The sequence below is a fragment of the Jatrophihabitans cynanchi genome (genome assembly GCF_027247405.1).
Lineage (GTDB): Bacteria > Actinomycetota > Actinomycetes > Mycobacteriales > Jatrophihabitantaceae > Jatrophihabitans_B > Jatrophihabitans_B cynanchi.
Window position 1 is genome coordinate 57,672 of the sequence record NZ_CP097463.1, and the last position, 113,359, is coordinate 171,030.

The 113,359-nt window shown below is 72.0% G+C and carries 105 protein-coding genes, 1 pseudogene and 1 riboswitch (2 of these 107 only partly in view); of the genes and pseudogenes, 50 read left to right on the forward strand and 56 right to left on the reverse strand.

Translation table 11 applies throughout. The annotated features are described in order from the left end of the window. The 5 genes in view from tkt to pgl are tightly spaced (at most 37 nt apart) and all read left to right on the forward strand, a layout consistent with a single transcriptional unit that may run on beyond the window. A protein-coding gene (gene tkt, locus M6B22_RS00275) for a transketolase (RefSeq protein ID WP_269443758.1) crosses the window boundary here: on the forward strand, positions 1 to 2,058 show its 3' portion. The gene continues 69 nt to the left of window position 1, outside the view; only the last 2,058 of its 2,127 coding nucleotides appear in the window; the start codon falls outside the window, past its left edge; the stop codon is at positions 2,056 to 2,058. A 12-nt stretch (positions 2,059 to 2,070) separates the two neighbouring features. Further along, entirely contained in the window at positions 2,071 to 3,180 is a 1,110-nt protein-coding gene (gene tal, locus M6B22_RS00280; RefSeq protein ID WP_269443759.1) for a transaldolase, read from the forward strand. A gap of 37 nt (positions 3,181 to 3,217) precedes the next feature. Further along, entirely contained in the window at positions 3,218 to 4,822 is a 1,605-nt protein-coding gene (gene zwf / locus M6B22_RS00285; protein WP_269443760.1) for a glucose-6-phosphate dehydrogenase, read from the forward strand. 22 nt (positions 4,823 to 4,844) lie between these two features. After that, entirely contained in the window at positions 4,845 to 5,819 is a 975-nt protein-coding gene (locus M6B22_RS00290; protein ID WP_269443761.1) for a glucose-6-phosphate dehydrogenase assembly protein OpcA, read from the forward strand. Positions 5,820 to 5,821: 2 nt separating this feature from the next. Further along, complete coding sequence (gene pgl / locus M6B22_RS00295; RefSeq protein WP_269443762.1) at positions 5,822 to 6,589, forward strand: 6-phosphogluconolactonase; 768 nt, start codon at positions 5,822 to 5,824, stop codon at positions 6,587 to 6,589. Between the two features lie 70 nt (positions 6,590 to 6,659). Here the strand turns inward: pgl and M6B22_RS00300 are convergent, their stop codons facing one another. From M6B22_RS00300 to M6B22_RS00370, 15 genes are all read right to left on the reverse strand, one after another. Continuing rightward, complete coding sequence (locus M6B22_RS00300; RefSeq protein WP_269443763.1) at positions 6,660 to 7,463, reverse strand: ABC transporter permease; 804 nt, start codon at positions 7,461 to 7,463, stop codon at positions 6,660 to 6,662. Further along, complete coding sequence (locus tag M6B22_RS00305) at positions 7,460 to 8,437, reverse strand: ATP-binding cassette domain-containing protein (RefSeq protein ID WP_269443764.1); 978 nt, start codon at positions 8,435 to 8,437, stop codon at positions 7,460 to 7,462. The genes M6B22_RS00300 and M6B22_RS00305 overlap by 4 nt, the downstream gene beginning before the upstream one ends. A 13-nt stretch (positions 8,438 to 8,450) precedes the next feature. After that, on the reverse strand, positions 8,451 to 8,951 hold the full coding sequence (locus M6B22_RS00310; RefSeq protein WP_269443765.1) for a GbsR/MarR family transcriptional regulator: 501 nt from the start codon (positions 8,949 to 8,951) through the stop codon (positions 8,451 to 8,453). Positions 8,952 to 9,037: 86 nt separating this feature from the next. Next, positions 9,038 to 9,382: an RNA polymerase-binding protein RbpA gene (locus M6B22_RS00315; RefSeq protein WP_269443766.1), complete on the reverse strand. Its 345-nt coding sequence runs from the start codon at positions 9,380 to 9,382 to the stop codon at positions 9,038 to 9,040. 91 nt (positions 9,383 to 9,473) lie between these two features. Further along, on the reverse strand, positions 9,474 to 9,710 hold the full coding sequence (gene secG / locus M6B22_RS00320) for a preprotein translocase subunit SecG (RefSeq protein WP_269443767.1): 237 nt from the start codon (positions 9,708 to 9,710) through the stop codon (positions 9,474 to 9,476). A 77-nt stretch (positions 9,711 to 9,787) separates the two neighbouring features. Then, entirely contained in the window at positions 9,788 to 10,549 is a 762-nt protein-coding gene (gene tpiA / locus M6B22_RS00325) for a triose-phosphate isomerase (RefSeq protein WP_407935768.1), read from the reverse strand. Between the two features lie 45 nt (positions 10,550 to 10,594). Next, positions 10,595 to 11,803 carry a phosphoglycerate kinase gene (locus M6B22_RS00330; protein WP_269443769.1) on the reverse strand — a complete coding sequence of 403 codons (1,209 nt, stop codon included), beginning with the start codon at positions 11,801 to 11,803 and terminating at the stop codon, positions 10,595 to 10,597. Positions 11,804 to 11,815: 12 nt separating this feature from the next. After that, a complete protein-coding gene (gene gap, locus M6B22_RS00335) occupies positions 11,816 to 12,820 on the reverse strand; it encodes a type I glyceraldehyde-3-phosphate dehydrogenase (RefSeq protein ID WP_269443770.1) in 1,005 nt (334 codons plus the stop codon). A 93-nt stretch (positions 12,821 to 12,913) separates the two neighbouring features. Then, positions 12,914 to 13,894: a DNA-binding protein WhiA gene (whiA, locus tag M6B22_RS00340; protein WP_269443771.1), complete on the reverse strand. Its 981-nt coding sequence runs from the start codon at positions 13,892 to 13,894 to the stop codon at positions 12,914 to 12,916. Further along, positions 13,885 to 14,865: a gluconeogenesis factor YvcK family protein gene (locus tag M6B22_RS00345; protein ID WP_269443772.1), complete on the reverse strand. Its 981-nt coding sequence runs from the start codon at positions 14,863 to 14,865 to the stop codon at positions 13,885 to 13,887. The genes whiA and M6B22_RS00345 overlap by 10 nt, the downstream gene beginning before the upstream one ends. Then, complete coding sequence (gene rapZ, locus M6B22_RS00350; protein ID WP_407935769.1) at positions 14,862 to 15,734, reverse strand: RNase adapter RapZ; 873 nt, start codon at positions 15,732 to 15,734, stop codon at positions 14,862 to 14,864. The genes M6B22_RS00345 and rapZ overlap by 4 nt, the downstream gene beginning before the upstream one ends. Positions 15,735 to 15,754: 20 nt before the next feature. Continuing rightward, on the reverse strand, positions 15,755 to 17,791 hold the full coding sequence (uvrC, locus tag M6B22_RS00355) for an excinuclease ABC subunit UvrC (protein WP_269443774.1): 2,037 nt from the start codon (positions 17,789 to 17,791) through the stop codon (positions 15,755 to 15,757). 25 nt (positions 17,792 to 17,816) lie between these two features. Next, positions 17,817 to 19,034 carry an EAL and HDOD domain-containing protein gene (locus M6B22_RS00360; protein ID WP_269443775.1) on the reverse strand — a complete coding sequence of 406 codons (1,218 nt, stop codon included), beginning with the start codon at positions 19,032 to 19,034 and terminating at the stop codon, positions 17,817 to 17,819. A gap of 88 nt (positions 19,035 to 19,122) precedes the next feature. Further along, positions 19,123 to 20,388 (reverse strand): IPT/TIG domain-containing protein, encoded by a 1,266-nt coding sequence (locus M6B22_RS00365; RefSeq protein WP_269443776.1) that lies wholly within the window; start codon positions 20,386 to 20,388, stop codon positions 19,123 to 19,125. Positions 20,389 to 20,487: 99 nt separating this feature from the next. Next, the gene (locus M6B22_RS00370) at positions 20,488 to 20,703 is read right to left on the reverse strand and encodes a hypothetical protein (protein WP_269443777.1); all 216 of its coding nucleotides are present in this window, start codon (positions 20,701 to 20,703) and stop codon (positions 20,488 to 20,490) included. Here M6B22_RS00370 and M6B22_RS00375 point away from each other — a divergent pair. Next, the gene (locus M6B22_RS00375; RefSeq protein ID WP_269443778.1) at positions 20,695 to 21,486 is read left to right on the forward strand and encodes an ArsR/SmtB family transcription factor; all 792 of its coding nucleotides are present in this window, start codon (positions 20,695 to 20,697) and stop codon (positions 21,484 to 21,486) included. The genes M6B22_RS00370 and M6B22_RS00375 overlap by 9 nt on opposite strands. Here the strand turns inward: M6B22_RS00375 and M6B22_RS00380 are convergent. Then, a complete protein-coding gene (locus M6B22_RS00380) occupies positions 21,468 to 22,511 on the reverse strand; it encodes an adenosine deaminase (RefSeq protein ID WP_269443779.1) in 1,044 nt (347 codons plus the stop codon). The two genes, M6B22_RS00375 and M6B22_RS00380, sit on opposite strands and share 19 nt — an antisense overlap. A gap of 12 nt (positions 22,512 to 22,523) precedes the next feature. Next, positions 22,524 to 25,544 carry an excinuclease ABC subunit UvrA gene (gene uvrA / locus M6B22_RS00385; RefSeq protein WP_269443780.1) on the reverse strand — a complete coding sequence of 1,007 codons (3,021 nt, stop codon included), beginning with the start codon at positions 25,542 to 25,544 and terminating at the stop codon, positions 22,524 to 22,526. 133 nt (positions 25,545 to 25,677) lie between these two features. On the opposite strand from uvrA, the gene M6B22_RS00390 reads away from it, so the two are divergent. Further along, positions 25,678 to 26,148 carry a PPOX class F420-dependent oxidoreductase gene (locus M6B22_RS00390; RefSeq protein WP_269443781.1) on the forward strand — a complete coding sequence of 157 codons (471 nt, stop codon included), beginning with the start codon at positions 25,678 to 25,680 and terminating at the stop codon, positions 26,146 to 26,148. Between the two features lie 326 nt (positions 26,149 to 26,474). Here M6B22_RS00390 and M6B22_RS00395 read toward each other — a convergent pair whose 3' ends face one another. Genes M6B22_RS00395 through M6B22_RS00405 form a run of 3 tightly spaced genes read right to left on the reverse strand, consistent with a single transcriptional unit; the run spans position 26,475 to position 30,879 of the window. After that, complete coding sequence (locus tag M6B22_RS00395; RefSeq protein WP_269443782.1) at positions 26,475 to 27,161, reverse strand: uracil-DNA glycosylase; 687 nt, start codon at positions 27,159 to 27,161, stop codon at positions 26,475 to 26,477. Next, positions 27,149 to 29,083: a dipeptidyl-peptidase 5 gene (locus M6B22_RS00400; protein ID WP_407935770.1), complete on the reverse strand. Its 1,935-nt coding sequence runs from the start codon at positions 29,081 to 29,083 to the stop codon at positions 27,149 to 27,151. Before M6B22_RS00400 ends, M6B22_RS00395 begins: the two co-directional genes overlap by 13 nt. 47 nt (positions 29,084 to 29,130) lie before the next feature. After that, a complete protein-coding gene (locus M6B22_RS00405; protein ID WP_269443784.1) occupies positions 29,131 to 30,879 on the reverse strand; it encodes a proline--tRNA ligase in 1,749 nt (582 codons plus the stop codon). A 190-nt stretch (positions 30,880 to 31,069) separates the two neighbouring features. Between M6B22_RS00405 and M6B22_RS00410 the strand changes: the two genes are divergently transcribed. Then, on the forward strand, positions 31,070 to 31,873 hold the full coding sequence (locus tag M6B22_RS00410) for a serine protein kinase RIO (RefSeq protein WP_407935575.1): 804 nt from the start codon (positions 31,070 to 31,072) through the stop codon (positions 31,871 to 31,873). A gap of 23 nt (positions 31,874 to 31,896) precedes the next feature. Then, entirely contained in the window at positions 31,897 to 33,267 is a 1,371-nt protein-coding gene (locus M6B22_RS00415) for a mycothione reductase (protein WP_269443786.1), read from the forward strand. On the opposite strand, the gene M6B22_RS00420 is transcribed toward M6B22_RS00415, so the two are convergent. Beyond that, the gene (locus tag M6B22_RS00420) at positions 33,258 to 34,496 is read right to left on the reverse strand and encodes a VOC family protein (RefSeq protein ID WP_269443787.1); all 1,239 of its coding nucleotides are present in this window, start codon (positions 34,494 to 34,496) and stop codon (positions 33,258 to 33,260) included. The genes M6B22_RS00415 and M6B22_RS00420 overlap by 10 nt on opposite strands. After that, on the reverse strand, positions 34,489 to 35,058 hold the full coding sequence (locus M6B22_RS00425; protein ID WP_269443788.1) for an RNA polymerase sigma factor: 570 nt from the start codon (positions 35,056 to 35,058) through the stop codon (positions 34,489 to 34,491). The genes M6B22_RS00420 and M6B22_RS00425 overlap by 8 nt, the downstream gene beginning before the upstream one ends. 87 nt (positions 35,059 to 35,145) lie before the next feature. Between M6B22_RS00425 and M6B22_RS00430 the strand changes: the two genes are divergently transcribed. The 3 genes from M6B22_RS00430 to M6B22_RS00440 all read left to right on the forward strand — a co-directional run bounded on the left by M6B22_RS00430 (position 35,146) and on the right by M6B22_RS00440 (position 38,267). After that, positions 35,146 to 36,402, forward strand: a complete 1,257-nt coding sequence (locus M6B22_RS00430; RefSeq protein ID WP_269443789.1) for a DUF4032 domain-containing protein — start codon at positions 35,146 to 35,148, stop codon at positions 36,400 to 36,402. A 30-nt stretch (positions 36,403 to 36,432) separates the two neighbouring features. Further along, a complete protein-coding gene (locus M6B22_RS00435) occupies positions 36,433 to 37,095 on the forward strand; it encodes an MBL fold metallo-hydrolase (protein ID WP_269443790.1) in 663 nt (220 codons plus the stop codon). A gap of 119 nt (positions 37,096 to 37,214) precedes the next feature. After that, a complete protein-coding gene (locus M6B22_RS00440) occupies positions 37,215 to 38,267 on the forward strand; it encodes a hypothetical protein (RefSeq protein ID WP_269443791.1) in 1,053 nt (350 codons plus the stop codon). A gap of 12 nt (positions 38,268 to 38,279) precedes the next feature. Here M6B22_RS00440 and M6B22_RS00445 read toward each other — a convergent pair whose 3' ends face one another. Then, the gene (locus tag M6B22_RS00445) at positions 38,280 to 38,672 is read right to left on the reverse strand and encodes a DUF2237 family protein (protein ID WP_269443792.1); all 393 of its coding nucleotides are present in this window, start codon (positions 38,670 to 38,672) and stop codon (positions 38,280 to 38,282) included. Between the two features lie 95 nt (positions 38,673 to 38,767). Between M6B22_RS00445 and M6B22_RS00450 the strand changes: the two genes are divergently transcribed. Genes M6B22_RS00450 through M6B22_RS00460 form a run of 3 tightly spaced genes read left to right on the forward strand, consistent with a single transcriptional unit; the run spans position 38,768 to position 41,672 of the window. Further along, entirely contained in the window at positions 38,768 to 39,259 is a 492-nt protein-coding gene (locus M6B22_RS00450) for a PH domain-containing protein (RefSeq protein WP_269443793.1), read from the forward strand. Then, positions 39,256 to 40,782, forward strand: a complete 1,527-nt coding sequence (locus M6B22_RS00455; RefSeq protein WP_269443794.1) for a PH domain-containing protein — start codon at positions 39,256 to 39,258, stop codon at positions 40,780 to 40,782. The genes M6B22_RS00450 and M6B22_RS00455 overlap by 4 nt, the downstream gene beginning before the upstream one ends. Beyond that, the gene (locus M6B22_RS00460; RefSeq protein ID WP_269443795.1) at positions 40,779 to 41,672 is read left to right on the forward strand and encodes an ROK family protein; all 894 of its coding nucleotides are present in this window, start codon (positions 40,779 to 40,781) and stop codon (positions 41,670 to 41,672) included. Before M6B22_RS00455 ends, M6B22_RS00460 begins: the two co-directional genes overlap by 4 nt. Before the next feature lie 28 nt (positions 41,673 to 41,700). Here M6B22_RS00460 and M6B22_RS00465 read toward each other — a convergent pair whose 3' ends face one another. Together M6B22_RS00465 and M6B22_RS00470 are read right to left on the reverse strand one after the other, a co-directional pair. Further along, a complete protein-coding gene (locus M6B22_RS00465) occupies positions 41,701 to 42,618 on the reverse strand; it encodes a hypothetical protein (RefSeq protein WP_269443796.1) in 918 nt (305 codons plus the stop codon). A 12-nt stretch (positions 42,619 to 42,630) separates the two neighbouring features. Continuing rightward, on the reverse strand, positions 42,631 to 43,632 hold the full coding sequence (locus M6B22_RS00470) for a L,D-transpeptidase family protein (protein WP_269443797.1): 1,002 nt from the start codon (positions 43,630 to 43,632) through the stop codon (positions 42,631 to 42,633). An 89-nt stretch (positions 43,633 to 43,721) separates the two neighbouring features. Between M6B22_RS00470 and M6B22_RS00475 the strand changes: the two genes are divergently transcribed. Beyond that, a complete protein-coding gene (locus M6B22_RS00475) occupies positions 43,722 to 44,009 on the forward strand; it encodes an antibiotic biosynthesis monooxygenase family protein (RefSeq protein ID WP_269443798.1) in 288 nt (95 codons plus the stop codon). Positions 44,010 to 44,013: 4 nt separating this feature from the next. On the opposite strand, the gene M6B22_RS00480 is transcribed toward M6B22_RS00475, so the two are convergent. Both M6B22_RS00480 and tenA read right to left on the reverse strand, forming a co-directional pair. Further along, entirely contained in the window at positions 44,014 to 44,424 is a 411-nt protein-coding gene (locus M6B22_RS00480; RefSeq protein WP_269443799.1) for a VOC family protein, read from the reverse strand. After that, positions 44,421 to 45,095 (reverse strand): thiaminase II, encoded by a 675-nt coding sequence (gene tenA / locus M6B22_RS00485; protein ID WP_407935771.1) that lies wholly within the window; start codon positions 45,093 to 45,095, stop codon positions 44,421 to 44,423. The genes M6B22_RS00480 and tenA overlap by 4 nt, the downstream gene beginning before the upstream one ends. Before the next feature lie 31 nt (positions 45,096 to 45,126). On the opposite strand from tenA, the gene thiD reads away from it, so the two are divergent. After that, entirely contained in the window at positions 45,127 to 45,954 is an 828-nt protein-coding gene (gene thiD, locus M6B22_RS00490; RefSeq protein ID WP_269443801.1) for a bifunctional hydroxymethylpyrimidine kinase/phosphomethylpyrimidine kinase, read from the forward strand. Between the two features lie 79 nt (positions 45,955 to 46,033). On the opposite strand, the gene thiE is transcribed toward thiD, so the two are convergent. Next, the gene (thiE, locus tag M6B22_RS00495) at positions 46,034 to 46,669 is read right to left on the reverse strand and encodes a thiamine phosphate synthase (RefSeq protein WP_269443802.1); all 636 of its coding nucleotides are present in this window, start codon (positions 46,667 to 46,669) and stop codon (positions 46,034 to 46,036) included. Positions 46,670 to 46,684: 15 nt separating this feature from the next. After that, positions 46,685 to 46,788, forward strand: a riboswitch (TPP riboswitch). Here thiE and thiO point away from each other — a divergent pair. The 6 genes from thiO to M6B22_RS00525 all read left to right on the forward strand — a co-directional run bounded on the left by thiO (position 46,774) and on the right by M6B22_RS00525 (position 52,148). Next, positions 46,774 to 47,910, forward strand: coding sequence for a glycine oxidase ThiO (gene thiO / locus M6B22_RS00500; RefSeq protein ID WP_269443803.1), 1,137 nt, complete (start codon positions 46,774 to 46,776; stop codon positions 47,908 to 47,910). It overlaps the preceding riboswitch by 15 nt. After that, on the forward strand, positions 47,907 to 48,107 hold the full coding sequence (gene thiS / locus M6B22_RS00505; protein WP_269443804.1) for a sulfur carrier protein ThiS: 201 nt from the start codon (positions 47,907 to 47,909) through the stop codon (positions 48,105 to 48,107). The genes thiO and thiS overlap by 4 nt, the downstream gene beginning before the upstream one ends. Positions 48,108 to 48,112: 5 nt before the next feature. Then, positions 48,113 to 48,886 (forward strand): thiazole synthase, encoded by a 774-nt coding sequence (locus M6B22_RS00510; protein WP_407935609.1) that lies wholly within the window; start codon positions 48,113 to 48,115, stop codon positions 48,884 to 48,886. A gap of 90 nt (positions 48,887 to 48,976) precedes the next feature. After that, positions 48,977 to 50,320, forward strand: coding sequence for a purine-cytosine permease family protein (locus tag M6B22_RS00515; RefSeq protein WP_269443806.1), 1,344 nt, complete (start codon positions 48,977 to 48,979; stop codon positions 50,318 to 50,320). Beyond that, complete coding sequence (locus M6B22_RS00520) at positions 50,314 to 51,216, forward strand: pseudouridine-5'-phosphate glycosidase (RefSeq protein WP_269443807.1); 903 nt, start codon at positions 50,314 to 50,316, stop codon at positions 51,214 to 51,216. Before M6B22_RS00515 ends, M6B22_RS00520 begins: the two co-directional genes overlap by 7 nt. Then, positions 51,213 to 52,148 carry a carbohydrate kinase family protein gene (locus tag M6B22_RS00525; protein ID WP_269443808.1) on the forward strand — a complete coding sequence of 312 codons (936 nt, stop codon included), beginning with the start codon at positions 51,213 to 51,215 and terminating at the stop codon, positions 52,146 to 52,148. The genes M6B22_RS00520 and M6B22_RS00525 overlap by 4 nt, the downstream gene beginning before the upstream one ends. On the opposite strand, the gene M6B22_RS00530 is transcribed toward M6B22_RS00525, so the two are convergent. Further along, on the reverse strand, positions 52,111 to 52,830 hold the full coding sequence (locus tag M6B22_RS00530) for an LmeA family phospholipid-binding protein (RefSeq protein WP_269443809.1): 720 nt from the start codon (positions 52,828 to 52,830) through the stop codon (positions 52,111 to 52,113). The genes M6B22_RS00525 and M6B22_RS00530 overlap by 38 nt on opposite strands. Before the next feature lie 34 nt (positions 52,831 to 52,864). Here M6B22_RS00530 and M6B22_RS00535 point away from each other — a divergent pair, with 34 nt between their 5' ends. Genes M6B22_RS00535 through M6B22_RS00545 form a run of 3 tightly spaced genes read left to right on the forward strand, consistent with a single transcriptional unit; the run spans position 52,865 to position 54,885 of the window. Further along, complete coding sequence (locus M6B22_RS00535) at positions 52,865 to 53,080, forward strand: hypothetical protein (RefSeq protein WP_269443810.1); 216 nt, start codon at positions 52,865 to 52,867, stop codon at positions 53,078 to 53,080. Then, on the forward strand, positions 53,035 to 53,940 hold the full coding sequence (locus tag M6B22_RS00540) for a winged helix DNA-binding domain-containing protein (RefSeq protein ID WP_269443811.1): 906 nt from the start codon (positions 53,035 to 53,037) through the stop codon (positions 53,938 to 53,940). Before M6B22_RS00535 ends, M6B22_RS00540 begins: the two co-directional genes overlap by 46 nt. 42 nt (positions 53,941 to 53,982) lie before the next feature. Then, the gene (locus M6B22_RS00545) at positions 53,983 to 54,885 is read left to right on the forward strand and encodes a DMT family transporter (protein WP_269443812.1); all 903 of its coding nucleotides are present in this window, start codon (positions 53,983 to 53,985) and stop codon (positions 54,883 to 54,885) included. A gap of 15 nt (positions 54,886 to 54,900) precedes the next feature. Here the strand turns inward: M6B22_RS00545 and uvrB are convergent, their stop codons facing one another. Continuing rightward, entirely contained in the window at positions 54,901 to 57,051 is a 2,151-nt protein-coding gene (gene uvrB / locus M6B22_RS00550; RefSeq protein WP_269443813.1) for an excinuclease ABC subunit UvrB, read from the reverse strand. Between the two features lie 55 nt (positions 57,052 to 57,106). Here uvrB and M6B22_RS00555 point away from each other — a divergent pair, with 55 nt between their 5' ends. Then, entirely contained in the window at positions 57,107 to 58,207 is a 1,101-nt protein-coding gene (locus tag M6B22_RS00555; protein ID WP_269443814.1) for a serpin family protein, read from the forward strand. A gap of 64 nt (positions 58,208 to 58,271) precedes the next feature. Here M6B22_RS00555 and M6B22_RS22045 read toward each other — a convergent pair. Further along, positions 58,272 to 58,389 (reverse strand): annotated as a pseudogene (locus M6B22_RS22045) (SDR family oxidoreductase); the annotation flags it as partial. A gap of 47 nt (positions 58,390 to 58,436) precedes the next feature. On the opposite strand from M6B22_RS22045, the gene M6B22_RS00560 reads away from it, so the two are divergent. Beyond that, entirely contained in the window at positions 58,437 to 58,637 is a 201-nt protein-coding gene (locus M6B22_RS00560) for a TetR/AcrR family transcriptional regulator C-terminal ligand-binding domain-containing protein (RefSeq protein WP_269443815.1), read from the forward strand. Between the two features lie 247 nt (positions 58,638 to 58,884). Then, positions 58,885 to 59,061: a hypothetical protein gene (locus M6B22_RS00565; protein WP_269443816.1), complete on the forward strand. Its 177-nt coding sequence runs from the start codon at positions 58,885 to 58,887 to the stop codon at positions 59,059 to 59,061. A gap of 40 nt (positions 59,062 to 59,101) precedes the next feature. On the opposite strand, the gene M6B22_RS00570 is transcribed toward M6B22_RS00565, so the two are convergent. Next, on the reverse strand, positions 59,102 to 60,004 hold the full coding sequence (locus M6B22_RS00570) for a helix-turn-helix domain-containing protein (protein ID WP_269443817.1): 903 nt from the start codon (positions 60,002 to 60,004) through the stop codon (positions 59,102 to 59,104). 122 nt (positions 60,005 to 60,126) lie between these two features. Between M6B22_RS00570 and M6B22_RS00575 the strand changes: the two genes are divergently transcribed. Next, on the forward strand, positions 60,127 to 60,510 hold the full coding sequence (locus M6B22_RS00575; RefSeq protein ID WP_269443818.1) for a GatB/YqeY domain-containing protein: 384 nt from the start codon (positions 60,127 to 60,129) through the stop codon (positions 60,508 to 60,510). Between the two features lie 93 nt (positions 60,511 to 60,603). On the opposite strand, the gene M6B22_RS00580 is transcribed toward M6B22_RS00575, so the two are convergent. The 9 genes from M6B22_RS00580 to M6B22_RS00620 all read right to left on the reverse strand — a co-directional run bounded on the left by M6B22_RS00580 (position 60,604) and on the right by M6B22_RS00620 (position 73,059). Further along, positions 60,604 to 62,022 (reverse strand): amidase, encoded by a 1,419-nt coding sequence (locus M6B22_RS00580; protein WP_269443819.1) that lies wholly within the window; start codon positions 62,020 to 62,022, stop codon positions 60,604 to 60,606. A 4-nt stretch (positions 62,023 to 62,026) separates the two neighbouring features. After that, the gene (gene bar, locus M6B22_RS00585; RefSeq protein ID WP_269443820.1) at positions 62,027 to 63,139 is read right to left on the reverse strand and encodes a barbiturase; all 1,113 of its coding nucleotides are present in this window, start codon (positions 63,137 to 63,139) and stop codon (positions 62,027 to 62,029) included. Between the two features lie 24 nt (positions 63,140 to 63,163). Then, positions 63,164 to 64,093 (reverse strand): carbamate kinase, encoded by a 930-nt coding sequence (locus M6B22_RS00590; protein WP_269443821.1) that lies wholly within the window; start codon positions 64,091 to 64,093, stop codon positions 63,164 to 63,166. Positions 64,094 to 64,174: 81 nt separating this feature from the next. Further along, positions 64,175 to 65,662 (reverse strand): carboxyl transferase domain-containing protein, encoded by a 1,488-nt coding sequence (locus tag M6B22_RS00595; protein ID WP_269443822.1) that lies wholly within the window; start codon positions 65,660 to 65,662, stop codon positions 64,175 to 64,177. After that, on the reverse strand, positions 65,659 to 66,807 hold the full coding sequence (locus tag M6B22_RS00600) for a CaiB/BaiF CoA transferase family protein (RefSeq protein ID WP_269443823.1): 1,149 nt from the start codon (positions 66,805 to 66,807) through the stop codon (positions 65,659 to 65,661). Before M6B22_RS00600 ends, M6B22_RS00595 begins: the two co-directional genes overlap by 4 nt. After that, positions 66,804 to 67,586 (reverse strand): PhzF family phenazine biosynthesis protein, encoded by a 783-nt coding sequence (locus M6B22_RS00605; protein ID WP_269443824.1) that lies wholly within the window; start codon positions 67,584 to 67,586, stop codon positions 66,804 to 66,806. Before M6B22_RS00605 ends, M6B22_RS00600 begins: the two co-directional genes overlap by 4 nt. A 5-nt stretch (positions 67,587 to 67,591) precedes the next feature. After that, complete coding sequence (locus tag M6B22_RS00610; RefSeq protein WP_269443825.1) at positions 67,592 to 69,463, reverse strand: hydantoinase B/oxoprolinase family protein; 1,872 nt, start codon at positions 69,461 to 69,463, stop codon at positions 67,592 to 67,594. After that, a complete protein-coding gene (locus M6B22_RS00615) occupies positions 69,460 to 71,568 on the reverse strand; it encodes a hydantoinase/oxoprolinase family protein (protein WP_269443826.1) in 2,109 nt (702 codons plus the stop codon). The genes M6B22_RS00610 and M6B22_RS00615 overlap by 4 nt, the downstream gene beginning before the upstream one ends. 129 nt (positions 71,569 to 71,697) lie before the next feature. Next, the gene (locus tag M6B22_RS00620; RefSeq protein ID WP_269443827.1) at positions 71,698 to 73,059 is read right to left on the reverse strand and encodes an HNH endonuclease signature motif containing protein; all 1,362 of its coding nucleotides are present in this window, start codon (positions 73,057 to 73,059) and stop codon (positions 71,698 to 71,700) included. 285 nt (positions 73,060 to 73,344) lie between these two features. Between M6B22_RS00620 and ggt the strand changes: the two genes are divergently transcribed. Further along, positions 73,345 to 75,180: a gamma-glutamyltransferase gene (gene ggt, locus M6B22_RS00625; RefSeq protein WP_269443828.1), complete on the forward strand. Its 1,836-nt coding sequence runs from the start codon at positions 73,345 to 73,347 to the stop codon at positions 75,178 to 75,180. Here the strand turns inward: ggt and M6B22_RS00630 are convergent. The 6 genes from M6B22_RS00630 to M6B22_RS00655 form a co-directional block, all read right to left on the reverse strand. Beyond that, positions 75,171 to 75,806 (reverse strand): SRPBCC family protein, encoded by a 636-nt coding sequence (locus M6B22_RS00630; RefSeq protein ID WP_269443829.1) that lies wholly within the window; start codon positions 75,804 to 75,806, stop codon positions 75,171 to 75,173. The genes ggt and M6B22_RS00630 overlap by 10 nt on opposite strands. Beyond that, positions 75,803 to 78,190, reverse strand: coding sequence for an aerobic carbon-monoxide dehydrogenase large subunit (cutA, locus tag M6B22_RS00635; protein WP_269443830.1), 2,388 nt, complete (start codon positions 78,188 to 78,190; stop codon positions 75,803 to 75,805). Before cutA ends, M6B22_RS00630 begins: the two co-directional genes overlap by 4 nt. Further along, complete coding sequence (locus M6B22_RS00640; protein WP_269443831.1) at positions 78,187 to 78,663, reverse strand: (2Fe-2S)-binding protein; 477 nt, start codon at positions 78,661 to 78,663, stop codon at positions 78,187 to 78,189. The genes cutA and M6B22_RS00640 overlap by 4 nt, the downstream gene beginning before the upstream one ends. Continuing rightward, positions 78,660 to 79,538, reverse strand: a complete 879-nt coding sequence (locus M6B22_RS00645; RefSeq protein ID WP_269443832.1) for an FAD binding domain-containing protein — start codon at positions 79,536 to 79,538, stop codon at positions 78,660 to 78,662. The genes M6B22_RS00640 and M6B22_RS00645 overlap by 4 nt, the downstream gene beginning before the upstream one ends. After that, complete coding sequence (locus M6B22_RS00650) at positions 79,535 to 81,019, reverse strand: uracil-xanthine permease family protein (RefSeq protein WP_269443833.1); 1,485 nt, start codon at positions 81,017 to 81,019, stop codon at positions 79,535 to 79,537. Before M6B22_RS00650 ends, M6B22_RS00645 begins: the two co-directional genes overlap by 4 nt. Positions 81,020 to 81,175: 156 nt before the next feature. Next, the gene (locus M6B22_RS00655; protein ID WP_269443834.1) at positions 81,176 to 82,873 is read right to left on the reverse strand and encodes a PucR family transcriptional regulator; all 1,698 of its coding nucleotides are present in this window, start codon (positions 82,871 to 82,873) and stop codon (positions 81,176 to 81,178) included. Between the two features lie 36 nt (positions 82,874 to 82,909). Here M6B22_RS00655 and M6B22_RS00660 point away from each other — a divergent pair, with 36 nt between their 5' ends. The 6 genes from M6B22_RS00660 (at position 82,910) to treY (ending at position 91,531) form a co-directional block, all read left to right on the forward strand. Then, complete coding sequence (locus tag M6B22_RS00660) at positions 82,910 to 83,701, forward strand: oxamate carbamoyltransferase subunit AllH family protein (protein WP_269443835.1); 792 nt, start codon at positions 82,910 to 82,912, stop codon at positions 83,699 to 83,701. Then, positions 83,698 to 85,179, forward strand: coding sequence for a hypothetical protein (locus M6B22_RS00665; RefSeq protein ID WP_269443836.1), 1,482 nt, complete (start codon positions 83,698 to 83,700; stop codon positions 85,177 to 85,179). The genes M6B22_RS00660 and M6B22_RS00665 overlap by 4 nt, the downstream gene beginning before the upstream one ends. Continuing rightward, positions 85,176 to 86,567 (forward strand): YlbE family protein, encoded by a 1,392-nt coding sequence (locus M6B22_RS00670; RefSeq protein WP_269443837.1) that lies wholly within the window; start codon positions 85,176 to 85,178, stop codon positions 86,565 to 86,567. The genes M6B22_RS00665 and M6B22_RS00670 overlap by 4 nt, the downstream gene beginning before the upstream one ends. A gap of 76 nt (positions 86,568 to 86,643) precedes the next feature. Beyond that, positions 86,644 to 87,075 (forward strand): hypothetical protein, encoded by a 432-nt coding sequence (locus M6B22_RS00675; protein ID WP_269443838.1) that lies wholly within the window; start codon positions 86,644 to 86,646, stop codon positions 87,073 to 87,075. 36 nt (positions 87,076 to 87,111) lie between these two features. After that, a complete protein-coding gene (gene glgX / locus M6B22_RS00680) occupies positions 87,112 to 89,235 on the forward strand; it encodes a glycogen debranching protein GlgX (RefSeq protein WP_407935576.1) in 2,124 nt (707 codons plus the stop codon). Between the two features lies 1 nt (position 89,236). Beyond that, the gene (gene treY, locus M6B22_RS00685) at positions 89,237 to 91,531 is read left to right on the forward strand and encodes a malto-oligosyltrehalose synthase (RefSeq protein WP_269443840.1); all 2,295 of its coding nucleotides are present in this window, start codon (positions 89,237 to 89,239) and stop codon (positions 91,529 to 91,531) included. 37 nt (positions 91,532 to 91,568) lie between these two features. On the opposite strand, the gene M6B22_RS00690 is transcribed toward treY, so the two are convergent. After that, complete coding sequence (locus M6B22_RS00690; RefSeq protein ID WP_269443841.1) at positions 91,569 to 92,411, reverse strand: PPK2 family polyphosphate kinase; 843 nt, start codon at positions 92,409 to 92,411, stop codon at positions 91,569 to 91,571. Between the two features lie 71 nt (positions 92,412 to 92,482). Here M6B22_RS00690 and treZ point away from each other — a divergent pair, with 71 nt between their 5' ends. After that, entirely contained in the window at positions 92,483 to 94,198 is a 1,716-nt protein-coding gene (gene treZ / locus M6B22_RS00695) for a malto-oligosyltrehalose trehalohydrolase (RefSeq protein ID WP_269443842.1), read from the forward strand. A 167-nt stretch (positions 94,199 to 94,365) separates the two neighbouring features. On the opposite strand, the gene M6B22_RS00700 is transcribed toward treZ, so the two are convergent. From M6B22_RS00700 to zapE, 3 genes are all read right to left on the reverse strand, one after another. Next, complete coding sequence (locus M6B22_RS00700) at positions 94,366 to 95,466, reverse strand: AI-2E family transporter (protein ID WP_269443843.1); 1,101 nt, start codon at positions 95,464 to 95,466, stop codon at positions 94,366 to 94,368. Between the two features lie 66 nt (positions 95,467 to 95,532). Further along, on the reverse strand, positions 95,533 to 96,231 hold the full coding sequence (locus M6B22_RS00705; RefSeq protein WP_269443844.1) for a hypothetical protein: 699 nt from the start codon (positions 96,229 to 96,231) through the stop codon (positions 95,533 to 95,535). Beyond that, on the reverse strand, positions 96,224 to 97,282 hold the full coding sequence (gene zapE, locus M6B22_RS00710; RefSeq protein WP_407935577.1) for a cell division protein ZapE: 1,059 nt from the start codon (positions 97,280 to 97,282) through the stop codon (positions 96,224 to 96,226). The genes M6B22_RS00705 and zapE overlap by 8 nt, the downstream gene beginning before the upstream one ends. Here zapE and M6B22_RS00715 point away from each other — a divergent pair. Further along, positions 97,281 to 98,021: a dihydrofolate reductase family protein gene (locus M6B22_RS00715; RefSeq protein WP_269443846.1), complete on the forward strand. Its 741-nt coding sequence runs from the start codon at positions 97,281 to 97,283 to the stop codon at positions 98,019 to 98,021. The genes zapE and M6B22_RS00715 overlap by 2 nt on opposite strands. Positions 98,022 to 98,070: 49 nt before the next feature. Continuing rightward, positions 98,071 to 98,937 carry a GNAT family N-acetyltransferase gene (locus tag M6B22_RS00720; protein ID WP_269443847.1) on the forward strand — a complete coding sequence of 289 codons (867 nt, stop codon included), beginning with the start codon at positions 98,071 to 98,073 and terminating at the stop codon, positions 98,935 to 98,937. A 31-nt stretch (positions 98,938 to 98,968) separates the two neighbouring features. On the opposite strand, the gene M6B22_RS00725 is transcribed toward M6B22_RS00720, so the two are convergent. After that, positions 98,969 to 100,063 (reverse strand): ATP-dependent DNA ligase, encoded by a 1,095-nt coding sequence (locus M6B22_RS00725; protein ID WP_269443848.1) that lies wholly within the window; start codon positions 100,061 to 100,063, stop codon positions 98,969 to 98,971. A 116-nt stretch (positions 100,064 to 100,179) separates the two neighbouring features. On the opposite strand from M6B22_RS00725, the gene M6B22_RS00730 reads away from it, so the two are divergent. The 4 genes from M6B22_RS00730 to M6B22_RS00745 are packed head-to-tail and all read left to right on the forward strand — an operon-like array spanning position 100,180 to position 104,679. Continuing rightward, positions 100,180 to 101,802: an alpha/beta hydrolase gene (locus M6B22_RS00730; protein WP_269443849.1), complete on the forward strand. Its 1,623-nt coding sequence runs from the start codon at positions 100,180 to 100,182 to the stop codon at positions 101,800 to 101,802. Beyond that, on the forward strand, positions 101,790 to 102,491 hold the full coding sequence (locus M6B22_RS00735) for an alpha/beta hydrolase (protein WP_269443850.1): 702 nt from the start codon (positions 101,790 to 101,792) through the stop codon (positions 102,489 to 102,491). The genes M6B22_RS00730 and M6B22_RS00735 overlap by 13 nt, the downstream gene beginning before the upstream one ends. 52 nt (positions 102,492 to 102,543) lie before the next feature. After that, a complete protein-coding gene (locus M6B22_RS00740) occupies positions 102,544 to 103,812 on the forward strand; it encodes an SAM-dependent methyltransferase (RefSeq protein WP_269443851.1) in 1,269 nt (422 codons plus the stop codon). 30 nt (positions 103,813 to 103,842) lie between these two features. Beyond that, positions 103,843 to 104,679, forward strand: coding sequence for a DMT family transporter (locus tag M6B22_RS00745; RefSeq protein ID WP_269443852.1), 837 nt, complete (start codon positions 103,843 to 103,845; stop codon positions 104,677 to 104,679). A gap of 28 nt (positions 104,680 to 104,707) precedes the next feature. Here the strand turns inward: M6B22_RS00745 and M6B22_RS00750 are convergent, their stop codons facing one another. From M6B22_RS00750 to M6B22_RS00760, 3 genes are all read right to left on the reverse strand, one after another. Next, positions 104,708 to 104,845 (reverse strand): hypothetical protein, encoded by a 138-nt coding sequence (locus M6B22_RS00750; protein ID WP_269443853.1) that lies wholly within the window; start codon positions 104,843 to 104,845, stop codon positions 104,708 to 104,710. Positions 104,846 to 104,973: 128 nt separating this feature from the next. Continuing rightward, positions 104,974 to 105,225, reverse strand: coding sequence for a hypothetical protein (locus M6B22_RS00755; RefSeq protein WP_269443854.1), 252 nt, complete (start codon positions 105,223 to 105,225; stop codon positions 104,974 to 104,976). A 91-nt stretch (positions 105,226 to 105,316) separates the two neighbouring features. After that, positions 105,317 to 106,732, reverse strand: coding sequence for an MFS transporter (locus M6B22_RS00760; RefSeq protein ID WP_269443855.1), 1,416 nt, complete (start codon positions 106,730 to 106,732; stop codon positions 105,317 to 105,319). A 133-nt stretch (positions 106,733 to 106,865) separates the two neighbouring features. Here M6B22_RS00760 and M6B22_RS00765 point away from each other — a divergent pair, with 133 nt between their 5' ends. Continuing rightward, the gene (locus tag M6B22_RS00765; protein WP_269443856.1) at positions 106,866 to 107,879 is read left to right on the forward strand and encodes an RNA polymerase subunit sigma-70; all 1,014 of its coding nucleotides are present in this window, start codon (positions 106,866 to 106,868) and stop codon (positions 107,877 to 107,879) included. A 118-nt stretch (positions 107,880 to 107,997) separates the two neighbouring features. Here M6B22_RS00765 and M6B22_RS00770 read toward each other — a convergent pair whose 3' ends face one another. After that, positions 107,998 to 108,990 (reverse strand): aldo/keto reductase, encoded by a 993-nt coding sequence (locus tag M6B22_RS00770; protein WP_407935610.1) that lies wholly within the window; start codon positions 108,988 to 108,990, stop codon positions 107,998 to 108,000. A 107-nt stretch (positions 108,991 to 109,097) separates the two neighbouring features. On the opposite strand from M6B22_RS00770, the gene M6B22_RS00775 reads away from it, so the two are divergent. The 5 genes from M6B22_RS00775 to M6B22_RS00795 all read left to right on the forward strand — a co-directional run. Further along, the gene (locus M6B22_RS00775; RefSeq protein WP_269443858.1) at positions 109,098 to 109,943 is read left to right on the forward strand and encodes an MmyB family transcriptional regulator; all 846 of its coding nucleotides are present in this window, start codon (positions 109,098 to 109,100) and stop codon (positions 109,941 to 109,943) included. Between the two features lie 68 nt (positions 109,944 to 110,011). Further along, a complete protein-coding gene (locus tag M6B22_RS00780; protein ID WP_407935611.1) occupies positions 110,012 to 110,635 on the forward strand; it encodes a class I SAM-dependent methyltransferase in 624 nt (207 codons plus the stop codon). A 118-nt stretch (positions 110,636 to 110,753) separates the two neighbouring features. Continuing rightward, a complete protein-coding gene (locus M6B22_RS00785) occupies positions 110,754 to 111,617 on the forward strand; it encodes an aldo/keto reductase (RefSeq protein ID WP_269443860.1) in 864 nt (287 codons plus the stop codon). A gap of 65 nt (positions 111,618 to 111,682) precedes the next feature. After that, positions 111,683 to 112,906, forward strand: a complete 1,224-nt coding sequence (locus M6B22_RS00790; protein WP_269443861.1) for a D-arabinono-1,4-lactone oxidase — start codon at positions 111,683 to 111,685, stop codon at positions 112,904 to 112,906. A 51-nt stretch (positions 112,907 to 112,957) separates the two neighbouring features. Continuing rightward, positions 112,958 to 113,359, forward strand: partial view of a sugar O-acetyltransferase gene (locus M6B22_RS00795; protein ID WP_269443862.1) — the 5' portion only. Its footprint extends 189 nt past the window's final position; 402 of the gene's 591 nt are visible here — the first part of the coding sequence; it begins with the start codon at positions 112,958 to 112,960; its stop codon lies off the right edge, out of view.

Here is a 113,359-nt window from a genome sequence, read left to right on the forward strand (position 1 = left end):
AAGGCGGTGGACACCGCGCGGCTGCTCGCGGCGGATGCGGTGCAGAAGGTCGGCAACGGTCACCCGGGCACGCCGATGAGCCTCGCCCCGCTCGCCTACCTGCTCTACCAGCGGATCCTGCGGCATGACCCCACCGACCCGAACTGGATCGGTCGCGACCGGTTCGTGCTGTCCAACGGTCACGCCTCGCTCACCCAGTACTGCCAGCTGTTCCTGTCCGGCTACGGCCTCGAGCTCTCGGACATCCAGGCCCTGCGCACCTGGGGGTCGCTGACGCCGGGTCACCCCGAACACGGTCACACCGCAGGGATCGAGACGACGACCGGGCCGCTCGGCCAAGGCGTCGGCAACGGTGTCGGCATGGCCATGGCCGCGCGTCGCGAGCGGGGCCTGCTCGACCCGGACGCGGCTCCCGGCGAGTCCCCGTTCGACCACTACATCTACGTGATCGCCGGCGACGGCTGCCTGGAGGAGGGCGTGTCGGGCGAGGCGTCCTCGCTCGCCGGGCACCAGCAGCTCGGCAACCTGATCATGTTCTGGGACGACAACCACATCTCGATCGAGGACGACACCAACGTCGCCTTCAGCGAGGACGTCCTCAAGCGCTACCAGGCCTACGGCTGGCACACCCAGTACGTCGAGTCCGGCGAGGACGTCGTCGGCCTCGAGAAGGCGATCGAGAAGGCGAAGTCGGTCACCGACCGGCCCTCACTCATCGCGGTCCACTCCATCATCGGCTGGCCGGCACCGACGCTGCAGAACACCGGCAAGGCGCACGGCTCGGCTCTGGGCGAGGAGGAGATCCGCCGCACCAAGGAGATCCTCGGCTTCGACCCCGAGGTGCACTTCGCGGTCGACACCGCCGTGCTGGCCCATGCGCGCGAGGTCGTGCAGCGCGGCCGCGATGCGCACGCCGAATGGCAGAAGTCGTTCGACGCGTGGGCCGAGGGCAACCCGGAGCGCAAGGCCCTGCTGGACCGCATGATCGGCCGAAGTCTGCCGGACGGTTGGGCCGAGTCACTGCCGGTGTTCCCGGCCGAGAAGGACGGCAAGCCGAACTCGGTCTCGACCAGGGCGGCATCCGGCAAGGTGCTCACCGCCCTCGCCGATGTGCTGCCCGAACTGTGGGGCGGCTCGGCCGACCTGGCCGAAAGCAACAACACCACGATGGAGGGCGAGCCCAGCTTCATCCCGGCCGACCGGCAGACCAAGGTCTGGACCGGCGGTCCCTACGGCCGCACGCTGCACTTCGGCATCCGCGAGCACGCGATGGGCTCGATCATGAACGGGATCACGCTGCACGGCGGAACCCGCGTCTACGGCGGCACATTCCTGGTCTTCAGCGACTACATGCGCCCGCCGGTACGGCTCGCCGCGCTGATGCAGATCCCGACGATCTATGTCTGGACGCACGACTCGATCGGCCTCGGCGGGGACGGGCCCACCCACCAGCCGATCGAGCATCTGGCCGCACTGCGGGCGATCCCCGGCCTGGACGTCGTGCGGCCCGCCGACGCGAACGAGACCGCGGCCGCGTGGCGCGCCACCCTGGAGCACACCGACCGGCCGATCGCGCTCGCCCTGTCGCGGCAGAACCTGCCGGTGATCGACGCCGCGAAGGTCGCCGACGTCAGCAAGGGTGCGTACGTGCTGGCGGAGGCGTCCGCCGGGCTGCCGGACGTGATCATCGTCGCCACCGGCTCGGAGGTCGCGCTCGCGCTGGCCGCCAGGGCGGTGCTCGAGGACGAGGGCCACTCCACCCGGGTCGTCTCCATGCCGTGCCAGGAGTGGTTCAACGCCCAGCCGGCGTCGTACCGCCAGCAGATCCTGCCTGGCGAGGTCAAGGCGAGGGTCAGCGTCGAAGCGGGGATCAAGCAGGGGTGGCGCGAGATCGTCGGGGACGCCGGCGAGATCGTGAGCATCGAGCATTTCGGGGCCAGCGCCGAGGGGTCGGTGCTGTTCGAGCAGTTCGGCTTCACGACCGATCACGTGGTCGCGGCCGCCCACTCCGCACTGGAACGCGCCGGGCAGGTCCGCGGCGCCACGACCGGCAACTGAAGGGAAATGACTATGGGTGACGCGCTCGCCGACCTCTCGGCGGAGGACGTTTCGATCTGGCTCGACGACATCAGCAGGGACCGGCTTCGCACCGGGAACCTGCAGCAACTCATCGACACCAAGCACGTCGTCGGGGTGACCAGCAACCCGACGATCTTCCAGAAGGCGATCGAGAAGGGCACCGCGTACGACGATCAGGTGCGCGAGCTCAAGACCCGCGAGGTCGCGATCGACGGTGTGATCCGCTACCTGATGGCCTACGACATCCGCTGGGCGTGCGACGTGCTGCGTCCCGTGTTCGACCGCACCGGTGGCAAGGACGGGCGCGTCTCGATCGAGGTCGATCCGCGGCTGGCGTCGAACACCGCGCGCACCACCGCCGAGGCCAAGGGCCTGTGGTGGCTGGTCGACCGGCCCAACGTGATGGTGAAGATCCCGGCGACCGAGGCGGGCCTGCCGTCGATCGCGGCCGCCACCGCCGCCGGGGTCAACGTCAACATCACCCTGATCTTCGGGCTCGACCGGTACGACGCGGTGATGGACGCGTACCTGACCGGGCTGGAGCAGGCGAAGGCGGCCGGCCTGGACCTGTCGAAGATCCACTCGGTGGCCTCGTTCTTCGTGTCCCGGGTGGACACCGAGGTCGACAAGCGGCTGGACAAGATCGGGTCGGACGAGGCGCGCGCGGTGCGTGGCAAGGCCGGCATCGCGAACGCCCGGCTGGCCTACGAGCGGTACGAGAAGGTCTTCGCCTCCGAACGCTGGCAGGCACTCGCGGCCGCCGGCGCGAACACCCAGCGCCCGCTGTGGGCCTCGACGGGCGTCAAGGACCCCACGTACGAGGACACCATGTACGTGGTCGAACTGGTCGCGCCGAACACCGTCAACACCATGCCGGAGGCGACCATGGACGCGATGGCCGACCACGGCGTGCTGCGCGGCAACACGATCGCGGGCACGTACGACGAGTCGCGCAAGGTGCTCGCCGACCTCGAGGCGCTCGGGATCGGCTACGACGACGTGATCGAGCTGCTCGAGGCCGAGGGCGTACAGAAGTTCGAGGACTCCTACGCGCAGCTGACCGAGAGCGTGCAAGGACAGCTGGACAACGCCAAGTCATGACGTCGCCGCACGAACCGACCGCCGGGATGATCGCGGGATGACCGGAACGACCGAGCAGAACGCGCCGGTGACCCCGGCGGCGGAACCGCTCGTCGCACCGGCCGGGACGCCTGCCGGCACCGCAGGCAATCCGCTGCGCGATCCCCGGGACCGGCGGCTTCCCCGCGTCCCCGAGCCGTGCGCGCTCGTCGTGTTCGGCGTGACCGGTGACCTGTCGCGCAAGAAGCTGCTGCCGGCGATGTACGACCTCGCCCACCGTGGGCTGCTGCCGCCCGACTTCGTCCTGCTCGGCTTCGCCCGCCGCGACTGGGGCGACGGGGACTTCGAATCGCTGGCCAAGAAGGCGGCGAAGCAGTATGCGCGCACCTCCTGGGACGAGGAGGTCTGGGCCCGGCTGTCCGGCGACATCAAGTTCGTCCCCGGCTCGTTCGACGACGACGACGCGTTCGACCAGCTGGCCCGCACCTTGGGCGAGTTGCAGGACTCGCACGGCATCAAGGGAAACGCCGCGTTCTACCTGTCCATCCCGCCCGCGCTGTTCCCGACCGTGCTCAAGCAGATGGAGCGCACCGGGATGGCCAACGGCGGCGAGGTCGCCGGGGGCTGGCGGCGGGTGGTGGTCGAGAAGCCGTTCGGGCATGACCTGCAGAGCGCGCTCGCGCTCAACAAGCTGGTGGACGACGTGTTCGGCGCGTCCGACGTGTTCCGGATCGACCACTACCTGGGCAAGGAGACCGTCCAGAACCTGATGGCGCTGCGCTTCGCCAACCAGCTGTTCGAGCCGGTCTGGAACGCCAACTTCGTCGACTCGGTGCAGATCACGATGGCCGAGGACGTCGGCATCGGCGGGCGGGCCGCGTTCTACGACGCCACCGGCGCGGCGCGCGACGTGCTGCAGAACCACTTGTTCCAGCTGCTCGCGCTGACCGCGATGGAGGAACCGGTCGAGTTCACCGCCGAGGCGATCCAGGTCGAGAAGCTCAAGGTGTTGCGCGCCATCACGTTGCCGCACGACCTCGCCTCCTACGCGGTGCGCGGCCAGTACGACCAGGGCTGGCAGGCCGGCGAGCGGGTGCCGGCCTACCTCGCCGAGGAGGGCATCCCGCAGGACTCCACCACCGAGACGTACGCGGCGGTGCAACTCGGCATCGACACCCGGCGCTGGGCGGGGGTGCCGTTCTACCTGCGCACCGGCAAGCGGCTGCCACGGCGGGTCACCGAGATCGCGGTCCTGTTCAAGCGTGCGCCGCACCTGCCGTTCAGCCACACCGACACCGAAGAACTCGGGCACAACCAACTCGTCATCCGGGTGCAGCCCGACGAGGGCGTCACGCTGAAGTTCGGCTCGAAGGTGCCCGGCTCGATGATGGAGGTCCGCGACGTGTCGATGGACTTCCTCTACGGCGAGGCGTTCACCGAGTCCTCCCCCGAAGCCTACGAGCGGCTGATCCTGGACGTGCTGATCGGCGATTCGACGCTCTTCCCGCGCAACGCGGAGGTGGAGGCCTCCTGGCGGGTGATCGACCCGCTGGAGCAGTTCTGGGCGACCCACCCGCCGCAGCCCTACCGGGCCGGCGAATGGGGCCCGAAGGCCGCCGACGAGATGCTCGCCCGCGACGGGCGCACCTGGCGCCGGCCGTGACCGGAGTACCAGGAGAGCACCGATGACGACCCTGTGGGATACGACCGGGACGGCCGTGGTCAAGGCGCTCGCGGCCGAGCGGCGCACCGGCGGCGGCGTGACGAGCGGGCTCGCACTCACGCTGGTCGTGGTGCTGGACGAGAAGGACACCGCGGACGTCGAGGCGGCGGTCAGCATCGCCGCGGCCAGGCACCCGATGCGGGTCCTCGCCGTGATCCGGCGCCAGCTGGACGCGCCCGTCCCGCGCCTGGACGCCGAGGTCGAGATCGGCGGGCGGTACGGCCCGGTCGAGTCGGTGGTGCTGCGCATGTACGGCCGGCTGGGCCTGCATGCCGAGTCGGTGACGCTGCCGTTGCTGGCGCCGGACGCGCCGGTGGTCACCTGGTGGTACTCCGAAACCCCGCAGGTGATCGCCCAGGACCCGCTGGGCGTGTTCGCCGACCGGCGGATCACCAACGTCATCCGCGACCCCGATCCGGCGGCGTCGCTGCGCCAGCGCGCCGTCGACTACGCCCCCGGGGACACCGACCTGACCTGGACGGTGATCACGCCGTGGCGCGCCGCGCTGGCCTCCGCCTTCGACACGGTGCACACCCCGGCCGTGTCCGTCGTGGTCAAGGGCAACCCGGTCGACCCGTCGGCGCAGCTGCTCGCCGGCTGGCTGTCCAGCCGGCTCGGGCTGTACGTCCCGGTCGAGGCGGCCGAGGGCAAGTACATCTCGTCGGTCGACCTGCACTTCGGCGACGAGTACACCGTCACGCTGCGCAACGACAACTACAAGCTGATCATGAGCCGGCCCGGGCAGATGGACTCCATCGCGCCGTTCCCGAACCGCAGCACCGGTGACGTGCTCGCCGAGGAGCTGCGCCGGCTCGACGCGGACCAGCCGTACGCGCAGGCGCTGGGCGCGGTGACCGGGCACAGCGACCTGAGCAGCCGCCCGGCGGTACGTACCCACATCTGGAACGATCCGGCGCTCGCCGCCCAGGAGGCATGACGATGAGCCCTCGTGAAACGCACGTCGAGGAGAGCACCGAGGAGCTGGCCGCCTTCGTCGCGGCGCGACTGGTGGAGGTGCTCGCCGCGGCGCAGCACGAGCACGGCCGGGCGGCCCTCGCGCTCACCGCCGGGTCGGTGATGGAGAAGGTCTGGGCGGCACTGGCCGGCTCGGAGTCCGCCCGTGCACTGGACTGGTCCGCGGTGGACGTGTTCTGGGGTGACGAGCGGTTCGTGCCGGCCGGCGCCGCCGACCGCAACGACCGCCCGGCCGGGGAGATCCTGTTCGGGCACGCGCCCTTCTCGGCCGCCCGGCAGTTCCCGATGCCCACCTCGGACGGCGAGTACGGCGACGACCTGGACGCCGCCGCCGCGGGCTACGCGCGCACGCTGCACGATGCCCGCCGGCCCGACGACGCGGGCGAGGTGCCCAGCTTCGACGTGGTGCTGCTGGGTGTCGGCCCGGACGGGCACTGCTGCTCGCTGTTCCCGGACCACCCCAGCTCGCGCGAGGAGTCCGGGACGGTGATCGCGGTGCGCAACTCGCCGAAACCGCCGCCGCTGCGCATCTCGCTCAGCTTCGCCGGGCTGAACGCGGCCGAGCAGATCTGGGCCGTCGTCAACGGCTCCGGCAAGGCCGAGGCGGTAGCACGGGCGCTCGGCGGTGCAGCGCGCACCGAGGTTCCCTCGGCCGGGGCGCAGGGGCGCGCGCGAACCTGGTGGCTGCTCGATCGCGACGCCGCGAGTCTCCTGCCGGCCGGCCCCGACTGACCTACCGCGCCGCGCGACTGACCTACCGAGGCGCGGGCGGCGGCCTTCGGTCGCGACACGCCGGGTATGGCTAACGGATCGGACGGCGGTCGTACAACCGCACCGACCACAGATACGCCGCGATCGCGATGCCGAGACTCCAGGCGACCGCCGCGATCGCATGGTCGGCGACCGGGCCGCCGAGAAGCAGGTTCCGAACGCTGTCGGTGACCGGCGTGAAGGGCTGGTATTGAGCGAATTGCCGTAGCCCGGTCGGCAGCGAGCCGGTCGGGACGAAGCCGCTGCCCAGGAACGGCAGCAGGGTCAGGATCATCGGTGTGTTGCTGGCCGCCTCGACGCTCTTCGCGGCCAAGCCGAGGGCGGTGGACAGCCAGGCCAGCGCGAGCGCGAACAGCAGGAGGATGCCGGTGGCGGCCAGCCACTCCACTGCTCCTGCTGGCGGTCTGAAGCCGATGGCCACGGCGACACCTGCGAGGACGATCAGCCCGAGCAGTGCCTGCAGCAGCGTGCCGAGCACGTGCCCGGTGAGCACGGCGCCACGGGAGATCGACATGGTGCGGAAGCGGGCCACGATGCCCTGGGTCATGTCGGTCGCGATCGAGAGTGCTGTCCCGAGCGCCGCGTAGGCGACGGTCATGACCAGGATTCCCGGGGTGACGAAGTCGAGGTACCCGCTGCGGCCGTGCGGCAGCACCGCGGCAGCCGGAAGGCGGGCACCGAGTTGACCGCCGAAGACGTAGACGAACATCAGCAGCAGGATCAGCGGCAGGCCGATGAGCATGACCGTGACCGACGGATAGCGCAGCTGGCGTTTGAGGTTGCGGCGCAGCATCGTGGCCGAGTCGGCCAGCGGGTACGCGATCGCGCTGTTCATCGGACGGCAACTCTCTGCGGCTCCGGGTCCGGGTCCGGGTGGACGGTTGCGGGCCGGCCGGTGACCGCGAAGAACACGTCGTCGAGGTCCGGGGTGTGGATGGACAGGTTCGCCACGTCGATGCCCGCATCGTCGAGTTGTCCCAGCAGCGCGCGCAAGCCCGGGACGCTGCCGTCGCCGGGCACCTGCAGGGTCAGGCCGTCCTCGTTGCGCGCCGCACCGGGCAGCAGCCGGCCGGCGGCGTCGAGGTCGCCCGGTGAGGCGAACTGCAACTCGACATGGCCGCCGGGGATACGGCGCTTCAACTCCGCCGGAGTGCCTTCGGCGACGACGCGGCCGCGATCAAGTACGGCGACCCGGTCGGCAAGCTGGTCTGCCTCGCCCAGGTCCTGCGTGGTGAGGAAGATCGTGACGCCGTCGCGCACCAGGCCACGGATCGAGTCCCACATGGTGCGGCGGCTGCGCGGGTCCAGGCCGGTCGTGGGTTCGTCGAGGAAGATCAACCGGGGGGTGCCCATCAGGGTCATGGCCAGGTCCAGCCGGCGGCGCATCCCGCCGGAGTAGGTCGACGCCGGTTTGGCCGCAGCGGCGGTCAGCTCGAAGCGGCGGAGCAGTTCGCCGGCTCGTCTGCGACCGGCAGCTCGATCAAGGTGGAGCAGATCGGCCATCAGTTGCAGGTTCTCCGTTCCGGTGAGCAGTTCGTCCACCGCGGAGAACTGGCCGGTGACGCCGATCGCGGCGCGCACCCCACGTGGGTCGGTCGCGACATCGCAGCCGGCGACGGTCAGTTGTCCGGCGTCGGCGCGCAGCAGCGTCGCCAGGATGTGCACGATCGTGCTCTTGCCGGCACCGTTGGGTCCGAGCAGGCAGAAGACCGATCCCTGCGCGACGTCCAGGTCCACGCCGTCGAGGACCAGGTGGTCGCCGAAGGACTTCTGCAAGCCGGATACCTCGATCGCCGCAGCCATGGCCATCACTCGCCCTCGATCAGCGGCGGGAGGCGCCGGGGAGCGTACCGGCCGCTACCAGCGCCTCGCGTCGCGCAATCCATTCCTTCTCCAGGTCGGGCAGCTTCTCGACCAGGAAGTCCGCAAACGCCGCCCACCACAACAGCGTCGCTCGCCGCTGAAGCGGGGCATCCTCGAGCACCTTCAGACCCTCACGTGCCAAGTCAGCCTGTTCGGCGTACTCGCTGACGTCGAACCCGGCCGCTTCGGTGGACACCAGGTCGATCCGCACGCGGTCCATCCGCTCGCCCGCGGCGCGAGAACGCCGTAGCAGGTGCAGTTGCTCCAGCGCCTTGACCGCGCCGGTGATCGCGCTGCGACTGGCCAGGAGCGCGTCGGCAAGTTCGGCGATGGTCTGCTCCGGCGGATCGCAGATTGCGAGATAGCCGAGCAGTCGGCCGGTCATCGGCGCGAACCCGTACCGCCGGGCGTACAGCCGGCCCGCATGATCGGCGAAGGTCAACTCAGCATCGACAGGCACAAACCACAAACTACAAGGACATCAGAGATAACACAAATCTGTGACATCAGCGCGGGTGCGCTCCCGGCGCCTGACCGGCGTGGCCTTCAGCCCTCGCCGCGGCGCGCCTTGAGCTTGGCCAGCGCCTCTTCCAGGATCGCGGCGCCGTCGGCGTCCGAGCGGCGCTCCTTCACGTAGGCCAGGTGCGTCTTGTACGGCTCGTTGCGCGGTGCGTTGGGCGGCGTCGTGGACTCGCGACCGGCCGGGTACCCGCAGCGCGGGCAGTCCCACGTGTCCGGCAGCACGGCCTCGACCGCGAACGCCGGGCGCACCTCGTGCCCGTTGGCGCAGAAGAACGAGACCACCTGGCGGGGGGCGGACTCGCCGCGCTCCCGCTCGCCCATCGGACCGGCGCCGACTCGACTCCCCCGGATCGCGTTGCCACCTGCCACCTGCGTCTCCTCCGATGTCGTAACCAGTCCAGTGTCGTCACCAGCGATGTTCGACGTGCCCGTTCCGCCCGTTGCGGGCGGGCGCCGGGGCTCAGCCGGTGTTCTTGTACAGCAGCGCCAACCCGATGATGCAGATCGTCCACACGACGCCGGCGATCACGGTGAGCCGGTCCAGGTTGCGCTCGACGACGGACGAGCCGGACAGGTTCGAGTAGAACGAGCCGCCCAACATCGAGGACAGCCCGCCGCCCTTGCCGCGGTGCAGCAACACCAGCACGATGAGCAACAGGCTCACGGCGACCATCACGATCGACAGGGTCAAGATCATTGCGGTTGGCGCCTCATGCTTCCGAAAAGAGTCCTCGTTGCGCTGTCGTGGTCCAGCCCGAACAGCCTACCTTGCGATCAGCGCGCCGAACCCGCCGTGCCCGCCGCGCCGGCGGCGAGGCAGATCGTGGCGAACTCGGCGCCGTCCAGGCTCGCGCCACCTACCAGCGCCCCGTCGACGTCCGGTGCGGCCAGCAGCTCGCCGGCGTTGGCGGCCTTGACCGAGCCGCCGTAGAGGATGCGCACCGCGTCGGCGACCTCGGCCGAGAAGCGTCCGGCGATGCGCCTGCGGATCGCCGCACACACCTGCTGGGCGTCCTCCGGCGTGGCGACCCTGCCGGTGCCGATCGCCCAGACCGGCTCGTAGGCGATCACGACCGACGCGGCCTGCTCGGCGCTCACGCCCTCGAGAGCCGCGTCGATCTGCAGTTCGCAGTGCTCGAGGTGGCCGAGCTGCTCGCGGATCTCGAGCGACTCGCCGGTGCACACGATCGGCGTCAGCCCGTTGCGGAACGCGGCGCGCACCTTGGCGTTGACGAGCTGGTCGTCTTCGTGGTGATGCTGGCGCCGCTCCGAGTGGCCGACGACCACGAACGTGCAGCCGAGCTTGGCCAGCATCGGGCCGGACACGTCACCGGTGTAGGCGCCCGAATCGTGCGGGGACAGGTCCTGCGCGCCGTAGGTCAGCAGCAGCCGGTCGCCGTCGACGAGGGTCTGCACGCTACGGATGTCGACGAACGGCGGCAGCACCGTCGCGTCGACCGCGGCGTAGTGCTCCTCCTTGAGGCTGAACGCGATCTTCTGCACCAGCGCGATCGCCTCGAGGTGGTTCAGGTTCATCTTCCAGTTGCCGGCGATGAGCGGTTTGCGCACGGTCTTGGCCACTCAGGCCTCGTCCAGGACCGCGACGCCGGGCAACGTCTTGCCCTCGAGGAACTCCAGCGACGCGCCGCCGCCGGTCGAGATGTGGCCGAACGCGTTGGCGTCCAGGCCGAGGGCGCGGACCGCGGCGGCCGAGTCGCCACCACCCACGACGGACAGGCCGTCGACCGCGGCCACCGCCTCGGCGACTCCCTTCGTGCCGGCCGCGAACGGGGCCACCTCGAACACGCCCATCGGCCCGTTCCAGAACACGGTCCGGGCCTCGGCCAGCACCGCGGCGAACGCCCGCACCGACTCCGGCCCGATGTCCAGCCCTTTCGACCCGGGCGGGATCGCGTCGGCCGCGACGAGCTGCGTCTGCGCGTCGTCGGTGATCTCGGTGGCGACCACGATGTCGGCGGGGAGCACGATCTTGTCGGCGGCCTCGCGCAGGAACGCCCGGCACGCCTCGAGCTGGTCCGGCTCGAGCAGCGAGTCACCCACCTCGTGGCCTTGTGCGGCGAGGAACGTGAAGCACATCCCGCCGCCCACCAGGAGCTTGTCCACCTTGGGCAGCAGCGAGTTGATCACCGCGAGCTTGTCGCTGACCTTCGAGCCGCCGAGCACCACGGCGTACGGCCGGGCCGGATCGCCGGTCAGTTCGCGCAGCACCGTCAGCTCGTCGCGCACCAGGTCGCCGCCGTAGTGCGGCAGCAGCGTGGCCACGTCGTACACCGAGGCGTGCTTGCGGTGCACCGCACCGAACGCGTCCTCCACGAACGCCCCGGCGTCGTCGTCGCCGCCGGTCAGCAAGGCCAGGCGCTTGGCGAACTCGTGCCGCTCGGCGTCGTCCTTGCTGGTCTCCCCCGGGTTGAACCGGACGTTCTCCAGCAGCAGCAGGTCGCCGTCCTTGAGGTCGGACGCCAGCAGCCGGGCGCTCTCACCCACCGTGTCGAGCGCGAACCCGACCGGCCGGCCGAGCAGTTGGGCGAGCCGGTCCGCAACCGGCCGTAGCGAGTACGCCGGGTCGGGCGCGCCCTTGGGACGGCCCAGGTGCGCCGCCACGATGACCCGCGCGCCGTGATCGAGCAGCTTGGTGAGCACCGGCAGCGACGCGCGGATGCGACCGTCGTCGGCAACCGCTCCGTCCTTGATCGGGACGTTGAGGTCGGACCGCACCAGGATCCGCCGGCCGGTGACGCCGCGCTTGATCAGGTCGTCGACGCTGCGCATCGCGGCACCGCCCTACAGCGTCGAACCGACGAGCAGCACCAGGTCCGCGAGCCGGTTGGAGTAGCCCCACTCGTTGTCGTACCAGCCGACCACCTTGATCTGGTTGCCGATCACCTTGGTCAGCCCGGCGTCGTAGATGCACGAGGACGGGTCGGTGACGATGTCCGAGCTGACGATCGGGTCGTCGGTGTAGGTGAGGTAGCCCTTGAGCGCGCCGTCGGCAGCGGCCCGGTAGGCGGCCTTGACCTCGTCCACCGTGGGTGTGGCACGCACCTCGACGGTCAGGTCGGTAGCCGAGCCCGTCGGCACCGGCACGCGCAGCGCGTACCCGTCCAGCTTGCCCTTCAGGTTCGGCAGCACCAGCCCGATCGCCTTCGCCGCGCCGGTGGAGGTCGGGACGATGTTGATCGCGGCGGCGCGCGCGCGACGGAGGTCCTTGTGCGGCGCGTCCTGCAGGTTCTGGTCCTGGGTGTACGCGTGGATGGTCGTCATCAGGCCCTTCTCGATGCCGTACGCATCGTCGAGGACCTTCGCCAGCGGGCCGAGGCAGTTGGTGGTGCACGAGGCATTCGAGATGATCGCGTGCTTGGTCGCGTCGTAGTCGTCGTGGTTGACGCCCATCACGATCGTGACGTCCTCGCCGCTCGCGGGAGCGGAGATGATCACCTTCTTGGCGCCCGCGTCGAGGTGCTTGCGCGCGTCGGCGGCCTTGGTGAAGAACCCGGTGGACTCGATGACGACGTCGACGCCGAGGTCACCCCACGGCAGGGCGGCCGGGTCGCGCTCGGCGAGGATCTTGAGGACGTTCTCGCCGACCTGGATGCCGTCGGCGTGCACGGCCACCGGCTGCGGGAAGCGGCCGAGCACCGAGTCGTACTTGAGCAGGTGCGCCATCGTCGTGACGTCGCCGAGGTCGTTCGCGGCGACGATCTCGATGTCCGCGCCCGACGCGGCCACGGCGCGGAAGAAGTTGCGGCCGATCCGGCCAAATCCGTTGATGCCCACGCGAACGGTCACTGCACTGACTCCCTGTACGGACTATTGACGAACGACGTGTGCCGCGGCGCTGCGGCGTCTCGTCCCAACCCTATCCGGTTGCCGCCGCCCGGTTCACGGCCCCAGCATGTCCGGGGTGACCGCGGACTCGGTGTCCGGGATGCCCAGCTCGGCGGCCCGCTTGTCGGCCATGGCCAGCAGCCGGCGGATTCGCCCGGCGACGGCGTCCTTGGTCATCACCGGTTCGGAGAGCGCGCCGAGTTCCTCAAGCGAGGCCTGCTTGTGCTCCAGGCGCAGCGCACCGGCCTGCAGCAGGTGCGCCGGCGCGTCGTCGCCCATGATCTGCAGCGCCCGCTCGACCCGGGCGCCGGCAGCGACCGCGGCTCGTGCGGAGCGGCGCAGGTTGGCGTCGTCGAAGTTGGCCAACCGGTTCGCGGTGGCGCGCACCTCGCGGCGCATCCGCCTCTCCTCCCACGCCATCACCGACTCGTGCGCGCCGATGCGCGTCAGCAGCGCGCCGATCATCTCGCCGTCACGCACCACGACCCGGTCATTGCCGCGCACTTCGCGGGCCTTGGCCTGCACGCCCAACCGCCGGCCCACCCCTACCAGTGCCAGCGCGGCCTCGGCGGACGGGCAGGTGATCTCCAGCGCGCACGCGCGGCCGGGTTCGGTCAGCGAGCCGTGCGCGAGGAACGCTCCGCGCCAGGCGGCCTCGGCGTCGGCGATCCCGCCCGCGACGACGTGGTGCGGCAGCCCCTTCACCGGCCGGCCGCGCAGGTCGACCAGCCCGGTCTGCCGCGCCAGCCCTTCCCCGTCGCGGCTGACCCGCACCAGGTAACGGCTGCCCTTGCGCAGCCCGCCGCCGGCGACGATCTGCACCTCGGAGCCGTGCCCGAAGATCTCGGCGATCTCCTTCCGCAGCCGGCGGGCGACCGACCCGGTGTCCAGCTCCGCCTCGATGACGATGTGCCCGCCGATCAGGTGCAGCGCACCGGCGAAGCGCAGCATCGTCGCCAGCTCGGACTTGCGCGCCGACAGCTTGGAGACCGGTATCCGGCTCAGCTCGTCCTTCACCGCGGCGGTCATCGCCATGCGTCCACCCTTTCGCTGTCCCCGCCGTCCAGAGCGCGGCTGATTGCCTCGCTCAGCCGGTCCGGGTCGTGCCGTTCCGCGCTGTCCTTCGCGGCGAGCCTCGACAGTACGAGACGCGTCCCGATCGCGCGCGCGAAGCCCTCGAGTTCCTTGCGGTCCAGCACGGCGTCGTGGTCGGCGAGAACCGCGTGGATGTTCAGCCCGCCGAACGGCTCGGCATGGGCGAGCAGCACGCGCAACAGGTCCGCCGGCGAGTACTCGTCGGTCTCGCCCGCTTGGGGAACCAGGTTCAGCACGACCAGCACGCGGGCCCGCGTGGTCGCCAGCGCACTGCCCAGCTCGCGCAGCAGCAGGTGCGGGATGACGCTGGTGAACCACGAACCGGGCCCGAGCACGACGACGTCCGCCTCGCGCACCGCGTCGACCGCCTCGGCACACGCGGGCGCACCCGGCGCGGTGAGCCGGACCGAGCGCACCCGGCCCGGGGTGGCCGCGATCGACGACTGGCCGCGAACGCGTCGCACCCGATCCGGATCCTCCGGGTCGAACCGGTCCGCCTCGGCAATCAGGTCCAGCGGTGCGGGGCTCATCGGCAGCACCCGGCCCACTGCGCCGACCAGTTCGCCGAGGACGGCCAGGGCGCGGCGCGGGTCCTCGCCGTGGTCGATCATCCCGGTCAGCAGCAGATTCCCGACCGGGTGTCCCACGAGCACGCCGTCGCCGCCGAAGCGGTGCTGCAGCAGCTCGGCCCAGTACTGGTGCTGCGGCGCGCTGCCGGCCAGCGCCACCAGGGCCATTCGCAGATCGCCGGGCGGGAGCACGTTCATCTCGCGCCGGATTCGGCCGGACGAGCCGCCGTCGTCGGCAACGGTGACGACCGCGGTGAGCTCGTTCGTCAGCACCCGTAAGGCGGACAGCGAGGCATGCAGCCCGTGCCCGCCGCCGAGCGCCACGGCCTTGAACCCGCTCATTCGCGGCCGAGGTCGCGGTTGACGATCGTCGTCTGGACGCCGGCCGCCGACAGCCGGTCGGCCAACTCGCGGGCCAGGACCACTGAACGGTGCTTGCCGCCGGTGCAGCCGACCGCCAGGGTCAGATAGCGCTTGCTCTCGCGGCGGTAGCCGTCGGTGATGATCTGCAGCAGGTCGGTGTACCGGTCCAGGAACGGAACGGCGTCCGGCTGGCCGAGGACGAAGTCGCGGACCGGCTGGTCCAGGCCGGTGAGCTCGCGCAGCTCCGGCGTCCAGAACGGGTTCGGCAGGAAGCGGACATCGACCACCAGGTCGGCATCCACCGGCAGCCCGTACTTGAAACCGAAGGACACCACGGTCGCGCGCAACTCGGGCCGGCCCTCCGGAAGGTGGCCGCCGAGGAACGAGGTCTCGATGGCGTGGCGCAGTTCGTGCACCGAGCGGCCCGAGGTGTCCAGGATCAGGTCGGCGTCCTCGCGCACCCCCTCGAGCAGGGTGCGCTCGGCCGCGATGCCGTCGACCAGGCGCCCGTCGCCCTGCAGCGGGTGCTCCCGCCGCACGCTCTCGTACCGGCGCACCAGCACGTCGTCGGACGCCTCGAGGAACAGCACTCGCGGGCGCATGCCGCGATCGGTGAGCTCGCGCAACACACCGGCGATGTCCGACGAGAACGCGCGGCCCCGCACGTCCATGACCACGGCCAGCCGGCTCACCTGGCCCTGGGTGCGCGCGACCAGGTCGACGAGAGTGATCACCAGCTCCGGCGGCAGGTTGTCGACGACGAAGTAGCCGAGATCCTCGAAGCACTTCGCCGCGGTGCTGCGCCCGGCCCCGGACAGTCCGGTGACGACGATGGTCTCCGGCGCCATCAGCGCCGTCGCGTCGACCGTCACATGTTCTCCCTGTCCCTCGTGCTCGCACCATCTTCGTCGTTCCCGCGCTCTTTGTCGCCGCGCACGGTGCCCGTGCCGCCTTCGGGGGCGACGGCGGCCACGACCGCCTCGGCGGTGCGCGGTCCGATGCCCGGCACGGTGGCGATCTCCGCCGCGGTGGCCTCGCGCAGCTTCTTCAGCGAGCCGAAGCGCAGCAGCAGCGCCTTGCGGCGCGTCCGGCCCAGGCCGGGAATGTTGTCCAGCGCGGACACCGTCATCGCTTTGGACCGCTTCTGCCGGTGGTAGGTGATCGCGAAGCGGTGCGCCTCGTCGCGCACCCGTTGCAGCAGGTACAGCCCCTCGGACGTGCGCGGCAGGATCGTCGGGTAGCTCTCCCCCGGCAACCACACCTCCTCCAGCCGCTTGGCCAGGCCGACCAGCGCGACGTCGTCGATGCCGAGGTCGGCGAGGACGGCCGCCGCCGCGGCCACCTGCGGCGCACCGCCGTCGACGACGAGCAGGTTCGGGGGGTAGGCGAAGCGACGCGGCCGCAGCCGCCCCTCGGGCCCCTCGACGAGCGCTGCCGGGTGCCCGTCGGCCCGCTCGCGCTCCTCGGCGGCCGGGTCGGAGTCGGCGTCCGCGCCCAGCTCCACCTGCTCCTGCAGGAACCGGGCGAAACGGCGGCGGACCACCTCGGCGATCCAATCGGTGTCGCCGGTTCCCGAGCGCATCGCGAAGCGCCGGTACTCGCTCTTGCGGGCCAGGCCGTCCTCGAACACCACCATGCTGGCCACGACGTTGGTGCCCTGGACGTGGCTGATGTCGAAGCACTCGATGCGCAGCGGGGCCGACGGCAGCGCCAGCGCGTCCTGCAGTTCGGCCAGCGCCTGCGACCGGGCGGTGAGGTCCGAGGCGCGCTTGAGCTTGTGCTGGGTGAGCGCCTGCGCGGCGTTACGCGCGACCGTCTCGGCCAACGCCCGCTTGTCGCCTCGGCGGGGTACCCGCAGGTCGACCCGGGCGCCGCGCTGCTGGCTGAGCCACTCGCCCAGTGCCGCGGCATCCTCCGGCAGCGCGGGCACCAGCACCTCGCGCGGGATGGACGCGCCGGCCTGTTCGGCCTCGGCGCCGTAGAACTGGGTGACGAACTGCCCGACCAGCTCACCCGTCGAGATCTCCTCGAGCTTGTCGACCACCCAGCCGCGCTGGCCGCGGACCCGCCCGCCGCGCACGTGGAACACCTGCACCGCCGCCTCGAGCGCGTCCTGGGCGAAGGCGACGACGTCGGCGTCGGTGCCGTCGCCGAGCACGACGGCCTGCTTCTCCAGCGCCCGGCGCAGCGCCTCGATGTCGTCGCGCAACCGGGCCGCCAGCTCGAACTCCAGGTTGCCGCTGGCCTCGGCCATCCGCCGTTCCAGCCGCCGGATCATCACGTCGGTCTTGCCGGCCATGAAGTCGCAGAAGTCATCGACGATCTGCCGGTGCTCCTGCGCGGTGACCCGGCCCACGCACGGCGCGCTGCACTTGCCGATGTAGCCGAGCAGGCACGGCCGGCCGATCTGCTGCGCCCGCTTGAACACGCCCGCGCTGCAGGTGCGCGCCGGGAACACGCGCAGCAGCAGGTCCAGCGTCTCGCGGATCGCCCAGGCGTGCGAGTACGGGCCGAAGTAGCGCACCCCCTTGCGCTTGGGCCCGCGCATGACCTGCAACCGGGGGAACTCCTCGTACAGCGTGACGGCCAGCGACGGGTAGGACTTGTCGTCGCGGTAGCGCACGTTGAAGCGCGGATCGAACTCCTTGATCCAGGTGTACTCCAGCTGCAGCGCCTCGACCTCGGTGCGGACCACGGTCCACTCGACGGAGGCGGCGCTGGTGACCATCTGCCGGGTGCGCGCGTGCAGTTGGCTCAGGTCGGCGAAGTAGGAGTTGAGCCGCTGGCGCAGGCTCTTGGCCTTGCCGACGTAGATGACCCGCCCGTGCGGGTCGCGGAACTTGTAGACCCCTGGCCCGACCGGAATGGTGCCCGGGGCCGGCCGGTAAACGGAGGGATCGGGCACCCCCCGAGCCTAGTCAACCGGTACGTCAGGCGGCGTCGATCTGCACGCTCGAGCGCACGGCCCAGTCGAGCGCACTCGCCGATACGTCGCGCAGCGCCGCGAATTCCTCGTCCGGCCCGGCGGGCGGCCCACCGGATTCGAAGTCGATCACCCGATGCACCAGTCGGCCCATGCTGGAGTCGGTGCCGAAGGCCGCACCCAGCAACTGGCCGTCCAGTGGCAGGACCGTCGTCAGCTGCGTCGCAGGCAGGCCGAGGAGGCGATCGAGCGCGGACACCATTCCGGCCGTGAACGCGAAGGCCGCTTGCTCAGCGTTGTCGCGGCAGGCGAGCAGCTCGCACATCCGAGCGCGAGCGAGCACGGTAACCAGGTCGTCCGGCGAGCCGGCATTCGATGACCTGAGCATGAGCAGGCTGATCCAGGTGCGCACCCGGTGCGTGCCGAGCAGTACGAGCGCCTCCCGGATCGAGCGCACCGGTCGGCGCAACCCGCCGACGGGTCCGATCGAGGCGACCTGCAGCAACTGCACTGCCAGGGCCGGATCGCGACGCAGGATGCGTTCGACCTCGTCGAAGTCGGTGCGTTCGTCGAGGACGGCCGAGGCAATCTGCAGCACCCCGAGCGCGGACGGTTCGAGGATGCGGGCACTGAGCGCGGTCGGCCTGGCAAGCGCAAAGCCTTGGTAGAGGTCGAAACCGTGCCCGCGGTAGAAGGCCAGCTCGTCGGGTGTCTCGACCTTCTCGGCAAGCAACTGCACGCCGTAGGGGCGGCAGCGTTGCATCAGGTCCAGTGACGAATCGGGGCCGAGCTGGCGCACGTCGATCTTGACGACCGCCGCCTGCTCGACCAGCCGCTCGGCACCGTCGAACCACTCGAAGTCATCCAGCGCCAGCCGGTACCCGGCCGCGCGCAGGGCCCGGCAGCCGGCATCGATCTCGGCATCGAACCGGACCGACTCCAGCACTTCAACCACGGTGCGTTCGGGCGGCAGCGGGATCGGCACCGCGCCGGTGAGGACCCCTCGGTCGGCGTTGCAGAAGATCGTCTTGTCACCCACGAGCCGGTCCAGACCGATGCTCACGGCGCTGTGGAACACGGCAGTCGTCATCTCGTCGCCGTCGTGCAGGTGACTGGCGGACGTTTCGTCGCGATCTTCCTGGCGGAACAACAACTCGTAACCGATCACCCCCAGGTCCGCGTCGAAGACCGGTTGCCGACCGACGACTACCTGGGTGGTGCTCATGCCGATGTGAACTCCTGCTGCGTGGCGAGTGGACTCGTCCGGAGATCCTTTCGGCAGGTGCACCGCCCGACTTGAGCAGCTGGCGCGGTTATGCCTGCATATAGGTCAGCCGCGCGCGAGCAGTGGGTGCCGACCAGGCCCACGCGTTCACCACCTGCACCCCGACGGTCTGGGCACGATGCGCGGGAACCCGGACCGTGATGGTGCTGGCAGACCTGATCGTGAACCGGTAGGTGCCGGTCGAACCGAACACGACCCGCGCCGTGGTGTCGAGGTGCCGGCCGTGCAGCGTGATCGTGCTGCCGCCGCCGGTGCTGCTGCGGGAGGTGGACATCGACGTGATCACCGGCGCGGCGCCCTGCCTGCCGGTGCTCATCGGACGCGTCGCGCCGAAGTACCGTGGCTCGCCGGCCAGCACCTCGGCGAGGGTGTTGTAGCGCACCGGGTAACCGGACATGGCCGCCTGGATGACCTTGCCGCGGCCCGCGTACATGACGACGTGGCTGATCACCGGGCCGCCACCGGAGAAGAAGAGCAGGTCTCCGGGCTGAAGCTCGCTCAGGCTCGGATGGAACCTTCCGGCCGTGCGGCGCTGCGTCGCGGCGTAGTGGTCCAGGTGGCGGTACTTCGCCCACGCGTACAGGGTCAGGCCGGAGCAGTCGAAGCCCCGGAACGTGCAGTCGAACTTGCCGATCAGCCCGTCGCCGTAGCACGAGCCGTACGTCGGGCCGGCGGCGTTGCCCCCTGCCCAGGTGTAGGGCATTCCGAGCCAGGCCGCTGCGCGCTTGACGGCGGAGCGCCCCATCGCCGGAGTCCAGCGCCCGGCGTTGTGAGCGACGGGCCGGGCGTTGACGCGCTTCGCCCGACCGATCATCGAGTTGGCGACCCGGCGCGATTCGGCCGCGCTCCAGCCCCCGTTGAGCGGCGAGTACCGCGTGACCGGCATGAAGGTGAAGACGTCCGCCCGGGTGCGGGCGCTCATCGCCCCGTCACGCAGCACGACGCGCAGATCGACCGCCGCCCGCCGGTCACGGACTTGGGGGGTGTACGCCACGATCGTCGTCGCGTTCACGACACTGATCCACGCCGCCTTGTTCCTGCCGAACAGGACGCCGGCGACCCTGCGGCCGTGGATGCCGTCGAAGCCGGAGCCGCTGATGATCACCTGGTCGCCGCCCCAGGTCAGGCCGCGGTGCAGCGAGAGCCGGCTGATCGTCGGGGCGCCCGGTGTGCTCGCCACTGCCGACGGCGCCGCCGCGAGCGTGACCACCAGCGCGGCGACCACGGCCGCACCGACAGCTCGGGCGCGGCGGACTCGAACAGGACTGAGGCGGGTGGCGTGGCGTGCGAACATCAGCTGGTCAGGCTCCTGGCTGCGCGAGAATCGTCCGCTTCTTCCATCGGCGCGGGCGTGCGCGAACTTGAGCGCGAACCCCTTCTCGAACGGGTCGGTTCAGCCGCCGTCGTCGGCTGCGACACCGCGCAGCGCAACGGCGAACGCGAGCAGCCAGAGCACCGTCGCCACGCCTGCCAGCACGTGGACCGCCCGGACGAAGCCGGCGGGCTCAGACGGTTGCCCGGCCACCGCGCCGAGCAGCGCCACCGCGGCGGCGCTGACGCTTCGGCGCTCACCGAAGTGTGAGCGCGGCAGACTGGCCCCATGGTTCACGCGTCAGCCGCGGTTCACGCGTCCGCGCCCAGCATCGCCCCGGTCGCGGCGCTGCTGGCCGACCGGTCCCGCGCCCGCATGGTCAGCGCGCTGTCCGACGGCAGGGCACTGCCCGCCTCGGTGTTGGCGCAGGAGTCCGGCATCTCGGCGTCGACCGCGAGCGAGCACCTGGGCCGGCTCGTCGCGGGCGGGATCCTGCAGGTGGAGCGCTCCGGCCGGCACCGCTACTACCGGCTGGCCGGCGCCGACGTGGCCGCCGCGGTCGAGGCGCTGTCGGCGATCGCGCCGCAGCCGCCGGTCAGCTCGTTGCGGCAGTCGACGCGAGCGGCGGCCCTGCGCCGCGCCCGAACCTGTTACGACCATGTCGCGGGCCGGCTCGGCGTGGCGCTCACCGCGAGTCTGCTCGAACGCGGTGCGCTGGTCCGGGTCGACGGCGGGACCGGGCTGGACCGGGTGGAGGGTGACCGGCTGTCCGCTCCGTCGCGGCGGTGCCCGCTCGCACTCGGCCCTTCGGCCGGCGACGTCCTCGGCGCCTTCGGCGTCGACCTCGCGCCGCTACTGGACCGCCCTGACGACTCGCGCCCGCTGCTGCGCTGCTGCCTGGACTGGAGCGAACAGCGCTACCACCTGGCCGGCGCGCTCGGCGCAGCGGTGCTGGAGCAGCTGCTCGCTGCCGGCTGGGTCCGGCGCGCAGGGCCACCCCGCGCGCTCGAGCTGACACCGGCCGGACGCGACGAACTGGGTGCCAGGCTCGGTGTGGCCGACTACCGAGCCGCGTCGTAGCCGGCGAGATAGTCGGCGAGGTAGCCGTCGATCTCGCCGAGCAGGGTCGCCTTGGCCGTGTCGTCGAGGAACGAGGCACGGACGGCGCCGCGGGCCAGCTCGGCGACCCCGCCCGCGTCGAGTCCGAGCAGTTCGGCGGCAACCGCGTACTCGTGGTTCAGCGTCGTCGCGAACATCGGCGGGTCGTCCGAGTTGATGGTGACCCGAACGCCGGCCGCCACCAGCGCCGGCAGCGGGTGTTCGGCCAGCGAGGGCACCGAGCGGGTGCGCACGTTGGACGTCGGGCACACCTCCAGCACGATGCCCGTGTCCCGCAGGTGGGAGAGCAACCGCGGGTCGCGGGCCGCGGCGATGCCGTGGCCGATCCGCTCCGCTCCCAGGTGCTCCAGCGCGTCCCAGATCGTCTCGGGCCCGGTGGACTCGCCCGCGTGCGGGACGCTGTGCAGCCCGGCCGCGCGTGCCCGCGCGAAGTGCGGGGCGAACTGCGGGCGCGGCACGCCGAGCTCCGGGCCGCCCAGCCCGAAGCTCACCAGCCCGTCCGGGCGTTGCTCGAGTGCCACCTGCAAGGTGACGTCCGCCGACGGCACACCGGCCTCACCCGGGATGTCGAAGCACCACTGCAGCTGCACGCCGTGATCGGCCGCGGCCCGTCGGCGCGCGTCCTCCACCGCCTCGCAGTACGCCGCCGCCGCGATCCCGCGCACCACCGAGGAGTACGGAGTCAGCGTCAGCTCCGCGTACCGCACGTTCTGCCCGGCCAGCTCGCGCGCGATCTCGTAGGTCAGCGTCCAGATGTCCTCGGGGTCGCGGATCAGATCGACGACCGACAGGTACACCTCGATGAAGTGCGCGAAGTCGGTGAAGGTGAAGTAGTCGGCCAGCAGCGCCGGGTCGGCCGGCACCGGGGTGCTGCCGGCGTGCCTGGCCGCCAGCTCGGCCACGATCCGCGGCGAAGCCGACCCGACGTGGTGCACGTGCAGTTCGGCCTTGGGCAACCCGGCGATGAAGTCGGTCAGCTCGGTCATCGCCTCAGACTCTCACACGAGCGTGTCAGCTTTTCCCGGCGGCGGCGCAGTCGCTCCGGCACGCTCGGCCGCAGCACCAGCCCGCTGCCGCCGTGCCGGTGCCTTGGTCGCCGCAGCCGTCCGCTTGGCAGGCGCCTTGGCCGCGGCAGCGGTCTTCTTGACCGGCGCCTTTCTCGTCCTGGCCGGCGGCTGCGCGTCGAGCATGTGCCGCAGGAAGTGGCCGGTGTGCGAGGCGGCGACGGCGATCAGGTCCTCGGGCGTGCCGGCCGCGACGACGGTGCCGCCCCCGGAGCCACCCTCCGGGCCCATGTCGACGATCCAGTCGGCGGTCTTGATCACGTCCAGGTTGTGCTCGATCACGATCACCGTGTTGCCCTTGTCGACCAGCGAGTGCAGCACGCCGAGCAGCTTCGACACGTCCTCGAAGTGCAGGCCGGTGGTGGGCTCGTCGAGCACGTAGATGGTGCGGCCGGTGGAGCGCTTCTGCAGTTCGGAGGCCAGCTTGACCCGCTGCGCCTCACCACCGGACAGCGTCGGCGCGGGCTGGCCGAGGCGGACGTAGCCGAGACCGACGTCGACCAGCGTGTCCAGGTGCCGGGCGATCTTCGTGATCGGCGCGAAGAACTCGGCGGCCTCCTCGATCGGCATCTCCAGGACTTCGCTGATCGTCTTGCCCTTGTAGTGCACCTCGAGCGTCTCGCGGTTGTATCGCGCGCCCTTGCACACCTCGCACGGGACGTAGACGTCCGGCAGGAAGTTCATCTCGATCTTGATGGTGCCGTCGCCCGCACAGTTCTCGCAGCGGCCGCCCTTGACGTTGAAGGAGAACCGGCCCTGCTGGTAGCCGCGGATCTTCGCCTCGGTCGTCTCGCTGAACAGCTTGCGGATGTGGTCGAACACGCCGGTGTAGGTGGCCGGGTTGGAGCGCGGCGTGCGCCCGATCGGCGACTGGTCGACGCCGACCACCTTGTCGAGCTGCTCGACCCCGCGCACCCGCTTGTGCCGGCCCGGTGGCAGCTTGGCTCCGTTGATCTTGTTCGCCAGCGAGGCGTACAGGATGTCGTTGACCAGCGTCGACTTGCCCGAGCCGCTGACGCCGGTGACGGCGACGAAGCAGCCGAGCGGGAACGCGACATCGACGTTCTTCAGGTTGTGCTCGCGCGCCCCCTCGACGACCAGCTCGCGGCCCTTCTGCCGCGGCCGCCGGAGGGCGGGCACCTCGATCGTCCGGCGCCCGGACAGGTAGGCGCCGGTGATCGAGTCCTGCGAGTTCAGCAGCTCGTCGACGGTCCCGCTGACCACGATCGAGCCGCCGTGCTCGCCGGCGCGGGGACCGATGTCCACCACCCAGTCGGCGGTGCGAATGGTGTCCTCGTCGTGCTCGACCACGATCAACGTGTTGCCGAGCTTCTTGAGCCGCACCAGCGTCTCGATCAGCCGGTGGTTGTCGCGCTGGTGCAGCCCGATCGACGGCTCGTCCAGCACGTAGAGCACGCCGACCAGGCCGGAGCCGATCTGGGTGGCCAGCCGGATACGCTGCGCCTCGCCGCCGGCCAGCGTCGCGGCGGCGCGGTCCAGCGAGAGGTAATGCAGCCCGACGTCGACCAGGAACCCGAGCCGGGCGTGCACCTCCTTGAGCACGCGCTCGGCGATGAAGGTCTCGCGGTCGTCCAGCTCGAGGTCGCGCAGCCACTCGGCGGCGTCACCGATGGACAGCGCGGACAGTTCGGCGATGGAGCGGCCGCCGATCGTGACCGCCAGGATCTCCGGCTTGAGCCGAGTTCCCTGGCACGCGGGGCAGGGCACCTCGCGCATGTAGCCCTCGTACTTCTCCCGGGCGTAGTCGCTCTCGGTCTCGGAGTAGCGGCGCTCGATCCACGGCACGACGCCCTCGTAGTTGGCGTAGTACGCGCGCCTGCGGCCGTATCGGTTCGTGTAGCTGACGTGCACCTGCTCGCCGGTGCCGTGCAGGACGGCCTTCTGCGCGCGGGCCGGCAGCTCCTCCCACGGGGTGTCCAGGTCGAACCCCTCGGCGTCGGCCACACCCTGCAGCAGCCGGCCGAAGTACTCGCCGGTCTGCGCGGTGTTCCACGGCGAGATCGCACCCTCGGCCAGGCTCAGCTCCGGGTCGGGGACGACCAGTTCCGGATCGACCTCCTTGCGGGTGCCGAGGCCGGTGCAGACCGGGCAGGCACCGAACGGGGAGTTGAACGAGAACGACCGCGGTTCGAGGTCGTCGACGGCCAGCGGGTGGTCGTTGGGGCAGGCCAGCCGTTCGGAGTAGCGCCGCTCGCGGTGCGCGTCGTCCTCGGGCAGGTCGACGAAGTCCAGGATCACCAGCCCGCCCGCGAGGCCGAGCGCGGTCTCGACCGAGTCGGTGATGCGCTGCTTGCTCGAGGCCTTGGCGGTGAGCCGGTCGACGACCGCCTCGATGGTGTGCTTCTCCTGCTTCTTGAGCTTCGGCGGCTCGGTGAGCGAGTGCACCACGCCGTCGACCCGGACCCGGGCGAAGCCCTTGGACTGCAGGTCTGCGAACAGGTCGACGTACTCGCCCTTGCGCTCGCGGATCACCGGGGCGAGCACCTGGAACCGGGTGCCGTCGGGCATCTCCAGGATCCGGTCGACGATCTGCTGCGGGGTCTGTTTGGTGATCGGCTCGCCACAGATCGGGCAGTGCGGCCGGCCGATGCGGGCGTACAGCAGCCGCAGGTAGTCGTACACCTCGGTGATGGTGCCGACGGTCGAGCGCGGGTTCTTGCTGGTCGACTTCTGGTCGATCGAGACCGCCGGGGACAGGCCCTCGATGAAGTCGACGTCCGGCTTGTCCATCTGGCCCAGGAACTGGCGGGCGTACGCGGACAGCGACTCGACGTAGCGCCGCTGCCCCTCGGCGAAGATCGTGTCGAAGGCGAGGCTGGACTTGCCCGAGCCGGACAGCCCGGTGAACACGATCATCGCGTCACGCGGCAGATCCAGATTGACGTCCTTGAGGTTGTGCTCGCGGGCGCCTCGGATGACGAGTCTGTCGTTCAAGGGTGGCCAATCAGGTAGGCGGTGGCTCCTGGGCGCAACACCGGCGCCGGCCGGTGCAGTCCCCTCACGAGGGTAATGACCGCCGCCGACAACGCGCGCGCCCTGCCTCCGGGCGGGCGGGCAGAATGGGCGCATGCCCCGAACCGTCGCCACGAACACGCGCGTAGAGCTGGCCGGACTGCTCGAGTTCGTCCGGCCCCGGCATCACATGATCCTGATCACGCGGCGCGGCTCGGGCGGGCCGCAGGCGTCCCCGGTGACCGGTGGCGTCGACTCGGCGGGCCGGATCATGGTCTCGACCTACCCGCAGCGGGCCAAGACGGGCAACCTGCGGCGCGATCCCGCGGCCGCCGTGCTCGTGCTCTCGGACGACTTCGGCGGCGCCTGGGTCCAGGTCGACGGGCCTGCGGAGGTGCTCGACCTCCCGGAAGCGCTGGAGCCGTTGGTCGAGTACTACCGCAGCATCAGCGGCGAGCACACCGACTGGGACGAGTACCGGCAGGCGATGCGGGAGCAGGGCAAGTCCCTGATCCGGATCACGCCGGAACGCTGGGGCCCGATCGCCACCGGCGGCTTCCCGGCCAGGCTTGCCGCCGGGACGTAGGTGGAGCCCGGCCAGGCTTGCCGCCCGGACGTAGGTGGAGCCCGGCCAGGCTTGCCGCCGGGACGTAGGTGGAGCCCGGCCAGGCTTGCCGCCGGGACGTAGGTAGAGCCCGGCCAGGCTTGCCGTCGGGACGTAGGTAGAGCGCCCAGGTCAGATGCCCGGACAGGCGTGTCGGTCTGTATCTGTGCATGTGTACCGGGCCGATCGGGCTCTGCATGCATTCTTGCCAGCAGAGCCCGACTGATCCGGCAAGCACTATCTCGCCGCGGCGCGGGTTCACCGCTGGGTCGGCAGAACCGAGTCAGCCGAGGGTCCAGAGCTCACTGTCAGTCGAGGGTCCAGTCGACGGGTTCTGCCCCCTGCTCCTCGAGCAGGGCGTTGGCGCGGCTGAACACCTTCGAGCCGAAGAAGCCGCGGTCGGCCGACATCGGGCTGGGGTGCGCGCAGGCCACGCTCGGGACGTCGCCGAGCATCGGCTGCAGGGTCTGCGCGTCGCGTCCCCAGAGGATCGCGACGAGCGGCGTCCGGCGCGCGACCAGCGCCCTGATCGCCTGCTCGGTGACCGCCTCCCAGCCCTTGCCGCGATGCGAGGCGGACGCGCCCGGCCGCACCGTCAGTACCCGGTTGAGCAGCAGGATGCCCTGGCGCGACCACGCGGACAGATCACCGTGCTCGGGCGTCGCGATGCCGAGGTCGGTGCGCAGTTCGCGGTAGATGTTCTGCAGGCTGCGCGGGATCGGCCGCACGTGCCGCTCCACCGCGAACGACAGCCCGATCGGGTGCCCCGGGGTCGGGTACGGGTCCTGGCCGACGATCAGCACCCGTACATCCGCGAACGGCTGGGTGAACGCCCGCAGCACGTTGTCGCCGGACGGCAGGTAGCTGCGCCCGGCCGCCACCTCCGCGCGCAGGAACTCCCCGAGCGCCGCGACCTGCCCGGCGACGGGAGCGAGCGCCTGCGCCCAGCCGGCCTCGACGAGGTCGCCGAGCGGGCGCGGTGCTACGGCCGCCACAGTTCGATCGCCGGGACGCCCGGCGGGGTGAAGCCGAAGATCTGGCCGTAGAACGAGAGCTCGGCCTGACGCGAGTCCACGATGGTCTCCACCTTGCGGAACCCGTGCGATTCGCCGGCGTAGGTGCGGTAGGCGTGCGGCAGCCCCTTGCGCACCAGCGCGTCGCGGAACAGTTCGGCCTGCGCCGGCGGCACGATCGGGTCGTCCAGGCCCTGCAGCAACAGCACCGGGCAGGACAGCCCGGCCACGTTGTTCAGCGGCGCACGCGTGTCGTACAGCTCGCGTGCCTCCGGCAGCGGCCCGATCAGGCCGTCCAGGTAGCGCGACTCGAAGTCGTGCGTCTCCTGCGCGAACCGGACGAGCTCTGCGACGCCGAAGTACGAGACTCCGCAGGCGAATGCCGACGTGCCGGTGAGCGCGGCGAGCACGGTCCAACCGCCGGCCGAGCCACCCTCGATCGCCAGCCGGTCCGGATCGGCCAGGCCCGCCGCGCCGAGCCCCCGGACGGCCGCGACCGTGTCCTCGACATCGATCACGCCCCACTGCCCGCGTAGCCGGTCGCGGTACTCGCGGCCGTACCCGGTCGACCCGCCGTAGTTGACGTCGACCACCCCGATGCCGCGGCTGGTGAAGAACGCGTGCGTCAACGACAGCGCCGGTGCCACGTGCGCGGTCGGGCCGCCGTGCACGAAGGCAATGTACGGCGGCAGCTCGCCGTCGGGCGCGGCGAAGTCCTGATTCCGGGGCGGGTAGACGACCGCGTGGACCGTCCGCTTGTCGCCGGCGAAGCTCATCAGCTGCGCCTCGGGCAGGTAGCCGGCGGCGGGGACCTCGTCGACCGCGAGCCGGACGTCGGTCACCGCACCGGTCGCGATGTCGAGCTCGCGCAGCCCGGACGGCGCGGTCGCGCTGCCGGTGACGATCAGGGCCCGGCCGTCGCGCACCGGCCCGAGCACGGTGCGCCCGAGCGCGCCAATGGAGGTCCCCCCGCCCGTGCAGGCGTAGCCGGCGGGGAAACCGGGGTCGAGGTCGGTGAGCTCGCCGGTACCGACGTCGAGGAGTGCCAGCGAGTCGGTGCCGAAGGTGCGAACGGTCAGCAGCCGACGCTCGTCCACCACGCGGTACCAGGCCGCACCGAGCTGCCACAGCGGCCCGCCGAAGTCCGCATCGCGTGGGCAGAGCGGCTCTGGTTCTCCCCCGGTGACCCCGACGCGGTACAGGTTCCAGAACGTGGACCGGTCGCTGATCGCGTACAGGGTGTTCTCGTCGGCCCACTCCGGCTGCAGGACGGACTCGGTCGCCGAACCGAGCAGCACGCGCGGCTCGCCGCACACGCCGTCCGGCCCGAGGTCGGCGACGCGCAGCTCGGTACCGTCCCACGGCATCTGCGGGTGCTCCCAGGCGATCCAGGCGAGCTTCGACCCGTCCGGCGACAGCCGCGGATAGGCGAGGAAGTGCGAGCCCGACACCACCGAGCGGACAACGCCGGCGTCGTCTGCCGCGGAGCCGTCGAGCGGGACGGCCGCGATGTCGCGGTGCACCGTACCGGCGTCGTGGCGTTCGCGGACGCACAGCACGTCCGTCCCGGCGATCTGCAACTCGCCGTAGCGTGCGTCCGTCCCGGTGTCCGGAGTGAGCGGCGTCGGCTCGGCGGCGCCGGGGTCCAGCCGGTACAGCCGCTGATCGGCGAAGTGGACGAAGACCAGCTGCTGCCCGTCGGTGGCGGTCCAGGCGCCACCGCCGTACTCGTGCACCCGGCTGCGCGCGTTCCACGGCGCCGGCAGCACGTCCTCGGGATCGCCACCCTGGCCGGCGCGCCGGACCGCGTACCGCCCGCCCTCGGTCGGCCGCAGCTCGGACCACCAGAGCTCCGGCCCCACCCATGCGCCGCACTCGACCGGGTGCCCGCTGGCAGCGAGCATCTCGGCCGAGATCGGCGAGACCCATTCGCCGTAGGGCGCGGTGCGCGTCACGAGCGGCACGCCGCCGAGATCGTGGCCACCGCCTGATCGAGCGGGACGTCCTGGCGCGCGTCGCTGTGCCGGTCGCGCAGTTCGACCACACCGTCGGCCAGCCCCTTGCCGACGATCACGATCGTGGGCACGCCGAGCAGCTCGGCGTCCTTGAACTTCACGCCCGGCGAGACGCCCCGCCGGTCGTCGTAGAGCACCTGCACTCCCAGCGCAGCGAGCCCGTCGGCGATCCGGCCGGATGCCTCGAACACCGCCTCGTCCTTGCCGGTCGCGACGATGTGGACGTCGGCCGGCGCGATCGAGCGCGGCCAGCACAACCCCTTCTCGTCATGCGTCTGCTCGGCCAGCGCGGCGACGGCCCGGGTGATACCGATCCCGTACGAGCCCATGGTCACGCGCAGTGGTTTGCCGTCCGGGCCGAGTGCCGTCAGGTCGAAGGCCCGGGCATACTTCTCGCCGAGCTGGAACACGTGCCCGAGCTCGATGCCGCGCGCGATCTGCAGCGGCGCGCCGCACTTCGCGCACCGGTCGCCGTCGCGGATCTCGACCGCACCGATCTCACCGGCCGGGACGAAGTCGCGGCCGCGCACCACGTTCGCCGCGTGCTTGCCCGGCTCGTTGGCGCCGGTGATCCACGAGCTGCCCTCGACGACGAGCGGGTCGACCAGGTACCGGACCTTCCATTCGGCCAACTGCTGCGGGCCGATGTAGCCCTTCACCAGCTCGGGCACCGTGGCCAGGTCGTCCGGGCCGGCCTGCTCCACCTCGACCGGTTCCAGCTGGCCGCCGAGTCGCTTGAGGTCGACGTCGCGGTCACCCGGCACGCCCACCACGAGCAGATCCCACCTGTCGGCGCCTGGCGCCCGGGTCCGCAGCACCACGTTCTTCAGCGTGTCCGCGGCGGTGAACTCACGTCCCAGGCCGAGGGAGTTGAAGCAGTGGACCAGCGTCTCGATCGTCGGGGTGTCCGGCGTGTCGTACACCTGAGCCGGCGGGTACTCGTTCGCGCTGTGCGTTTCGGGCGCCGCGATCTCGACGGCCTCGGTGTTCGCCGCGTAGTCGCAGTTGCTGCACTGCACGAAGGTGTCCTCGCCGGACGGCGTCGGGGCGAGGAACTCCTCGGACGCGGAGCCCCCCATCGCGCCGGAGACCGCGAAGACGATGCGGTAGTCGAAGCCGAGCCTGGTGAAGATCCGCTCGTACGCGTCGCGGTGCGCCCGATACGACGCGGCCAGCCCGTCGCCGGAGGTGTCGAAGGAGTAGGAGTCCTTCATGATGAACTCGCGGCCGCGCAGGATCCCGGCGCGCGGACGCGCTTCGTCGCGGTACTTCGTCTGGATCTGGTACAGCGCCAGCGGATAGTCCTTGTACGAGGAGTACTCGCCCTTCACCAGCAGGGTGAACAGCTCTTCGTGCGTGGGCGCGAGCAGATAGTCCGCGTCCTTGCGGTCGCGCAGTCGGAAGATGCCCTCGCCGTAGTCGGTCCAGCGGCCGCTGACCTCGAAGATCTCACGCGGGATCAGCGCCGGGAAGTGCACCTCCTGCGCGCCGATGCCGTTCATCTCCTCGCGGACGATCTGCTCGACCTTGCCCAGCACCGCCAGGCCCAACGGCAGCCACGAGTAGATGCCGGGCGCGACCCGGCGCACGTAACCGGCACGGACCAGCAGTTTGTGGCTCGGCACCTCGGCGTCGGCCGGGTCGTCGCGCAGGGTCCGCAGGAACAGCGTGGAGAGCTTCAGCACCCGCCCAATCTATCGGCGCGGCGATAACCGGTTGCCGGCACGCGGAACATGGAACGAAATCCGCTGGAACCGCGATCGGACGAGGAGGTGGCCGGAAATGTCCCACGACGTTGCCCGGGTGACCCCGCTCTCCCGATCACCGCGCTGACACCGCCCCGGTCCGGGCGGGCAGCGCCCGCCTTCCAGGAGATTGCCAGTGCAGCTGTCCGACGTACCTGAATTCATCGAACCGAACTACTCCAGTTGGGACGGCGCCACCCACGGCCCGGTCCCCCGCCCCGACTGGGTGATCCCCGACCTGGCCGCGATCGACACCGAACTCGGCGTCCTCAAGACCGGCAAGGAGGCCGACGTCCACCTCGTCCGGCGCACCGCGCCGGACGGGCGCGAGTCGATCCTGGCGGCCAAGCGCTTCCGCACCGCCGAGCACCGCATGTTCCACCGCGACGCCGGGTACACCGAGGGCCGGCGGGTACGGCGCAGCCGCGAAACCCGCGCGATGGCCCACCGCACCACGTACGGACGGGAGCTGCTGGCCGCCCAGTGGGCCGCGGCCGAGTTCGCCGCGCTCAGCCGCCTCTGGCAGGCGGGCGCCCCCGTGCCGTACCCGGTCCAGCTCGCCGGCACCGAGGTCATGCTCGAGTTCCTGGGCACGCCGGACGGCGTTGCCGCGCCGCGCCTGGCGCAGTGCCGGCCCGGCGCGGCCGAGCTGGCCGACCTGTTCGAGCAGTGCGTCGCGGCGATGCGGCTGCTCGCCCGCGCCGGGCTGGCGCACGGCGACCTGTCGCCGTACAACCTGCTGGTGCACGACGGCCGGCTGGTGCTGATCGACCTGCCGCAGGTCGTCGACCTGATCGCCAACCCGCAGGGGGCGGAGTACCTGCGACGCGACTGCCAGAACGTGTGCGCCTGGTTCATGCGTCGCGGCCTGGTCAGCGCCGAGTTCGAGTACCTGTTCGGCGACCTGATGGCCGAAGCCGTCGCCGCCTGGTGAGCCGTCCCGGATACCGTCGACGGGTGACGCACTACGACCTCGTGATCGTCGGTTCCGGCTCGGGCAACTCGCTGGTCGGGCCGGACTTCGACGACTGGCAGATCGCGGTCGTGGAGGAGGGCACCTTCGGCGGGACGTGCCTGAACGTCGGCTGCATCCCGACCAAGATGTTCGTCTACCCCGCCGACCTCGCCGAGGCGGCGCGCACGTCGGGGCGCCTCGGCGTCGACGCCTCGCTCGAGCGGGTGCGCTGGGCCGACATCCGCGACCGGATCTTCGGCCGCATCGACCCGATCTCCGCCGGCGGCCGCGAGTACCGCGCGCACGGCGAACCGAACACCACGCTGTACGAGGCGCACGCGCAGTTCACCGGACCGCGCGAACTACGGCTGTCCACCGGCCAGAGCATCACCGCCGACCGGATCGTGCTGGCGACCGGCTCGCGCCCGGTGATCCCGGACGCGATCACCGACAGCGGGGTCCCGTTCCACACGTCCGACACGGTGATGCGGATCGACGAGGTGCCGGCGCGGGTGGCGATCCTCGGCGGCGGCTACATCTCGGCCGAGTTCGCGCATGTCTTCGGCGCGTTCGGTGCCCAGGTGAGCGTGATCGCGCGCAGCGCTCCGCTGCTGCGGCACCTGGACCTGGACCTCGCCGAACGGTTCACGTCCCTCGCCGAAGAGCGCTGGGACGTGCGGCTGAACGCGATCGTCACCGGTGCGTCGAAGACCGCCGACGGCATCGCGCTCGAACTCAGCGACGGCTCGAGCCTCGAGGTGGACCTGCTGCTCGTCGCCACCGGCCGGCGGCCCAACTCCGACCGGCTGAATCTCGCGGCCGCAGGTGTAGCCGTGCACCCCGACGGGCGCATCGTCGTCGACGCGCAGCAGCGCACCACGGCCGACGCAATCTGGGCGCTGGGCGACGCGAGCAGCGAGCACCAGCTCAAGCACGTCGCCAACCACGAGGCCCGGGTGGTGGCGCACAACCTGGCGCACCCGGACGCGCCGATCGAGTCCGACCACCGGGTCGTGCCGGCCGCGGTGTTCACCCACCCGCAGCTCGCCTCGGTCGGGTTGACCGAGGCGCAGGCCGCCGCATCCGGACGCCGGTTCGTCACCGCGCTGCGCGGCTACGGCAGCACCGCGTACGGCTGGGCGATGGAGGACAACTCGAGCGTCTGCAAGCTGATCGCGGACCCGGCGACCGGCCAGCTGCTCGGCGCGCACCTGATGGGCGAGCAGGCCGCCACGCTCGTCCAGCCGCTGATCCAGGCGATGAGCTTCGGTCTCGGCGTGCGCGAGATGGCGCGCGGCCAGTACTGGATCCACCCGGCACTGACCGAGGTGGTCGAGAACACCCTGCTCGCGCTGGAGCTGGATCAGAGCTGACCGAGGTAGAAGCGCGAGCCCTGGTCGTCGGCGCACTCGCTGGTCTCGCCGTACGGCTGGCGCTCGGGGTCCGTCGCGGTCCCGCCGAGCGCACGCACCCGATCGACCGCGACGCGGACATCCTCCACCCGCCACATCGGCACGGCGGTCGGGTGCGGGTGACCGCCGGAGAGCCCGGTCATCGGCGCGACGCCCTCGACCTGCCAGCCGTCCTCGATGCGCCCGGGCGCGAACGTCCAGCCGAGAACCGCGCCGTAGAACGCGCGCGCCCGCGCCGAGTCGACCACCTCGAGGGTCAGGTAGGACAGGTCGCCGGGCTGCCGGCCGTTCGGTTCGGGACGGTCCGTGCCGGCCTCGATCTGCCAGAGCGCGAACTCGGTGCCCTGGTCGTCGACGCATTCGGCAACCACGCCGTGCGGCTCGCGGCTCAGTTCACCGGCTTGCCCGCCGGCCGCGCGCACCCGCTGCACTGCAGCGCGGATGTCGCCCACCGCGTAGCAGCAGAACAGGTCCGGGCGCCCGGGCCGGCCGAACAGCCCCACGTGCGGCGAGGCGTCCAAGATGCGGTACCGGCCGCCGTCCGTGCTGACGTCCCAGCCGGCGACGTCGGAGTAGAACGCGGCTGCGCGATCCGGGTCCGGGACCCACAGCGAGACGTAGACGACGTCGCCGTCCCGGACCGACGGGGCGGGGGTCAGCGGCGAGGTGAGCCCCCAGCGGTGCCCGAACGGGTCCACGATCCACGCGGTGCGGGTGCCGTGCGCGTCGTACGGCACCCGGTCGCCGGACGCACCCGCCGCCATCGCGCGGGCCCGCACCTCGTCGGCGTCGGGCACGGCGAGCATCAGGCTCACCGAAGCGCCTGCCTGCGGTGCGACCACGCCGAGCTCGGGGTACTCGTCCGCCAGGTAGATCACCCCGTCGGCCAGGCCGAGTTCGGCGTGGCCGATCCGCCCGTCCGGCATGGCGATCGGCTCGCCGACGACGGAGGCACCGAAGGCCTCGACGTACCAGTCGATCGCACTCCTCGCGTCGCGCACGGCCAGGTACGGCACGGCGGCGCCACGGGGTCCGGCGGCGGTCTGCGGTTCACTGACTGTGGTCATCGGCACTACTCCTCTCGGCAGGGCGAGCGCGCGCTCCAGCCGCGCGCGCAACGCCGTGGCGAACTCGGGGTCGGGCCGCACCGGGACGGTCCCGGCGCGCAGTTCGGTGAAGACGTCAACCACGGCGCTCGCCCCCTTTCCCGGTCTCACCGGGGGCGGCTCCGCTCGCGGTGCAGTACGCGGCCCGGAACGCCTGCTTGGCCCTGGTCAGCAGCGCCTCGGTCGCGCCCGGCGTGCGGCCGAGCAGCTCGGCCACCCGGGCGACGGGCAGGTCGTCGACGTAGCGCAGCGTGAGAGCGAGCCGGTGCTGCGGCGCGAGCGCGGCCAGGGTCTGCTGCGAGCGCAGCGCGTCCAGGTGTTCCGGGTCACCCGGCGCCACCTCGGCCGGTTCGGGTTCGCCGGCCACCGCGTGCAGGTTGCGCAGCTCGCGCGCCTCGCGGCGCCAGTGGTCGACGAGCTTGTGCCGTGCGACGCCGATCAGCCACGGCACCGCGACCCGCGGCGGCGGGGTGCGGCGCACCGCGTCTGCAGCGGCGAGGAACGTCTCCGACGTGAGCTCCTCGGCGACCTCGCGCCGGCCGCAGCGCGCCAGCAGGTAGCCGTAGACCTCCGGCAGCGCGGCGTCGTACGCGGCGAGCAGGGCGGCACGCGCGTCGCCGCCCGCGGCCGTGTCCGCCTCGCCCATACCCCTATCGTCGTCGCTCGCGTCGCGAACCCGACGCACCGCCGCGCGATTCGGCCCGGCCCGGGCCGTCCCCCTACGCTTCGCTGCGTGGGCACGTACCGACTCACCACGCTGGGGACGAACACCGAACTGCTCTCCCTGCCCCTGGACCGTCCCCTGATCGAGTGGGACGACGACCGTCTCGTGCACGTGCCGCGCGGCATCTCGCGGCACGTGGTGCGCTTCGTCCAGCTCGGCGCGGACGTGTTCGCCGTGAAGGAGGCGACCGACCGGTTCGTGTTGCGCGAGCACCAGTTGCTGCGCGCGCTGGCCGAGGGCTCCGTCCCGGTGGTCGACGCCTTCGGCACCGTGGTCGAGCGCCGCGACGACGGCGGCGGCGAGCTGCCCGGCCTGTTGCTCACCCGGCACCTGGCGTTCTCGCAGCCCTACCGCTCGCTGTTCGGTGGTCGCGGACTGCCACAGCTCCACCTGCGGCTGCTGGACTCGCTGGCCGGGTTGTTCGTGCGGCTGCACCTGGCCGGCTTCTACTGGGGTGACTGCTCGCTGTCGAACACGCTGTTCCGGCGCGACGCCGGCGCCCTGGCCGCTTACCTCGTCGACGCCGAGACGGGCGAGCTGCACCCGAGCCTGTCGGACGGGCAGCGCGCGCACGACCTCACGATCGCGACCGAGAACATCGCCGGCGAGATGCTCGACCTGCAGGCCGGTGGGCGGCTCGACCCTTCGATCGACCCGGTCGAGTCGGCGCTGGAACTGACCCCGCGCTACGAGCGGCTGTGGGACGAGCTGACCCGCGACGAGGTGATCGGCAGGGACGAGAGCTACCGGATCGAGGGCCGGATCAAGCGGTTGAACAGCCTCGGCTTCGATGTGGCGCAGGTGGCGATCAGTACCGAGGAGGACGGCCGCCGGCTGCGCTTCGACACCCAGGTGGTCGAGCCCGGGCACCACCAGCGCCGGGTGTTCGCGCTGACCGGGCTGCGGGTTCAGGAGAACGAGGCGCGTGCCCTGCTGAGCGACCTGGCCCGGTTCCGCGCCAAGTGGGTCGAGGGCGTCGGCCACGACGTGCCCGAAGAGCTGGCCGCGCGCAGGTGGCTGGTCGAGAAGTTCGACGCCACCCTGGAGCTGGTCCCGGCCGAGCTGCGCGACAAGCTGCCGGACGCCGAGCTGTTCCACGAGATCAGCGAGCACCGCTGGTTCCTGTCCGAGTCCGTGGGGCACGACGTGGGGCGCGCCGCCGCGGTCTCCTCCTACGTCGATACGGTGCTGCGTTTCCTGCCGGACTCGCGGGTGGACCTGAGTTCGGGGCCACCGACCGAAGAGTTCGAGCCGATCTTCGACTGATCCCGCGGCCCGATCTCGTAGGCTTCGGCCATGAGCGAGTACACCGGGAAGGTCACTGTAGGCGGCGAGATGGACGTGCGCCGCCTGCCCGGGCTGACGATCGCGAAGCTGGCCGTCGGCCCGATGGACAACAACGCCTATCTGCTGCGCTGCACGCAGACCGACGAGGGGCTGCTGATCGACGCGGCCAACGAGGCCGACCGGTTGCGCGGCTTGATCGTGTTCGACGGACCGCCGGTGTCGGCGGTGTTGACCACGCACAAGCACGCCGATCACTGGCAGGCGCTGGACGAGATCGTCGATGCCGCGGGGGCTGCGGTGTACGCGGGGGCGGAGGACGCCGACGAACTGCCGGTCGCCGTCGACGAGCGTCTGGTGCACGGCGACGTGATCACCGTCGGCGACGCGACGCTGGAGATCATCGCGCTGCGCGGCCACACCCCCGGTTCGATCGCGGTGCTGTACCGCGACCCGGAGGGCGTGCCGCACCTGTTCACCGGCGACTCGCTGTTCCCCGGCGGCGTGGGTCGGACGACCTCACCGGAGGACTTCGCGTCCTTGCTGGACGACGTGTCGGCGCGGGTCTTCGACGTGCTGCCGGACGAGACCTGGTTCTACCCCGGACACGGCGACGACTCCACCCTCGGCGAGCAGCGCCCGCACCTGGCCGAGTGGCGCGAGCGCGGCTGGTAACCGCATTCGTCCGGTTCGTCATGCGATCGCGGGGGTGGGGCACCACGATCGCATGACGAAGCGCGCCCGCTCGGGCCAGCCTGCCCGGGACGGCGCGCCGCCGCCGCTATCGTCTGCGCGTGATCAGCGGGCACCGGCACCGGACAGCGGCGAGAACCGCCGCCATCACAGCCGCGATCGCCGTGCTCGGCATCGCCACCGGGTGCACCCAGGGCGCCGTCACCGCGACGCATCCGGCCACGCCGACCCCGTCCCCGCGCCCGAGCACGACGCAGACCACGCCGCCACGTCCACCGACCCGCGCGCCGTCCGTGCTGGCCCGGCTCACCGACGCCGACCAAGCCCGCCCCGCGGACCTGCTCGCCCCGCCTGAGGCGAACAGCCCGCAACTGCCGCAGGGCGGCCGCACGATCCTGGGCTCGTACCGGGTCGTCGCGTACTACGGCGGCCCGGGCGGACCCGCCCTCGGCGCTCTCGGCAACGCCCCGCCCGAGCAGATGGCGAAGGTGATCGCGGCGCGTGCCCGGCAGTTCGCCGGCTACGGGTTGCCCGTCCAGCCCGCGATGGAACTGATCGCCAGCGTCGCGCAGGCCGGCCCCGGCCCGGACCACCTGTACTCCAAGACGATCTCGCCGGCCGTCGTGCAGAAGTACCTCGATGTCGCGCACCGGCACCACCTGCTGCTGATCCTGGACTTCCAGCCGGGACGCGGCGAGTTCCTGCCGCAGGTGCAGCGCTTCGCCGAGTTCCTGACCGATCCCAGCGTGTCCGTCGCGCTGGACCCGGAGTGGAAGATGGCCCCGGGGCAAGTGCCGGGCACGGTGATCGGCTCGTCCCGCGCGAGCAGCATCAACCGGGTCGGCGACTACCTGGCCGGCATCGTCCGCCAGCACGAGCTGCCGGACAAGCTGCTGATGGTGCACCAGTTCACCCTCGGGATGCTGCCCGACCGCGCGAAGCTGCGGCACTACCGGGGCATCGAGCTGGTGCTGCACGCCGACGGGTTCGGCAGCCGGGCGGCGAAGATCGGCACCTACCGGCAGCTGGCGTTCCCGGGACGGCCGGACGGCGCCGGCTTCAAGCTGTTCCTGACCCAGGACACCGGTGGTCTGATGAGCCCCGCGCAGGTGATGGCGCTGCGCCCGCAGCCGGACGTCGTCACGTTCCAGTAGGGGTGCGGCGGCTCAGGTCAGCGAGCCCGGATCGGCCGGGACGTCGACCGCGTGCTCGCGCAGCGCCTCCAGCGGCACGACCGCCAGCGCCGCCTCGTGCGTCGAGGCGAGCACCACCGGCGCCGCGACACCGTCGTGGTAGGCCTGCAGCCACCGCGCGGCGACCACGCACCAGCGATCCCCCGGCCGCAGACCGGGGAAGCCGTACTGCGGCAGCGGCGTGCTCAGGTCGTTGCCGACCTGCTGCTGGTGCGCCAGGAACTCGCGGGTCACCACCGCACACACCGTGTGGCTGCCCAGGTCGTCCGGACCGGTCGTGCAGCTGCCGTCGCGGTAGAAGCCGGTCACCGGGTCGCGCCCGCACGCCTGCAACGGGCCACCCAGGACGTTCCGCGCTCCGGCCATGTGCCCGATCCTCGCACCCCGCTGACATCTGTCACCGCACGCCGGTGCCGTCGCGTCGCTGCCGTGCCCCGAGCCGGACGGGCAGGATGGACTGCGTGACCGAGCTCCGCCTGCGCGCGCCGACCCACCTGGTCAGCCCGCGGGCGATCGCGTACTGGACCGTTCGTGCCGTCCTGTGCTGGCTGGTGATCGGTGCCGTCGAGATCGTCGTCTGGCTCGGCCGCCAGCACCCGAGCGGGCTGCACCTGACCCTCCTGATGATCACGGTGCTGCTCGCCGCGGCGCACGTGGTCGTCATGCCGCAGTGGCGCTACCGGGTGCACCGGTGGGAGGTGGGCGACACCGCGGTGTACACGCAGGCCGGTTGGTTCACCCAGGAGCGCCGGATCGCCCCCGTCGCGCGGATCCAGACCGTCGACACGCACCGTGGCCCGCTCGAGCAGCTCTTCGGGCTGTCCAACGTCACGGTCACCACCGCCTCGGCCGCCGGCCCGTTGAAGATCCACGGCCTGGAGCGCGGCGTCGCCGAACTGCTGGTCGAGGATCTCACCGTGCGCACCCAGGCCGCCGGAGGCGACGGGACGTGAGCCTGACCCAGCTCACCGCCGCGCCGCCGACGCCGCCGGCGCCGCAGTGGCGGCGGCTGAGCCCGCGCATGCTGCTGGTGCACCCGGTGATCGAGGTGGGCAAGGCATTGCCCGCGATCCTCGGGGCGTTCCTCGCCGGGCACAGCAGCGGGCACGACGGCAGCGGCTCGCGCTGGAGCCTGGCGATCGCCGGAGTCGTCGCCGCCCTTTCGCTGCTGCGCTGGGTGACCACCCGGTACCGGATCACGCCGCAGCAGATCCAGCTGCGGCACGGGCTGCTGCGCCGCCGCACGCTGGCCGCGCCGGTCAGCCGGGTGCGCACCGTCGATGTCACCTCGCATCTGCTGCACCGGGCACTCGGCCTGGCCCGCGTGGTGATCGGCACCGGCACGTCCGACCGCAAGGGGCGCGACCGGCTGGTGCTCGACGGCCTCACCGCGGCCACCGCCGCCGGCCTGCGCGCCGAGCTGCTGCACCGCGCACCAGCCGTCGCCCCGGGCGCGACCGTCCAACCGATGCAGCCGGAGATGCAGCTCGCTGTGCTCGACCGGCGCTGGCTGCGGTACGCCCCGTTCACCCTCACCGGGGCGGTCACCGGGCTGGCGCTGCTCGGGGTGGGGTGGCGGGTCGTCACCGAGGGGCACGTCGACGTGAACCGGCTCGGTCCCTACCGCGCCGCGGCCGACCGGCTCGGGCACTGGTCGCTGGGCGTGGACATCGCGGTCGTCACGCTCGCCGTCGTCCTGTTCGTCGCGGTCGCCTCCACGCTCGGCTACCTGCTGTCGTTCTGGAACTTCCGGCTCACCCGGCACGCCGGCGGCACGCTGCACGTGAGCCGCGGCTTGCTGACCTCGCGCGCGACCAGCATCGAGCGGCGCCGCCTGCTCGGTGCCGAGCTGTCCGAGCCGCTGCTGCTGCGGGCGGCCGGTGGTGCCCGCTGCCTGGCGATCGCGACCGGGCTGCGGGTGGGCCGCGGCGCCGAGCGGGGCGGCGAGATCCTGCTGCCGCCGGCGCCGCGCGCCGAGGCGACGCGGGTCGCCGGGGCGGTACTCGGCACCGCCGGCCCGTTCGTCGCCGCCCTACCGAAACATCCGGCCGCGGCACGGCGGCGCCGGGTGGCCCGCGCGGTCGGCGCCCTGCTGCTGGCCGCGGCGATCTCGGGGCTGGTCGCGTGGGCGGCCGGCTGGTCGGCCTGGCTGTTGCTGGTGCCCGCGGTGCTGCTCGGCCCGGCCGTCGCGCTCGGCCTCGACCGCTACAGCTCGCTCGGGCACGCCCTGGTGGCCGGTCACCTCGTCACCCGCTTCGGTTCGCTGGTGCGCCGACGCAGCGCGCTCGCGGTGGACGGGATCATCGGTTGGAACCTGCGTTCCAGCTGGTTCCAGCGCCGGCTCGGGCTGGCGACGCTCACCGCCACGACGGCCGCCGGCAGGCAGCGGTACCCGGTGCAGGACGTCGGCGCGCAGGAGGCCGTCCGGTTCGCCGCCGAGTGCGTCCCCGGCCTGCTGACACAATTCCTCGCGTGAGCGCCGATCCGATCCCCGTGCTGGAGGTCGGCGGCACCCATGTCACCGCCGCGCTGCTCGGCCCGCGGGACTGGAGCTACCTCGTGCCGCCGCACCGCACCGACCTGGACGGGCACGGCACAGCCGCCGAGATCCTGGGCGCCTTCGCCGCTGCCGCGCGCACGCTGGACGCCGCGGCCGGGGCGAGCTGGGGCGTCGCGATGCCCGACCCGTTCGACTACGAGCACGGCATCGGTCGGTTCCACGGCGTCGCCAAGTTCGAGGCCCTGGACGGCGTCGACGTGCGGGCCGCACTGCGCGAGTCGCTGCCGGCGCCGCGCGGTATCGCCTTCGTCAACGACGCCGACGCGTTCGCGCTCGGCGAGGCGGCGCAGGGGGCAGCGTCCGGGCGGCGCCGGGTCGCCGGGCTCACCCTCGGCACGGGCGTCGGCAGCGGCTGGGTGGTCGACGGCCAGGTGGTCTCGGACGGACCCGGCATCCCACCCGGCGGCCGCATCCACCAGCTCGACGCCCTCGGCCGGCCGCTCGAGGACGTCATGTCCCGGCGGGCGATCCGCCGCGCCTACCGCGACGCCGGTGGCGACGACCTGGACGTGCGCGAGATCGCGGACCGCGCGCGGCGCGGCGAGGCCGCAGCCATCGAGGTGCTGCGGCACGCCCTGTGCGCGCTGGGGAAGGTGGTCGGCGGGTGCGTGCTCGGCTTCGGTGCGGACGTGCTGGTCGTCGGCGGTTCGATGGCCGGGTCGTGGCAGCTGTTCGAGCCGTGGTTCCGGGCGGGCGCCGGCGAGTTGCCCGCCGAGATCGTGGTCAGTGCCGACAGCGAGCGGGCCGGCCTCGTCGGCGCCGCGCTGGCCGCCCTGGCTGCCCTGGCCGAGTCATCGCCTAGCTGATGTTCTAGCTGATGTCCTAGCTGATGTCCTAGCTGACGCCGATGAGGATGCGCGGGTGCGCGGCGGGCCTGAGCCAGCGCAGGATCCGCACCAGCTGGTCCTGCGGGATCGAGACGCAGCCCGCGGTAGGTTCACCGACCGAGACGTGCAGGAAGAAGGCGCTGCCCGCACCCAGCTTGACGCCGCCGGGCGCGTTCGCCGTGTTGTAGTCGATCACGATCGCGTAGTCGTAGTACGGCGTCTCGTAGCGCAGGTGCTCGTTGGGATCGCCCTGGGTGAAGGCGCAGTTCGACGCGCAGCGCTGGTGGGTGTTGTACAGGGCCGCGCCGCGCCCGCTCGTCTGGCTGATCCACCAGTCGGCCGGCGTCGTCCGGAAGTACGGCAGGTCAGTGCCGGGATCGGTGTTCGCGCCGAAGGCCTGGGTGAGCGTGAAGCTGCCCATCGGGGTCGCCGACAGCCCCTCGCGCGTCTGCGTCGACATGCCGCTCGAGCCGACGAAGGCGGGCACCGGCGGCCCGACCCTGCGCCACGCCGAACCGGACTTGGACCAGGCCTGCAGCGTGGCGGTGGTGCTGCCTGTCGACGGCGCGGTCACGGTGACCACCTGGGTCGCGGAGCCGGTGCGGTAGCCGAGCGGAAGGCCTCCGCCGGAGCGCGAGGACGGGGTCGCCGACCGCGACGGCACCGCCGGGGTGTGCTGTTCGTGACCGCCAGGCGTCGTGCTGTGCGTCGTGCTGGGCGCCGTGATGAGCGCCGTGCTGCTCGGCGCGGGCGGCGTCGTGCTCGGCAGGGACGACGCCGGCGGGGACGACGTCACGGGGGTGGAGCCTGCGGACGATGCGCCGGGCGGGGTGCTCGTGCGCTGCGTGCCCGGCGACGTGCTGCACGCTGCGAGGGTCAGCGCCGCCAGGACGAACGCGGCGAGGCGGGACGAATCAGCGGGCACCAGTCCAGGGTGTCATGCCGTCCCGATCAGGATGCGCGGGTGGGTCGACGGGGTCAGCCAGCGCATCAGGGTGACCAGCTTGCTCTGCGGGATCGCGACGCAGCCCGCCGTCGCGCGGCCGTCGGTGACGTGCAGGAAGAACGCCGAGCCGTGCGGGTACGCCGCGGCGCCGGACGGCGTGTTGATGACCACCGCGTAGTTGTAGTACGGGACCGCGGCGCGCAGCTGCTCGTTCGTGCCGTTGTCGTAGCCGCACGACGAGCAGCGCTGGTGGGTGTTGTAGAACGCGCCCGGGCTGCTGATCCAGTAGTCGGCCCAGGTGGTCCGGAAGTACGGCAGGCTGGTGCCGGGATCGCTCAGCGCGCCGAACGCCTGGGTGAGGGTGAAGCTGCCCATCGGGGTGGCCGAGCGGAACTCGCTCGGCGAGCGGGTCATGCCGTCGGCGCCGATGTGCGCGGTGACCGCCGCTCCGTAGTGCAGCCAGCCACCGCCGGGCGCCCTGTACCAGGCCTGCAGCCGGGCGGTCGTGTTCCCGGTGCCGCTCGCGGTGACGGTGATGACGCGCGTGGCGCTGCCGGTCGAGTACTGCAGCGGCAGCGCGATGCCGCGCCGCGGTGCGGGCTTGGGCTTGGCCGGCGGCGGCTTCGGGGCGGCAGGGGTAGTGCTTGCCGGGGCGTGCCTGGTGGGCTTCGGCGGCGGCGCGGCCGACGTCGACGCGTGGCTCGTCGGCGGCGCGGCGTGCACGGTGTGCGTGGCAGCCGGGTGCGTGGCGGCCGGATGGGTGCTGCTCGGCGGGGCACTCGACGCACGGGCGCTGCTCGGTGTCGTCGCCACGATCCGCGGCGCGAACGTCGGGGTCGCCGGCTCAGAGGTGGTGACCGGCGCCGTGACCGGATCGGTGAACTCGGCCGCCGGCTTGCTGCTGCCGGCCCGGCTCATCCCGACGGCGACCACCGCGCAGCCCGCGACGGCAGCGGTCGCGGCGAGCGAGGAGACGATCCGGCCGAGCGACATGTGACCAGTGTGCCAGTTGTGACTGATGTGAATCCAGTGCGACGCACCCCGGGTTCCGGTGCGCCCGCCGGATCTGCCACGCTGCGGCCATGGTTCTCGAGGTCGCCGACATCCAGGTCACGCCGGGCGCGGAAGAGGAGTTCCTCGCTGCCTACCGCGGGATCCGCGACGTCCTGGTCACGACGCCGGGATGCAACTCGGTCCGGATGACCCGCGGCATCGAGTCGCCGGCCCGGTTCACGCTGCTGGTGGAGTGGGACTCGGTCGAGGCGCACGAGGACAACTTCCGCGCGAGCGAGAGGTTCGAGCGCTGGCGGGCCGCGATCGGCCCGTTCTTCGCGGCGCCGCCGAACGTCGAGCACTTCACCGACATCTGAACGATCACTCCGGGGCGACGGCCTCGATCAGGTTGCCGTCCGGGTCGAGCACGATCGCGTTGAACTCGCCGGTGCGGAAGATCGGCCAGCGGCGCGGGGCATCGTGCGAGCGCCCGCCTGCGGCGAGTGCTGCGGCGTGGAATGCCTCGACGTCGGCGCGGCTGCGCGCGCGCAGGCAGACGTGCAGCCCGGACGTCGGCCGCGTCCCGGCGACCGCCCACAGCATCGCGCGCGCGGGCCCCGGCTGCTCCGGCTCCGCCCAGGCGATCGCCTCGATTGCGGCGTCGTCCTCCTCCTCGTCGCCCAGCTCGACCACCCGGCACAGGCCCAGCGCGCCGAGCGCCGCGTCGTAGAACGCCGCGCTGCGTGCCAGGTCGGCGACCGTGACAGTTACATGGTCGAGGAACACGCTCACACCGGCCACGCCTCACGGCGCCATGCCGCGTCCCAGAACATCCACTCGTAGCGCGACGTCGTGGCGAAGTGCCGGGCGGCCCGCGCGGATTCGTCCGGGGCAAGGGCGGCGCCGATCCGGTCGGCGAGCGCCAGCACCTCGGACACCGTGGCCGCGAACGCGTCGCCGCCGTAGGTGTCGATCCAGCGGGCGTACCGCGGGTCCGGCGAACCACGGCCGGCGAGCTCGGCGCCGACCCGCTGGTAGATCCAGTAGCAGGGCAGCACCGCGGCCACACCCTCGGCGAACGTCCCGCCGTACGCCGCGGCGAGCAGGTAGCTCGTGTACGCGGTGGTGGTCGGTGACGGCGCGATCGCGTCCAGCTCAGCCGGGTCGAGGCCGAGCTGCGGCAGCAGCGTCTCGTGCAGCGCCAGTTCGACCGCCACCGTCTCGGCCGCGTGCCGGGCGAACAAGCCGGTGTCCGCGTGCGTCGCTGCCTTCGCCCCGACCACGGCGAGCGCCCGCGCGTAGTCGCGCAGGTAGTGCGCGTCCTGCGCCAGGTAGTAGGCGAACCGGGTCTGCTCCAGGCTGCCGTCGGTGAGCCCGGTCAGGAACGGGTGCGCCAGGATCGCGCGGTACGTCGGCTCGACCTGCGTCCACAGTCGGGTCGTCCAGCTGTCGGTCACCTGCAGGGCCCCTCGTGCGATTGGCGATACTGACGCCGTGACGCTACCGGGCACCGTGCAGCCGCCGACCGCACTCACCATCGCGGGCTCCGACTCCGGCGGTGGCGCCGGGGCACAGGCCGACCTGAAGACGTTCCTGTCCTGCCACGTGCACGGCATGTCCGCGATCACCGCGGTGACCGTGCAGAACTCGCTCGGCGTGACCGGCTTCTACGAGCTGCCCCCACAGGCGGTCGCCGAGCAGATCGAGTCGGTAGCGACGGACATCGGGGTCGGCGCGGCCAAGACCGGCATGCTCGCCTCCGCGGCGATCATGGACGCGGTCGCCGAGGCGGTGCGGCGGCTGAAGGTCACCCCGTTGGTCGTCGACCCGGTCGCGGCATCGCAGCACGGCGACCCGCTGTTGCGGCCGGACGCGCTGTCGGCGCTGCGCAAGGTGATCCTGCCGCTGGCCACCCTGGTGACGCCGAACCTGGGCGAGGTCCGGCTGCTCACCGGCCTCGAGGTGCGCGAGCGGGCCGACATGGACGAGGCCGCGAAGGCGCTGCACGCACTGGGACCGCAGTGGGTGCTGGTCAAGGGCGGCCACCTGCCCGGCGGCGACGCGGTCGACGTCCTCTACGACGGCAGCACGTTCGCCGAGTTCGCCGCCCCGCGGCGTACGACCGAGCACACGCACGGCTCGGGCGACACCCTCGCGGCCGCGATCACCGCGGGCCTCGCGCGCGGGCTGGACGTGCCGGCCGCGGTCGAACTCGGCAAGGCGTTCATCACCGGCGCCGTCGCGGGCTCGTTCCCGCTCGGCGCCGGCCTCGGACCGGTCGGCCACTTCTGGCGCGTCAAGCCCTGGCCGGCCCAGGCCTGAGGCGTGGCGCGCTGCCTGTGTCCTGCGATCGAGGGGCCGTGACCCCTCGATCGCAGGACACAGCGGCGCCGGCACCGGATCAGGCAACCCGGAGGCGGGTGGCGAAGGCCCGCGCGGCGGCGCCCGGATCCTGCGCCTCGGTGATCGCGCGCACCACGACCGCGCGGCGCGCTCCGGCCGCGATCACCGCGTCCAGCCGCTGCAGGTTCTCGATGCCGCCGATCGCGAACCACGGCCGCTCGTCCTGAGCGGCCGCCGCGTGCCGGATCAGCTCGACGCCCGCGGCCGGACGCCCCGGTTTGGTCGGCGTCGTCCAGGTCGGTCCGCAGCAGTAGTACGCGACGTCCGCCTCGACGCGTGCCGCATCGGCCTGGGCGGCCGAGTGGGTGGACCGCCCGATCAGCACGTCCGGCCCGACGATCGCGCGAGCGAGGGGCACCGGCAGGTCGTCCTGGCCCAGATGCAGCACCGGCGCGCGCACCGCACGGGCGACGTCGGCGCGGTCGTTGACCGCGAACAGTGCGCCGTGCCGCTCGGCCGCCGCCGCGAACAGCTCGAGCAGCCTGATCTCCTCGCGCGCCTCCAGCCCCTTCTCGCGCAGCTGGACGACGTCCACCCCGTTCGCCAGCACCGCGTCCAGGAACTGCTCGAGATCACCGGTCCGGGCGCGGGAACCGGTGCACAGGTACAGGCGGGCGTCCTTCAGCTCAGGCACCCCGCGAGCGTAGGGTGGTCGGTGCACGGGAGCCCCGACCGGGGGCTGAGAGGGCAGATCGCCGACCGTCGAACCTGATCCGGGTAATGCCGGCGCGAGGGAGCATGCGCACAACGAACGCAGACGTGATCGTGCTGGGCAACGGCGCGATCGGATCGGCCGTCGCCTGGCGGTGCGCGCAGCGCGGGCTGGCCGTCACCGTGCTCGACCCGGATCCCGCCCGGGGCGCGTGGCACACCGCCGCCGGCATGCTCGCGCCGGTCACCGAGCTGCACTACGCCGAGTCGGCACTGCTGCGGCTCAACCTCGACTCGCTGACCCGCTACCCCGCGTTCGCCGCGGAGCTCACCGAGCTCACCGGGCTGCCGACCGGGCTGCAGGAGTGCGGCACCGTCTCGATCGCCTGGGACGGTGCCGACCTGGCGGCACTGCGGGACCTGCACGCGTTCGGCCGCAGCCTCGGGCTGCCCGGCGAGCTGCTCACCGGGCGCGAGCTGCACGCGCTCGAGCCGGCGCTCACGCCCGGCCTGCCCGGCGGGCTGCTGGCGGCCGGTGATCACCAGGTCGACCCGCGGCTGCTGCACGCGGCGCTGGTCGCGGCCGGCGAACGCGCGCGTGTCCGCGCCGTCGCGGCCGCCGGATCGGTCGTGCTGAGCGGCGACCGGGTCACCGGCGTGCGGCTGCCGGACGGAACGCAACTGTCGGCCGCACACGTCGTGCTCGCCGCCGGAGCCTGGTCCGGCACGGTCGACGGTCTCCCGGAGTCGACGCGCCCCGGCGTCCGGCCGGTGAAGGGCCAGACGCTGCGGCTGCGGCTCCCCGGCCCGCCCCGGCTGGCCCACGTGGTGCGCGGCAGCATCAAGGGCGTGCCGATCTACGTGCTGCCACGCACCGACGGCACGTACGTCGTCGGCGCCTCGGCCGAGGAGGTCGGCTTCGACCAGTCGCCGCGCGCCGGCGCGGTGTACGAACTGCTGCGCGACGCCCAGTCGCTGATGCCCGAGCTCGGCGAGGCGGTGCTCGCCGAGATCAGCACCGGGTTGCGCCCCGGCTCCCCCGACAACGCCCCCAGCATCGGGCCGTCCGCGATCACCGGGCTGATCCACGCGACCGGCCACTACCGCAACGGCATCCTGCTCACCCCGGTCACCGCCGATGCCGTCGCCGACCTGATCAGCACCGGCCAGCTGCCGGACGGGCTCGCCGCGTTCACGCCCGACCGGTTCCGGGTGAGCGCATGAACGTCCGACTGAACGGCGAACCGCGCACCCTCGATCCCGGAACCACTCTCACCGAGCTGGTCGAGTCGATCACCGGCAGCACCCGCGGCAGCGCGGTCGTCGTCGACGACGAGGTCGTACCGCGCGGCAGCTGGCCGGCCTTCACCCTGCGGGACGGGCAGCGTGTCGAACTCATCACCGCCGTCCAGGGAGGTTGATCGACATCATGGACGATCCGTTCGTCATCGCCGGCGAGGAGCTCGCCTCGCGGCTGATCCTCGGCACCGGTGGCGCGCCCAGCCTGGAGATCGTCGACGAGGCGCTGGTCGCGTCGCAGACCGCGCTGTGCACCGTCGCGATGCGCCGGGTCGACCCGGCCACCAGCGGGTCGATCCTGGACGTCATCGACCGGCGCGGCGTGCGCGTGCTGCCCAACACCGCCGGCTGTCGCACGGCCCGCGAAGCGGTGCGCACCGCGGAACTGGCCCGCGAGGCGCTGGAGACCGACTGGGTCAAGCTCGAGGTGATCGCCGACGAGCGCACCCTGCTGCCGGACCCGATCGAGTTGCTGGACGCCGCGCAGACGCTGGTCGGCCTCGGCTTCACGGTGCTGCCGTACACCAACGACGACCCGGTGCTGGCCCGCCGGCTGCAACAGGCCGGCTGCGCCGCCGTCATGCCGCTCGGTTCACCGATCGGCACGGGCCTGGGCATCGGCAACCCGCACAACATCGAGCTGATCGTGAGCGAGGCGCGGGTCCCGGTGATCCTCGACGCCGGCATCGGCACCGCATCCGACGCCGCGCTGGCGATGGAGCTCGGCTGCGCCGGAGTGCTGCTCGCCTCGGCCGTGACCCGCGCACAGAACCCCGCCCGGATGGCCGCCGCGATGGCCGCCGCAGTCACCGCTGGCCGGCTCGCGCACCTGGCCGGGCGCATCCCGCGCCGCAACCACGCCCAAGCATCGTCACCGACCGAAGGAATGGCAGTTCTGTAACCACCCACCGCGGGAGCTCCACCAGGGGCTGAGAGGGCCGTCCGGCCGACCGCCGTACCTCCCGGGTAATGCCGGGGCAGGGAGAGATGCATGACCACGACGCACGAACGCAGCACCACCGCCGGTACGCCCACCGAGGTCGGCCGCACCCTCGCCGACGAGAACCCGCGCACCCTGACCGCACTGGACATGGGCGCGCTGTGGGGCAACCTCGGCGTCAGCCTGCTCGGCTTCACCGGCGCCATCTTCGTGCTGGTGCCGGTCGACAAGCCGATGTCGCTGCTCGCCGCGTGCGTCGCGGTCGCGGTTGGCACCCTGCTCGGCACGCTCGGCTTCGCGGCCGCCGGCATTCCCGGGTCGGACACCGGCGCGCCGTCGATGGTGCTGCTGCGTGGCCTGTTCGGTACCAAGCCGTCCTACCTGCCCACCGTGCTCAACGTGGTGCAACTGCTCGGCTGGACGACGTTCGAGCTGGTCACCATCGCGACCGCCATGCACCAGGTCGCCGGCGGTGTGCCGCGCTGGGGGTACGTGCTGGCCGGCGGCGTGATCACCACGCTGCTGGCGCTGCGTCCGCTCGGCTGGATCCGGGTGCTGCGCCGCTACGTCACCGTCGCGGTGGCCGTCGCGCTGGTCTACCTGTTCGTGCAACTGCTGCGTCACCCGCTGCCGTCGTTCACCCATGGCGGCTGGGGCGGGTTCTGGATCGCGGTCGACACCGTGATCGGCGTGTCGGTGTCCTGGGTACCCCTCGCCTCGGACTACTCGCGGCACGCGCGCAGTGCGCGCGGCGCCTTCGCCGGAACGCTCGTCGGCTACTCGCTGACCCAGTTCGGCTGCTACCTGCTCGGCCTGGTCGCGCTGGTCACCGTGGCGACCGCGCCGGAGCAGATCTTCGGCTCGTTCATCGCGGTACCGCTCGGCACGGTGGCCTTCGGCGTCCTCGCCGTCCGCGAGTTGGACCAGTCGTTCGCGGACACCTACTCGACGGCGGTGTCGCTGCAGAACTTCCGGCCCACCTTCGACCGTCGCCTGCTCGCGCTCGCCGTGGGGACCGTCGCGACCGTGTGCGCGCTGGCGCTGGACATCAACGACTACGAGAACTTCCTCACCCTGATCGGGTCGGTGTTCGTGCCGCTGCTCGGCGTGCTGGTGGTGGACTACTTCGTGATCAGCCGGCGCAGCTGGGACCTCGGCGAGCAGGTGGCGGCCCGCTGGTCGACGCTGGTCGCCTGGTTGCTCGGTTTCGTCGCGTACCAGCTGATCTATCCCGGGACGATCGGCTGGTGGCAGCGCATGTGGCTGCGCATCCAGGACTGGCTGCACTTCACGCCGCAGAGCTGGATGAGTGCCTCCCTGACCGCGTTCGTGGTCGCCGCGATTGCGACACTGGTGGCCGGAATGCCGCGACGCAGGAGGGAACCCGAGTGCTGATCCACCCCGAGGTGCAGGAGGCGCTCGAGGCCGGCCGTCCCGTGGTCGCGCTGGAGAGCACGATCATCAGTCACGGGCTGCCGCGGCCGGACAACCTGCGCATCGCCCGCGAGATCGAGCAGTCCGTGCGCGACGGCGGCGCGGTCCCCGCGACGATCGCGGTCGTCGACGGGCAGGCCCGCGTCGGCCTGGACGACGCGGCCCTCGAGCGGGTGGCCAACGACCCGTCCGTGGTGAAGGTCAGCGTGCGCGAACTGGCGGCGGTGGCGGCGCGGAGGGGCGTGGGTGCGACCACGGTGGCCTCCACGGCGCATCTCGCGGCCCGGGCCGGCATCGGGGTGTTCGCCACCGGCGGCCTGGGCGGCGTGCACCGCGGCGCCGCCGAGTCCTGGGACGAGTCGGCCGACCTCACCACGCTCTCGCGCACGCCGGTGCTGGTGGTGTGCGCCGGGGTGAAGTCGATCCTGGACGTGCCGGCCACGCTGGAGCGGCTGGAAACGCTCAACGTGGGCGTACTGGGGTACCGCACCGACCGGTTCCCCGGCTTCTACCTGCGCGACGCCGGGTACGGGCTGGACTGGCGGGTCGACTCACCGGCCGAGGTCGCCGCGGTGCTGCGGGCGCGCACCGACCTGGGCACCGACCGGTACGGGCTGGTGCTGGCGAACCCGATCGCCCCCGAGGACGAGCTGGACCGCGACCTGCACGACACGGTGCTCGCCAGCGGGCTGAAGGCGGCCGAGCACGCGGGGGTGCGCGGCAAGGACGTCACGCCGTTCCTGCTCGACTGGTTCCACCGCGAGACGCACGGCGCGTCGCTGGCCGCGAACGTCGCGCTGGTGCGCGGCAACGCCACCCTGGCCGGCGAGGTCGCCGCGGCGCACGCCACGCGATGACGCTCGTCTGCCTCGGCGACGTGATGGCCGACGTGCTGGCCCGGCTGCCCGGCCCGCTCGCCCTCGGCAGCGACACGCCGGCGGCGGTGCGCATCTCCGGCGGCGGGTCGGCCGCGAACACCGCGGCCTGGGCGGTGGCCGCGGGTGGCTCGGCGCTGTTCGTCGGCTGCGTCGGCGACGACCCGCTCGGCCGGATGGTGCGCGACGAGCTGACGGCAGAACGCCTCGACCTCGCCCTGAGCGTTGATCCGGGCGAGCCGACCGGCACCTGCGTGGTGCTGATCGAGCCGGGCGGCGAGCGCACCATGATCCCGTCCATCGGGGCGAACGCGAGCCTGCGTCCGGAGCACCTGCCCGCCCGCGCGTTCGTCGCCGGCAACCGGCTGCACGTGTCCGGTTACGCGCTGCTGGGCCCGGCCCGCGCGGCCGCGCTCGCGGCCCTGGAACGGGCCCGCGGCGCCGGCTTGCCGGTCTCGGTCGGGGCCGGATCCGCCGCCCCGCTGCGGGCCGTGGGTGCCGAGCAGTTCCTGAGCTGGGTCGGGCGTGACGTGCTGCTGTTCGCGAACCGGGACGAGGCGGCCGCGCTCACCGGCCGCGACGACCCGGCCGAGGCTGCCGGACTGCTGGCCGAGCGGGCCGGGCGGGCCGTGGTCACCTGTGGCGCGAGCGGAGCGCTGTGGGGTGAGGGCTCAGGCCGGCCGCAGCACGTCCCGGCCCCGGCTGTCGGCGTGCTCGACAGCACCGGCGCGGGAGACGCCTTCGCCGCCGGGATGCTGCTGGCGCTGGCGGCCGGCAGTCCGGCGCCGGAGGCGGTTCAGGCCGGGCACCTGCTCGCCGCCCGGGCCTGCGGCGTGGTCGGCGGGCGTCCGGTCGGTCCGGTCAGCGGCGGTCCGGTCAGCGGCGGAAGGTCAACTGCTGCGCCGTCAGCCTGACGCTGAGCCCGTCCGCGCCGGCGCTCAGCGAGCGCACCTGCACACCGAACGGCAGCCCGCGCAACGAGATGGCGGTGCCGAACACGCCGGCGAAGTAGCTGTCGACCTCGGCCGGCACGCGCTGGCCGGCCACGGTGACCTTCGGGTCGACGAAGGTGAGCTCGCCGGAATGGCTCAGGTGCACGCCGGCGGTCGCGCTCGCCGGCACCGAGACACCGGCGACGGTGACCGTGTGGGTGGCGCGCACCCGGTGGTCCCCCGCGTACGCGAGTGCCACGCCGAGGGTGCTCGCGATGTCGGAGTACCTGATCTGCGCCGTCGCTGTGCTCGACCTGGACGTCGCGCTGCGGAAGTCGCGCGCGACGTGCACGTGATGCATCGCCACGTCCAGGCGCCGGACGCGCAACTGCCGGCTCCCGTCGCCGACCATCAGGTCGTCGGCCCGCACGTCGATCTCGTCGAAGGTGCCGCTGGCCAGCTGGGTCAGGAACGGAAAGCCCGTGACCGAGACATCGGGCCGGTGCGCCAGGTTCTGTGAACGCTGCAGCAAGCTGGCAGCCTCGTGCTCGGCGACGGCGTCGGCGATCCGGTCGGCGGCGACGAGCAGGGCCAGCACCACGAGCAGCACGATCACCAGCCGCCTGCCCAGTCGGCTGCGGCGCCGGGGCGCGGAGATGCTCATCGAGGAAGATCCTCGCATCCGGCAGACTCCCCTCATGTCGCTCCCTCATCCGATCCTCGGCGAGCGCATCGCGCGGCACGGCTTCGCCACGCGCCCCGCGGCCGACCCGGCCGCCGCGGCAGCGCTGGTCTGCGGCATCCAGGCCCAGGACGGTCCCGCCTCCCGGCTCGGGGCGCCCGGTGCGGTGCGTCTGCCGATCAGGACGTGCTCGACGCGATCGCCGAGCGGCGCGTCGTGCGGACCTGGCTGATGCGCAACACGATCCACCTCGTGGCCGCCGCGGACATCCGGTGGATGACGGCGTTGCTCGGACCGATGATCCGCCGCCGGTTCCAGACGGTGCGCTGGCCCGAGCTGGGGCTGACCCCGGCGCTGCTCGAGGCCGCCGCGGGCATGACCCCCGAGGTACTCGCCGGGCAGGCGCTCACCCGGCACGAACTGGCCGCCGCGCTGGTCGAGCACGGCGTGCCGGTGCCCACCGACGGGCAGGCGCCCACACACCTGCTGGTGTACCTGAGCACTGTCGGGCTGACCTGCCGCGGCATCGACCGCGGCCGCGATGCCACCTTCGTGCTGCTCGAGGAATGGCTGCCGGACGCGCCGGCCGGCCCCCGCGGCGACGACGCGCTGACCGAACTGGCCCGCCGCTACTTCGCCGCGTTCTCGCCCGCCACCGCGGCGGACTTCACCACGTGGTCGGGGCTGCCGTCGTCGCGGGCGATCGAGACGATCCGCGACGAACTGAGCGAGACCGATGTCTTCGGCCGTCCCGGGTACCGGCTCGGCGAGGTCGAGCCCGCGCACGGGGTGCGGCTGCTGCCCGCGTTCGACAACTACCTGGTCGGCTATGCCGTGCGCAGCTTCATCGACGACACGCGGCGCGGCGAGGTGTACGTCGGCGGCGTGATCCGCCCGACGGTGCTGCGCGACGGGCGGGTGGTCGGGCGGTGGCGGCTGGTCAAGGGCGCCGTCGAGATCACGCCGTTCGAACCTTTCGACGGGCGCACGGCCTCGGCGATCGAGAAGGAGATCGCCGACATCACCGGCTTCCTCACCGCGCCCGGACGATCAGCGGCACGGCGAACCCGGCTGCTCCCCGGGGCGCGATAAATCGTTCGGAATAGTTCGGCGACAGCGGGTACTTGTGTAGTTGTGGTCTATCTCGTCGGGTTGCTGGCCGCCGCAAGCATCGGCTTCGGCTGGGTGTTGCAGCAGCGGGCGGCGGTACGACGGGCCGCGGGCGACCCGCTGACCCCCCGGCTGATCCTGCGCCTGGTGCGCGACGGCTCGTGGTGGTGCGGTGTCGCGGCCATGGTGAGCGGGAACCTGCTGTGGGCGTTGACGCTGCACCTCGGCACGGTCAGCCTGGTCGAGCCGCTGCTGGCCACCAGCCTCGTCTTCGCGTTCCTGTTCTCCGCGCTGCTGCGCCGCCAACCACCTTCTGCCGTCGAGCTGTCCGGCGCGGTGCTGGTCGTTGTGGCGCTCGCCGGCTTCGTGGTGACCGCGCAGCCGGAGCAGGGCGGGCACGCCACGCCGGAGTTCACCGAAACGCTCGCCGCCGTCGTCGCCGTCGCGGGGCTGGCGCTGGCTCTCGTCGCGCTCGGCCGGCGGGTCGGCTTCGCCGCTGCCTCGGCGGCGTTCGCCACCGCCGCCGGCGTCCTGTACGGACTGCAGGACGTGGCCGCCCGCTGGGCGCTGGTGTCGGTCGACCGGCACGGGCTCGTCGCGTTGCTGACTTCGCCGGGTACCTACCTGGTTGCAGGCACGGCGTTGGGCGGGTTGCTGCTGAGCCAGAGCGCCTTCGGGGCCGCCCGGCTGACCCACTCGCTGCCGTCGCTGACGGTGACCGAGCCTCTGGTCGGCATCGGCCTGGGCGTGGCGCTGCTCGACGACCGGCTGGTGACCTCCGGTGACGCGCTGATGGTCGAGTCGCTGTGCCTGGCGGCGCTGGTGTGCGGGGTACTGCTGGTCAGCCAGTCGCTGCGGGTGCCGGCAAGCGCATCGGCGCCCGCCGACCCGCGCGATCTGCTCGCCACCGCGAGCGCCACGCCGTAACCGGAGCGCTACCGGTCAGCGGCCGACACCGGCGGCGTCCATACCGCGCAGTTCCTTCTTCAGCTCGCCGATCTCGTCACGCAGCCGGGCGGCCACCTCGAACTGCAGCTCGCGCGCGGCGTGCAGCATCTGGTCGTTCAGCTGCTGGATGAGATCGGCCAGTTCGGCGCGCGGCAGCTCCGCCACATCCAGGCCGCCACCGGCGTGCGCCCCGACCCCGACGACGCCCGGCGAGCCGGCCCGGCCCCGTCCGGGGACCGCCGACTTGCCGCGCGACTGTGACCGGCCGGAACCGCCCACCGGCGTCCCGAGCAGTTCGTCGGTGTCGGCGGCCTCGCGGGCCAGCGTGTCGGTGATGTCGGCGATCCGCTTGCGCAACGGCTGCGGGTCGATGCCCCGCTCGGTGTTGTAGGCGATCTGCTTTTCGCGGCGCCGGTTCGTCTCCTCGATCGCGGTGGCCATCGACGGGGTGACGGTGTCGGCGTACATGTGCACCTGGCCGGACACGTTGCGGGCCGCGCGACCGATCGTCTGGATGAGCGAGCGGCCCGAACGCAGGAAGCCCTCCTTGTCCGCGTCCAGGATCGACACGAGCGAAACCTCCGGCAGGTCCAGGCCCTCGCGCAGCAGGTTGATGCCCACCAGCACGTCGTACTCGCCCATCCGCAGCTCCCGCAGCAGCTCGACCCGGCGCAGCGTGTCGACCTCCGAGTGCAGGTAACGCACCCGGATGCCCAGCTCGAGCAGGTAGTCGGTGAGGTCCTCGGACATCTTCTTGGTCAGCGTGGTGACCAGCACCCGCTCGTTGCGGTCGGCCCGCTCGCGGATCTCGTGCACCAGGTCGTCGATCTGGCCCTTGGTCGGTTTGACGACGATCTGCGGGTCGACCAGGCCGGTCGGGCGGATCACCTGCTCGACGAACTCGCCACGCGCCTTGGTCATCTCGTAGTCGCCGGGCGTGGCGGACAGGTACACCGTCTGCCCGATCCGGTCCACGAACTCCTCGAACTTCAGCGGCCGGTTGTCCTGTGCGGACGGCAGCCGGAAGCCGTGCTCGACCAGCATCCGCTTGCGCGACATGTCGCCCTCGTACATCGCACCGGTCTGCGGCACCGTCACGTGCGACTCGTCGATGACGAGCAGGAAGTCCTCGGGGAAGTAGTCGAGCAGGCAGTTCGGGGCGCTGCCCGGCTGGCGGCCGTCGATGTGCAGCGAGTAGTTCTCGATGCCCGAGCAGAACCCGACCTGGCGCATCATCTCGATGTCGTACGTGGTGCGCATCCGCAGCCGCTGCGCCTCCAGCTGCTTGTTCTGCGCCTCGAACTCGGCCAGCCGCTGCGCGAGTTCTGCCTCGATGCCGCGGATCGCGCGTTCCATCCGCTCCGGGCCGGCGGCGTAGTGGGTGGCCGGGAAGACGAACACCTCCTCGACCTCGCGCACCACCTCGCCGGTGAGCGGGTGCAGGTAGTACAGCCGCTCGACCTCGTCGCCGAACATCTCGACCCGGATCGCGAGCTCCTCGTACATCGGGAAGATCTCGACGGTGTCGCCGCGTACCCGGAACGTCCCGCGCACGAAGGACAGGTCGTTGCGGCTGTACTGGACGTCGACCAGCCCGCGCAGGATCTTCTCCCGCTCGATCTGCTGGCCGACCCGCAGCCGGACCGACCGGTCGACGTACTCCTGCGGCGTGCCCAGACCGTAGATGCACGAGACGGTGGCGACCACCACGACGTCGCGCCGGGTGAGCAGCGACATCGTCGCCGAGTGCCGCAGCCGCTCCACCTCGGCGTTCACCGAGGAGTCCTTCTCGATGTAGGTGTCGGTCTGCGGGACGTACGCCTCGGGCTGGTAGTAGTCGTAGTAGCTGACGAAGTACTCGACCGCGTTGTTGGGCAGCATCTCGCGAAGCTCGTTGGCCAGCTGCGCGGCGAGGGTCTTGTTCGGCGCCATCACCAGGGTGGGCCGCTGCAGCCGCTCGATCAGCCAGGCGGTGGTGGCCGACTTGCCGGTGCCGGTGGCGCCCAGCAGCACGACGTCGCGCTCCCCCGCCCGGATCCGCCGCTCGAGCTCGTCGATCGCGGCCGGCTGGTCGCCCGCGGGCTCGAAGTCGGACACGACCTCGAACTTGCCGGTGCTCGGGACGATGTCACTGAGAACGCGCATGGACACCACGGTACGAGGCGGCACCGACACTGCGCGCCGGTGCCAGACTCGAACGATGACCGACACCGGTGCCGCCGTCTCCGCCCTGACCGCGGCCTGGCTGCGCGCGCTGCCGCTCGACGAGGACACGGTGGTCTCCGGCGCCGGGTTGTGGCCACTGCTCGGGCTGCTCGCGGGGGCGGCGGACGGGCCGGCCCGCGCCGAGCTCAGCGCGGCCGTGGGGCTCGATGCCGACGTCGCCGCGCGCGCCGCCGGTGAACTGCTGGCCGCGCTGGACGCCTCACCCGACATCGCCGCGGCGTCCGGCACCTGGGTGCGGCCGGGCGTTCCGCTGGCGGACTGGTGGCGCGCGCACGTGCCGGCGGACAGCATCGGCGAACTCGTCTCGCAGCAGGCGCTGGACGACTGGGCCGGCGAGCACACCGGCGGGTTGATCGAGCGGATGCCGGTCCGGCTCGCGCCGCAGGTGCGCCTGGTGCTGGCGACGGCCGTGGTGTTGCGCACCACCTGGCGCTCGCCGTTCCGCGAGATCGGCCACGACGGCAACACTGTGCTGACGCGCAGCACCGGCGGGGTCGAGGACGTGGCGGTGCACTCGGGCCGCACCACCGTCATCAGCGTGCGGGGTGAGCAGGACGTGGACGTCATGCTCGGCATAGGAGCCGAGGACGCCGCGCCGGCCGACGTGCTCACCGCGCTGCTCACCGGTGAGGTGAGCGCGACCGGCGAGGACCTGCTGGCCGGTCCCGACCCGGCTCCCGCCCCGGCGCTGGCACTGCGGACGGTCACGGGTCACGCGCCGAGGACGGAACTGACCGTGCCCGCCTTCGAGGTGCGCCGCACCCACGACCTGTTGCGCCACGCCGACGTGCTGGGGCTGCGCAGCGCCGCCGCGGACGGCGGGTTTCCCCGGTTGAGCCCGCAGCCGCTGCGCGTCGACCAGGCCGCCCAGCAGGTGCTGGCGCGGTTCTTCGCGACCGGCTTCGAGGCCGCCGCGGTCACCAGCGTGGGGATGCGGGCGAGCGCGATGTCCCGGCCGGGGCAGACCCGGGTCGTCTCGGTGCGGCTGGACCGTCCGTTCGGCTTCGCGGCCGTGCACCGCCCGACCGGGGTGCCCGTGGTGGCCGGCTGGATCGCCGACGTCCCCGAGTTCTGACGCCTCGGCTCCACTCTGCTCGATCTGTCATGCGATCGAGGTGCGCGGGCACCTCGATCGCATGACAGCCACCACGGCGTGTCGACCACGCCGGGCGATACCGCGTTGACTCGGATCGGCGCGAGCTCCACGGCGAGCGGGCGGGCCATCGCCTCGAGGGCGCCGTTCACCGCGGCCAGTCCGCCGTACTTCGTTCAGGCGCGATTCGTCACGCCCGGTGACGTGTACGGTGGCGCCCCGGCCCGCGAACTGCCGCGCGGCGCGCGAGATCCCGCTGCCCGACGTCGGCGACCTGCGCTCGGACCTGTACGCCTTCTTGCGCGCGACGTTCCGAGCCGGCCGGCGAGCTGGGATCGCGCCGGTTCGCAAAGCCCTGATGGCCGAGGCGCAGCTCGACGCCCCCTTTGCCGAGGCGTTTCGCACGACCTGACCCGGGTGCGGTCAGGTCGTCGCGATGCCTTCGCCGCCCGCCGCGTCCGGGATCGCGACCGAGCCGAGCGGGGTCAGCGATCCGTCCGGCCGCACGGCGAATCCGTCCACGGTGCCGGTGCCGCCGGTCTGGACGTACAGGTACCGGCCGTGCGCACCGACCGCGGCGTCGACCGTGCCGGCATCGGTGCCGGTGTTGCCGAGCGCGGTCGTGCTGCCGTCGCGTACCCCGGTGCGAGCCTGGTCGCATGAGCGCTATCGAGATCGCCGAACGTTACTTCGCCGCCTGGCGGGCCAACGATTTCGACCTGCACACGGCAGCGGCCCCTGCGTGCCCGGTCGCGAACTGGACCCACGTCGAGAACGGCAGGATCACGCGGGTCCGGGTGGCCTTCGACCCGCGCCCGCTGCAGCCCCCGGATTGAGCCCGCCGGGCTGTGTCGGCGTCACCAAGCGCTGCCCTGCTCACGCGTGGGCGCGAAGGGCACGGGCGTACCACTCCCAGGAGTCGATGACGCCGTCCGGCGCCTGGGCCGGAGCCCAGCCGTTGACGATGCCGACGAGCGTCCAGTAGCGGCCGACCCGGCGGTCGGTGAACGCCTCGATCCGTTCGGCGGCGCGCAGGCGCTCCCCCGGTGCCTGGGCGCTCATGGCTTCCAGGCGTTCGACCACGGCCAGCGCTTCGGCCGAGGACGGGTCCACGCCGGCGCGGGCCGCGGGACCGGCGAGCTCGCCGACCGCCGTGCCCATCTCGAAGCGTGCCACGTCCGGCTCCGGTCCCTCCGCCAGCGCCCGCTGCGCCATCGCGCGGCTGGACGCGACGAAGCCGGGGTCGCGCATCAGCTCGACGATCTCCACCCAGGCGGCCACCTGCTCCGGCGTCGCGTCATCGGGCAGCTCGGGGGTACCCATGCGCAGCTTGTCGGCCACGGCGCTGGGTTCGTCGCCGAAGACGGCGTCGAGGTAGTCATCGACGATGCGCCGGCGCTCGTCGGCGGTGAGGTTGGTCAGGTCGGTCATGCGTTCCAGCTCCTCGGGGTCGGTGGATCCGATGAAGGCGCGCAGCACGGCACGCTGCAGGCGCAGCGTGCGGATCTGTGCGTCGAGGGCGCGGACATGCTCGGTGGCCACGTCGATCAGCGACGTCTCCGCGGCCAGTACCCGCTTGATGTCGTCCAGCCCGACGCCGAGTTCGCGCAGCGTCCGGACCAGCCGGGCCCGGGCGACTGCTTCGGGCCCGAAGATCCGGTAGCCCGCCTGGGTACGTCCCGTCTCGGGCAGCACGCCGGCGTCCGCGTAGAACCGAAGCGTCCGGACCGAGAGCCCGGTGCTCGCAGCGAGCTGGCCGATCACCATGCCGTCGATCATCAGGTCTCCACCGACTGGACAGTCAAGCGCCGTGCCGGACCGGTGCCGCACACGCGAAGCACCCGAAGCGGCAGTCCGGCGCTGGACCGCTACTCGGTAGCGGCGTCAGAGATGATGAGGGCGTGACGGCCAAGGACGCGACCTCGATTCGCGATGCTCTCAAGTCCGCCGTGGTCCAGGCGATGAAGCGACGCGATAGTGAGGCACTCGCCGTCTACCGCACAGCGCTGGCGGCGATCGACAACGCCGAGGCTGTTCCGATCGGTCCGTCGAATCCGGTCGGTGCGATCGAGCTGTCGGCGGTCGGCGTCGGGCGGACCGAGGCGCAGCGCCGCGCGCTCACCGAGCAGGACATGATCGACATCGTGTCGCGCGAGGCGGACGAGCGGCGCGCAGCCGCCGACTCAATGTCTGGCCTGCATCCCGCCGAGGCGCAGCAACTGCGCCGTGAAGCGGGTGTGCTGCAAGCGTTGACCGACGACGTCAGAGCCCGCGCCGAGGAGTGATGCGGCCCGTGGGCGGACCGCTTCACTGCGCAACGAAGCGGTCGCCAGCGGGCAATCCGTCGCGCGCGCGTGCTCCCGCACCGCGATCGCGGATCAGAGCGGCCGGACGACCGGCGGGCGCTGCAGGTGGTGGCGCGTCGCCTGCTCGAAGGCGTATCCGGCCTGCAGCACCGCGAGGTCGCCGTGGTGCGGCCCCACGACCTGCAGCCCGACCGGCAGCCCGTCGGCGGTGAAGCCGGCCGGCACCGACAGGGCCGGGCAGCCGGTCACCGTGACGAAATACGCCGACCGCATCCAGTCCAGGTAGGTCTGCTGCTCCTGGCCGGCCACAGTGGTCGGGTACTCCAGTGACGCGTCGAACGGCACCACCTGGCTGACCGGCAACAGCAGCAGGTCGTAGCGGCCGAAGAACTCGCGCACCCGGTGGAACAGCTCGGCATGCAGCCGCTCGGCGCGCGCCAGGTCGGCACCGGTCAGTTTGCGCCCCTCGTCGACGTTCCAGACGATGCTCTCCTTGAGCAGCTCGGGCCAGCGGTCGCGGTGGCCGCCCAGCGACAGGTCGAACAGCCAGGCACGCAGCGTGCGGAACACGTCCTCGGCGCCGGCGAAGTCCGGGCAGTCCTGCTCGACCGTGCAGTCCAACTGTTCGAAGACGGCGACCTGCGGCGCGAGTGTGTCGGCGACGGCAGCGTCCACGCTCACCGCGCCGCCGAGGTCCGGCGACCACGCCACCCGCAGCCCGGTCAGGTCGCGGTCCAGCCCCGCGGCGAACCCAGCGCCGGGCTGGTCGATCGCGATCGGCGCGCGCGGGTCGGGGCCGGCCTGAGCCGAGAGCAGCAGCGCCGCGTCGGCGACCGTGCGCGCCATCGGCCCCTGCACCGACAGGGTCGACCACGGCGCCGCGCTCGGCCAGGTCGGGACGCGGCCGGGCGAGGGCCGCAGCCCGACGACGTTGCAGAACGACGCGGGGTTGCGCAGCGAACCGCCCATGTCGCTGCCGTCGGCGAGTGGGGTCATCCCGCAGGCGAGCGCAGCCGCCGAGCCGCCGCTCGAGCCGCCGGCCGAGCGGCTCAGGTCGTACGGGTTGCGGGTCAGCCCGAACAGCGGGTTGAAGGTGTGCGAGCCGGCCGCGAACTCCGGAGTGTTGGTCTTGCCGAGCACGATCGCGCCGGCGCCCCGGACCCGTTCGACGACCAGTTCGTCGCGTTCGGGCACGTGATCGGCCAGGATCGGCGAACCGTGTGTGGTGCGGATGCCGGCCGTCTCGTGGGTGTCCTTGACCGCTATCGGCAGGCCGTGCAACGGGCCCACGTCCGCACCCGCCGCGAGCCGCTCGTCCGCCGCACGTGCCTCGTCGAGCGCCCGTTCGGCGACGAGCGTGACGACCGCGTTCACCTGCGGATTGACCCGTTCGATCTGGTCCAGGTGCGCCTGCGTCACCTCCCGCGCGGACACCTCGCGCCGGCGCAACAGCGCGGCGAGCTCGGTCGCGGGCAGGAAGCAGAGGTCCACGCGACTAGCGTGCGCCCAGATCGACGATCGCGGCGACCGGGCCGCCGCCGTCCGGGCCCTGGTGCGCTGCCGACACCGAGACGAACACGGCCGGATCGCCGGTCACGGCCGCGGTGACGCCGCCGACCGCCGCCTTGATCTGCCGGTGCCAGTGGACGTCCGAGTCGTCGAGCATCGCGTTGCGGCGCCCGCGCACGTGACCGTCCTGGCTGGCCTCGCACTTGAGGAAGACGTTCACCAGCCGACCGTCCAGGTCGGACGGGTGCGGCCGGTCGGGCAGCTCGAGGCCGGCGCTGCGGATCGCGTTCCAGATGCCGTCCTGGTCCAGGGCGTCGGTCATCACCGAGTGCCCGATTCGGTACCGGCCGCCGACGCCCGGCGCGTTGCCGACCACGACGACCTGCGCCCGGTCGAGCTCGACGCCGGAGGAGCACGAGGCCACCGACGAGTACAGCGAGCGGTCCCGCAGCACGTCCTCGTCCCTGGGCATGTCGATCTCGCCGAGGGCGACCGCGATGCCCAGTGCCGTGCCGCCGTTGGACACGTCCATCGAGGTCAACGTGTCCTCGGTGAACACGTCGTGGCCCCGGCTCTTCGCGTCGGAGATCGTGTCCAGCGTGAGCAGCGGCGTCTTGGTCTGGACGTAGTGAACCTCGGCCGGGTCGGTGATGCCCGCGCGCTGCATCGCCACCTTCACCGCGTCGGCGACCTTGCTGATCATCGCGGTGCGGCCGATGTCCTCGGGCAGCAGCACCTCGCTCATCGCGAAGCCCACGGTCAGCCGCGGCTCGTCGGTCTGCTCGGCCTTGTCGGCAGGCAGCGTGGCGAAGATCGTCGCGTGCGGGCTGATCACGCCGTCCGTGCCGCCGGACCAGACGATCGGCACCTCGCGCACCTGCTCCATCGTGCGGCTGCCCTTGTCGACCAGCACCTCGCGGAACGCGCGGTCGGCCAGGATCCGCGTGTAGTCGTTGACGCCGCCGTTGCCCTCGGTCTTGCCGATCACCGCGATGACGCGGTCCGCCTCGAGCACGCCGTCGTCGATGAGCTTGGCGAGTTCGCTCGCGTCGGTGACGCTGTGCAGCGGGACCTTGCGGACCTCGATCGGTTCGGGCATGGACGGTGCTCCTCGGGTTGGTGGTCAGGACGTGACGATAGTGCCGGCGGTGCCGCGCAGCGCCTCGCCGATGCGGTGCAGGGACGTGATGACGGAACGGCCGCCGGTCTCGGCGAAGCGGCAGGCGGCCTCGACCTTCGGACCCATGCTGCCGCCGGCGAAGTGGCCCTCGGCCGCCAGGGCCCGCAGCTTGTCCACCGTGATCGCGCCGAGCGGGCGGGCCTGCGGGGTGCCGAAGCCGACGACCGCCGCGTCGACGTCGGTCGCGATCACCATCACGTCGGCGCCGAGCTGACGGGCGAGCACCGCAGCGGTCAGGTCCTTGTCGATCACGGCCTCGACGCTGAGCAGCGTCCCGTCGCCGTCACGCACCACCGGGACGCCACCGCCGCCGGAACAGGTCACCACGTACCCGGCGTCGAGCAGCACGGCCGCGGCGCAGGCGTCGAGCGACTCCAGCGGCTCGGGCGAGGCGACGACGCGCCGCCAGCCGCGCTCGCCGCGGTCCTGCCACTGCTGGCCGTGCTCGATCATCACGGCGGCCTCCGCGGCGGGCAGGTAGCGGCCGATCGGCTTGCTCGGTTCGGCGAAGTGCCGGTCGCCGGCAGCGACCAGGGTGCGCGACACGACCGCGGCGACCCGGGGCGCAAGACCGCGCCGGGCGAGGGCAGGCTCGAGGGCGTCCAGGATCAGCATCGCGATCGTCCCCTGGGTCTGCGCCCCGCACCAGTCCAGCGGGACGGGCGGCACGATCGAGGCGGCGATCTCGTTCTTGACCAGTAGGTTGCCGACCTGCGGGCCGTTGCCGTGCGTGAGCACGACCTGCGAGCCGGCGGCGACGACGTCGGCAACGGCCTCCATGGCCGCGGTGATCGCGGCGCGCTGGTCCTCCGGCCGGGCGCTGCCGTCGGGCGCCGTCATGGCGTTGCCCCCGAGAGCGATCAGCGCGCGCATGCCGCCGACGCTATTGACGCCGACGCCGCCGCGGCATCGGCAATGTTCGCCCAATCCCGGGCTCGTGTTGGTGAGTTCGCCTCAGCCCGGCACGCCGAGGCGGCGGTAGCGGCCCAGCCGCTCGGCGACCAGGGCGTCGGTGTCACGGCGCAGCAGGGTGGCCAGCTCGTGTTCGAGCACCCGGCCCAGGCGTTGCAGGAACGCCGCGGGCTCGTCGGCCGCGTCCGGGTGCTCGACGACGATGCGGTCGACGATGCCGTGCTCGAGCAGGTCCAGGCTGCGCACGCCCTGCTTGCCGGCCATCTCGGCGGCCCGTTCGGTGGTGTGGAACTTGATCGCGGACGCCCCCTCGGGAGGCAGCGGTGAGAGCCAGGCGTGCTGCGCGCACAGCACCCGGTCGGCGGGCAGCAGCGCCAGCGCGCCGCCACCGCCGCCCTGGCCGAGCAGCACGCAGATCGTCGGCGCGCGCAGCGTGGTCAGTTCGGCCAGCGAGCGGGCGATCTCGCCGGCGAGGCCGCCCTCCTCCGCCTCCTGGCTGAGGGCCGCGCCCGCGGTGTCGATGACGGTGACGAGCGGCAGCCGCAGCTCGGCGGCCAGCCGCATGCCGCGGCGCGCCTCGCGCAGCCCGGCCGGACCCATCGGCCTGGCGGCGAACCGGCGGTCCTGACCGAGCAGCACGCAGGGTGCGTTGCCGAATCGCGCCAGTGCGATCAGCAGGCCGGGTTCGAGCTCGCCCTCGCCGGTGCCCTGCAGCGGCGTGACGGTGTTCGCGGCCACCTTCAACAGGGCCCGCACGCCGGGGCGTTCCGGGCGGCGCGAACGCAGGATCGAGTCCCAGGCCGGGACGTCGGGCAGCGGCTCGCGCGGCAGTTCGGGCACCGGCGGCGGCGCCTCGCGCGGCGCCGCCAGCACGGTGAGGGCGTCGATGGCCACGGTGCGCAGTTGCTCGGGCGAGACGACCGCGTCGACGAGCCCGTGCGCGGCCAGATTCTCGGCGCGCTGCACGCCGTCCGGGAAGTCGCTGCCGTACAGCGCGCGGTACACCCGCGGGCCGAGGAAGCCGATCAGCGCGCCCGGCTCGGCCGCGGTGACGTGCCCGAGCGAGCCCCACGAGGCGAGTACCCCGCCGGTCGTGGGGTGCCGCAGGTACACGACGTACGGCAGCCCGGCCGCCTTGTGCGCGGTCACCGCGGCGGAGATCTTCACCATCTGCAAGAAGGCGACGGTGCCCTCCTGCATCCGGGTGCCGCCGGACACCGGTCCGGCGAACAGCGGCAACCCCTCGGTGGTCGCTCGCTCCACCGCGCGCACCAGCCGCTCGGCCGCCGCCACCCCGATCGAGCCGGCGAGGAACGCGAACTCGCACACCACGATCGCCACGCGCCGTCCGCCGAGCAGCGCCTCGCCGGTGACGACGGACTCGTCCAGCCCGGTGCGCCGGCGCGCCTCGTCCAGCTCGGCCCGGTAGGCGGCGTCCGGCACGGGACCGTCGACCGCGTCGTCCCAGCGGCGGAAGCTGCCCGGATCGGTGACCCGCTCCACCAACTCGAGCGCGCCGAGGCCACTCACGTCGCCAGCCAGGCCCGGATCGCGGCGCCGTGCTGATCGAGCGTCGGCGGTGCGGCGTGCTCGCGCGGCGGCGCGCCGTCGAAGCGCAGCGGCGGCCCGGGCAGCGTGATCGTGCCCAGGGCGGCGTGCTCGACGTCGACGAGCAGCCCCTGCGAGCGGGTCTGCTCCCACTCGTACACCTCGCGCAGGTCGCGCACCTTGCCGGCCGGCACGCCCAGCTCGTCCAGCAGCGCCAGCACGTCTGCGGACGTGTGCCGGCCGAAGGCCTCGTTGACGGCGGCGATCACCGCGTCGCGGTCGCCGACGCGCTCCGGGTTCGTGGCCCACTGCGGCCGGTCCAGGCCGAAGGCGGGGGCGATCCGCCGCCAGAGCCCGTCGCTGCCGACCGCGATCTGCACCGGACCGTCGGCGGCGTGGAACAGCCCGTACGGGCAGATGGACGGGTGATGCTGGCCGGTCTGCCGCGGCACCTCGCCGGCCACCGTGTAGCGGGTGCCCTGGAACGCGTGGACGCCGACGATCGCCGCCAGCAGGCTGGTGCGCACGATCCTCCCGGCGCCCGTCCGCTCGCGTTCGTGCAGCGCGGCGACCACCCCGTAGGCGCCGTACATGCCGGCGAGCAGGTCCCCGATCGGCACGCCGACGCGGGTGGGTTCGTCAGGCGACGGGCCGGTCAGCGACATCAGTCCGGCCTCCCCCTGCGCGATCTGGTCGTACCCGGCGCGGCCGCCCTCGGGGCCGTCGTGACCGAACCCGCTTATCGACAAGACGACCAGGCGCGGGTTCAGCGCGTGCAGCCGGTCGGTGTCGAAGCCGAGCCGATCCAGGACCCCCGGCCGGAAGTTCTCGACGAGCACGTCGGCGCGTTCGATCAGCGCGGTCAGCGTCTCGCGGCCGTCGTCGCTCTTGAGGTCGAGCGCGATCGACTCCTTGTTGCGGTTGCACGACAGGAAGTACGTCGAGTGGCGCTCACCGTCACTGCCCTGGATGAACGGCGGTCCCCACGATCGGGTGTCGTCGCCGCCGGACGGTGACTCCACCTTGATCACGCGAGCACCCAGATCGCCGAGCATCATCGCCGCGTGCGGCCCGGCGAGCGCCCGGGACAGGTCGACGACTAGGACGCCGTCCAGCGGACCGCTCACAGTTCGATCGTCCCGTCCAGCACGGTCACGGCCGAGCCGGTCAACACGACCCGGTCGCCCGCCACCCGGGTGCCGACCCGGCCACCGCGCCGGGAGGCCTGGTAGCCGAGGAGCGTGTCGCGTCCCAGCTTCGCCGACCAGTACGGCGCAAGCACGGTGTGTGCGCTGCCGGTCACCGGGTCCTCGTTGACGCCGACGCGCGGCGCGAAGAACCGTGACACGTAGTCGTATCCGCTGCCGGGTTCGGCGGCCGCGGTGACGATCACGCCGCGCGCCTCGACAGCGGCGAGTGCGCCGATGTCGGGACGCAACTCGCGCACCGTCTGCTCGTCCGCGAGCTCGCACAGCAGGTCGTCGGTGCCGCCGCGTCCCACCCAGCGAGGCGTGCCGCCGAGCGCGGCGGACAGTCCGGGCGGCTCGGCGCACTCGGTGGCCGGCCGGGCCGGGAAGTCCAGCGCGTACTCCTCGCTCGAGCGGTTCACGGTGAGGGTGCCGCTGCGGGTGTCGAACGCGACGGGCGACGGGACACCGTCGGCGAACAGGCAGTGCGCGGTGGCCAGGGTCGCATGTCCGCACAGGTCGACTTCGGTGCCGGGGGTGAACCAACGCAGCCGGTAGCCGCCGGCGGACGGCACAGCAAAGGCGGTCTCGGACAGGTTCAGCTCGGCCGCGATCGCCTGCAGCACGGCGTCAGCAGGGTACTCGTCGAGCACCACCACGCCGGCGGGGTTGCCGCTGAACGGCTTGTCGGCAAAGGCATCCACGGTCCTGATTCGCACGCCGTTCACCCTAGGTGGTCGAACTCGGACGACGCGGCGCCCCCGGACAGTCGCGCGTAGCCGGGGCCACGGTCGAAGAACGGCCGTTCCCCGGGACGCTCGGCGCGCAGCCGGGACCGCAGCGCGCCGGTTGCGTCCGGGTCGGCGGACGGCGCGTCGGCGGGGCCGGTGATCACGACGCCGTAGTCGCGTTCGGCCGCCGCGCGGGACACCTTGCCCCACAGCACGTCCTGCACCACGAGCTGGACGTCGCGCTCGATCGGGTCGCCCCAGCCGCCGCCGCCGGTGGTGCGGATGCGGATCACCGTGCCGGCCGGGACGAACTCGGCGTCGACCAGGGCGTCGACGTCGTGCTCCCCCGGCCCGCCCGGGTCGATGGTGACCTGGAACGGCTGCCCCGCCCTGCCGCCGCGCACGCCCCAGCAGGCCAGGATCGAGCGGTCGGCGATGGACATGAAGTGCGCGTCGCGGCGCATCCGGATGTGCTTCTCGTAACCGAGGCCGCCACGGAACTGCCCGGCACCGCCTGAGTCGACGGCCAGGCCCAATCGTTCGACGATGAAAGGGAATCGTGACTCGGTGAACTCGGTGGGCAGGTTCCGCGAATCGGGCACGACGTGGATGGTGTCCTCGCCGTCGGCGTAGTAGCGCCCGCCCGACCCGCCGCCGAGCACCTCGCGCATCAGGTACGGCTCACCCGCGTCGTCGGTGCCGTAGACGCCGGTGTACCGGATCGTCTCCTGGTCGGCCGGCATCCGCCCGTCCACCGCCTTGGCCACCACCCCGGCGAGCACGCCGAGCAGCCGCAGGATCACGAAGGTGCGCGCGTTGGTGGGTGCCGGGAAGACCGGCGTGAGCAGCGTGCCCGGCGGCGGGAAGCGCATCTCGATGAGGTCCACGACGCCTTCGTTGACGTCGAGCTCGGCCATCCGCTCCGGGCTGTCGGCGAGGTTGCGCAGGATCGGTGCGAGCCACTTCTTCAGGAAGTTCCCGTCGGCGTAGTCGCCGCAGTGGTTGATCGGGCCCCTGGCCTGCGGGGCGGTGCCGGTGAAGTCGACGATCAGCTTGCCGCCGTCCTCGTCGTTCTTGCTCAGCGTGATCCGCTGGGTGTGCAGCCGCGGCTCGTCGACACCGTCGTGCTCGGCGTAGTCCTCCCAGGTCCACGTCCCGGTCGGGATCTTGGCGAGGATCTCGCGGCGGAACGTCTCGGTGGTGTTGGAGATGATCGCGTCGAAGCAGGCCTCCACGGTGTCGCGCCCGTACCGCGCGAACAGCTCACCGAGCCGGCGCGAACCCATCAGGCAGGCGGCGCATTCGGCGTCCAGGTCGGCAGCCAGCGACTCGGGCATCCGCGAGTTGCGCGTCATGATCGTCAGTGCCGCCCGGTTGGGGACGCCCTGGTCCCACAGCCTGATCGGCGGGACCATCAGCCCCTCTTCGTACACGCTCGTCGCGTGGCTGGGCATCGACCCGGGGACCGCGCCGCCGATGTCGTCGTGGTGGCCGAAGGCCTGCACGAAGGCGACCACCTCGTCGTCGTGGAAGACGGGAACCGTGACGCAGAGGTCGGGCAGGTGCCCGATGCCGCCCTCGGACCGGTACACGTCGTTGTGGAAGAACACGTCACCGGGACGCATCGTCGCCAGCGGGAAGTCGCGCGCGATCGGGTGCACCAGCGCGCTGTACGAGCGGCCGGTGAGCTTGCGCAGCAGGCGGTCGTGGATGCCGGCGCGGAAGTCATGCGCGTCGCGGATCATCGGCGAACGCGAGGTGCGGCCGATCGCGGTCTCGACCTCCAGTTCGATGGAGGCCAGGCTGCCGGCGACGATCTCCAGCAACACCGGGTCGACGTTCCTGGTGCTGGTCAGCGTGCTCATCGTGTTGCCTCCACCAGCAGGTTCCCGAAGCTGTCCACCCGGACGGCGAAGCCGGGATGCACCGGCACGGTCGAGCCGTACTCCTCGATGACCGCCGGCCCGGCGATCGTGTCGCCGGGTTGCAGATCGGGCCGCCAGTAGACGTCGGCGTCCATGTAGCCGTCGGCGGCGGCGAAGCACACCGGCCGGTTGCCGGTGCGCGCCCGCCTTGCTGCGCCGTCGCCCGCGGCGCGTTCGCGCAGGTCGGGACGGGTGATCGGGCCGATGCCGGACACGCGCAGGTTCACCCACTCGACGTGCTGGCGCTCGTCGTCACGGAAGTCGTAGCCGTAGAGCGCCCGGTGCGCGTCGTGGAACGCGGACGCGACGCCATCGGCGACCGCGCTGTCGAGTGCCGTGTCTGGCACCGGCACGCGCACCTCGAACGCCTGGCCGAAGTAGCGCAGGTCGGCGGTGCGGGCGAAGCGGTGCGTGTCGTCGCTGAAGCCCTCCTTGCGCAGCGCCGCGGCCGCCTCGTCGCGCAGTTGCGCGAAGACCGTCTCGGTCGCCGCGGGGTCGAGTTCGCTGTGCCGGCGGACGGCGGTGCGCACGTAGTCGTTCTTGACGTCGACGGTGAGCAGCCCGAACGCGGACACGTTGCCCGGGTCGGGTGGGACCAGCACGCCACGCAGGCCCAGGATGTCGACGAGCCGGCACAGCAGCAGCGAGCCCGACCCGCCGAACGTGGTCAGGGTGAAGTCGCGGACGTCCAGGCCGCGCTTGACGGTGATCTGGCGCAGCGCGTTGGCCTGGTTCCACGCGGAGATCTCCAGGATGCCGCTCGCGCATGCCTCGACGTCCAGGCCGAGTCGCGCGCCGAGGCCGGCCAGCCCGGCCCGCGCGGCGTCGACGTCCAGCGGCACCTCACCGCCGAGCAGGTGCGGCGGGATGCGGCCGAGCACGACATGGGCGTCGGTGACCGTGACCTCGGTGCCGCCCTTGCCGTAGCACAGCGGCCCCGGGTCGGCGCCGGCCGAGCGCGGGCCGACCTTGAGCGTGCCCTCGGGTGACACCCAGGCGATCGAGCCGCCACCGGCACCGACGGTGACCACGTCGATCATCGGGATCTTGGACGGGTAGGCGCCGACGGTTCCCTCGGTGGTCAGCGTCGGTTCGCCGTCGAGGACGACCGACACGTCGGTGGACGTGCCGCCGCCGTCGCAGGTGAGTACCTTCGCGAAACCGGCGGCGTTCGCGATCAGGGCGGCGCCGAGGGCACCGGCGGCGGGCCCGCTGAGCACGGTGGTGATCGGCTGGTGCACGACCTCCTCGGCGGACAGCACGCCGCCGTTGGACTTCATCACGTAGAACGGCACTCCCCCACCGGCTACGCCCTCACTGGCGGGGGGACCCCCAGACCGCGTCGCCACACCGGCCAGCCGTTGGCCGATCGAGCGGACGTACCGTGACACGTTGGGCTTGACCGCGGCGTCGACGAGCGTGGTCATCGACCGCTCGTACTCGCGGTACTCGCGCAGCACCTGCGAGGAGATGGACACGATCGCGTCCGGGTGCTCGCGCGCCAGCACGTCACGCATCCGCTCTTCGTGCTCGGGGTTGGCGTAGGAGTGCAGGAAGCAGACGCCCAGGGTGGTGACGCCGCGGTCCCGGAACCACCGGGCGACCTCGATCGCGCGGCTCTCGTCGAACGGGCGCAACTCGGCACCGGTGTGGTCGAGCCGGCCGCCGACGGTCTTGACCAGGTGCGCGGGGACGATGCGCGGCGGCTTGACCCAGAAGTAGGAGTTGCCGTAGCCGTCGGGCACCGACTGGCGGGCGATCTCGAGGATGAACTCGTAGCCCTCGGTGGTGATGAAGCCGAGCTCGCCGAGCTTGCCCTCGAGCAGCTGGTTGGTGGCAACGGTGGTGCCGTGGCTGACCGCGGTGACGTCCGAGCCGTCCGCGGCGAGCAGGCCGAGCACCTTGCTTATCCCCTCGACGAAGCCGTCCGCGGGATTGGCCGGTGTGGACGGTGTCTTCGTCGTGGTCAGGGTGCCGGTGTCCTCGTCGAACGCGACGACGTCGGTGAACGTGCCGCCGGTGTCGATGCCGATGCGGATGCCCATGTCGAAGAGTCAACTGGCAGGACTAGCCCAACTCGTCGGCAACCCTTGCCGAAAGCTCCGGCAGCTCGTCGTCATGGGGCGGCGCACCGTGCCAGCCGAACGCGACGGTGATCTTGCCGTCGGGAGGGATCAGGCGGCGGGTCTGGTGCGCCGCAGGTGCTGGGCGATTCCCCAGACCGCGAGGTCGCGGTCGAGGCGGCTGCCGTCCCAGCGCGTGGTCGCCGCGTCCGCGACGACGTCGTGTTCCTGCTCGACCCACCGTGCGGTGCCGATCAAGCGAGCTGGGTCGAGGTGCTGTGGCCAGTCGCGGCCGTCGGCGAGGCGGAAGCTGAAGGTCTCGTCGCCGTGCGCGACGATCCGGAAGGCGCCGTCGTGCAGGGCGCGATGGTGCGCACCGCAGAGCAGGATGAGGTTGGCCAGGTCTGTGGGTCCGCCGTCTATCCAGTGCCGGACGTGGTGCGCGTGCAGGTGCCTGCGGCGGCGGCAACCGGGTGCGGCGCAGCCGCCGTCGCGCAGCACCAGTGCCCGGAACTGCTTCGTGGAGACGAGCCGGCGGCTGCGCCCCAGGTCGAGCACCTTGGTCCCGTCCCTGACTGCTGTACGAACGCGCCCGGCGCAAAGCATTCGGCGTACCACGGCGTCGGAAAGACCGGGTCCGTGATCGATGCGAGCGACCGGGCGTCGGGCGCGTTCAGCTGAACGCGCCCCACCTGTGTCGTCCGGTGCGTCGGCAGGCAGCCGGTCCACGTCCAGGTGCACCACGACGGCGGCGAGTTCGTCCTGCCGCAACTCCCGGGCCCGGGCGTCGCGCACCGCGGCCAGACCGATCTCGGCCAGCCGGACGAGCGCCTCGGCCTGGGTGAGGCCCGCTCCGGCCGCGACCGCATCGAGCGCCGAGTCCAGCAGCGCCCCCGCCTCGGGATCCAGCCGAGCGGAGATCCGGTACTGGCTCTCGCCGGTCCAGCCGCGCCGCACGTACTGCTCCCGCCGACCGGCCGGTTCGTCGTTCTGGTCCTCGACGGTGCGCAGGCCGCGTACCGTGTCCTCCAACTGCCCGACGGTGCCGTTCCTGGCGAGGTTGATCAGGTCGGTCAGCATCGTGTCGTCCCCGAGGTCGGCGACCCGGCTGATCGCACGGACCTGCGAGTAGGACAGCCGGCCCGCGCGCATTTCCGATGCCAGTGCCGGATGCGCCGCCAGTGACCGGGCGACCCGCACGTGCTCGACAGCCGTTCGGTGCGCCGTGCCGCACGCGTACTGCAGCCACGCCGCCGTCGAGGCCATGCCGAAGCGGCAGAATCCGTCGCGCGCGTCGAACTCGGCCACCAGCAGCAGGAACCGGCACGTCGCCGCCGCAAGCCGGCCGGAGAGCGCGACGATGCGCGACCCGAGCTCGTCCGTGGAGAGCGAGGCGTCCGCGATGGACTCGCTCACCGGGCTGAGCAGCGGCGCCGGATCGTCTACGGGACCAGGAGAATCTGTCATCGCCATGTCAGCTAGCCTGCTGCCGCCTTACGACAGTTTCGGCAGCTCACCCGTATTCGGGGATCCGCGTAGCGCGTTCACGTGAACGCGCCGGCGTGAGCGCCCGGCGCAGGTCGCTGCCGCCATACCTGAGGGCGGCGCAGCATGCTGCTGCTGCCCGTCCTGATCCCGACCGTGCTCGTCCCCGCCGCGAACGCCCTGGTGACCACACGCTTCGCAGACCGTTGACACCCGTCCCACCACCGGAGTACGCCTGAATCACCCAATTCATGACGCTTACGGAGCCATGCCATGAATCGTCCGGTGTTCGCGGTAGCCGCCTGCCTGCTCGCCGCCCCCCTCGCTCTCGCCCCCGCGGCGGATGCGCACCCTCAGCACCGCGGCCCGCATTACGTCAAGGAACCGGTCGCCACCGGATCCGGCGGCGCGGTCGCCTCGGCGGAGTTCCACGCCAGCGAGGCAGGCATCGACGTTCTCCGGAACGGCGGCAACGCGATCGACGCGGCAGTCGCGGTCGCGAGCACGATGGGCGTCACCGAGCCGTTCGTGGCCGGGCCGGGCGGCGGCGGCTTCATGGTCATCTACCTGGCGCGCACGCACCAGGTCGTCACCATCGACGGCCGCGAGCAGTGCCCGGCCGGCTGCACACCGCAGCTGTTCCTCGATCCGTCGACCGGCCGGCCGCTCGCGTTCGAGGAGGCGCGCCACTCCGGCCTGTCGGTGGGCGTGCCCGGCCAACCGGCGACCTGGGCCACCGCGGTGAACAGGTACGGCACACGCAGCCTCGCGCACGACCTGGAGCCGGCGATCGACCTGGCGCGGCACGGCTTCACCGTCCAGCCCGACTTCGTGCAGCAGGAGCAGGTGTCGCTTCCCGACCTGCAGGCGTTCACCACCAGCCGCAAGCTGTTCCTGACGCGCGACGGCCAGCCGCTGCCGGTGGGTTCGTGGTTCCGCAACCCGGACCTGGCGGCCACCTACAGCGCACTGGCCCGGCACGGCGTGGGCTACCTCTACGGCGGCCGGCTCGGCAGCGAGGTCGCGCACACCGTGCAGCACCCGCCGGTGTGGAGCGGGACATCGTTCACGGTCCGTCCCGGCATCATGACCGCTCGCGACCTCGCGAACTTCACCACCCGGATCCAGCCGCCGACGCACGTGTCCTACCGCGGCCTGGACGTGTACGGCATGCCGACGTCGTCCAGTGGCGGCCTCACCACCGGCGAGGCGCTGAACATCCTCGCCGGCTACGACCTCAGCAGCGAGCCGCGCGCCCAGGCGCTGTTCCACTACCTTGAGGCGAGCCGGATCGCGTTCGCCGACCGCAACGCGTACATCGGCGACGACCGGTACGTGCCGGTGCCCGAGCAGGGCCTGCTCGACCCGGCTTTCGCGGCGGCACGGCGCTGCCTGATCGGTGACACCGCGCTGACCTCCCCGGTCGCGCCCGGCGTCCCCTACCCGCCGTACCAGGGGTGTCCCGCGGCGAGGGCGCAGGCGAACCCGGTGCACGAGGGCACGTCGACCAACCACATCGTCACCGCCGACCGCTGGGGCAACGTGGTCAGCTACACCAACACCATCGAGCAGATCGCGGGCAGCGGCATGACCGTGCCGCACCGCGGGTTCCTGCTGAACAACGAGATGACCGACTTCGACTTCGCTGCTGCGACGCCGACGACGTACGACCCGAACCTGCCGGCGCCGGGCAAGCGACCGCGCTCGAGCATGAACCCGACGATCGTGCTGAAGGACGGCGCGCCCGCCTTCACGCTCGGCTCCCCCGGCGGCTCGACGATCATCACCACCGTGCTGCAGATCCTGCTCAACCACGTCGACTTCGGCATGTCCCTTCCGGACGCGATCGCGGCGCCGCGGGTCAGCCAGCGCAACACAGCGACGAGTCTGGCCGAGCCGGCCTTCTACACCAGCGCGCTCGCGCATCAGTTGACGTCGCAGTACGGCGAGCAGTTCACCGAGGACACCGGGCCGGTGCTCCCCTTCGACGCGGAGATCGGCAACGCGACCGGAATCGACTTCCTCGGCCACGGGCGGTTCCAGGCGGCAGCCGAACCGGTGCGCCGCGGCGGCGGCAGCGCGCTGGTGGTGTACCCGGATCAGGGCTGACGGCGGCGCCCGGCCAGCACCCCGACGAGCACGCCGGCGAGCGCGATGGCCGCGCCGACCAGCGCGCCGCGGGCGAACTCGCCAGGGCGTCCGGACACTGCCGGGGCAGTGGGCGCGACGAACACGCCGGGCTCGGCCGGCGCCGTCCCGCCGATCACCGCCGGCCGCACGGCAACGGCGGGCGCGGTGCCGGTGAGCACGTCGTCGACGGCGCGGAAGAACTCGCCGGCCGTCTTCTTGGCGACCGCGACCAGCATCCGCTGGCCGACCCCGGCCACGACTCCGCCGACAACGGCGTCCGCGTCGTAGCGGAGCCGGGTACTGCCGTCGCCGGCGTCGGCGAGAGCGACCCGCACCTCGGTGCTCACCGTGCCCGGGCCGCCCGCGCCGGACGCGGTCATCAGGAACGAGCTCGGCGCCACCTGGTCGGACAGCTGCACCTGGCCGCTGTACGTTCCCTTGATCGAGGCCACTCCGGCGGTGACGGTCATCCGGTACGCGTCCGGGCCGGTCGACTCCAGCCGCTCGCAACCGGGAATCGTCCGCACCAGCACGGCGGGATCGTTCAGTGCCGCCCACACGTCCTGGACGGGTGCATGCAAGGTGGCCTCGCCACTGACTTTCACGATCGGTTCCCTTCGGAGTGCTTGCGGCGCAGCTCGAACAGCTCGCTCGGCGAGATGGGCATGGCGGTGATCGGGAAGCCCTCGGCGTCCTCGATGGCGGCGGCGATCGCGGCCGCGCCGGGGATGACGCCTGCCTCGCCGGCGCCCTTGATTCCCAACGGGTTGAGCGGCGAGGGCGTCTCGAGGTGATCGATCTCGATGCCGCGCGGGACCTCGGTCACGTACGGCATCAGGAAGTCCATGAACGAGGCGTTCTGCAGCTGCCCAGCTTCGTCGTACGCCATCCGCTCGTACAGCGCCCCGCCGACGCCCTGCGCGACCCCACCGTGGATCTGTCCCTCGACGATGCGCGGGTTGATCAGCGGGCCGCAGTCGTGCACCACGCAGTAGCGCAGGATCGTGATCTCGGCGGTGTCCGGGTCGGTCTCGACGATCACCGCGTGCATGCCGTTCGCGAACGTCGAGCGCATCGGCGAGAAGTAGTCGCGGCCCTCGACGCCCGGCTCGTCGTCCTCGCCCACCGGCGGCTTGCTGGTGTCGCCCACGGCGAACTGGGTCGCCGCCTGTGCCGAGTCGTCGAACGCGTAGCGCAGCGGGTTGGACAGCACCGCCACCGTTCCGAGGGAGATCTCCGCACCGGGCGAGCCGACCACGCGGACCACGCCGTCGACGATCTCCAGGTCGTCCGGATCGGCTTCGAGCGCGTCTGCGGCGACGCGCAGCGCTTTGGCGCGTGCGGCACGCGCGGCCAACGCGATCGCCGAGCCGCTCATCACCGCCGCCCGCGAGGCGAACGTCCCTACCGCGTAACCGAATCGCCGCGTGTCACCGGTAACCACCTCGACGTCCGACATCGGCACGCCGAGCTCGTCGGCGACGATCTGCGCGAAGACGGTCTGGTGCCCCTGCCCCTGCGTCGTCAGCCCGGTCGACACCTTCACCTTGCCGCTGGTCTCGACGACGACGTGCGCGCCCTCGTACGGGCCGACCCCGGTTCCCTCGACGTAGCAGGCGAGCCCGATGCCGACGCGCCGTCCCTCCGCCGCGGCCTGTGCCCGGTAGGCGGCGAACTCGTCCCAGCCGACGAGGTCCTTCAGCTTCGCCAGCGACGCCGGGAAGTCACCGGAGTCGTAGATCAGCGGGCGGCCGTCCTGGAAGATCAGCCCGTGGTCGTAGGGCATCTCGTCCGGTCTGATGAAGTTGCGCTCGCGCACCGCGGTGCGGTCCAGGCCCAGTTCGCGCGCGATCGCGTCCATCACCCGTTCCATCACGAACACACCCTGTGGCCGGCCGGCGCCGCGGTACGGCGTGACGATCAGCGTGTTCGTGTAGAGCGAGTCGAACTCGACGCGGTACGCGCGCGGTTTGTACGGCCCGAGCAGCTGGGTCGAGGTGATGATCGGGACGATGAGCCCGTACGGGATGTACGCGCCGTGGTCGTGCCAGAACCGCACGTCGAGCGCGAGCAGGTGGCCCTCGTCGTCGAAACCGGCCCGGACGTGGTGCTCCTGGGCGCGTTCGTGCGCGGCGGAGATGAAGTGCTCGCGGCGGTCCTCGACGAACTTGACGGGGCGGCCGAGCTGTCGCGCCGCCCAGGGCACCAGCACCTCCTCCGGCCAGGGGTGCACGATCTTGACGCCGAAGCCGCCGCCGACGTCCGGGGTGATCACGTCGACGTCCATCAGGGCGAGCCCGAGCTTGGCGGCCACCGCGGCGCGGACCCCGGTCGAGGTCTGGGTCGAGCTCCACATCCGCAGCCGGTGCGACTCGGTGTCCCAACGCGCGAGCACCCCGCGGCCCTCGAGCGGCGTGGACGCCGAGCGTTCCACGTGCAGGTCGAGCTCGAGCACGTGCGGCGCGCGGGCGAGCACGCCGTCGACGTCGCCGACCTGCTGCACCAGGTTGGCGGCCACGTTGCCCGGGACGTCGGCGTGCACCAGGTGCTCGGCCGCGCGGGCGGCCGGGATGCCGACCACCGGCGGCAGCGGGGTGTAGCTCACCGTGATCTTGCCGGCGGCGTCCTCGGCCAGGTACCGGTTACGGGCGACGACCATGACGACCGGCTCGCCGACGTGCCGCACGACGTCGCGCGCCAGCGCGTACTGGGTGCGGCCCTGGGTGAGCGCCGGGTGCGGGATCAGCAGCGGCAACGGCTCGGCCAGCCGGTCGGGCAGATCCTCGTACGTGTAGATCGCGACCAGCCCGTCCACCTCGAGGGCGTCGTCGACGTCGATGCCGTCGACGCGGGCGTGCGCGTGCGGGCTGCGCACGAAGGCGCACTCGAGCGCGTCGTTGCCGAGGTCGTCGAGGTAGCCGCCGTGCCCGCGCAGCAGCCGCTCGTCCTCGACCCGCGCGACCGGTTCGCCGAACAGTCGCGTCGTCATGCCGACAGCTCCGCCGCGCGCAGCACGGCCTTGACGATGTTCTGGTAGCCGGTGCAGCGGCACAGGTTCCCGGCGATCATCTCGCGCGCCTCGTCCTCGCTCGGGTCGGGGTTCTCGCGCAACCCGGCCGTGATCGTGGTGAGGAACCCCGGCGTGCAGAACCCGCACTGCAGACCGTGGCAGTCGCGGAACGCCTGCTGCACCGGCGAGAGCGTGTCACCGGCGGCCAGCCCCTCCACCGTGGTGATCCGCGCGCCGTCGACGCTCACCGCCAGCAACAGGCACGAGCGCATCGGCGCGCCGTCGACGAGCACCGTGCACGCGCCGCACACGCCGTGCTCGCAGCCGACGTGCGTCCCGGTGAGCTCGAGGTCGTGACGCAGGCAGTCCGACAGCAGCCGGCGGGCGGGAACCTGAAGGTCGTGGACCGCGCCGTTCACGTCCAGCCGGATCTGGTGAAGTTGCTCGTTCATGCGCGGCTCCGTTCCTGTGCCTGCCGGTAGGCGCCCTCCAGCGCGCGGGCGGTGAGCACGCCGGCGAGGTGCAGACGGTAGTCGGCGGTGGCGTGGATGTCGGCCTCCGGCTCGAGCTGCCCGCGCGCGGCGTCGGCGGCAGCCGCGAAGTCCGGCGCGGCCCCGGAACCCGGCACGGCGGCCTCGGTCAGGTCGAGCACCAGCGGCGTCGCCGAGACCGACAGGTACGCGGCACGTGCCGCCGAAACGGCCCCGGTGGCGTCCAGTTGGACGAGAGCGGCGACGCCACACACCGCGTAGTCGCCGTGCCGCCGCGCGACCTCGACGAACTCGGTGCCGGCACCCGCAGGCAGCACCGGGAAGCTCGCCTCGACCGCCAGTTCGCCCGCCTGCACCGCCGACTCCAGCGGCCCGAGGAAGAAGTCGCCGGCTGCCACGTCGCGCGCGCCGCCAGCCGAGGCGACCCGCACCGTGCCGTCCAGCAGCGCGAGCACGGCGGTCATCTCGCCCGCGGGGTCGGCGTGCGCCAGGCTGCCCACGGTCGTGCCGCGGTTGCGGATCGTCGCGTGGGCGACCAGCCGCAGTGCGGTACGCAGCAACGGCTGCGCCCGGTAGGCGTCCTCGTCCGCGAGAACGTGCGCGTGCCGGGCCAGTGCGCCGACCCGCACCGCCTGCGCGTCGACCCGGACGTAGTCCAGTTCGTGCAGCCGGTTGATGTCGACGAGGTGATGCGGGGCGGCCAGTCGCATGGACAGGATCGGCAGCAGCGACTGGCCGCCCGCGAGCACCTTGCCGTCGGCACCCAGGTCGGCGAGCGTCGTCAGGGCTTCGGCGACGGACTCCGGCCTGGAGTAGCCGAACGGTGGCGGTTTCACTCCGGCCCGGAACCCTCCGTCGCGAACGGGGACAGTTCGCCCTCGGGTGTCTCCACGTTGCCCGTCGAGAGCATGGCACCACCCTCGTAGCCGCGCCCGGCGCCTTGCGGTTCGATGCGCAGGTGCTGCGGTGCCAGCCACCGGACGAAGTGGTAGAAGACGATCGCGAAGATCGTGCCGAGTGCGATGCCGCTGATCGAGAAGTCGTTGGTGAACTTCAGCGACACGCCGCCGATTCCGGCGATCAGCGCGGCGGCGAGCGGCACCAGGTTCACCGGGTTGGCGAAGTCGACGTGGTTCTCGATCCAGATCTTCGCACCGAGCAGGCCGATCATCCCGTACAGCACCACGGTGATGCCGCCGAGCACGCCGCCCGGCGTCGCGCTCACGATCGCCCCGAACTTCGGACAGAAGCCGAGCAGGATCGCGACGACGGCAGCCACCCAGTACGCGGCCGTCGAGTAGACCCGGGTGGCCGCCATGACGCCGATGTTCTCGGCGTAGGTGGTCGTCGGGGCGCCACCGACCGCGCTGGCGATCGCGGTGCCCACACCGTCGCCGATGAACGCCCGGCCGAGGTACGGGTCGAGGTTCTCGCCGGTCATCTCGCTGACCGCCTTGACGTGCCCGGCGTTCTCGGCGATCAGCGCGATCACGCTGGGCAGGATCAGCAGGATGAACGTCATCGAGAAGCTCGGGCCGTGCCAGCCGACGATCTGCTCCTTGCCGTCTGCCGCGAACACCGACTTGTGCGGGAAGCCGAGCCAGTCGGCGTTCTTCACCCCGGTCCAGTCGATCCGGTGGTGCGGCTTGGGGCCGCTGCCGTCCGGTAGCACCGAGTTGATCTTGCCGAAGATGTGGTCGAACGCCCAGGACAGGCCGTAGCCGAACAGCAGGCCGAGGAAGATCGCGATCCGGGACCAGAAGCCCCGGAACAGCACGGCCGCCGCGATCACGAACGCCATCGTGAGCAGGCCGATCCACTCATCCTGCGGCCAGTACACGCCCGCGACCACCGGCGCCAGGTTGAAGCCGATCAGCATGACCACCGCGCCGGTGACGGCGGGCGGCAGCACCTTCTGCACGATCCCGCCGCCGGCGAAGTGCACCACGATGCCGACCAGGACGAGCACCACGCCGGCCACCAGGATCGCTCCGGTGACCTCCTTGGAGTTGCCGCCCTGCGCACGCACGGCCGCCACACCGGCGACGAACGAGGCCGAGGTGCCGAGGTAGGACGGCACCTTCCCGTTCACGATGAACAGGAAGATGATCGTCGCGACACCGGACATCATGATCGCGAGGTTCGGGTTCAGCCCCATGATCACCGGGAAGACGAACGTGGCCCCGAACATGGCCACCACGTGCTGCGCGCCGAGCCCGACGGTGCGACCCCACGAGAGCCGCTCGCCGGGGCGTACCACCTCGCCGGGCGGAGGCGTCTTGCCCCCGTACACCAGCTTCCAGCCAAAAGCAGACATTCGCGTCGCCCCTTCTGCGGACCCGCATGATCGTCTCGCCGGCGCGCTCACTGTGAGCACGCTCACCGAGACGGTAGGGCCGCCGTCAACGGCCGATCATTGTGCAAATCTGACGAAGGCCGAGGGATGTTGCTGGCGCAGATAGGAAAGTGTCGTTCACAAACCGCGCATTTGGACGACCCGCAGCGCCAGCGCCACGTCCAGCCGCAGGTTCGCGTCCGACGTGAACGGGCCGATCATCGTCTCCAGCTTGGTGATCCGGTAGCGCAGCGTGTTGTAGTGGAAATGCAGTGAGCGCGCCGTCTCGGCCACGTTGCAGTTGCGGTCGAGCAGCTCCTGCAGCGTGCCGCGCAGGTCCAGCGCGTCGGGCGTGTCCGCGCCCAGCGGCCCCAGCACCTCGGCCGCGAAGGCCCGCAGCTCGCCGGGATCGCTGACGAGCGAGAGCACCCGGTGCACACCGAGCCCGTCGAAGTGGGCGACCGCGCCGGGTCCGTGCGTCCGCCGCCCGACCCGGACCGCAGTGCCGGCCTGCTCGTACGCGGCAGCCAGGTCGGCGATCGAGCCGATCACCCTGCTGACGCCGGTGCTGAACGAGCGCCGCCCGCCGCCGCGATCGCCCGCGACCGACGACACCAGCTCGGCGACGGTGCGCTGCACGGACTCCGGCTCGGCGGGCACGAGCGCGACCAGTTCGTGGGTGAACCCGACGACCGGCACCGCGCGGTCGCGGGCACGCAGTACCTGCTCCCAGGCCGCCGTCAGCCGGTCCATCGGCGTGCGACCTGCCACGCTGGCCGGCCCGGACGACTCGTCCAGCCGGGCGACGATGACGGCGAGCGGCCGGTCGACGTCCCAGCCGAGCTGCGCGCAGTGCTCGGTCACCAGCTCGGGTGGACCGGCCACGCCGTTGAGCGCGTCGCGCAGGAAGTCGCCGCGAAACTTCGACTCGACCGCCGACACTGCCAGCTGCTTGGTGATCGCGAGCGCGGCGACGGTGGCGGCCCGCTCCAGCGCCTGCACGGTGACCGGCCCGAGGCCGCCGTTCGGCCCGTATGCGGCGATCAGGCCGTGGTCGGTGCCGCCGGCGATCACGCGGGCGACGGCGAGCTGCCCGCCGGTGGCGTCCGGCGCGTCCTGCAGCCCGGCGTGTACCTGCTCGGTGCGGAACCGGCCGGACGGGTCGAACAGCGGCAGCGCCGCGAGGGCCGCCGAGTTCGCCTCGGCGCCACCGGTGGTCTGCACCCGCCCGTCCGGCGAGCAGATCAGCACGGCGGTGTCGAACAGGGCAGCCACCTCTGCGGCGATCTGCGGCAGGTCGCCGCCGCCGAGCACGAGCGCGGTCAGCGTGCGGTGCAGCCGGTCGGCGACGTCCAGCGCCCAGGTCTGCCGGTCGACGAGTTGCGTGAACACCTCGGACATCACCTCGTCGAAGGCGACGCCCCGAGGCAGCACGAGCACCGGAAAGCCGTGCCGCTCTGCGGTGTCGAGCATGTCCGGCGGGAGCTCGTCCAGGTAGCGGCCGGTCTTGACGCCGAGCGCGCTGACCCCGCGTTCGGCCAGCCCGTCGACCAGCCGGGCGACCACGGACGGGTCGAAGGTGCCGCCCTGCCCGCCGTGGCGCAACGGGAAGCCGGTGGTCAGCAGCAGCTCGTTCGGCTTGACCCACGGCAGGATGTCCGGAACCTCCATGACGTTCACCCAGCGCACCACGGTGTCCAGGCCGGCAGCGCCCGCAGCCACCTCGGCACCGGCCAGGCTCGGCAGTGCGAGCAGCCCGCGAACCGTGAGGGCGTAGTCGGCGGCCACTGGCAGATCACGTCGCTGCGGCGGCACAACGTTGGCAACGTTCTCCATGGGGCGCACCGTACGCCTGCCGTAGCTTCGCTAACCATGCAGATCCGCGCAGCCGCCAGCAGCGCGCTGCGCGACCTGCTCGCCGGCCCGCCCGTGCCCGCCCGCCTGCTCGGCTCGGGCCCGTACGCGCTCTACCTCGGCACCGACGACGCCGTCGTGGCGGTGCTGGCGCGCGACGCCGTGCGCCTGCCCTGTTCCCTCACCTTGAGCACGTCTTCGGCCGAACTGCCGCTGACCTCGCTCGATGTGCGCGATGCGGTGTCGGTCGGCGAGGGCGCGATCCGCTGGACGGGACGCGCCGGGCCGGGCGCTGTGCTCGTCGCACGGCACTGGGCGCCGGCGCGAGTCCGCAAGGGGACGAGCATTCCGATCGACAGATGGCGCTCGGCCCTGTCCGCGTTCGACTGCGGCGTGGAAGCCCGGCTGATCGGCGGCCTGACGGTCGGCTCGTGCGACCTGGCCGGTTCGCTGTTGGGCCGGGGACCGGGCCTGACGCCGGCCGGTGACGACGTGCTCGCCGGGTTCCTGCTCGGCACCCGAGCCCTCGGGGTCCCCGCCGGCCCGCTCGGCCGGTTCGTCGCCGAGCAGGCGCCGGCCGCGACGACCGCGCTGTCCGCGCAACTGCTGCGTCACGCGATCCGCGGCGAATGCGTGCCGCAGGTGGGCGCCGCGCTCGCCTCCCCCGGAGACACGAGCGCGCTCGTCGCGCTGCTCGCGGTGGGCCACACGTCCGGCACCGCCCTGGCACGCGGCCTGCTGCGGGCGGCCGAGTACGCCGCGGGCGTCGGCGCTGCGACGACGACCGCGGCGACGACGACCGCGGCGTGACGGCGGAGGCGATCATGGCGGTGGAGCACGTCGAGGCGCGCCAGGGTGCGTACGCCGACTCGGTCACCCTGATGCAGGTCAGCCGGCGGGTCGCGGCCGCCGACGGCGTCAGCGCGGCCCTGGTCGCGATGGGGACGCCGCTCAACCTCGACCTGCTGGACGGGATGGGTTTCGCCACCCCGGCCGGCGCCGGCCCGAACGACCTGGTGATCGCGCTGCGGGCCGAAGACGCCGCGGCCATCGCCGGCGCGCTCACCGAGGTGGCCGACGCCCTCGCGGCGCGGCCCGGCGGCGGCGACGGGCCGGTGGCCGCCCTGCCGCCACGCACCGTCGGCATGGCGGCGCGCGAGGCCGGAGCGGCTCTCGCCCTGATCTCGGTCCCCGGACAGCACGCGTTCACCGAGGCGATGGACGCGCTCGACGCCGGCTGCAACGTGATGATCTTCTCCGACAACGTCCCGGTAGAACAGGAGATCAGGCTCAAGGACGTCGCGTCCGACCGCGGCCTGCTGGTGCTGGGCCCGGACTGCGGGACGGCCGTGGTCGGTGGCATCGGGCTCGGCTTCGCGCACACCGTCGCACCCGGGCCGGTCGGGATCGTGGCGGCGTCCGGGACGGGCGCGCAGCAGGTGCTCTGCCTGCTCGACGCGGCCGGGGTCGGCGTCACCGCGGCGCTCGGGGTCGGCGGGCGGGACCTGTCCGCCGCGGTCGGCGGCCGCTCCACGCTGGCCGCGCTGGACGTGCTCGACCGCGACCCGGCCACCGAGCAGATCCTGGTGATCTCCAAGCCGCCGGCCGACGAGGTCGCCGCGACGGTGCGCGCCCACGCGGACCGGCTCGGCACGCCGGTGCAGTTCGCCCTGCTGGGCCCCGGGCAGCCGGACCTCACCGCGGCGACCGAGGAGTTGCTGCGCGCGCTGAAGGTCGACGTACCGCAGTGGCCGCACTGGCCGGGTCGCGAGGTCGCGCCGCGCCGCGGAGCGCTGGTCGGCCTGTTCGCCGGCGGGACGCTGTGCGACGAGGCGATGCTCATCGCCGGCGAGCGGTTCGGCCCCATCGCCTCCAACATCCCGCTGCAGCCGCAGTGGCGCGTGGACCCCCGCGCCGAGTGGGACGGCCGGCACGTCCTGCTGGACTTCGGCGACGACGAACTGACCGCCGGCAGGCCGCACCCGATGATCGACCCGTCGTTGCGGCTGGAGCGGCTGGCCGCGTACGGCACCGACCCGCGCACCGCCGTGCTGCTGCTCGACGTGGTCCTCGGCCACGGGGCGCACCCCGATCCGGCGGCCGAACTCGCGCCGGTGATCGCCGAGTTGGGCGGGCCGGCCGTCGTCGTCTCGCTGATCGGCGCCAAGGCCGATCCGCAGGACCTGTCCGCGCAGGCCGCCGCACTTCGCGGCGCCGGTGCCCACGTCTACGTCTCGAACGCGGCCGCCGCCCGATTCGCCTGCGACCTGATCGGGAGCACCTCGTGAAGACACTGGACGGCGAGCCGACCCTGATCACCGCCGGCGCCGACCTGTTCGCCGACGCCGCGCAGGCCCAGGCGGCTCGCGTCGTGCGCGTGGACTGGGCCCCGCCGATGCCCGGCACCGAGGCCGATCTCGCCGCCGTGATGGGCGATCCGCGCCGCGCCGGCGCGAACGCCGAGGCGCTGCGCCGGGTCGCGTCGGCGCGGGCGCTGCTCGTCGACGTCGTGCCGGCACGCGAGGCGCTCGGGCTGGCCGACCGGCAGCTGCTGCACGCCGGGCCGCCGATCGAGTGGGCGCGAACGTCGGGCCCGATGCAGGGCGCCCTGCTCGGCGCCGCGGCCTTCGAGGGGCTCGTGGCCGATCCCGCCGACGCCGCGGCGTACTACGAGCGCGGCGAGTTCACCCTGGAGCCGTGCCACCACCACAGCGCCGTGGGCCCGATGGCCGGCGTGCTGTCGGCGTCGATGTGGGTGTGGGTGCTGGAGGACCCGCAGACCGGGCGCCGCGCCTACTGCTCGCTCAACGAGGGGCTGGGCAAGGTGCTGCGCTACGGCGCGTACTCCCCCGAGGTGCTGGACCGGCTGCGCTGGATGGCGACCGTGCTCGGCCCCGCGCTGCAGCTGGCGGTGCGCGGGCACGGGCCGGTGGACATCACCGCGATCCTCGCGCAGATGGTGCAGATGGGCGACGAGGCGCACAACCGCAACCGGGCCGGGACGCTGATGCTGCTGCGCGAGCTCGGCCCCGACCTGGTCGAGGCCGGCCTGCCGTCGGCCGACGTCGCCGCGGTGTTGCGCTTCGTCGGCGGCAACGACCACTTCTTCCTCAACCTGGCGATGCCGGCCTGCAAGCTCGCGCTCGACGGCGCGCGCGGCATCGCCGGCTCGACCATGGTCGTCGCGATGGCCCGCAACGGCACCGACTTCGGCATCCAGGTCGCCGGCACGGGCGACGACTGGTTCACCGGGCCGGCGCAGGTGCCGGACGGGCTGTACCTCGGCGACTACGGCCCCGAGGACGCGAACCCGGACATCGGCGACTCGGCGATCACCGAGACCATCGGCCTGGGCGGCTTCGCGATGGCCGCCGCTCCCGCGATCGTCCGGTTCGTCGGCGGGACGGTCAGCGACGCGCTGGCCAACACCCGCCGGATGTACGAGATCACCCTGGGCGAGCACCCCGCGTTCGCGGTGCCGGTGCTGGACTTCCGCGGAACGCCGCTCGGAATCGACGTCACCAAAGTCGTGCGCACCGCCATCTTGCCGCAGATCAACACCGGGATGGCCGGCAAGATCGCCGGCACCGGGCAGGTGGGCGCCGGGCTGGTCACCCCGCCCGCCGAGGCGTTCGGCACGGCGCTGCGCGCACTCGCGGCTCGCGTCCCGCGCTGAGGGTGCCCTGGCGCGGTTCACATGCCACGCTGGGCCGCACTCCGTACCGTGGGTGCGGACGCGTGAGGAGCAGCCGATGACGACACCGCCACCGGACGACCAGCCGACAGCAGCCGTGCCCGAACCCGAGCCGGCGGGCCCACCACCAGGCCAGCACTACCCGTTCGGGCCGGCGCCGCAGCCGTACCCGTTCGCCCCGGTCTACCGGGCGCCCCGCGAGCCGTGGGTCAACCCCGCCCGGCGGGCCGGCGTCGCCGGGCTCGCGGCCGCCGCGCTGCTGCTGGCGATCGGGCTGGGCGTGCTGATCGGCTGGGCCGCGTTCAGCGGCGGCGGCCACGAGCACCGGATGTACCAGGACGGGTACGGCCGGATGTACCGCGCGCCGGACGGCTACGCGCCCGGCATCCCGGGGCATCCGCGGCTGCATCCCGGCAAACCTGGCGGAAAGCAGCCCGGCGTGAGCCCGACCTCGCCTGCCCCGAAACCCTCGCCGACCCGCACCAGCTGACACCGCCGTCGGGCCGCGGAGCCGATCTGGCAGGCTGTGCGGGTGGAGATCTGGCCCGGCACCGCGTATCCGCTGGGCGCAACCTACGACGGCTCGGGCACGAACTTCGCGCTGTTCAGCGAGGTTGCCGAGCGTGTCGAACTGTGCCTGTTCGACAGCGACAACACCGAGACCCGCGTCGTGCTGCCCGAGGTCGACGGGTTCGTCTGGCACGGCTTCGTCCCCGGGCTCGAGCCCGGTCAGCGCTACGGCTACCGCGTCCATGCGCCGTACGAGCCGGGCAACGGCCAGCGCAGCAACCCCAACAAGCTGCTGATCGACCCGTACACCAAGGCGATCGACGGCATCGTCGAGTGGGACGAGTCGCTGTTCGGATACCACTTCGGTGACCCGGACAGCCGCAACGACCTCGACTCGGCCGCGCACATGCCCAAATGCGTGGTGATCAACCCGTTCTTCGACTGGGGCGACGATCGGCCACCGCGGCACTCGTACGCCGACAGCGTGATCTACGAGGCGCACGTCAAGGGCCTGACCCAGTTGCACCCCGAACTGCCCGAGCAGCTGCGCGGCACCTACGCCGGCATCGCGCACCCGGTGATCGTCGAGCACCTGCAGCAGTTGGGCGTGACCACGATCGAACTGATGCCGGTGCACCACTTCGTCAACGACTCGTTCCTCGTCGACAAGGGGCTGGCAAACTACTGGGGCTACAACACGCTCGCGTTCTTCGCGCCGGACTTCAAGTACTCGGCCGGCACCTCACCGGGCGCACAGGTCCAGGAGTTCAAGGCGATGGTGCGCGCCCTGCACCGCGCGGGGATCGAGGTCATTCTCGACGTCGTCTACAACCACACCGGGGAGGGCAATCACCTCGGGCCCACGCTGTCCTTCCGCGGCATCGACAACGCGGCGTACTACCGGCTCGAGGAGGACTCCCTCGCGCACTACACCGACTACACCGGCACCGGCAACAGCCTGAACGTGCGGCACCCGCACGCGCTGCAGCTGATCATGGACTCGCTGCGCTACTGGGTCACCGAGATGCACGTCGACGGCTTCCGGTTCGACCTCGCCGCGACGTTGGCCCGCGAGTTCTACGACGTGGACCGGTTGTCGTCCTTCTTCGACCTGGTGCAGCAGGACCCGATCGTCAGTCAGGTCAAGCTCATCGCCGAGCCGTGGGACGTCGGCCCGGGCGGCTATCAGGTCGGCAACTTCCCGCCGCAGTGGACCGAGTGGAACGGCAAGTACCGCGACACGGTGCGGGACTTCTGGCGCGGCGAGCCGGCCACCATCGGCGAGTTCGCGGCACGGCTCACCGGCTCGGCCGACCTGTACGAGACGTCCGGCCGGCGCCCGGTCGCCAGCATCAACTTCGTGACCGCGCACGACGGGTTCACCCTGCTCGATCTCGTGTCGTACAACGAGAAGCACAACGAGGCGAACCTCGACGGCAACAACGACGGCGAGAGCCACAACCGTTCGTGGAACTGCGGCATCGAAGGACCGACCGACGACCCGGAGATCGTGGCGCTCCGCGCGCAGCAGCGCCGCAACTTCCTGGCCACCCTGTTCCTGTCGCAGGGCGTGCCGATGCTGTGTCACGGCGACGAACTCGGCCGCACCCAGCACGGCAACAACAACGGGTACTGCCAGGACAACGAGCTCACCTGGGTCGACTGGGCGCATGTCGACGTCGACCTGCTTGCGTTCACCCGGCGGATGGCCGAGTTGCGCCGCGAGCACCCCGCGTTCCGCCGGCGTCGCTTCTTCGACGGCCGCCCGGTGCGCCGGCGGCGCGGTGCCGGCGCCGCCGACACGCTGCCGGACATCGAGTGGTTCACCCCGGACGGCGCGGAGATGACCGAGGAGGACTGGGATTCCGGCTTCGGGCGCGCGATCGCCGTCTACCTCAACGGGAACGGCATCCCGGGCACCGACCGGCGCGGCCGCCGTGTCGTCGACGATTCGTTCCTGCTCTGCTTCAGCGCGCATGACGAGCCGATCGAGTTCACCGTGCCGCCCGCCGAGTTCGCCCCCGCGTGGGAGATCGTGGTGGACACGATGCGCCCGGACGACGGCGCGGCGATCGTCGAGGCCGGCGGGACGGTGAGTGTCGGCCCCCGGGCGCTCGTCGTGCTGCAACAGGCGAGCTGACGTGTCCGTCCCCACGTCCACCTACCGGCTGCAGGTGCGCGCCGGTTTCGACCTGCACGCCGTCGCCGACCTCAGCGACTACCTCGCCACGCTCGGGGTCGGCGCGCTCTACCTGTCCCCCCTGCTGCCGTCGGCCAAGGGGTCCGATCACGGCTACGACGTGATCGCCTTCGACCGGGTCGATCCGGCGCGCGGCGGTCTCGACGGGTGGACGCGGACGCTCGCGGCCGCTCGCGCCCGCGGACTGGGCCTGGTCGTGGACATCGTCCCGAACCACACCGGGGTCGCGGTCCCGGCCGACAACGTGGCCTGGTGGGACGTGCTGAAGCTGGGCCGCGACTCGGCGTACGCGTCCTGGTTCGACATCGACTGGTCCTACGGCCGGATCCTGCTGCCCGTGCTGGGCGACGACTTCGCACCGTCGCAGTTGACGGTCGACGGCGGCGAACTTCACTACTGTGCCGACCCGCAGGCACCGCTGGCCGAGCACCGCTTCCCGATCGCACCCGGCACGGGCGATGCCGGTACTGCCGCCGAGGTGCACGGCCGGCAGCACTACGAACTGGTGAACTACCGGCGCGCCGACAGCGAGCAGAACTACCGCCGCTTCTTCGCGGTCACCGCATTGGCCGGGCTGCGCGTCGAGGATCCCGCGGTGTTCGCCGCCACCCACGAGCAGATCGGCCGATGGGCGCGCCAGGACGGCGTCGACGGCATCCGCGTCGACCATCCGGACGGACTCGTCGACCCGCGCGGTTACCTGGAGCAGTTGCGCGAGCTGACCGGGCCGGGGACCTGGATCACGGTGGAGAAGATCCTCGAGCCCGGCGAGCGGTTGCCCGCCGACTGGCCGGTCGCGGGCACGACCGGCTACGACGCGCTGGCCGAGGTGAGCGGGCTGTTCGTCGACCCGGTGGCCGAGCCCGCGTTCGAGCTGGCCTATCGCGAGCTGACCGGCGACACCCTCAGCTACCCGGAGCACGTCGCGGCCGGCAAGCGCAGCGCGGCGACGACGATCCTGCGCGCCGAGGTGAACCGGCTCGCCAGGCTGGTGCCGGAACTACCCGAGGCGGCCGCGGCGCTCACCGAGCTGCTTGTCGCGTTCCCCGTCTACCGCTCCTACGTCCCCGAGGGCGCCGAACAGTTGGCCGCCGCGATCGAGACGGCTCGGCGCGCACGCCCCGATCTGGCCGAGACAATCGGCCGGTTGGCCGGCCGGCTCGCCGATCCCGCCGACGAGTTGTGCGCGCGGTTCCAGCAGACGTCCGGCGCGGTGATGGCCAAGGGTGTCGAGGACACCGCGTACTACCGGTACACCCGCTTCATCGCCCTGAACGAGGTCGGTGGCGATCCCGCCAGCTTCGGCTCGGACGTGCACCGGTTCCACGAGGCGCAGCTGCGCCGCCAGCAGTCCGCGCCGGGGTCGATGACCACGCTCGCCACGCACGACACCAAGCGCGGCGAGGACGTGCGCGCCCGGCTCGCGGTGCTGTCCGAGCTGCCCGCGGAGTGGGCGGCGCTCGTGCGGCTGCTGATGCGCGAGGCGCCCCTGACCGACCGCCCGTTCGGCTACCTGCTGTGGCAGACCTTCGCCGGCGCCGGCCTGATCGAGCGCGAGCGGATGCATGCCTACGCCGAGAAGGCGATGCGCGAAGCCGCCACCTCGACCACCTGGCTGGACCCGGACGCCGGCTTCGAGGCGTCCGTGCACGCCGTGATCGAGCGCGCCTACGACGACCCCGCGGTGCACGACCCGCTCGCCGGGTTCATCGCCCGGATCCGGCCGTACGGCTGGTCGAACTCGCTCGCCCAGAAGCTGGTGCAGCTGACCATGCCGGGCGTGCCCGACGTCTACCAGGGCACCGCGTACTGGGAGGACTCACTCGTCGACCCGGACAACCGGCGGCCGGTGGACTTCGACGCGGCCCGCGCGGCACTCGACCGGCTGGACGCGGACGTACACGCGCCACCGATCGACGCGAGCGGCGACGCCAAGCTGTGGGTGCTCTCCCGGACGCTGCGGTTGCGGCGCGACTGGCCGGACCTGTTCACCGGCTACCGTCCGGTCGCCGTCTCGGGCACCGCGGCCGGGCACGCGGTGGCCTTCGACCGCGGCGGTGCGATCACGGTTGCCACCAGGCTGCCGGTGGGCCTGGAGCGCGACGGCGGCTGGCAGGACACGGTGATCGACCTAACCGGCCAGGCGACCGACGTGATCAGCGGTGTGCGGCACCGCGGCGAGGTCGCGCTCGCCGAACTGCTCGCCGACTACCCGGTGGCGCTGCTCGTGCGCTGAGCGTGCACCACAGCGCCAATACAGCGTCAATACAGCGTCAATGCGGCGGCTCGAGCCGTTCGCGGAGCCGGTCCAGGTCCAGGTCGGGTTGTGGGTACCGCGGGTCCAGCTCCTCCAGCGTCTCGCGCAGCAGCGCGCCGATCGCCCAGTTGCGGTACGCCTTGTCGTCGGACGGCACCACGTACCAGGGCGCGACGGTGGTGTTGCACTCCTCCAGCACCGCCTCGTACGCGGCCACGTAGTCCGTCCAGAACGCCCGCTCGTCGATGTCGGCTTCGTTGAACTTCCAGTGCTTGTCCGGGTCGGCCAGCCGGGCCAGCAGCCGTTCCCGCTGCGTCTCGTAGGAGATGTGCAGGAAGCACTTGACGATGGTGGTGCCGGACCCGGCAAGCTCCGCCTCGAACGCGTTGATGCGCCCGTATCGTGTCGACCACTCCGATTCCGGGACGAGCTCGTGCACGCGCACCACGAGCACGTCCTCGTACTGCGAACGATCGAAGACGCCGATGACGCCCGGTGGCGGAACCCGGTTGCCGATGCGCCACAGGAAATCGTGTGCCAACTCCTGCTTCGTCGGCTTCTTGAACGCGGTGTACTGCACCCCGATCGGTCCGAACGTGCCCACGACGTGCTCGGTCACGCCACCCTTGCCGGCGGTGTCCATGCCCTGCAGCAGCAACAGCACCCGCCGGTTACCGCCCGCGGTCGATTCGGCCCAGAGCCGCTCCTGCAACCCGGCCAGGTGCTCGGCGTCGGTCCTGAGCTTCTTCGCTTTCCCGCTCTTGTTCACCGGTGCCAGCGGCCGCGCCGCGGGGTCGTAGCCGGCCAGGTTCACCGGTCCGTCAGGCACGCGCAGGGCGGTGCGCATCGAGTCGGCCATTTCGCCAGGTTAGAGGGCAACCCCCGGTAGCCGCTGTTTGCCCGGCACGCGCGTCGGGCAGGGTGAGCGCTGTGACCGAGATCGTGGTGTGGGCGCCGAGGGCGTCGCGGGTCCGGGTGCGGACCGGTGGCGACGACCTGCCGATGCGTCCGGCGCCCGACGGTGACGGGTGGTGGCTCGGGCCCGACCTGCCCCCCGGCACCGACTACGCGTTCGTGCTCGACGACAGCGACCAGGCGCGTCCCGATCCGGCGTCGCGATGGCAGCCGCACGGGGTGCACGGCCCGAGCCGCGTCTACGACCAGGACGCGTACCCGTGGCAGGACGGCCGGTGGCGCGGCCGCGATCTGACCAGCGCCGTCGTCTACGAACTGCACGTCGGCACGTTCACTCCGGGCGGCACGTTCTCGGCGGCGACCGAGCGGCTCGATCACCTGGTGGGCCTCGGCATCACGCACGTCGAACTGTTGCCGGTGAACGCGGTCAACGGGGTGTGGAACTGGGGGTACGACGGGGTCGGCTGGTACGCGGTGCACGCGCCGTACGGCGGACCGGACGGGCTCAAGCGGTTCGTCGACGCCTGCCACGCGCGCGGACTGGCCGTGCTGCTCGACGTCGTCTACAACCACCTCGGACCGAGCGGCAACTACCTGCCCGAGTTCGGGCCGTACCTGAAGTCCGGACGCAACACGTGGGGCGAACTGGTCAACGTCGAGGAGCCGGCGGTGCGCCGGTTCGTGATCGACAACGCGCTGATGTGGTTGCGCGACTACCACGTCGACGGCCTGCGGCTCGACGCGGTGCACGCGCTGCAGGACAGCTCGCCGGTGCACCTCCTGGCCGAACTCGCCGGCGAGGTCGACGCGCTGTCGAAGGCTGCGGGAAGGCCGCTGTCGCTGATCGCCGAGTCGGACCTGAACGATCCGGTGATGATCACCCCGCCGCCGGCCGGGTACGGGCTGGCCGCGCAGTGGGACGACGACGTGCATCACGCGTTACACGCCGCGCTCACCGGCGAACGGCAGGGCTACTACTGCGACTTCGGGCCGCTGTCGGTGCTGGCGAAGACGTTCACCTGCGCGTTCTTGCACGACGGGACGTACTCGACGTTCCGCGGCAAGGACTGGGGACGGCCGGTCGACCCCGCCGCGACCGCGGGCTGGCGGTTCGTGGTGTGCCTGCAGAATCACGACCAGGTGGGCAACCGCGCGGTGGGCGATCGGCTGCCCGAACTGGTCCCTCCCGCGTTGCTGCGTGTCGGCGCGGTGCTGCTGCTCACCTCACCGTTCACCCCGATGCTCTGGATGGGCGAGGAGTGGGCGGCGTCGACCCGCTGGCCGTTCTTCACCTCCCATCCCGAGCCGGAGTTGGCGAGAATCACCGCCGAGGGTCGCGTGGCGGAGTTCGCCGAGCACGGCTGGGACGTCCGCCAGATGATCGACCCGCAGGACCCGGCCGCCCATCGCGAGGCGATCCTGGACTGGGACGAGCTGGCTTCGGCGGAGCATCGCGCGATGCTGGAGCTGTATCGCGCGCTGATCGCGCTACGTGCCGCTGAGCCGGACCTTCACGACGCGGACCTGACCCGGGTCGCGGTCGACTACGACGAGGACGCGCGCTGGCTCGTCGTGCACCGCGGGCGCTTCCGCGTTGCCGCGAACCTCGGTGACTCATCGGCGCAGCTCGCGCTGGCTGCGCGCGAGGTCGTGTTCAGCACCGGCGCCGTCGACCTCGCGCTTGACTCGATCACGATCGGGCCGCAGACCGCCGCCATCGTGCGCGTCTGAGCGGTTCCCGGTCCGTGTCGGCGCTACGCGCGGCGCCTGCGAGCAGCGCAACCGAGAGGCACGCGAGACGGTGTCGGTCGTGCACATCGGGGTCTGCTCGCAATTGTGCTTGCAGACCCCGATGGCGGCGAACCGGTGTGCCACGCAGGCACGAGCGACCGCTCGGCTCAGGCGGTGTCCTGCCGGCGGATCCAGACCTCCCTGGTGAGCAACTGGATCGTCGCTGCGATCGGCAACGCGACCAGTGCTCCGACCACCCCGCCGAGCGAACCGCCCAGCAGCACCGCGACGATGGTGAGGATCTCCGGGACGTCGACGGACGAGCGCATCACCCGCGGGTAGATCACGTAGCCCTCGAGCGGTTCGTAGATCAGGTACACGATCGCGCAGATCAGCCCGACGTGCAGCGACGTCGCGAAGCCGATCAGGGTGACCGCGGCCGCCCCGGTGACCGAGCCGACCAGCGGGACGAGATCCAGCAGCGCCACGAACAGCGCGAGCGGCAGTGCGTACTTGCCGAGCCCGACACTCAGCGTCAGGACCGCAGTGACCGTCCCGGCCAGCAGTGCGACCAGCACCGCCCCGATCACGTAGCCACCGACCCGGTGCAAGATCTCGTCCCCCAGCGAGGCGACCCGCTCGCGGCGCGATGCCGCCACCAACGCGTACCCGGTCCGCTTGAGCATGGGCAGCGCCGCCAGGAAGTAGATCGTCATCACGATGATCAGGATCGTGTTCAGCAGCGCCCCGAGCACGCTCAGCCCGACGTCGAATACGCCGCCGAACGTCTTCTCCAGCAGGTTCGGGTCGCGCAGCTTGTTCTCGATCGCGGACAGGAAGTGGTAGCGCTGGTCCAGGTGGCTGATCGACTTGTGCTGACGCAGGTCGTGGATCAGGTGTGGCGCGTCGTCGACCAGCGAGCCGATCTGGCTGCCGACCGCGCCGATCAGCACGTAGAGCACCAGGGCGAGCACCCCCAGCCCGCCGGCCGCCACGACGAGCACCGCCCAGCCGCGCCGCAGGCCGCGCCGGATCATCGCCTCCACCAGCGGGTTGAGCCCCACCGCGAGGAACACCGAGACGAGGACGAGCACCAGCACCGACTGCACCTCGCGCAGCGCCCAGCCGAGGACGATCGCGAGCAGGACGCCCAGCGCACCGAGGAAGCCTCGGTAGAACGGCGCGTCGGTCGACAGCCGAGGTCCGGGAGTGCCGTACCGCGCGCTCTCGTCCGGGACGGGCTCGGCGGGCGGCTCGTAGAGCGTCACCGCCTCATCGTGCCGGACGGGTGCCGCCCCGCCCGGGAGGCACGAGCAGATGACACGCCAGCAGTGTCAGGTGACCGGCGGGACGTCGATCACCCGAGCCGGGAACCGATCCGGCGGCGGGCCGAACGCGCGCCGCGCGGCGCCGATCGCCCCCCGTGCCAGTGCAGCATTGCCCGCGGCCCCGATCCCGGCACCGATCCCCAGCGGCAGCGCCCGGCCGACTAGTAGCGCGCCCTGCCGTGCGCCGAACCGGGTCACCAGCAGCCGTCCGAGCCGGGAGTTGATCGAGCCGATGCGTCCCTTCGCGTCCGGCCGGTTGATCACCTGCGCCCAGTGCTTGCCGCCCTCGGCGCCGTCCAGCGCGGCCGCGCCGGAGGAGCCGACGAGCACGCCGAGCACGAGCGCGCGGCGCACCTGCGGGTCGCTCACCGGCACGCTGTGCAGCTCGGCCAGCGCCAGCACGTACATCGCGGTCGCCGATACGAACCCGGCGATCTCGGCCGCGCCCGTCGCCACCGATGTCGCGGTCCCCACCCCGGGCACGGCGGCGGTACCGCCGGACGCCGCGCCGATCCCGACGGCCGCGGCGAGGTAACGGCGCTCCAGCTGTTCGACCAGCTGCGCCGGAGTCGCGTCCGGACGGCGCTGGCGGACCCGGTTCAGGTAGCCGAGCACGACCGGCCGCTGCACGAGCAGCGCCTTGTCCAGCGCGACGTCCAGCGCACGCTCGACCGCTGCCGGGACCGGAACCTTGCGCTTAGCCAACACCCACTCCTGTCCGGTTCAGCGCCACCAGCCTGCTGATCGCGCGGCGGTACTTCTTGCGGTACCCACCGGAGAGCATGTCCGCATCGAACAGCCGGTCAAACGGGGCGCCCGACCCGACGACCGGGATCTCGCGGTCGTACAGCCGATCGGCGAACACCACCAGCCGTAGCGCGGCGGCCTGGTCGACCGCGGTGTGCACGCCGGTCAGGTGCACGGCCGTGACGCCGTCGACGAGGGCGCCGTACCGCGACGGGTGCAGCCGGGCCAGGTGGGTTGTCAGCTCATCGAACGAGTCGAGGGTCGCGCCCGGGGTCGCCTGCGCCCGCTCGCGAACCTCGTCGTCCCGCAGCGGAGCGGGTGCCTGTGGCAGGCCGCGGTGCCGGTAGTCGGGGCCGTCCACCCGCACCGCGGTGAACCGCGCGGCCAGGCCCTGGATCTCGCGCAGGAAGTCCTCGGCCGCGAACCGCTCCTCGCCCAACCGGTCCGGCAGCGTGTTGGACGTCGCCGCGAGCGCCACGCCACGCTCGGCCAGCCGGGCAAGCAGCGTCGACACCAGCACCGTGTCACCGGGGTCGTCCAGCTCGAACTCGTCGATCGCGAGCAACCGCATGCCACCGAGCGCCTCGACGACCGCGGCGAACCCCAGGGCACCGGCCAGGTGCGTCAGCTCGACGAAGGTGGCGTACGCCTTGGGTCCCGGCGCCGCGTGCCACAGCGAGGCCAGCAGGTGCGTCTTGCCCACGCCGAACCCGCCGTCGAGATAGACGCCGCGGGGCGCGCCGCCCGTTGCCCGCCGGCGCCGCCACCGACCTCGCGGGGCCGGCCGCTGCAGCGACACCGCGAACCCGCGCAGCGCCCCGAGCGCGGCCGCCTGGGTGGGCTCCGCCGGGTCGGGGCGGTACGTCTCGAACCGCACGCCGCCGAACAGCGGCGGCGGCACCAGCCCGGCGATCAGCGCCTGCGGCGGCACCTGCGGCGAACGATCGACCAGGCGGGACGGCACGGTCATCGAGCCTACTGACGGCACTCGTGCTGAGATTGGTGTCATGCGCTCGCTACTGCCCGGCCCTGCCACGGACGACGTGGACCTGCACGCCTGTTACGCCAGGGGCTGGGACGACGCCGGCGGGCTGCGGGTCAACTTCGTCAGCAGCGTGGACGGAGCGGCCACCGAGGACGGCGTGTCCAAGGGCCTGCAGACCCCGGGCGACAACGCCGTCTTCGCGGCGCTGCGCGATCTCGCCGATGTCGTCCTGGTCGGCGCCGGGACGATCCGCGTCGAGGGCTACGGCCCGGCCAAGGTGAGCCGGCGCCGGCTGGGCGTGCGCACCGAACGCGGCTATCCGGCGACGTTGCCGACCGCGGTCGTCAGCCGGTCGCTGCGCCTGGACCCCGCGGCCGCGCTGTTCGCCGCCGCGCCGCCGGACGCCCGCACGATCGTGCTCACCTGCGCCGCGGGCGATCCGGTCGTGCGGGCCGCGCTCGAGCAGGTCGCCGATGTCGTGGTGTGCGGCGACGACGACGTCGACCTGGTGCTCGCGCGCACCGCCCTCGAAGACCGCGGCCTCACCCGCATCCTCAGCGAGGGCGGCCCGACGCTGTTCGCCGACCTGGCGCGTTCCGGCGTGGTCGACGAGCTGTGCCTCAGCGTGACGCCGCTGCTGGCCGGCCCCGGCGCGCGACGCATTGTCGCGGGCGAGCTGTGGCGCGGCGGCCCACTGCCGCTCACCCTGACCGGCCTGCTCGAGGAGGACGGCGCGCTGTTCTGCCGTTACGCGGTGGGCTGACGCGCCAATTCGGGTGCACGCCGCGCGCGAGTGCTGTTTGATCAAGCACGTGGCGATCGAGCTGAGCAGGCCGGGCGCCGACCGGCTCGGCGGCATCGTGGGCGCCCTGCGCGACTGGCAGCAGGACACCTCGCCGATGCAGGTGCATCCGGGCGACCTGGGCTGGTACTGGCGGTTCGGCGTGGCGCCGATGGCGGCGGCGCTTCGGACCTGGAGCCGCGACGGGGAGCTCCTCGCCATCGGTTTCCTGGACGGGCCCGGGGTGTTGCGGATGACCGTCGCCCCCCACCTGTGGCACGACGACGCGCTCGCCCGCCAGGTGGTCGCGGACGTGTCCGAACCAGAACGTGGCGTCCTTGCGGCAGGAGAGGCGTCAGTGGAGGCGCCGGACGGCACCCGGGTGCAGGAGCTGCTGGCCGAGGCCGGTTGGGAGGCCGGCGAGCCGTGGACTCCGCTGCGCCGCGACCTGACGGGACCGGCGGACCAAGCGGCGTTGCGCATCGACGTCGTCGCGCCCGGGCACGAGGCCGAGTTCATCGCCGTCCACCGGTCGGCGTGGGGCAGTTCGCGGTTCACCGCCGAGCTGTGGCGGGCGATGTCGACCGGGCTGCCGTACACCGACGCGCGGTGCCTGCTGGGTCACGACGATCACGGCGTCGCAGTAGCGGGGGTGACCGTGTGGTCCGCCGGTGCCGGCAAGCCCGGGTTGCTCGAACCGATGGGCGTCCACGCCGACCATCGCGGTCGCGGCTACGGCGCGGCGATCTGCGTTGCCGCCGCGGCCGAACTCAAGAGCATGGGTTCGTCGAGCGCGATGGTGTGCACGCCCAGCGCCAACACCGCCGCCGTCGCCACCTACCGCTCGGCCGGGTACCAGCCGATGCCAGAGCGGCTGGACCGAACCCGGCGAGCCTGACCGGCAGCCCGATCGGCAGCCCGATCACGCCTCAGCGGGCCGGACCACGCCCGAGGCCGGCAACGATGTCGTCGAGGGCGAACGTGAGCGGCTGCTCGAGCTGCTCGTAGGTGCACGACTCGGGTGTGCGGTCCTCGCGCCAGCGGACGAAGTGGGCGAGGTGCCGGAACCGGGTGCCCTCCATGTGCTCGTACTTGACCTCGAGCACCCGCTCGGGACGCAGCGGTACGAACGAGAGGTCCTTCGTCGCGTTCCAGCGGCTGACGTTGCCCGGCAGCCGCTGGCCCTGGTGTGCCTCGGCGCTGGCCCACTCCTGCCACGGGTGCGGCTCGCCCTCGCCGAGCAACAGCGGTGCGAGTTCGTCGACGAGTTCGGCGCGGCGCTTGGCGGTGAACGCGCCGACGACTCCGACGTGCTGCAGCTTCTGCTCGTCGTTGTACAGCCCGAGCAACAGCGATCCGACCAGCGGCGTCGCCTCGGTCGAGGTCTTGTGCCAGCGCAGGCCGGCGAGCACGCAGTCGGCCGTGCGAACGTGCTTGATCTTGAACATCACCCGCTTGTCCTGCTGGTAGGTGCCGCTCAGCGGCTTGGCGATCACACCGTCCAGGTGCGCGCCCTCGAGCTCGACGAACCAGCGCTCGGCCAGCTCGAGGTCGGTGGTCGTCGGCGTGAGATGGATCGGCGCGTTCACGCCGGACAGCGCGCCCTCGAGCGCGGCGCGCCGCTCGGTGAACGGGCGGCCCGTGTAGTCGTCGTCGCCGAGGGCGAGCAGATCGAAGGCGATGAAGGACGCCGGCGTCTGCTCAGCCAGCAACGTCACGCGCGAGACGGCGGGGTGGATGCGCTGCTGCAGCGCCTCGAAGTCCAGGCCGGAGTCGTCGGCGATGACGATCTCGCCGTCGAGCACGCAGCGCTCGGGCAGTTCGGCCCTGACCGCCTCGACCAGTTCCGGGAAGTAGCGCGTCATCGGCCGTTCGTTGCGGCTGCCGAACTCGACCTCGTCGCCGTCCCGGAAGCAGATGCACCGGAAGCCGTCCCACTTCGGCTCGTACGACGCTCCGGGCGGGATCGTCGGCACCGACTTGGCGAGCATCGGCGCGACCGGCGGCATCACGGGCAGCTTCATCGGCTCATTGTCACGTATCCGCGCCGGACGGGCGCGCCGTCCTCGAGCCGCCGGCCGCGACCCGGCTGCGACTCTGGCGCGGCTGCAACTCCGCTGCGGCCGGTAATCTCGATCAGGTGTCCCCCGCTGCCGTAGTGCGTCGTCTTGGCGCAGCGGTCTGCGGGGCCGCGCTGCTCGCCGGCTGCTCGCAGACCGTGGCCGGCCACGGCACCGTTTCCGCGCTGCCGTCGGCCGGCGCGCCGAAGGCGAGCACCACGGCCACGACGCCCGCAACCCCGACCGGCAGCCCGGCCGCGCCGGGCACCTCCGGACCGGAACAGCTGCCGATCACCTTCGCGGGCTGTGGCTCGCTGTTCGACTCGTCCGCGGTTCCGGTGCCGGACGCGCTGCAGGGCAAGATCACCTTCGGCTGCGGCACCATCAAGGTGCCGCTGGACTACGCCGATCCGGGTGGCCAGCAGCTCTCCATCGAACTGGTCAAGGTCCACGACACCGACAACGGCACGCCGCTCGGGTCGCTGCTGGTCAACCCGGGCGGTCCGGGCGGTTCGGGCTTCGAACTCGCCCTGGGACTCACCGGCCAGCTGTCCCCGTCGCTGCTCGCCCGCTTCGACCTGGTCGGCTTCGATCCGCGCGGGGTCGGCCTGTCCAGCCCGGTGCGCTGCCTGAGCGACGCGCAGAAGGACCGCATCAACGCAGCCTCCCCGGACGTGCTCACCACGGCCGGCTTCGCCGCCGCGAAGGACCTCGCCAAGCAGACCGCCGAGGCGTGCAGCACCAAGTACGGCCCGGCCTTGGCGCAGTACAACACTGTGAACACGGCGCGGGACATGGACCAGATCCGCAAGGCCGTGGGCGAGGAGAAGATGAACTACCTCGGCTTCTCGTACGGCACCGAACTCGGCTCGATCTACGCCCACCTGTTCCCGGACCGCATCCGGGTCGCCGTCCTCGACGGTGCGGTCGACCCGCTCACGACCGGCATCGCGTCGTGGGCCGCACAGCTGGCCGGGTTCGAATCGGCGTTCGACCAGTTCGCCGCCGACTGCCTCAAGCGCAGCCCGTGCAAGACGCTCGGCAACCCGCGCGATGTCGTGTACGCCATCGCTCGGACGGCGGCCGCGCACCCGCTCAGCACCAGCGACGCCGGCGAGACGCGGCAGGTCACCCGCTCGCTCGTGCTGACCGGTGTCCTCGAGGCGCTGTACGCCCGGTCCGAATGGCCGACGCTCGGCGCAGCGCTGCTTGCCGCCCGCACCGGCGACGGCTCCGGACTGCTCAAGCTCGCCGACAGCTACAACCAGCGGTACGGCGGCCGGTACAGCAACATCATGGAGGCCAACACCGCGATCTCGTGCAACGACGAGAAACCCGGCCCGACCGACGAGGCGATCAGGACGACCGCCAGGGCATGGGCCAAGACCTACCCGATGTTCGGCACCTGGTCGGCGATCTCGCTGTTCGGCTGCCAGCAGTGGCAGCCGCAGCGCACCCCGGTGCCGCTGCCGACGGCCGCCACACCGGTCAAGGTGCTGGTGATCGGCAACCTGCACGACCCGGCGACGCCGTACCAGGGCGCTGTCGACCTGGCCAAGACCATGGGCAACGCCGAACTGCTCAGCTGGGACGGCGAGGGGCACACGTCATACCTGCAGGGCAGCAGCTGCGTCGACAACTACGTGAACGCCTACCTGCTGCGGCAGAAGCTGCCACCACCGGACACCACATGCCCGCGCTGACCGACCCGGCGCTGACGGTCGACCTGCCGGACGGGGCGGTCCACGCGGTTGCGCTGGTGCTGCACGGCGGCCGCGAGAGCAGCCACGAGCCGACCCGTTCGCTGCAGTTGGCAGTGCTGCGCATGCGGCCGTTCGCGAGCGCGCTCGCCGGCACGTCCGGGCTCGCCGTCGCCCGGCTCCGCTACCGGGCGCGCGGCTGGAACGGCGATCTGCGCTCACCTGTCGCCGACACGCGGTGGGCCCTCGCCGAACTGCGCAGCCGGTGCGGTGCGGCACCGGTCGCCCTCCTCGGGCATTCGATGGGCGGGCGCACCGCCCTGTACGTGGCCGACGACCCGAACGTGCGCGCCGTCGCCGCCCTGGCGCCGTGGATCGAGCGCTCCGACCCGGTAGCGCCGGTCGCCGGGCGGCGGCTGTTGCTGGTGCACGGCGACCGGGACCGGATCACCAGCCCGAAACGCTCCGCCGCGTTCGCCCGCGCGGCCGTCGGGGTGGCCGAATCGGTCGGCTACCTCACCGTCCACGGCGAGCGGCATGCGATGCTTCGCCGCGCCCGGCTGTGGCACCGCGTCGCCGCGGGCTTCGTCCGCTGCGCAGTGCTGGACGACGCGCCCGAGCGCGCCGGCGACGAGCTGGTGGCAAACCTCGTCGCCAAGGCACTTGCCGGGGACACCGATTTGCAAGTGTGATGTGCAGTAGTGGGCGCCGATTGATCCGTCCCGATCCATCCAGGGAGCGTGCATGACACTCGTCGAGTCCGACCGGCCCGCGTCGCAGCGCGGGATCGATCCGGTGCGGTGGCCGGACGTCGCGGTCGTACCCAACCGGCCGGTCCGGGCCGCGGTCGCCACCCGCATCTTCCGGCGCACCGTGGAGCGGCTCCCACTGCGCGTCGTCGAGGCGGGCGGACGGCGGTACGGCGGCGGCAGTGCGTCCGACCCGCTGCTGCAGCTGCGCCGGCCCAGCTCGTTCTTCCACCGCCTCGGCGCCGCCGGGACGATCGGGTTCGGCGAGGCCTACATGGCCGGCGACTGGACGACGGATGACCTGACCGGTGTCGTGGCCGCCTTCGCGTCGCACATGCGCGAGCTCGTCCCGGCAGTGTTCCAGCGGCTGCGTCACGCGGTGCTGCACCGCCAGCCGGACGCCGACGACAACACGGTCGAGGGCGCGCGCGCCAACGTCCGCCGGCACTACGACCTGTCCAACGACCTGTTCAAGACGTTCCTGGACGAGACACTGACCTACTCCTCCGCGGTGTTCGACGGCGAGCCCGCGCACAGCCCCGAACTGCTCGCCGACGCGCAGCGCCGCAAGATCGACCGGCTGCTCGACGCCGCGAACGTGCGCGAGGGAACCCGGCTGCTCGAGGTCGGCACCGGATGGGGCGAGTTGTCGATCCGCGCCGCCCAGCGCGGCGCTCAGGTCACCACCCTCACGATCTCGATCGAACAGGCCGATCTGGCCCGCGAGCGGATCGAGGCGGCCGGGCTGAGCGAGCGCGTCGACGTCCAGTTGCGCGACTACCGGATGGTGCACGGCGAGTTCGACGCGATCGTCAGTGTCGAGATGATCGAGGCGGTGGGCGCGAACCACTGGAGCGAGTACTTCGGCACGCTGGACCGGGCGTTGCGCCCCGGCGGGCGGGTCGGCCTGCAGGCGATCTTGCAGGACGACGCCATCGTGCGCGCCACGCAGGACACCTACACCTGGATCCGCAAGTACATCTTCCCCGGCGGGCAACTCGCCTCGGCCGAGGCGATCAACAGCACGCTGCGCTCGCACACCCGGCTGCACGTCATCGACCGGTACAGCTTCGGACGGCACTACGCCGAGACGCTGCGGCGCTGGCGGGACCGCTTCGAGGAGCAGGCCGGCAAGGTGGCCTCGCTCGGCTTCGACGACACGTTCCGGCGCATGTGGTCGCTGTACCTGGCCTACTCGGAAGCCGGCTTTCGCACCGGTTATCTGGACGTAGCGCAGTTCACCCTCGCCAAGCCGGCCGGATAAACGCTGACCCCGCTGCCGATACGGTGAGGCGTGTTCGTCGTCGCCTTCGGCCTGCTCGCGGCCGTCAGTTACGGCGTCGGGGACTTCGTCGGCGCCTTCGCCTCGCGACGGCAGAGCGCGGTGACGGTGCTGCTGCACAGCTATCCGGTCGGCGCCGTGCTGATGTTGCTCATGTTGCCGTTCTTCCCGGGCAGCGTCGACGGCCGGGTGATCGGGTTCGGGATCGCGGGCGGCCTCGCCGGCCTGGTCGGCGTGGTGATCATGTACGCGCTGATGGTCATCGCGCCGATGAACGTGATCTCACCGGTGACCGCGGTGCTGGCCGCGATCGTCCCGGTGCTGTTCGGCGTCGCCGTCGGTGAGCGCCCGCGCCCGAGCGCCTGGTTCGGCATCCTGCTCGGCGTGACCGCCGTGTTGCTGGTGAGCCGCACGACCGAGGACCACCCGCACGGCAAGATCGCCTTCCGGATCCTGGCGTTCGCGACCCTCGCGGGGCTCGGCTTCGGCTTTTACTTCATCTTCCTGGCGCGCGCCGGCGACGACTCCGGGCTGTGGCCACTGGTCATCTCGCGGATCGCGTCCGCGCTGGCGATCATCCCGCTGGCGGCGCAGCAGGGCGCGATGCGGCGGGTGCCGAACCGGCTGCTCGGCTACGTCGTGCTGGCCGGCTGCTGCGACGCGCTGGCGAACATGTTCTTCCTGCTCGCCAGCCGGCACGGGCTGCTCTCGCTCGCCAGCGTGCTGACCTCGCTGTACCCCGCGGTCACCGTCATGCTCGCGGTCGGCCTGCTGCACGAGCACACCAGCAAGGTGCAGCGGGCCGGCCTGGCCCTGGCCGCCGCGTCGATCGTGCTGATCACGGTGTAGCCGTCCCCGCGACGCCGCGGACGCCGGATCAGTCGGTGCGCTGGCAGCGGGCCGCGTCCTCGGCGGAGCGGTGATCGAGTGAGCAGGTGCCGTGCCAGAACGGCAGGCCGCGGCGCCGGACCCGCAGTACTCGCAGCGCGCGCTTGGCGGTCATCGTGATGGCCATTGGTGTGTCCCCCCGGATCGCTTACCTCACGCTCACTTTACCTTCCCAGGAAGCAATTGTCATCCCCGGGCTCGGCGCGCCCCCCGCGCTGCCCGCCGAGCGTCACGCCCGGCGGGCAGCTGAGGCGGCTACTTGCGCTTGGCGTTCGGGTAGCCGAGCCACTCCAGGCAGTCGTCGTAGCCGGGCTTGCCCTTCGCGCCGCTGGTCTCCAGATGCTTCTTGGCCTTCGCCGTGTCGCTGTCGTTGTTGTGGTCGAAGTTCAGCCGATCCTTGCCGATCTGCAGGTGCGTGTTGTCGCTGACGATGTGGATGTGAATCCCCTTGGGATTACCGACGAACGTGCCTTTCTGACCTGCTGCCTTGGCGCTCTTGATGGGCATTGCGACTCCCTCTGCGTGCGAACGGACGGTCCCCGCCAACGCCATGCTAGGGAGGACGACCGACGCTGTATAGATCGTTAACCGACACCGATCAGGGCTGCCGCGTTCGGCGCAGACCGAGGGCCAGCAGCGCGCCGGCGACCGACAGACCTGCCGCGACGGCCAGCGCGGGACGGTAGCCCGCGGTCGCCGCGTCCGCGCCGAGCAGGCTGCCGTTCGCGTCGAAGACGATCGTCGTGATCGCCACGCCCACCGTCGCGCCGAGCAACTGACTCATGGTCAGCACGCCGGAGGCCTTGCCCAGCCAGGCCGGCGGGACGCTGTTGAGGCCGGTTGCCGGGATGCACGGCAGCGTGATCGAGATCCCGACGCCGGCGATCACGAACGGCGCGACGAACGCGCCGTAGCCGCCGTGTGTGCCGGCCAGGTGGATGATCCACACGAACCCGGCGGCCTGCATGAGCAGGCCGGGCACGACCAGTCGCCGTGCACCGACGCGGTCATGGACGGCGCCCGCGATCGGCGCGACGAGCAGCGGTGTCGCCGTCCACGGCAGGAAGCGCAGGCCGGTCGCGAGTGGACCGTCGCCGCGACCGAACTGGAAGTACTCGCTGGTCAGGAAGGCCGCCGAGAAGATCGAGGCTCCGGTGGCCAACTGGGTCAGCGCGGCGATCGCGAAGCGCCCGGACCGGAACAGCCCGAGCGGGATCATCGGCGCCGCGGCTCCCGCCTGGCGCCGGACGAAGGCCGCCAGCAGCGCGGCGGCCGCCGCGAACGCGAGCAGCACCGGTGCGCTGGTCCAGCCGTCCTGCGGGCCGTCCACCAGCGCCCACACCAGTACCCCCACGCCCAGCGTCACGCTGACCAGCCCGGGCAGGTCGAGCGGCGCACGGGGTCCGAAGCTCTCCCGCACCCGCAGCCGCGCGCCCAGGAACACCAGCAGCCCGACCGGAACGTTCACCCAGAAGATCCAGTGCCAGCTGAGGCCCTGGGTGACGCCGCCACCGACGAGCGGCCCCGCGGCCACGCCGAGCCCGGCCACACCACCCCAGATGCCGACCACCGCACTGCGCTTCTCCGCGGGGAAGGCAGAGCTGAGCAGGGTGAGCCCGGTCGGCATGACCGCCGCGGCGCCGAGGCCTTGCACGCTGCGGAACGCGATCAGGGTCGCGGTGTTCGGCGCCAGCGCGCACAGTGCGGACGCTACCGCGAACAGGACCAGGCCGCCGAGGAACACGCGGCGCCTGCCCAGCCGGTCGCCCAGCGCGGCCGCGGTGAGGATGCCCGCGGCGTAGGTGGTGTTGTAGGCGCTCACCGTCCATTGCAGGGTGGCCAGGCTGCCGCCGAACTGGCGGTGGATGGACGGCAGCGCGGTGACCACCACGAGCGCGTCCAGCGTCACCATGAAATACGCCAGCGAGATGAGCAGCACGGTCAGCGCCGGCATCGCGCCGGCTTGCTCGTCCTGCTCCACGGGTGCCCGGGCGGGCAACTGAAGCTGGGTCATCGTCACTCCTTCGCAGATTCGTGTGCGTAGGTGTGGACCCCGGGGCGCCGGAAAAGTCGTCAGCGCCGCGGCGACGAATTCGGCGCTCGTGCGGTGTCAGTACCGGCAGGGACTATCTCGATGGAGGTGTGAGGTGAGCGCGGAACTGCTCGAACGGGCCCGTGCCGGTGACCGTGCTGCGTTCGCGGCACTGGTCGATCCGCATCGCGGCGAGTTGCAGGCGCACTGCTACCGGATGCTCGGCTCGGTGCAGGACGCCGAGGACGCGGTGCAGGAGACGTTGTTGTCGGCCTGGCTCGGCCTGGCCGGCTTCGAGGGGCGGTCCTCGGTGCGGACCTGGTTGTACCGGGTGGCGACGAACCGGTGCCTCAACCTGGTGCGCGCGGCCACCCGTCGTCCGGTCGCCGCCACCCCGCTGCCGATGACGGCACCGGAACCCAGCCGGCACGGCGAGGTCTTCTGGCTTCAGCCGTACCCGGACGTCCTGCTGGACCAGCTGGGCGACGAGCTGCCCGGCCCCGAGGCGCAGTACGAGTCACGGGAGGCGATCTCCCTGGCCTTCGTGACCGCGCTGCAGACACTCGCACCCAAACCGCGGGCGGTGCTGCTACTGCGCGACGTGCTCGGCTACCCCGCCGCCGAGGCCGCGGACCTGCTCGGCATCACCGAGGACGCGGTGAACAGTGCCCTGCGGCGTGCCCGCGCGGCGCTGGACGCGGCCCGCACGGCCGGCGGCGCGACCGACGCCGCGCCGCCACCCGCACCCGGCTCGCCGCAGGAGCGCGAGCTGACCGAGCGCTTCGTCGCGGCCTTCACCGAACTCGACATCGACGCCATCGTCGACATGATGTCCGAGGACAGCTGGCTGAAGATGCCGCCGCTGCCGTTCGAGTACCACGGACCCGAGGCCGCCCGGCGGTTCCTCACTGCGGTGCACGCGCACCGGACCGGCATCGACGCGATGGTGCCGGTCCGGGCCAACGAGCAGCCCGCCTGGGGGATGTACGTCAGCGACCCGACGAGCGAGGTGCTGCGTCTGACGGGCTTGGTCGTGCTCGGCCTGGCCGGCGACCGGATCTGCGAGATCACCCGGTTCGAGGCAGCGGTCGGGGCGCACTTCGGCCTGCCCCGCACCCTGCCCCGCTGAGCCGCCCGCCGGTCGTGCCTTCGACTCAGTCGTCCCGTCCCGGGTGGGTGGTGCTGGCCAGGTGGCCCGGCTGCCGAACCGCTAGTTCCGCAGCGGCTCGGCAGCGCGGGACAGCTGTTCAGTCGCGACGTTCGCTGTCCAGACCGGACATCAGCGCCTGCGGGTAGCGGGCGCCGGCCGCGGCACCCGCGGGCAGGGCGCGATCGATGTCGGCGAGGTCCTCGGCCGTGAGCGTGACCGCGAGCGCCTCGACCGCCGGGCGGATCCGCGACACGGTGCGCATCCCGACCAGCGGCACGATGTCGCTGCCCTGCGCCGCGACCCAGGCGATCGCGAGCTGGGCCACGGTGATGCCGTGCCGGGCGGCGACCGGTCCCAGGCCAGCGACGAGCGCGAGGTTGCGGTCCAGGTTGTCGCCCTGGAAGCGGGGCCAGCTCGCGCGGTGGTCCCCCGGCTCGTACTGCTGCCTGGGCGCGCCGATCAACCCGCGCGACAGCACGCCGTATGCGGTGATGCCGATGCCGAGCTCGCGGCAGGTGTCCAGGACGCCGTCCTCGATGCCGCGGCTGAGCAGCGAGTACTCGATCTGCACATCGCTGATCGGGTGCACGGCGGCCGCGCGCCGGATCGTCTGCGAGCCGACCTCGGACAGCCCGATGTGCCGCACCCGGCCACGTTCGACCTGGGTGGCGATCGCTGCGATGGTGTCCTCGATCGGGACGTCCGGGTCGAGGCGTCCGGGGCGGTACACGTCGATGTGCTCGACACCGAGCCGATTCAGCGAGTAGGCCAGGAAGTTGCCCACGGCGGCGGGCCGTGCGTCGAAGCCGACGAACCCGCCGTCGGGGTCGCGCAGCCCGCCGAACTTCACGCTGAGCTGGTAGTCCTCCCGGTTGCGGCCGCGCAGCGCCGTGGCGAGCAGCTGTTCGTTGTGCCCTGAGCCGTAGAAGTCGCCGGTGTCCAGCAGGGTGATGCCGGTGTCCAGGGCCGCTCGGACGGTACGGATGCTCTCCTCGTCGTCGGACCGGCCATAGGTACCGGACATGCCCATGCAGCCGAGTCCGAGGACGCTGACGGTGGGGCCGGTCTTGCCGAGGGTGGTGGTGGGAATCGTCATGCGTCCACGGTGGCGCGCGCGAACGCCGCGCGGCAGGCACGCCGGCTCCCAGGGATCGCCGATCCCTGGCTACCGCGTGGGGGCGTGGCACTGTGGAGGGCATGGACCGCGCCGGACTCGCCGACCTGCTGCGCCGCCGTCGCGAGCGGCTCGACCCGGCCGACGTCGGCCTGCCGGCCGGCAGGCGCCGGCGCACGCCCGGCCTGCGGCGCGACGAGGTGGCCGCACTCGCGGCGATCTCGACCGACTACTACACCCGCCTCGAGCAGCGGCGCGGACCGCACCCGTCCCCCGCGGTGCTCGCCGCCCTTGCACGCGCGCTGCGCCTCACCGAGGACGAGCGTGACCACCTGTTCCACCTGGCCGGCCAGCCTGCCCCGCCGAGGTACAGCACCGGCTCGCACGTGAGTCCGGGCGTGTTGTACCTGCTCGACCGGCTCGTCGACACCCCGGCGTTCGTGGTCGACGACCTGGGCACCGCCGTGGTGCAGAACCGGATGTCCCAGCTGGTCTCCGGTGATCATTCCGCCCGCACCGGACGCGACCGCAACCACACCTGGCGCTGGTTCACCGACCCCGAGGCCCGCTCGCGAACTCCGGAGCAGGACTGGGCATCGCATTCGCGCACCCACGCGGCGGACCTGCGTGCGACGGTCGGTCGCCGCGGACAGGACGCCGACGTGCAGGCGCTGCTCGCGGACCTGCTCGCGGCCAGCCCGGAGTTCGCGGCACTGTGGGCCGAGCACCAGGTCGCCGTGCGGCGCTCGGACGCCAAACGCATGATCCATCCCGAGGTGGGCCTGCTCGACCTGCTCTGTGAGCACCTCACCAGCGCCGTCGACGCGTCCACCCTGGTCGTGTTGCACCCTCGCCCGGGGACGGACTGCCGCGAGAAGCTCGACCTGCTGTCGGTGATCGGCACGCAGGAACTACGCCCGGTCACCTGACGCCATCCGGTCGGCAATCGCCCTGCTTTAGGGTCAGGGCGACACCGGACGATCGAGAGGTGGACGACGTGGGCTGGTACGGCACGCATGTCCTGCCCCACATCGTCGACAAGGCCTGCGGTATCCAGGGCAACCGCCGCAACCGCGAGCGGGTCTGCGCAGGCCTTTCCGGCGATGTCGTCGAGATCGGGTTCGGCTCGGGTAACAATGTCGGCCTCTACCCGGGCGCGGTGCGCCGGGTCGTCGCGGTCGAGCCGTCCGACGTGGCGTGGAAACTGGCCCGCAGCCGGGTCGCCACGAGCAGCGTCCCGATCGAGCGCGTCGGGCTGGACGCGCAACGTCTGCCCTTGGCCGACGACACGTTCGACGCTGCGGTGTCGACCTGGACGCTGTGCACGATCCCGGATGCGGTGGCCGCGCTGCGGGAACTGCACCGGGTGCTCAAGCCGGGCGGGCGGCTGCACTTCATCGAGCACGGCCTGGCGCCGGACCCGGCGGTGCAGCGTTGGCAGCACCGCCTCAACGGGATCCAGCGACGGCTGGCCGGTGGCTGCAACCTGAACCGGCCGATCGCCGACCTGCTGAGCTGCGGCGGTTTCACGATCGCCCGGATGGAGGAGTTCTACGACAAGGGCGCTCCGAAGTTCCTCGCCGCCGAATCGCTCGGGACCGCCATCGCCGACCAGCACTGATGCGCGCGCGGGTCGGACCGGCCGCGGAATAATGGGGATGCACGCGCGGCTGGGACGAACGGTGCCGGTCGGGGTACCCCCTATGAAGAGCCACTCCCCCGTCGAAGGAAGTTTTGCGATGACCACCGCCACCACTGCCGGCCGGTCCGGGACGTTCGATCTCGGCGACACCACTGTCACGCGCCTCGGCTACGGCACCAAGCAGCTGACCGGTCCGGGCGTGTGGGGCGACCCGAAGGACCCCGACGAGGCGGTGCGGGTGATCCGACGCGCGTACGAACTCGGCGTCACCTTCTACGACACCGCCGACTCGTACGGTCCGGCCGTCGCCGAGCAACTGCTCAAGACGGCGCTGCACCCGTACCCGGCCGACGTCGTGATCGCCACCAAGGCCGGCCTCACCCGGCAAGGCCCGGGCAAGTGGACGCCGGTCGCGCGGCCGGCCTACCTGCGGCAACAGTGCGAGATGAGCCTGCGGCACCTCGGCCTCGAGCAGATCCCGCTCTACCAGCTGCACCGCATCGACGCGCACGTCCCGCTCGCAGACCAGCTCGGTGAGCTGCACGCGCTGCAGAGCGAGGGCAAGATCCGGCACATCGGCCTGTCCGAGGTGACGGTCGACCAGCTCGTCGAGGCGCAGCAGTACGCCACCATCGTCTCGGTCCAGAACCTGTTCAACCTGACGGACCGCAGCGCCGAGCCGCTGCTCGATCACTGCACCGAGCACGGCATCGGGTTCATCCCGTGGTTCCCGCTCGCGACCGGCAAGCTCGCCGAGCGCGGCGGCCCGCTGGCCGACATCGCGCAACGGCTCGACGCCTCCCCGTCCCAGGTGGCGCTCGCCTGGCTGCTGCGCCGCTCGCCCGTGATGCTGCCGATCCCCGGCACGTCCAGCGTCGCGCATCTGGAGGACAACGTCGCCGCCGCCGGCCTCGAGCTGTCCGACAGCGACCTGCAGGCCCTGGACGACCTGTCGGCCTGACCACCGACCAGGTCCCTCGCGGGCCGGACCGAATGCCTCGGCGGCCGGTACGGGATGATCGCGGCATGGTGCTGCGGAACTGGGCCGGAAACGTCACCTACTCGGCGGACCGGCTGCACGAGCCGCGCACCGTCGAGGAGCTGCAGGAGATCGTGGCGCGCAGTCCGCGGCTGCGCGCCCTGGGTACCGGCCACTCGTTCAACCGGATCGCCGACTCGGACGAGCTCGTCACGGTGCGCGGCCTGCCCGCTACCACCGACATCCGGGCCGACCGTGTCGTGGCCCCGGGGGGCGCGCGGTACACCGAACTGGCCGCGGCGCTGTATGCGCGCGGGCTCGCGTTGCACAACCTCGGGTCGCTCCCGCACATCTCACTCGCCGGCGCCTGCGCGACCGGTACGCACGGCTCCGGAGACCACAACGGTTCCCTGCCGACAGCCGTCACCGCCGTGGAGTTCGTGCGCGCCGACGGCGAACTCATCACGATCGACGAGGCAGATCCCGACTTCGGCGGTTCGGTGCTCGCGCTCGGCGCGCTCGGCGTGGTCACTCGGATGACACTGGCCGTCGAACCGGCATACCAGATCGCGCAGGACGTCTGGGTCGACGCGCCGCTGCGCACCGTGCTCGAGCACTACGACGAGATCACGGCATCCGGTTACAGCGTCAGCATGTTCAGTTCCGGCGCGCCGGATCGCATCGACCAGATCTGGATCAAGCGGCGCGGTGCGCAGGCGACCGACGGAACGCCGTGGGGTGCGCGCCCGGCCGAGCACGCGATGCACCCGATCCGGCACATGGATGTGCGAGCGGCCACCGAACAGGGCGGGCTACCCGGCCCGTGGCACGAGCGGCTGCCGCACTTCCGCGCGAGCTTCACGCCGAGCGTCGGCGACGAACAGCAGAGCGAGTACCTGATCCCCCGGGTCCACGCTCCCGCCGCGATCGCCGCCGTGCACCGCTTCGACCTCGGCGAGCTGCTGCAGGTTGCCGAGTTCCGCACCGTCGCCGCCGACGAGCTGTGGCTCAGTCCCGCGCACGGGCGGGCGACGGCGGCGCTGCACTTCACCTGGCGCAACGACCCGGACGCGATCGCGGTAGCCGTTACCGCACTGGAGAAGGCACTCGCGCCGTTCGACCCGCGGCCGCACTGGGGCAAGGTGTTCGCGATGAGCCCCGACCAGGTGCAGCGCCACTATCCGCGACTCGCCGAATTCCGGGCGCTGATGGCGCGGCACGACCCGAACCGCAAGTTCGGCAACCCGTTCCTCGAGCGGTACGTGTACTGAGGTCTGCGTGTACTGAGGTCTGCCTCGGCGCGCTGTGCGAGCATCGACGCCGTGCTGACCGAGCGACGCATCCCGACGCGCACACCCGAGTGGCGCGCGATCCATGACCGCATCCAGGTCGCGATGGACCTGACCTCGCGCCTGAACGCGCTGCGTTTCAGCGACACCGACTCGCGCGATGCTCTGTTGAGCGAGCTACTGGGCAAGCCGCTGCCCGCGACGGCTCTCGTGCACCCGCCGTTCTACAGCACCTACGGCCTCGGCATCGACCTCGGCGAGCGGACCTTCGTGGGGCAGGCCTGCTCGTTCCTGGACCTGGGCGGGATCACCATCGGCGACCGGGTGATGATCTCGCCGAAGGTCACCCTCGTCACGGAAGGACATCCCGTCGAGCCCGCCGAGCGGTACGACTTCATCACCGTGGCGCCCATCGTCATCGAAGCGAACGTGTGG

What these genes read in the sequence shown, in the direction of transcription:
- tal (WP_269443759.1), top strand. Translation starts at nt 2,071, where the DNA reads ATGGGTGACGCGCTCGCCGACCTCTCGGCGGAGGACGTTTCGATCTGG.
- zwf (WP_269443760.1), top strand. Translation starts at nt 3,218, where the DNA reads ATGACCGGAACGACCGAGCAGAACGCGCCGGTGACCCCGGCGGCGGAA.
- M6B22_RS00290 (WP_269443761.1), top strand. Translation starts at nt 4,845, where the DNA reads ATGACGACCCTGTGGGATACGACCGGGACGGCCGTGGTCAAGGCGCTC.
- pgl (WP_269443762.1), top strand. Translation starts at nt 5,822, where the DNA reads ATGAGCCCTCGTGAAACGCACGTCGAGGAGAGCACCGAGGAGCTGGCC.
- M6B22_RS00300 (WP_269443763.1), bottom strand. Translation starts at nt 7,463, where the DNA reads ATGAACAGCGCGATCGCGTACCCGCTGGCCGACTCGGCCACGATGCTG.
- M6B22_RS00305 (WP_269443764.1), bottom strand. Translation starts at nt 8,437, where the DNA reads ATGGCCATGGCTGCGGCGATCGAGGTATCCGGCTTGCAGAAGTCCTTC.
- secG (WP_269443767.1), bottom strand. Translation starts at nt 9,710, where the DNA reads ATGATCTTGACCCTGTCGATCGTGATGGTCGCCGTGAGCCTGTTGCTC.
- tpiA (WP_407935768.1), bottom strand. Translation starts at nt 10,549, where the DNA reads ATGAACCTGAACCACCTCGAGGCGATCGCGCTGGTGCAGAAGATCGCG.
- M6B22_RS00330 (WP_269443769.1), bottom strand. Translation starts at nt 11,803, where the DNA reads ATGCGCAGCGTCGACGACCTGATCAAGCGCGGCGTCACCGGCCGGCGG.
- whiA (WP_269443771.1), bottom strand. Translation starts at nt 13,894, where the DNA reads ATGGCGATGACCGCCGCGGTGAAGGACGAGCTGAGCCGGATACCGGTC.
- M6B22_RS00345 (WP_269443772.1), bottom strand. Translation starts at nt 14,865, where the DNA reads ATGAGCGGGTTCAAGGCCGTGGCGCTCGGCGGCGGGCACGGGCTGCAT.
- rapZ (WP_407935769.1), bottom strand. Translation starts at nt 15,734, where the DNA reads ATGGCGCCGGAGACCATCGTCGTCACCGGACTGTCCGGGGCCGGGCGC.
- M6B22_RS00360 (WP_269443775.1), bottom strand. Translation starts at nt 19,034, where the DNA reads ATGAGCACCACCCAGGTAGTCGTCGGTCGGCAACCGGTCTTCGACGCG.
- M6B22_RS00365 (WP_269443776.1), bottom strand. Translation starts at nt 20,388, where the DNA reads ATGTTCGCACGCCACGCCACCCGCCTCAGTCCTGTTCGAGTCCGCCGC.
- M6B22_RS00375 (WP_269443778.1), top strand. Translation starts at nt 20,695, where the DNA reads ATGGTTCACGCGTCAGCCGCGGTTCACGCGTCCGCGCCCAGCATCGCC.
- M6B22_RS00380 (WP_269443779.1), bottom strand. Translation starts at nt 22,511, where the DNA reads ATGACCGAGCTGACCGACTTCATCGCCGGGTTGCCCAAGGCCGAACTG.
- M6B22_RS00390 (WP_269443781.1), top strand. Translation starts at nt 25,678, where the DNA reads ATGCCCCGAACCGTCGCCACGAACACGCGCGTAGAGCTGGCCGGACTG.
- M6B22_RS00400 (WP_407935770.1), bottom strand. Translation starts at nt 29,083, where the DNA reads ATGCTCGCTGCCAGCGGGCACCCGGTCGAGTGCGGCGCATGGGTGGGG.
- M6B22_RS00425 (WP_269443788.1), bottom strand. Translation starts at nt 35,058, where the DNA reads ATGGGCGAGGCGGACACGGCCGCGGGCGGCGACGCGCGTGCCGCCCTG.
- M6B22_RS00435 (WP_269443790.1), top strand. Translation starts at nt 36,433, where the DNA reads ATGAGCGAGTACACCGGGAAGGTCACTGTAGGCGGCGAGATGGACGTG.
- M6B22_RS00445 (WP_269443792.1), bottom strand. Translation starts at nt 38,672, where the DNA reads ATGGCCGGAGCGCGGAACGTCCTGGGTGGCCCGTTGCAGGCGTGCGGG.
- M6B22_RS00470 (WP_269443797.1), bottom strand. Translation starts at nt 43,632, where the DNA reads ATGTCGCTCGGCCGGATCGTCTCCTCGCTCGCCGCGACCGCTGCCGTC.
- M6B22_RS00475 (WP_269443798.1), top strand. Translation starts at nt 43,722, where the DNA reads ATGGTTCTCGAGGTCGCCGACATCCAGGTCACGCCGGGCGCGGAAGAG.
- thiO (WP_269443803.1), top strand. Translation starts at nt 46,774, where the DNA reads ATGCGCACAACGAACGCAGACGTGATCGTGCTGGGCAACGGCGCGATC.
- thiS (WP_269443804.1), top strand. Translation starts at nt 47,907, where the DNA reads ATGAACGTCCGACTGAACGGCGAACCGCGCACCCTCGATCCCGGAACC.
- M6B22_RS00515 (WP_269443806.1), top strand. Translation starts at nt 48,977, where the DNA reads ATGACCACGACGCACGAACGCAGCACCACCGCCGGTACGCCCACCGAG.
- M6B22_RS00525 (WP_269443808.1), top strand. Translation starts at nt 51,213, where the DNA reads ATGACGCTCGTCTGCCTCGGCGACGTGATGGCCGACGTGCTGGCCCGG.
- M6B22_RS00530 (WP_269443809.1), bottom strand. Translation starts at nt 52,830, where the DNA reads ATGAGCATCTCCGCGCCCCGGCGCCGCAGCCGACTGGGCAGGCGGCTG.
- M6B22_RS00535 (WP_269443810.1), top strand. Translation starts at nt 52,865, where the DNA reads ATGTCGCTCCCTCATCCGATCCTCGGCGAGCGCATCGCGCGGCACGGC.
- uvrB (WP_269443813.1), bottom strand. Translation starts at nt 57,051, where the DNA reads ATGCGCGTTCTCAGTGACATCGTCCCGAGCACCGGCAAGTTCGAGGTC.
- M6B22_RS00555 (WP_269443814.1), top strand. Translation starts at nt 57,107, where the DNA reads ATGACCGACACCGGTGCCGCCGTCTCCGCCCTGACCGCGGCCTGGCTG.
- M6B22_RS00565 (WP_269443816.1), top strand. Translation starts at nt 58,885, where the DNA reads ATGAGCGCTATCGAGATCGCCGAACGTTACTTCGCCGCCTGGCGGGCC.
- M6B22_RS00570 (WP_269443817.1), bottom strand. Translation starts at nt 60,004, where the DNA reads ATGATCGACGGCATGGTGATCGGCCAGCTCGCTGCGAGCACCGGGCTC.
- bar (WP_269443820.1), bottom strand. Translation starts at nt 63,139, where the DNA reads ATGCCCGAACCGATCGAGGTCCGCAAGGTCCCGCTGCACAGCGTCACC.
- M6B22_RS00590 (WP_269443821.1), bottom strand. Translation starts at nt 64,093, where the DNA reads ATGCGCGCGCTGATCGCTCTCGGGGGCAACGCCATGACGGCGCCCGAC.
- M6B22_RS00610 (WP_269443825.1), bottom strand. Translation starts at nt 69,463, where the DNA reads ATGAGCACGCTGACCAGCACCAGGAACGTCGACCCGGTGTTGCTGGAG.
- M6B22_RS00615 (WP_269443826.1), bottom strand. Translation starts at nt 71,568, where the DNA reads ATGGGCATCCGCATCGGCATCGACACCGGCGGCACGTTCACCGACGTC.
- M6B22_RS00620 (WP_269443827.1), bottom strand. Translation starts at nt 73,059, where the DNA reads ATGGCGATGACAGATTCTCCTGGTCCCGTAGACGATCCGGCGCCGCTG.
- ggt (WP_269443828.1), top strand. Translation starts at nt 73,345, where the DNA reads ATGAATCGTCCGGTGTTCGCGGTAGCCGCCTGCCTGCTCGCCGCCCCC.
- cutA (WP_269443830.1), bottom strand. Translation starts at nt 78,190, where the DNA reads ATGACGACGCGACTGTTCGGCGAACCGGTCGCGCGGGTCGAGGACGAG.
- M6B22_RS00640 (WP_269443831.1), bottom strand. Translation starts at nt 78,663, where the DNA reads ATGAACGAGCAACTTCACCAGATCCGGCTGGACGTGAACGGCGCGGTC.
- M6B22_RS00650 (WP_269443833.1), bottom strand. Translation starts at nt 81,019, where the DNA reads ATGTCTGCTTTTGGCTGGAAGCTGGTGTACGGGGGCAAGACGCCTCCG.
- M6B22_RS00655 (WP_269443834.1), bottom strand. Translation starts at nt 82,873, where the DNA reads ATGGAGAACGTTGCCAACGTTGTGCCGCCGCAGCGACGTGATCTGCCA.
- M6B22_RS00660 (WP_269443835.1), top strand. Translation starts at nt 82,910, where the DNA reads ATGCAGATCCGCGCAGCCGCCAGCAGCGCGCTGCGCGACCTGCTCGCC.
- M6B22_RS00675 (WP_269443838.1), top strand. Translation starts at nt 86,644, where the DNA reads ATGACGACACCGCCACCGGACGACCAGCCGACAGCAGCCGTGCCCGAA.
- M6B22_RS00690 (WP_269443841.1), bottom strand. Translation starts at nt 92,411, where the DNA reads ATGGCCGACTCGATGCGCACCGCCCTGCGCGTGCCTGACGGACCGGTG.
- M6B22_RS00715 (WP_269443846.1), top strand. Translation starts at nt 97,281, where the DNA reads ATGCGCTCGCTACTGCCCGGCCCTGCCACGGACGACGTGGACCTGCAC.
- zapE (WP_407935577.1), bottom strand. Translation starts at nt 97,282, where the DNA reads ATGACACCAATCTCAGCACGAGTGCCGTCAGTAGGCTCGATGACCGTG.
- M6B22_RS00725 (WP_269443848.1), bottom strand. Translation starts at nt 100,063, where the DNA reads ATGAAGCTGCCCGTGATGCCGCCGGTCGCGCCGATGCTCGCCAAGTCG.
- M6B22_RS00735 (WP_269443850.1), top strand. Translation starts at nt 101,790, where the DNA reads ATGCCCGCGCTGACCGACCCGGCGCTGACGGTCGACCTGCCGGACGGG.
- M6B22_RS00740 (WP_269443851.1), top strand. Translation starts at nt 102,544, where the DNA reads ATGACACTCGTCGAGTCCGACCGGCCCGCGTCGCAGCGCGGGATCGAT.
- M6B22_RS00750 (WP_269443853.1), bottom strand. Translation starts at nt 104,845, where the DNA reads ATGGCCATCACGATGACCGCCAAGCGCGCGCTGCGAGTACTGCGGGTC.
- M6B22_RS00755 (WP_269443854.1), bottom strand. Translation starts at nt 105,225, where the DNA reads ATGCCCATCAAGAGCGCCAAGGCAGCAGGTCAGAAAGGCACGTTCGTC.
- M6B22_RS00760 (WP_269443855.1), bottom strand. Translation starts at nt 106,732, where the DNA reads ATGACCCAGCTTCAGTTGCCCGCCCGGGCACCCGTGGAGCAGGACGAG.
- M6B22_RS00775 (WP_269443858.1), top strand. Translation starts at nt 109,098, where the DNA reads ATGGACCGCGCCGGACTCGCCGACCTGCTGCGCCGCCGTCGCGAGCGG.
- M6B22_RS00785 (WP_269443860.1), top strand. Translation starts at nt 110,754, where the DNA reads ATGACCACCGCCACCACTGCCGGCCGGTCCGGGACGTTCGATCTCGGC.
- M6B22_RS00790 (WP_269443861.1), top strand. Translation starts at nt 111,683, where the DNA reads ATGGTGCTGCGGAACTGGGCCGGAAACGTCACCTACTCGGCGGACCGG.